Source organism: Verrucomicrobiia bacterium (genome assembly GCA_019634635.1).
Lineage (GTDB): Bacteria > Verrucomicrobiota > Verrucomicrobiia > Limisphaerales > UBA9464 > UBA9464.
In genome coordinates this window covers 115,343-209,087 of the sequence record JAHCBB010000006.1, presented here as the reverse complement: position 1 = coordinate 209,087, position 93,745 = coordinate 115,343, and the positions used below count along the sequence as shown (strand labels likewise).

At 66.6% G+C, this 93,745-nt stretch carries 76 protein-coding genes (1 of these 76 only partly in view); 29 read left to right on the top strand and 47 right to left on the bottom strand.

Going from position 1 to position 93,745, the window contains the following annotated elements:
- Nucleotides 1-43 precede the first annotated feature (43 nt).
- Nucleotides 44-1,216, bottom strand: coding sequence for an AAA family ATPase (locus tag KF791_06400; protein MBX3732209.1), 1,173 nt, complete (start codon nt 1,214-1,216; stop codon nt 44-46).
- Nucleotides 1,217-1,488: 272 nt separating this feature from the next.
- The gene (locus KF791_06395; GenBank protein MBX3732208.1) at nt 1,489-4,830 is read right to left on the bottom strand and encodes a HEAT repeat domain-containing protein; all 3,342 of its coding nucleotides are present in this window, start codon (nt 4,828-4,830) and stop codon (nt 1,489-1,491) included.
- 42 nt (nt 4,831-4,872) lie between these two features.
- Between KF791_06395 and KF791_06390 the strand changes: the two genes are divergently transcribed.
- Genes KF791_06390 through rsmA form a run of 3 tightly spaced genes read left to right on the top strand, consistent with a single transcriptional unit; the run spans nt 4,873 to nt 7,898 of the window.
- Nucleotides 4,873-5,727 (top strand): radical SAM protein, encoded by an 855-nt coding sequence (locus tag KF791_06390; protein ID MBX3732207.1) that lies wholly within the window; start codon nt 4,873-4,875, stop codon nt 5,725-5,727.
- Between the two features lie 6 nt (nt 5,728-5,733).
- Nucleotides 5,734-7,071, top strand: coding sequence for an aspartate aminotransferase family protein (locus tag KF791_06385; GenBank protein ID MBX3732206.1), 1,338 nt, complete (start codon nt 5,734-5,736; stop codon nt 7,069-7,071).
- Nucleotides 7,068-7,898, top strand: a complete 831-nt coding sequence (gene rsmA / locus KF791_06380) for a ribosomal RNA small subunit methyltransferase A (protein ID MBX3732205.1) — start codon at nt 7,068-7,070, stop codon at nt 7,896-7,898. Before KF791_06385 ends, rsmA begins: the two co-directional genes overlap by 4 nt.
- A 347-nt stretch (nt 7,899-8,245) precedes the next feature.
- Here rsmA and deoC read toward each other — a convergent pair whose 3' ends face one another.
- The 3 genes from deoC to KF791_06365 are packed head-to-tail and all read right to left on the bottom strand — an operon-like array spanning nt 8,246 to nt 11,121.
- Nucleotides 8,246-8,911 carry a deoxyribose-phosphate aldolase gene (deoC, locus tag KF791_06375; GenBank protein ID MBX3732204.1) on the bottom strand — a complete coding sequence of 222 codons (666 nt, stop codon included), beginning with the start codon at nt 8,909-8,911 and terminating at the stop codon, nt 8,246-8,248.
- Nucleotides 8,912-8,932: 21 nt separating this feature from the next.
- Nucleotides 8,933-9,904: a KpsF/GutQ family sugar-phosphate isomerase gene (locus KF791_06370; protein ID MBX3732203.1), complete on the bottom strand. Its 972-nt coding sequence runs from the start codon at nt 9,902-9,904 to the stop codon at nt 8,933-8,935.
- Nucleotides 9,901-11,121, bottom strand: a complete 1,221-nt coding sequence (locus KF791_06365) for an aspartate kinase (protein ID MBX3732202.1) — start codon at nt 11,119-11,121, stop codon at nt 9,901-9,903. The genes KF791_06370 and KF791_06365 overlap by 4 nt, the downstream gene beginning before the upstream one ends.
- A gap of 118 nt (nt 11,122-11,239) precedes the next feature.
- On the opposite strand from KF791_06365, the gene KF791_06360 reads away from it, so the two are divergent.
- Nucleotides 11,240-12,982 carry a cation:proton antiporter gene (locus KF791_06360; protein ID MBX3732201.1) on the top strand — a complete coding sequence of 581 codons (1,743 nt, stop codon included), beginning with the start codon at nt 11,240-11,242 and terminating at the stop codon, nt 12,980-12,982.
- Between the two features lie 34 nt (nt 12,983-13,016).
- Nucleotides 13,017-13,835, top strand: coding sequence for an inositol monophosphatase (locus tag KF791_06355; GenBank protein ID MBX3732200.1), 819 nt, complete (start codon nt 13,017-13,019; stop codon nt 13,833-13,835).
- Here KF791_06355 and KF791_06350 read toward each other — a convergent pair.
- The 3 genes from KF791_06350 to KF791_06340 all read right to left on the bottom strand — a co-directional run bounded on the left by KF791_06350 (nt 13,829) and on the right by KF791_06340 (nt 15,996).
- Nucleotides 13,829-14,881 (bottom strand): carbohydrate kinase family protein, encoded by a 1,053-nt coding sequence (locus tag KF791_06350; protein MBX3732199.1) that lies wholly within the window; start codon nt 14,879-14,881, stop codon nt 13,829-13,831. The two genes, KF791_06355 and KF791_06350, sit on opposite strands and share 7 nt — an antisense overlap.
- A gap of 217 nt (nt 14,882-15,098) precedes the next feature.
- Nucleotides 15,099-15,566, bottom strand: a complete 468-nt coding sequence (locus tag KF791_06345; GenBank protein ID MBX3732198.1) for a cupin domain-containing protein — start codon at nt 15,564-15,566, stop codon at nt 15,099-15,101.
- A gap of 19 nt (nt 15,567-15,585) precedes the next feature.
- Nucleotides 15,586-15,996, bottom strand: a complete 411-nt coding sequence (locus KF791_06340) for a cupin domain-containing protein (GenBank protein MBX3732197.1) — start codon at nt 15,994-15,996, stop codon at nt 15,586-15,588.
- Nucleotides 15,997-16,138: 142 nt separating this feature from the next.
- Here KF791_06340 and KF791_06335 point away from each other — a divergent pair, with 142 nt between their 5' ends.
- On the top strand, nt 16,139-16,918 hold the full coding sequence (locus tag KF791_06335) for a response regulator transcription factor (GenBank protein ID MBX3732196.1): 780 nt from the start codon (nt 16,139-16,141) through the stop codon (nt 16,916-16,918).
- Nucleotides 16,919-16,933: 15 nt separating this feature from the next.
- Here the strand turns inward: KF791_06335 and KF791_06330 are convergent, their stop codons facing one another.
- The 5 genes from KF791_06330 to recN all read right to left on the bottom strand — a co-directional run bounded on the left by KF791_06330 (nt 16,934) and on the right by recN (nt 23,256).
- A complete protein-coding gene (locus KF791_06330) occupies nt 16,934-18,715 on the bottom strand; it encodes a phosphoenolpyruvate carboxykinase (GTP) (GenBank protein ID MBX3732195.1) in 1,782 nt (593 codons plus the stop codon).
- A 148-nt stretch (nt 18,716-18,863) separates the two neighbouring features.
- Nucleotides 18,864-19,310 carry a DUF2752 domain-containing protein gene (locus KF791_06325; protein MBX3732194.1) on the bottom strand — a complete coding sequence of 149 codons (447 nt, stop codon included), beginning with the start codon at nt 19,308-19,310 and terminating at the stop codon, nt 18,864-18,866.
- A gap of 3 nt (nt 19,311-19,313) precedes the next feature.
- Nucleotides 19,314-19,976: a DUF4339 domain-containing protein gene (locus KF791_06320; GenBank protein MBX3732193.1), complete on the bottom strand. Its 663-nt coding sequence runs from the start codon at nt 19,974-19,976 to the stop codon at nt 19,314-19,316.
- A gap of 72 nt (nt 19,977-20,048) precedes the next feature.
- Entirely contained in the window at nt 20,049-21,626 is a 1,578-nt protein-coding gene (locus KF791_06315) for an MFS transporter (GenBank protein MBX3732192.1), read from the bottom strand.
- Nucleotides 21,595-23,256: a DNA repair protein RecN gene (recN, locus tag KF791_06310; protein ID MBX3732191.1), complete on the bottom strand. Its 1,662-nt coding sequence runs from the start codon at nt 23,254-23,256 to the stop codon at nt 21,595-21,597. Before recN ends, KF791_06315 begins: the two co-directional genes overlap by 32 nt.
- 106 nt (nt 23,257-23,362) lie before the next feature.
- On the opposite strand from recN, the gene KF791_06305 reads away from it, so the two are divergent.
- Nucleotides 23,363-24,145, top strand: coding sequence for an MBL fold metallo-hydrolase (locus KF791_06305; GenBank protein MBX3732190.1), 783 nt, complete (start codon nt 23,363-23,365; stop codon nt 24,143-24,145).
- Nucleotides 24,142-24,825, top strand: a complete 684-nt coding sequence (locus KF791_06300; protein ID MBX3732189.1) for a 1-acyl-sn-glycerol-3-phosphate acyltransferase — start codon at nt 24,142-24,144, stop codon at nt 24,823-24,825. The genes KF791_06305 and KF791_06300 overlap by 4 nt, the downstream gene beginning before the upstream one ends.
- A gap of 163 nt (nt 24,826-24,988) precedes the next feature.
- Here KF791_06300 and KF791_06295 read toward each other — a convergent pair whose 3' ends face one another.
- The 6 genes from KF791_06295 to KF791_06270 all read right to left on the bottom strand — a co-directional run bounded on the left by KF791_06295 (nt 24,989) and on the right by KF791_06270 (nt 36,551).
- Nucleotides 24,989-28,009 (bottom strand): hypothetical protein, encoded by a 3,021-nt coding sequence (locus KF791_06295; GenBank protein MBX3732188.1) that lies wholly within the window; start codon nt 28,007-28,009, stop codon nt 24,989-24,991.
- Nucleotides 28,010-28,346: 337 nt separating this feature from the next.
- Complete coding sequence (locus tag KF791_06290) at nt 28,347-30,833, bottom strand: PQQ-dependent sugar dehydrogenase (GenBank protein MBX3732187.1); 2,487 nt, start codon at nt 30,831-30,833, stop codon at nt 28,347-28,349.
- 159 nt (nt 30,834-30,992) lie between these two features.
- A complete protein-coding gene (locus KF791_06285) occupies nt 30,993-31,847 on the bottom strand; it encodes a prepilin-type N-terminal cleavage/methylation domain-containing protein (protein ID MBX3732186.1) in 855 nt (284 codons plus the stop codon).
- Nucleotides 31,848-31,900: 53 nt separating this feature from the next.
- Complete coding sequence (locus KF791_06280; GenBank protein ID MBX3732185.1) at nt 31,901-32,677, bottom strand: hypothetical protein; 777 nt, start codon at nt 32,675-32,677, stop codon at nt 31,901-31,903.
- A 16-nt stretch (nt 32,678-32,693) separates the two neighbouring features.
- Nucleotides 32,694-36,122 carry a hypothetical protein gene (locus KF791_06275; protein MBX3732184.1) on the bottom strand — a complete coding sequence of 1,143 codons (3,429 nt, stop codon included), beginning with the start codon at nt 36,120-36,122 and terminating at the stop codon, nt 32,694-32,696.
- A 264-nt stretch (nt 36,123-36,386) separates the two neighbouring features.
- Complete coding sequence (locus tag KF791_06270; protein ID MBX3732183.1) at nt 36,387-36,551, bottom strand: hypothetical protein; 165 nt, start codon at nt 36,549-36,551, stop codon at nt 36,387-36,389.
- 7 nt (nt 36,552-36,558) lie between these two features.
- Between KF791_06270 and KF791_06265 the strand changes: the two genes are divergently transcribed.
- From KF791_06265 to KF791_06255, 3 genes are read left to right on the top strand one after another with little or no spacing between them, the layout of a single operon-like run.
- Nucleotides 36,559-38,553, top strand: a complete 1,995-nt coding sequence (locus KF791_06265) for a non-ribosomal peptide synthetase (GenBank protein MBX3732182.1) — start codon at nt 36,559-36,561, stop codon at nt 38,551-38,553.
- Between the two features lie 53 nt (nt 38,554-38,606).
- Nucleotides 38,607-40,322 carry a thiamine pyrophosphate-binding protein gene (locus tag KF791_06260; protein MBX3732181.1) on the top strand — a complete coding sequence of 572 codons (1,716 nt, stop codon included), beginning with the start codon at nt 38,607-38,609 and terminating at the stop codon, nt 40,320-40,322.
- An 18-nt stretch (nt 40,323-40,340) separates the two neighbouring features.
- Complete coding sequence (locus KF791_06255) at nt 40,341-41,885, top strand: hypothetical protein (protein MBX3732180.1); 1,545 nt, start codon at nt 40,341-40,343, stop codon at nt 41,883-41,885.
- A gap of 118 nt (nt 41,886-42,003) precedes the next feature.
- On the opposite strand, the gene KF791_06250 is transcribed toward KF791_06255, so the two are convergent.
- From KF791_06250 to accB, 6 genes are all read right to left on the bottom strand, one after another.
- Nucleotides 42,004-43,443 carry an FAD-binding protein gene (locus tag KF791_06250; GenBank protein MBX3732179.1) on the bottom strand — a complete coding sequence of 480 codons (1,440 nt, stop codon included), beginning with the start codon at nt 43,441-43,443 and terminating at the stop codon, nt 42,004-42,006.
- Nucleotides 43,444-43,449: 6 nt separating this feature from the next.
- Entirely contained in the window at nt 43,450-44,589 is a 1,140-nt protein-coding gene (locus KF791_06245; protein ID MBX3732178.1) for an alanine--glyoxylate aminotransferase family protein, read from the bottom strand.
- Between the two features lie 31 nt (nt 44,590-44,620).
- Complete coding sequence (locus tag KF791_06240) at nt 44,621-46,396, bottom strand: proline--tRNA ligase (protein ID MBX3732177.1); 1,776 nt, start codon at nt 46,394-46,396, stop codon at nt 44,621-44,623.
- Between the two features lie 74 nt (nt 46,397-46,470).
- Complete coding sequence (locus KF791_06235) at nt 46,471-47,343, bottom strand: transglutaminase family protein (GenBank protein MBX3732176.1); 873 nt, start codon at nt 47,341-47,343, stop codon at nt 46,471-46,473.
- 94 nt (nt 47,344-47,437) lie between these two features.
- On the bottom strand, nt 47,438-48,823 hold the full coding sequence (accC, locus tag KF791_06230) for an acetyl-CoA carboxylase biotin carboxylase subunit (protein MBX3732175.1): 1,386 nt from the start codon (nt 48,821-48,823) through the stop codon (nt 47,438-47,440).
- An 85-nt stretch (nt 48,824-48,908) separates the two neighbouring features.
- On the bottom strand, nt 48,909-49,382 hold the full coding sequence (gene accB, locus KF791_06225) for an acetyl-CoA carboxylase biotin carboxyl carrier protein (protein MBX3732174.1): 474 nt from the start codon (nt 49,380-49,382) through the stop codon (nt 48,909-48,911).
- Between the two features lie 415 nt (nt 49,383-49,797).
- Between accB and KF791_06220 the strand changes: the two genes are divergently transcribed.
- Nucleotides 49,798-51,009: a response regulator gene (locus KF791_06220; protein MBX3732173.1), complete on the top strand. Its 1,212-nt coding sequence runs from the start codon at nt 49,798-49,800 to the stop codon at nt 51,007-51,009.
- A gap of 9 nt (nt 51,010-51,018) precedes the next feature.
- The gene (locus KF791_06215) at nt 51,019-54,651 is read left to right on the top strand and encodes a response regulator (GenBank protein MBX3732172.1); all 3,633 of its coding nucleotides are present in this window, start codon (nt 51,019-51,021) and stop codon (nt 54,649-54,651) included.
- A gap of 27 nt (nt 54,652-54,678) precedes the next feature.
- On the opposite strand, the gene KF791_06210 is transcribed toward KF791_06215, so the two are convergent.
- The 3 genes from KF791_06210 to KF791_06200 all read right to left on the bottom strand — a co-directional run bounded on the left by KF791_06210 (nt 54,679) and on the right by KF791_06200 (nt 57,128).
- Entirely contained in the window at nt 54,679-55,818 is a 1,140-nt protein-coding gene (locus KF791_06210; protein ID MBX3732171.1) for a 2-aminoethylphosphonate--pyruvate transaminase, read from the bottom strand.
- A 96-nt stretch (nt 55,819-55,914) separates the two neighbouring features.
- Nucleotides 55,915-56,298: a hypothetical protein gene (locus tag KF791_06205; protein ID MBX3732170.1), complete on the bottom strand. Its 384-nt coding sequence runs from the start codon at nt 56,296-56,298 to the stop codon at nt 55,915-55,917.
- Complete coding sequence (locus tag KF791_06200) at nt 56,295-57,128, bottom strand: prepilin-type N-terminal cleavage/methylation domain-containing protein (GenBank protein ID MBX3732169.1); 834 nt, start codon at nt 57,126-57,128, stop codon at nt 56,295-56,297. The genes KF791_06205 and KF791_06200 overlap by 4 nt, the downstream gene beginning before the upstream one ends.
- Before the next feature lie 111 nt (nt 57,129-57,239).
- Between KF791_06200 and KF791_06195 the strand changes: the two genes are divergently transcribed.
- Together KF791_06195 and KF791_06190 are read left to right on the top strand one after the other, a co-directional pair.
- Complete coding sequence (locus KF791_06195; GenBank protein ID MBX3732168.1) at nt 57,240-58,247, top strand: response regulator transcription factor; 1,008 nt, start codon at nt 57,240-57,242, stop codon at nt 58,245-58,247.
- A 92-nt stretch (nt 58,248-58,339) separates the two neighbouring features.
- Nucleotides 58,340-60,838 (top strand): GcvT family protein, encoded by a 2,499-nt coding sequence (locus KF791_06190; GenBank protein MBX3732167.1) that lies wholly within the window; start codon nt 58,340-58,342, stop codon nt 60,836-60,838.
- A gap of 90 nt (nt 60,839-60,928) precedes the next feature.
- On the opposite strand, the gene KF791_06185 is transcribed toward KF791_06190, so the two are convergent.
- On the bottom strand, nt 60,929-61,750 hold the full coding sequence (locus KF791_06185; GenBank protein MBX3732166.1) for an NYN domain-containing protein: 822 nt from the start codon (nt 61,748-61,750) through the stop codon (nt 60,929-60,931).
- 131 nt (nt 61,751-61,881) lie between these two features.
- On the opposite strand from KF791_06185, the gene KF791_06180 reads away from it, so the two are divergent.
- Nucleotides 61,882-62,238: a hypothetical protein gene (locus KF791_06180; protein MBX3732165.1), complete on the top strand. Its 357-nt coding sequence runs from the start codon at nt 61,882-61,884 to the stop codon at nt 62,236-62,238.
- A 115-nt stretch (nt 62,239-62,353) separates the two neighbouring features.
- Here the strand turns inward: KF791_06180 and dapA are convergent, their stop codons facing one another.
- From dapA to KF791_06165, 3 genes are all read right to left on the bottom strand, one after another.
- Entirely contained in the window at nt 62,354-63,241 is an 888-nt protein-coding gene (gene dapA / locus KF791_06175) for a 4-hydroxy-tetrahydrodipicolinate synthase (protein MBX3732164.1), read from the bottom strand.
- Between the two features lie 186 nt (nt 63,242-63,427).
- A complete protein-coding gene (locus KF791_06170; protein ID MBX3732163.1) occupies nt 63,428-64,390 on the bottom strand; it encodes a DMT family transporter in 963 nt (320 codons plus the stop codon).
- A gap of 95 nt (nt 64,391-64,485) precedes the next feature.
- Nucleotides 64,486-65,316 (bottom strand): type II secretion system protein, encoded by an 831-nt coding sequence (locus KF791_06165; protein ID MBX3732162.1) that lies wholly within the window; start codon nt 65,314-65,316, stop codon nt 64,486-64,488.
- A gap of 150 nt (nt 65,317-65,466) precedes the next feature.
- Between KF791_06165 and tgt the strand changes: the two genes are divergently transcribed.
- Nucleotides 65,467-66,624 carry a tRNA guanosine(34) transglycosylase Tgt gene (gene tgt / locus KF791_06160; protein ID MBX3732161.1) on the top strand — a complete coding sequence of 386 codons (1,158 nt, stop codon included), beginning with the start codon at nt 65,467-65,469 and terminating at the stop codon, nt 66,622-66,624.
- A 991-nt stretch (nt 66,625-67,615) separates the two neighbouring features.
- Here tgt and KF791_06155 read toward each other — a convergent pair.
- The 3 genes from KF791_06155 to KF791_06145 all read right to left on the bottom strand — a co-directional run bounded on the left by KF791_06155 (nt 67,616) and on the right by KF791_06145 (nt 70,436).
- Nucleotides 67,616-68,206 (bottom strand): hypothetical protein, encoded by a 591-nt coding sequence (locus KF791_06155; protein ID MBX3732160.1) that lies wholly within the window; start codon nt 68,204-68,206, stop codon nt 67,616-67,618.
- A gap of 426 nt (nt 68,207-68,632) precedes the next feature.
- Entirely contained in the window at nt 68,633-69,454 is an 822-nt protein-coding gene (locus KF791_06150) for a M48 family metallopeptidase (protein MBX3732159.1), read from the bottom strand.
- A gap of 70 nt (nt 69,455-69,524) precedes the next feature.
- The gene (locus KF791_06145) at nt 69,525-70,436 is read right to left on the bottom strand and encodes a type II secretion system protein (GenBank protein ID MBX3732158.1); all 912 of its coding nucleotides are present in this window, start codon (nt 70,434-70,436) and stop codon (nt 69,525-69,527) included.
- Nucleotides 70,437-70,612: 176 nt separating this feature from the next.
- On the opposite strand from KF791_06145, the gene KF791_06140 reads away from it, so the two are divergent.
- A complete protein-coding gene (locus KF791_06140) occupies nt 70,613-71,419 on the top strand; it encodes a TatD family hydrolase (GenBank protein MBX3732157.1) in 807 nt (268 codons plus the stop codon).
- A gap of 112 nt (nt 71,420-71,531) precedes the next feature.
- Here the strand turns inward: KF791_06140 and KF791_06135 are convergent, their stop codons facing one another.
- From KF791_06135 to KF791_06105, 7 genes are all read right to left on the bottom strand, one after another.
- Entirely contained in the window at nt 71,532-72,470 is a 939-nt protein-coding gene (locus KF791_06135) for a polysaccharide deacetylase family protein (GenBank protein MBX3732156.1), read from the bottom strand.
- 184 nt (nt 72,471-72,654) lie between these two features.
- Complete coding sequence (locus KF791_06130) at nt 72,655-73,317, bottom strand: tetratricopeptide repeat protein (protein ID MBX3732155.1); 663 nt, start codon at nt 73,315-73,317, stop codon at nt 72,655-72,657.
- An 88-nt stretch (nt 73,318-73,405) separates the two neighbouring features.
- Nucleotides 73,406-73,837 carry a type II toxin-antitoxin system VapC family toxin gene (locus KF791_06125; GenBank protein MBX3732154.1) on the bottom strand — a complete coding sequence of 144 codons (432 nt, stop codon included), beginning with the start codon at nt 73,835-73,837 and terminating at the stop codon, nt 73,406-73,408.
- Entirely contained in the window at nt 73,834-74,079 is a 246-nt protein-coding gene (locus tag KF791_06120) for a DUF2191 domain-containing protein (protein MBX3732153.1), read from the bottom strand. Before KF791_06120 ends, KF791_06125 begins: the two co-directional genes overlap by 4 nt.
- 7 nt (nt 74,080-74,086) lie before the next feature.
- Complete coding sequence (locus tag KF791_06115; GenBank protein MBX3732152.1) at nt 74,087-74,398, bottom strand: hypothetical protein; 312 nt, start codon at nt 74,396-74,398, stop codon at nt 74,087-74,089.
- 513 nt (nt 74,399-74,911) lie between these two features.
- On the bottom strand, nt 74,912-75,523 hold the full coding sequence (locus tag KF791_06110; protein ID MBX3732151.1) for a hypothetical protein: 612 nt from the start codon (nt 75,521-75,523) through the stop codon (nt 74,912-74,914).
- Nucleotides 75,524-75,544: 21 nt separating this feature from the next.
- Complete coding sequence (locus tag KF791_06105; GenBank protein MBX3732150.1) at nt 75,545-75,715, bottom strand: hypothetical protein; 171 nt, start codon at nt 75,713-75,715, stop codon at nt 75,545-75,547.
- Nucleotides 75,716-76,337: 622 nt separating this feature from the next.
- On the opposite strand from KF791_06105, the gene infA reads away from it, so the two are divergent.
- Nucleotides 76,338-76,556 (top strand): translation initiation factor IF-1, encoded by a 219-nt coding sequence (infA, locus tag KF791_06100; GenBank protein ID MBX3732149.1) that lies wholly within the window; start codon nt 76,338-76,340, stop codon nt 76,554-76,556.
- A 40-nt stretch (nt 76,557-76,596) separates the two neighbouring features.
- Here infA and KF791_06095 read toward each other — a convergent pair whose 3' ends face one another.
- Nucleotides 76,597-76,995: an ApaG domain gene (locus KF791_06095; GenBank protein ID MBX3732148.1), complete on the bottom strand. Its 399-nt coding sequence runs from the start codon at nt 76,993-76,995 to the stop codon at nt 76,597-76,599.
- Between the two features lie 185 nt (nt 76,996-77,180).
- On the opposite strand from KF791_06095, the gene KF791_06090 reads away from it, so the two are divergent.
- From KF791_06090 to KF791_06060, 7 genes are all read left to right on the top strand, one after another.
- Nucleotides 77,181-78,500, top strand: coding sequence for a (Fe-S)-binding protein (locus KF791_06090; protein MBX3732147.1), 1,320 nt, complete (start codon nt 77,181-77,183; stop codon nt 78,498-78,500).
- 104 nt (nt 78,501-78,604) lie between these two features.
- A complete protein-coding gene (locus tag KF791_06085; protein ID MBX3732146.1) occupies nt 78,605-80,173 on the top strand; it encodes a SulP family inorganic anion transporter in 1,569 nt (522 codons plus the stop codon).
- 6 nt (nt 80,174-80,179) lie between these two features.
- Nucleotides 80,180-80,833 carry a carbonate dehydratase gene (gene can, locus KF791_06080; protein MBX3732145.1) on the top strand — a complete coding sequence of 218 codons (654 nt, stop codon included), beginning with the start codon at nt 80,180-80,182 and terminating at the stop codon, nt 80,831-80,833.
- Between the two features lie 28 nt (nt 80,834-80,861).
- A complete protein-coding gene (gene lpxB / locus KF791_06075; protein MBX3732144.1) occupies nt 80,862-82,058 on the top strand; it encodes a lipid-A-disaccharide synthase in 1,197 nt (398 codons plus the stop codon).
- 94 nt (nt 82,059-82,152) lie between these two features.
- Nucleotides 82,153-83,748 (top strand): sugar ABC transporter ATP-binding protein, encoded by a 1,596-nt coding sequence (locus KF791_06070; GenBank protein MBX3732143.1) that lies wholly within the window; start codon nt 82,153-82,155, stop codon nt 83,746-83,748.
- A gap of 119 nt (nt 83,749-83,867) precedes the next feature.
- Nucleotides 83,868-84,740: an ABC transporter permease gene (locus tag KF791_06065; protein MBX3732142.1), complete on the top strand. Its 873-nt coding sequence runs from the start codon at nt 83,868-83,870 to the stop codon at nt 84,738-84,740.
- Nucleotides 84,737-85,783 carry an ABC transporter permease gene (locus KF791_06060; GenBank protein MBX3732141.1) on the top strand — a complete coding sequence of 349 codons (1,047 nt, stop codon included), beginning with the start codon at nt 84,737-84,739 and terminating at the stop codon, nt 85,781-85,783. The genes KF791_06065 and KF791_06060 overlap by 4 nt, the downstream gene beginning before the upstream one ends.
- Nucleotides 85,784-85,876: 93 nt before the next feature.
- Here KF791_06060 and KF791_06055 read toward each other — a convergent pair whose 3' ends face one another.
- Nucleotides 85,877-86,224 (bottom strand): hypothetical protein, encoded by a 348-nt coding sequence (locus KF791_06055; protein ID MBX3732140.1) that lies wholly within the window; start codon nt 86,222-86,224, stop codon nt 85,877-85,879.
- 49 nt (nt 86,225-86,273) lie between these two features.
- Between KF791_06055 and KF791_06050 the strand changes: the two genes are divergently transcribed.
- Nucleotides 86,274-87,371, top strand: coding sequence for a quinone-dependent dihydroorotate dehydrogenase (locus KF791_06050; GenBank protein MBX3732139.1), 1,098 nt, complete (start codon nt 86,274-86,276; stop codon nt 87,369-87,371).
- Nucleotides 87,372-87,420: 49 nt separating this feature from the next.
- Here KF791_06050 and KF791_06045 read toward each other — a convergent pair whose 3' ends face one another.
- Nucleotides 87,421-89,187 carry an amidohydrolase family protein gene (locus KF791_06045; GenBank protein MBX3732138.1) on the bottom strand — a complete coding sequence of 589 codons (1,767 nt, stop codon included), beginning with the start codon at nt 89,185-89,187 and terminating at the stop codon, nt 87,421-87,423.
- Between the two features lie 197 nt (nt 89,188-89,384).
- Between KF791_06045 and KF791_06040 the strand changes: the two genes are divergently transcribed.
- Together KF791_06040 and KF791_06035 are read left to right on the top strand one after the other, a co-directional pair.
- Entirely contained in the window at nt 89,385-90,668 is a 1,284-nt protein-coding gene (locus tag KF791_06040) for a Gfo/Idh/MocA family oxidoreductase (protein ID MBX3732137.1), read from the top strand.
- 246 nt (nt 90,669-90,914) lie between these two features.
- A complete protein-coding gene (locus tag KF791_06035; protein ID MBX3732136.1) occupies nt 90,915-92,126 on the top strand; it encodes an NnrS family protein in 1,212 nt (403 codons plus the stop codon).
- A 127-nt stretch (nt 92,127-92,253) separates the two neighbouring features.
- Here KF791_06035 and KF791_06030 read toward each other — a convergent pair whose 3' ends face one another.
- On the bottom strand, nt 92,254-93,705 hold the full coding sequence (locus KF791_06030) for a DUF1501 domain-containing protein (protein ID MBX3732135.1): 1,452 nt from the start codon (nt 93,703-93,705) through the stop codon (nt 92,254-92,256).
- Nucleotides 93,695-93,745, bottom strand: partial view of a DUF1549 domain-containing protein gene (locus KF791_06025; GenBank protein ID MBX3732134.1) — the end only. Its footprint extends 2,718 nt past the window's final position; the window shows 51 of its 2,769 coding nt (coding positions 2,719-2,769); its start codon lies beyond the right edge, outside the window; its stop codon occupies nt 93,695-93,697. The genes KF791_06030 and KF791_06025 overlap by 11 nt, the downstream gene beginning before the upstream one ends.

Genomic DNA, 93,745 nt, shown 5'->3' with positions numbered 1-93,745 from the left:
ACCTCTCCATGACCCTCGACAATGGAGGCGACTGCAGGCACGGTTATTCCACCGGATGGGGCGCCGACAGGTCAAATTCCTGCTCCGCTACCTCAGGGTCCAGCTGGTTCATGCGGAGCAATTCGCCCACGGTGTAAAGCCGGTCATGGAGAACGGACCGGCCGACCTCGTTGAGCCGGCCAATCCGGGTCGCGCCGTGTTCCGAGACGACTGCCAGGATCGAATCCGCCTCAATGTCCTCGTCGTCAAGAAGGTCCGGGCTGTGACTCGTGACCAGCACTTGCGTCGAGCGGCTGGCATCGCGAAGGCCGTCCCGGAGGACGGCGGCGGAGGCGGGGTGGAGGGCAATCTCCGGCTCCTCGACGCCGACGAGCCGGACGCGGTCCTCACCGCCGTCAGACGATTGGAAAAGGGCAACGAGAACTCCCAGGGTTCGAAGGGTGCCGTCCGACATATTGGCGGCGAAGAACCGCCACGGATCGCGCGCACCGGCGACATCCTGCCGGAATTCCAAGGTCTCCTTGGGGCCGACGCTCCTCGGTTCAACCTCGCGAATGCCGGGCACCACCCTCGACAGATATTCCTCGATCCGCTTCTTGGCGGTCGGGTTCTCACGAGCAAGCTTCCCAAGCACACTGGCGAGGTTGCCGCCGTCACGGGCGAGCAAGTCACCGGCGTCGGGCGGTTGCAGATCCCGGATCCGGTCGGGGTTCAAACTAAAGAATCCCATCCGGGAAAGCGCGGAGTACAGGGGCCGAAACTCCGGGTAGCCGGAAACGTTGACCAGGAACAACCGGTCAGCGGAGGCCGCAGGGGGAACCTCGATGCTGCTGTCCACGACGATCCCGCGCTCCACGCGGAACCGGTCCGTGCGGCTGGGATCGGCGCCCCGAACGCTATTGCAGAACTCTTGTTGGACCTCATACCCGCCTTGGGGTCGCGCGCCGATCTGAAAGCCGTACAACCCGGATGTACCGTCCGGGAACCCAAAGTGGACCTGTAGTGCAAAATGGTTGGGGTGTCCGCCGGACCGGCGCCGTACTTCCTTAATACCGCCGCGTGACCGGAGGGCGTGGTCAAGCGAATCCCGGAGGGCATCAGCGATAAAGCGGAGTCCGTCGAGGACATTGCTCTTGCCCGCGCCGTTCGGCCCGACCATGAACGTGAGCGCCCGCAATGTGAGGTTGCACGTCGCAACGCTCTTGTAGTTCCGCATCGCGAAGCGCTGGACGAAAACCGGCGTGCTCAAGCTACCCAAGTGGGGACTAAACTGAACCGGGGAGCAAGCCTGGCATCGGGTCTTGGAGGGTGAACCCGGAGGGTGCAATCAACGATGGGAGCGACCCCGGAGCCGTCCAAGCCATATACTTCCAAACGCTGGGGCGGATTCGGTGAACAGGTCGGGCAGTCTTGGGGCTTGGAGCGGTAGCCCACCCACCCGACGCAACCACGCCCTGGCGGGAGTGGATGCGGCGGGCGCTCCAGAACTCACTGCACCGAGGCCAGGTATTCTAGGAGGTTTCGAAGGTCCTGCTTCGACAGCAGGTCCCCAAAGCCCTCGGGCATGCCGCTCAGGCCGCGCTCGCGGGATTCAATGTCCGACATCTTCAGGGTCACCAGGCCATCCTCCGGGGAGTTCAACACGAGTTCGTTCGCATCCTCCGACCGGATGACCCCCGCGTAGGCGGTGCCGTCCTTCAAGGTCACCAGCAGGTTCTCAAAACCCTCCGCGATCGAGGCGTTGGGGAACAGGATGCCCTGAAGGACGTACTCCCGCCCCTTCGCCGCCACGAGCCCGGTCAGTTCCGGTCCCACCTCGCCGCCCTCGCCCTCCACCTTGTGGCACCGCACGCAGGCCACCTCGGCCCGCTCCAGAAAGACTTTGCGTCCCGCCTCCACATCGCCGCCAGCCAGGGTGACCCGCCACGGACCCAAGTCGTCGTCCTCCTGGGCGGCGCGGGCGACGGTCCACTGGTCCACCAGCGACTTCAACCCGGGCTGGGCAGCCGCGGCATCGAGGACATCGAGTTCCAGAGACGCAGGAACCTGACCTTCGAGCAATCGCTTCATCCACGGCATGACCAGGGCCTCGGCGGCCGGGGTCCGCAGCCGGGCCAGGGTCGCCAACGCATTCTGTTGCTCGGCAACCGAACCCTGCTCCAGCACCCCGGCCAGCGTTGCCACCGGATCCGCGGGGGCCGCGACCGATGCCGCCGCCAGCGGGGGGACCTCCACGCTCAACTGCAACGCCGTCTTGCGCACGCCCTCCTCGGGGTCCTCCTGCGCCGCCGCCAAGGCCTCCGCATAGCCGGCGACCTGAAGCGCGGACAACGCGGTGAGCGCCGCACTGCGCGTCGCGGCATTTCCCTCGCGACCGATGACGAGCGACGCCAGGAAGGGACCGGCGGACGCGATCCGCAGCGTACCTGCTGCGCGGGCGGCCGCGGTGCGGACGCCGTCCGGCGCCGTCTTCAAGAGGTCTGCCAATTCCGGTTCGAGAGCCGCGGCGGGCGTTGCGGCATCCCGGGCGAACGCCGTCGGGCGCCACAATCCGGTGATCCGATCGCGTCCGCCATTGGCGGGCCAGGCCGCAAGGGCTTCCAGGGCCTCGATGCGGTAGGCCTCGGGGTCGGCACGGGACGCCACGCGGGCCAGCGCCAAGGCGGTGTCGCGGGTGCCGAAACGGTAGTTCGCGTTGATCACCCTTCGACCCAGGGCCGGGTTGCCGGCATCCAGCGGCTCTGACGCGAGTCCCGCGAGCCGCTCCATCGCTCCGGAAACCGGAAGATCATTGATTGCCCGGGCCGCCTCCGTGACGAGCCGTGGCTCGGGATCGTCTACGAAGTGTGCGATTTCCGGGCGATGCAATCGCCGCATGGCCAGCAGCACCCCCATCCGCACCGCGGCGTCGGCATCCGCCCTGGCCGCCTCGAGGGCATCAAAATCATTCACGGTGACCAGTGCCTGAACCGCCGCGTGCCGGACGAACGGATCCCGGTCGGCGTTCTCACGCAACACCCGGAACAGGATCGGCACGGAGTCCGTGCGCCGCAGCTTGCCGAGGGCGATGGTTCCCAGGGCCCGGACGTGCAGGTTCGCATCCGAGGTGAGCCGCACGAGGCCGTCGAAGGCGGGAGGGTAGGCCGCGTCTCCAAGCACCCGGGCCGCGTTGGCGCGCAGGTGCGGTTCGGAGTCGGCCAGCAGCGGCAGGAGGGCATCGAGCTCCTCCGATGCGGCCTCGCGGCCCGGTTTGTGGGCGTACGACTGGATCTGGCCCAGGGCCCAGACGGCGTGGAGGCGGGCGTGGAGGCTGGAGCCGCCCTGCGCGAGCGTTGCCAGCGCCGCGATGGACGCGTCGCCGCGGGCGGCGAGTTCGAACTGGGCCGCCTGCCGCACCCGGAAATTGGGATGGGACAGCAGTTCCAGCAGCGTGGGCTCCGGCTTTCCCGAAAAGTCCGACGCCAGCAGTTCGCGGGTCTCCTGGACGATGGGCTGGTGAAGGGTGTTGGTGTCGAAAAAGCGGTAGATCCTCCCCTTGCCCACAGGTTCCCATCCATCCACCCAGTCGCTCACCCACAGGGCTCCGTCCGGCCCCCAGCTGACGTCCGTGGCTTCGATCGCCCACAGTAACCGGCGGTCCTCCACCAACTCGAAGCTGGCACCCTTGGGCTGGAGCTTGAATGCCACGATGCCCGAACCGGCACCACTGCCCCGGAAATCACACAGGGCAAAGGTGCCCTGCCATTCCGGCCCCAGCCCGGTCCCCGGATAATAGGCATTGCCGCTCGGTCCCGCAGTGATGTTCTTGACCGGCGGGGTGAGGTAGGCCGGTTGCGCATCATTCTGCGGCGCCCACATCTTCTCCGAGTTCCACGGGCCGCGGGGGTTCGGACGCTCGAGAAACTGCCATCCGATCCGCCAGCCGCTGTCACCGCCCTCGATCAGATAGGTCCAACGCGCCTGGTCCCCGCCGTCGGAGTTGTTGTCCCCGGTGAACAGATTGCCCCACTCGTCGAACACAAGCTCCTGGGGATTGCGCAGCCCGGAGTAGAACATCTCCATTTCGGAGCCGTCCGGACGGCATCGGAAGACCGCCCCGGTGTCCGGGGTTCCCACGGTCCCCCCCGGGGTCTGCAGGACCGACGCCCGATCCCCGATGCTAAAGTACAGGCGTCCATCCGGCCCCCAGGTGAGGCCATGCAGGTCATGACCGAGGAAGCCCACACGGATCCCGTGCCCGTAGCTGATGCTGCGCCGCGAGTCGGCCACCCCGTCGAGATCCTCATCCCGGAGGTGCCAGACGTTGGGGATGTTCGCAAACCACACATCACGTCCCCGGACGAGCACGCCGGCAGCCACGCCGTCCAGGGGCGTGGCAAAGTTCTCGGCAAACACCTTCGAGACATCCGCCCGGCCGGTGCCGCGGGTGTCGCGGAGGAATCGGATCCGCTCGGTGTTTCGATAATAATCGGCCATCCCGGCGGGACCCAGATGGCGCTGCATCATGGCGAGCCGGTCATCCACGGACCGGCAGGCGAGGTCTTCATCGAGCCAGTCCATGATCCCGCGGATGTCCGGCACACCGCGCCAGGCGCGAAACGACTCGACGGCGAACACCCGTCCATCGTCGGCCACATCAAACGACACGACGTGCGCCACGTCGGGCTCCGCCGCCCAGAGCTCGGCCTTCCAACCCGGGGGCATCTGGAAGCGTCGGATGGCCTTCTCCCCGTCGTCGGAGGCCTCGACAATCCGTGGCGATTCAAAGCTGCCGGCCGGTCCCAGCCGGTGCTGCGCCGCCGCAGGCAGCAGCAGCAGCAGGGGCAGCATGGCCGTCAAAAGCGGGACGCCGGGGATCGAGGACCGTGTCGAATGCGAGCAGGGCGGCATAGAGCCGCTCAGGGTAAAAAGGAACGGGGCGGACGCAAGCGCGACGGCCCTTCCGGCCATTGCTTCCCGTCCCGGGCCTCCTCCGGGTACGCTGTCGCCGTGGCGGGCAGTCTTGTGGTCAACGAAATCTACCGGAGCGTGCAGGGGGAGAGCACGTTTGCGGGATTGCCTTGTGTGTTCGTCCGGCTGACGGGGTGCGCGCTGCGCTGTTCGTATTGCGACACCGCGTATGCCTTCACCGCAGGCGCCCGGCGATCCTTTGAGGACATCCGGGAAGCGGTGGAGCAACTGGCCGCGCCGCATGCCGGCCAGCGGATTCTGGAGCACCGGCTCCCACTGGTCGAGTTCACCGGCGGGGAACCGCTGCTGCAAATCCAGGCGCCCGCACTGATGCGGGAATTCTGCGACGCGGGATTCACCGTGCTCGTGGAAACCGGCGGGGCCCACGACATCGGGATGCTGGATCCGCGCATCCGCCGGATCATGGATCTCAAGACGCCCAGCAGCGGGGAATCCGCCCGCAACCGGTGGGAGAATATTGCGCAACTTCAACCCACCGATGAGGTGAAGTTCGTCATTGGCACGCGGGAGGACTACGAATGGGCACGGGACGTCCTCCTGCGGCATCAGCTTGCAGGACGCTGTCCCCTGCTCTTCTCGTGGGTGGCGCCCCTCGTGCCGCATCAGCACGACGCCTCCCTGAAGCCGTTGCCGGCGGGCGCGACGCCCATTTCCCGGCAGGAACTGGTCGAGGCCCTGCTGGAGGACCATTTGCCGGTCCGTTTCCAGCTCCAGATGCACAAGTTCATCTGGCCTCCGGACCAAAAGGGAGTGTGAACCGCGATGCGCACCCGGGAAACCCTGCGTCAGCTTCGGCTTTACGAGTCACCCAACGTCACGCACCTCGACCCGGACGGACGGTGGCCAATCGTCTGGGATCGGGCGCGCGGCTGCGCCGTATGGGATCCGGAGGGGCGTCGGTACCTGGACCTCACGGCGGCCTTTGGCGTGGCGGCGGCCGGGCACGCGAATCCGGCCGTGGTGCGCGCGGGTCAGCGCCAGCTTCGCCGTCTGCCCCACGCGATGGGGGATGTGCATCCGCACCCGCTCAAGGCGTCGCTCGCCCGGGTCCTGAGCGGCCTGACCTTCGAGCGTTGGAGCGGCCGCCGGTTGACCGGCCGCACGGTGTTCACCAACTCGGGCTTTGAGTCCGTCGAGGCCGCCCTCAAGACGGCACGCCTGGCGACCGGCCGCCCCGGAATCATCGCCTTTGAGGGCGCCTATCATGGACTGGGCTACGGCGCGCTCGAGGCCACCCACCGCGAGCATTTCCGGGGCCCCTTCCGCGACCAGCTCGGGAAATTCGGAACCTTTGTTCCCTGGCCCGCCTGCTCGACGGCCGCATGCTCCTGCCCCGCCAACCCCGCCTGCGCCGACCTGCCGCGGGTGGAGGCCGCGATGCACGACGCCTTCGCCCGACACGCCATCGGCGCCATCCTCGTCGAACCGGTCCAGGCCCGCGGAGGCATCCGGATCCCTTCCCCACAGTTCCTGCCATGGCTTCGCCGTGTCGCGGACGCCCACGGAGCGCTGCTGATTGTGGACGAGATTTACACCGGGTTTGGGCGGACCGGACGCTGGTTTGCCTGCGAGCACAGCGGGGTGATGCCGGATCTGGTCTGTCTGGGCAAAGCCCTCGCCGGCGGGTTTCCGATCAGCGCCTGCGTCGGGCGCGCTGAACTGATGGAAGCGGCCTGGCCGCGGTCGGAGGGGGAGGCGATCCACACCAGCACCTTCCTGGGAAACCCGGTCGGATGCGCCATGGCCCTGGCGCAGATCGCCGAATTGCGCCGTCAACGGTTGATCCCGCGCAGCGCCTCCCTGGGGCGACACCTCCTCAAGTCCCTGCGGGAATTACCCGCCCGGATCGGTCGCCTGGAGCTCACGGTGCGCGGCCTCGGCTTGATGGCCGGTGTTGAATTGAGACATGCCGATGGACGGCCGGCCGGAGCCGAAAGCCTTGCGGCCATCCAATCCCTGCTCCACCAGGGCTACATCCTCCTGCCCGAAGGTCCCGGGGCCGAGGTCATCAGCTTCAGCCCGCCGCTGGTCATTCGGCGGCCCGCACTCGATCGGGCGGTCAGTGCCCTCAAGCAAATCCTCAGGGAGGTGGCCGCATGACCCTGGGCGACATGCGGCGCTGGCTGGAGGCCCAGGGCGTCATGCTGACGAAATCGCTGGGCCAGCATTTTCTACACGACGGCAATCAATTGCGCCGGATCGTGGCTGCCGCCGGCGTGATCCCCGGGGACCGGCTGCTGGAAATCGGCCCCGGACTGGGGCCCCTGACGGAACGGCTTCTGGCCACCGGAGCCCCGGTGACCGCGGTGGAACTGGATGACCGCCTCGCCAACGCCCTTTCCGAGCGCCTGGGCAATCCCCCGTTGCTGGAGCTCGTGCGTGCCGACGCCCTCGAATGGTTGCGGGGGGATTCGCGCAACTGGTCCACAACCAAGCTCGTGGCCAACCTGCCGTACTCGGTCGGTTCCCCGATTCTTGTGGAGCTCGCCCTGTCCCGGCATCCGCCGTCCCGGATGGTCGTCACGTTGCAATGGGAGGTCGTGCAACGGCTGACGGCGGCTCCAGGGACGGAGAACTACGGTCTGTTGACGCTCCTGATCGCGGCGCGGTACGAGCCGGAGGGATGGTTTCGAATTCCGCGCTCCTGTTTTCACCCGCCCCCGGAGGTGGATTCCGCCTGTGTCAACCTCGTCCGTCGGCCGCAGCCCCTGGTGGCGGACGACGTCCTGCCCACCTACGTCCGCGTCGTGCGGCAGGCCTTCAGCCAACGGCGCAAGATGATGCGCAAATTGCTGGTCACCCGCTGGGCGCCGGCGCTCGTGGATGCCGCCCTCCTAGCGGCCGGGGTCCCGCACGGCGCCCGGGCTGAAGTGCTGCCCCCGGAGGCCTTCGCGGACATTGCGTCCCGGCTGGCAGCGCCAGACTGAAGCGGATGAACCGGAAACCGCCCGCGGCCGCGGTCGCCGTTTCCATTGCCGTTGCCGCGGGCACCCCGGTCAGCAATCAACCGAGGCAGCCGGCGAACTTCCAAAAACCCCGGGTCCGGTCGGCCATGCGCAGCGTCCGGGCATGCGCGTCTCCCCCAGCGGTCGCTCCGTCGCTCAATAGATGGTACCCACCGCGCCCGATCTCGCGCAGCCGGGCGGAGGTCAGCCGGCTCTCCAGACAACTGGCGGGCCCCCGCCGCTCCGTATCCCGTGACGCACCGCGTGGACGAACGATCATTCCCAGCCGCAGACGCAGCCGGACCCGGATCGCTTCGAAAATCTTTTCATCACATCCCGAGGCTCTGGACGAGGGCCACCCCTGCGCTGGTCCCCATCCGGTCCGCCCCGGCATCCATCAGAGCCACGACCGTCGCCAGGTCCCGGATCCCGCCGGACGCCTTGACGCCGAAATCCGGCCCCACGATGGAACGTAACAGTGCGACATCGTCCACGGTCGCCCCCCCCGGACCAAACCCTGTGGACGTCTTCACCCAGCGGGCCCCGGACTCCACCGCCATTGAGCTCGCACGGCGCTTTTCGTCTTCGGTCAGCAGCGCGCATTCCAAGATCACCTTCACCGGGACACCGCCGGCCGCCTCGACCACGTCGCGCAATTCACGCAGCACGTACCGGTCATCGCCATCCTTGAGCCGCCCGACGTTGAGGACGACATCCAGTTCCTGGGCGCCTAGGTCCACGAGCGACTCGCATTCGAACCGCTTCACGTCGGCATCCATTGCCCCAAGCGGAAAGCCCGCGACCGCCACGACCCGAACTCCGGTATCTTCCAGCCGGTGCGCCGCTTGGAGCACGCGGGACCCGTGCACGCACACCGCGTGGAAGCCCCAATCCCGGGCCTCCTGACAAAGACGTTCGATGTCCGCGGCCGTGGCGTCGGCCCGCAACAGGGTATGGTCCACGATTCGGGCCAGTTCCGGAGCGGTGAAAGTCATGGTGTCGGGGTGCCGGGCGGGCTACATCAGCTTGAGTTTGGGAAGATCCTGGGAATCCACCAGGCCGACGGGTTCGCCGCGCGCGTTGACCACGATCAGGTCGTCCACCGACTTCCGGTCGAACAGCCGGAGCGCCTCAATGGCCATCGCCTCCTCGCGGATGGACACCGGCCTCCGCGTCATCACCTTGCGGAGCGGACAATCCAGCGCCTGCTCATCCGTGGCCATCCGGCGCCGCAAATCCCCGTCGGTGAACACGCCCCGCAGGCGCCCAGCGGGATCCACCACGGCCACCGAACCCGAGCGGGCGCGGGTCATCAGCAGCAGGGCCTCCCGTACCGTGAGAGTGTCCGGCGCCACCGCATTGCGGTCGCCCCGGCGCATGATGTCCCCGACGCGAACAAGCAGGGCCCGTCCGATGGCGCCGCTGGGATGCCTCCGGGCAAACTCCTCGAGTTTCAATCCCCGGGCATCCGCCACCGCCAGCGCGAGGGCATCCCCAAGCACCAGCATGGCCGTCGTGCTGGAGGTCGGAGCGAGATTGAAGGGGCAGGCTTCGCGCGGAACCCTGCAGGCGAGCACGACATCCGCATGCCGCGCGAGGGTGGACCTTGGGGCGCCGGTCAGCGCGATGATCCGGACGGCAAACCGTCGCAGGGCCGGCAGCAGATGGGTGAGTTCCTCCGACTCGCCGGAGTAGCTCAGCGCCAGCACCAGGTCGCCCTCATGGAGAATTCCAAGGTCCCCATGGAGGGCATCCACGGAATCGAGCACGACTGCCGGCGATCCGGTGCTGCTGAGTGTGGCGGCGATCTTCCGCCCGATGGCGCCGGATTTGCCGATGCCGGCGACCACAATCTTGTGCCGTTCCCCCAGGACCGCCGCCGTCAGGGAGACCGCGCATGCAAACGAGTCGTCCAGCGACGTCGCCACCGCCTGCAACGCCGCAATCTCGGTCCGGAAGACCTGCCGGGCGCGCGCGAGCGGTGTCATCCCTCCAGGAACGCCCGGTGCAGCGTCCGCAGCCCCTCCTCGCTCCGGGAGAGCTGGATGATCACCGAGATCTTGATCTCGCTGGTGGAGATCATGTCTATGTTGATTCCCTCGCCGCCGAGCACATCAAACATCCGGGCGGCGATGCCCGAATGGCTGCGCATGCCGACGCCGACGACGGACAATTTGGCGATGTCCTCCTCGGCCACCGCCTCCTTGAAGCCGACCTCCCCCTTGAGACCGTCAATCACCCGGCTGGCCTTGAGCAGGTCCGGACGGTCCACGGTGAAGCTGAGATCCGTGGACCGCAGCCCGCCCTCATGGCTGGAGTTCTGGACGATCATGTCCACGTTGATGGCCGCGTCCGCGAGGGCGCGGAAGATCCGGGCCGCACGTCCGGGCTGGTCGGGAACCCCGAACAGCGTGATCTTGGCCTGGTTCTTGTCGAGGGAAACGCCGCGGACCACGACGCCCTCCATGCTGGTGGTTTCCTCTTTCACGATGGTGCCGGGGGACTCGTTGAGACTGGAGCGGACTTCAAAAATGACGCCAAACTTCTTGGCGAACTCGACGGACCGCAGCTGCATCACCCTGGCGCCGGCGCCGGCCAGTTCCAGCAGTTCGTCATAGGCAATCTCGGGGAGCTTGCGGGCGGCCGGAACGATCCGGGGATCACTGGTGTAGATGCCATCCACGTCGGTGTAGATCTGGCACAAGTCGGCCTTGAGCGCGGCCGCCAGGGCAATGGCGGTCAGGTCGCTGCCGCCACGGCCGAGGGTGGTGATCTGTCCCTCGGGTGTCTGACCCTGGAATCCCGCCACGATGACCACCGCGCCCTGGTCCAGCAGCCGGTGGACTTCACGGGGGCTGATGTTCCGGATTTTGGCCTTGGTATGGACGCCGTCGGTCACGATGCCGGCCTGGGCGCCGGTGAGGGACACGGCGGGGATCCCCAGGGCGTGGAGGGCGATGGCCGCAAGGGCGATGGTCTGCTGCTCGCCGGTGGACAGGAGCATGTCCATTTCCCGTTCGCTCGGCAGCGGGGTGATCTCCTTGGCCATGCGGATCAGGCCATCGGTGACCCCGCTCATGGCGGACAGGACGACGACGACCTGGTCCCCCTGGTGCCGGTGGCGGGCCACGCGGTCCGCCACGGCGCGGATCCGCCCGGTGGTCGCCACCGAGGTGCCGCCGTATTTCTGCACGATCAAGGCCATGTCAACGAAGCCGGGGATTTCCGCCGGAAGCGCTTCGGGGGGGAAGGAAAAAAGTGACCGGGGAACGGCGGTGGGCTTCCCCCCGCCCCGAGACCTTCCCTAGTCTTTCGGTCGCCACGTGCACGACCTGCTCCGCGACATCTCCCTCTGCATTGCCGCCGCCTGGATCCTCGGTGTCGTTGCGCAGTGGCTTCGCCAGCCGGTGTTGCTGGCCTACCTGGTGGCGGGATTCGTGATCGGGCCCCGGGGGCTGCGGTGGGTGGTTCACGAGGAGGCCATTGATGTCATTTCCGAGCTCGGCCTCATTTTCCTGCTCTTCATGATTGGGCTGGAGATTGACCTCAAGAAGATCGCCGCCGCGGGGCGCTCGATCACCGTGACCGCGGTGGTCCAGATCGCGGGAACCACGGCGCTGGGCATCGGCCTCGCCCGGGCGGTCGGTCTGCCGATGGGCGGCGGCCAGGGGTGGGATGCCCTGTACTTCGGCATCGCTTGTGCCCTCAGCAGCACCGTCATCGTGGTCAAAATCCTGTACGACAAGCGGGAGCTCGACACGGTGGCGGGCCGGGTCACGCTGGGCGTGCTGGTCCTGCAGGACCTGGCCATCATCCTGTTCCTCGCCATCCAGCCGAGCCTCGACCAGATGCGCCTCGGGGCTCTGGTGCTGTCCGTGGCCAAGGTGGCCACGCTGGTGGTGAGCGCGCTGGCGCTGAGCCGCTTCGTGCTGCCCGCCCTGTTCCGTCACGTGGCCCGGCTGCCCGAACTGGTGCTGGTCGGGGCCCTCGCGTGGTGCTTTTCGGTCGGCCAGGGTGCAGCCTCCCTCGGACTCTCCCGCGAAATGGGCGCCCTGGTGGCCGGCGTCGCGCTGTCCACGTTTCCCTACGCCCTGGACGTCACCGCCAAGGTCACCAGTCTGCGGGACTTTTTTGTCACGTTGTTCTTCGTGGGGTTGGGCATGACGATTCCGTTGCCCACCGGGCCCATGATCACCCTCGCCCTCGGCTACTGCGCCTTCGTCATCGTCAGCCGGTTCCTCACCATTTTTCCGCCCCTGTACCTGCTGGGATCCGGATTGCGCCTCAGCCTGGTCAACAGCATCAACCTCTGCCAGCTCAGCGAGTTTTCCCTCGTTCTGGTCGCCCTCGGCATCAAGGAGGGCCAGCTCGCGCGTATGGACACCGGGGCCATCTCGCTCGCCTTCGTGCTGCTCGCGCTGCTTTCATCGTTCACCATGATGCGCTCGGACGGAGCCGTCCGCCGGATGACCCCCTTCCTCAAGCGGTGCGGCTTGAAGGACCTGGATGATGGCGAGACGCAGATGCGCACCCGGGAACAACTGGCCTCATCCGGGGGCCACGGGTCTGCGCGGATCCTGCTGCTGGGCTTCTTCCGAACCGCCAGTTCCCTGCTGGAGGAACTGCAGCGTCACGCACCGAACCTCCTCCCCCAGGTGGCGGTCGTGGACTTCAATCCGCTCGCGCTCAACGAGCTCAAGCGCAGGGGCATCCGCGCGTTGTACGGCGACCTCAGCCAGCGCGACACGCTGATGCATGCGGGCATCGCGCAGGCCGGGGTGCTCGTATGCACCGTCCCCGATTCCCTGCTGCGCGGGGTGACCAACCTCAAGCTGGTGCGCACGCTCCGGGAGCTGAATCCCACGGCCCGGATCATCGCCCCGGCGGAGCGGGTCGGCGACGTGGCGGTGCTCCGTCGGGCGGGTGCCGACTACGTGAGCCTGGCCCGCCTCGGGGAGGCCACGGATCTGCTCGAAGCGGTCCAGGCGGCCGAAAGCGGACTGCTCGAAGAGAAGCGGCTCCGGCTGGAGGCGTTGCTCAAGGACCGGGCCGAGGTGCTGCCTTGAGCCCGACCCGGGATTCGGATTCCCTCCCCGTCCCATGAACGATCGCCAGATTGATGTCGCCCTGGAGGCGGCCATCCGGGCCGCACGCGCCGCCGGAGTGCTGATGGCGACGCACCGGACGCGTCCCAAGAAGGTCCATTCCTCGACGCGCCATGACCTCAAGCTGGAACTGGACGTCCGCTGCCAGAGGGTGATCACCCGAAGCCTCGCCGGGGCGTTTCCAGACATTCCGGTCCTGGGCGAGGAGGCGGTCCAGGAGGCGTCGTTGACGGCCCCGGCCCGGTGGGTGGTGGATCCGGTGGATGGCACGGTGAACTTCGCCCACGGCATTCCCCATGCAGCGGTGAGCATCGCCCTCCAACTGCGGGAAACACCACGGTCGGCCGGATATGCCGATGGCTACGCCACGGTGGCCGGGGTCGTCCTCGACCCGTTTTGTGATGAACGGTTCACCGCGCGACGGGGGCACCCGGCGTGCCTGAACGGACGCCGCATCCGGGTGAGCACCCGGCCCCTGCGCGAGGCGATTCTCAGCCTTGGGTTCTCCGGCCGTGCCGGAAACATCCCGGCGCTGGTCCGGGACGTCCAACGGCTGGCACCGCGCGTGCGCAAGCTCCGGATCATGGGTTCCGCGGCCCTCGCCCTGGCCTACGTCGCCAGCGGACGATTTGACGCCTACGTGGAGACCGGAATCCAGCTGTGGGACATCGCCGCCGGCGGGCTGATTGTCGAATCAGCCGGCGGCGTGTTCCGGCGGCGGCAGGCCGGACCCGACGGCCGGATCGCCCTCGAGGCCTCCAACGGCCACCTGGGCCGCCGGCCGCTGGTCGCGGTACCGTCGGGGACTCAGTAGTCCTCGTCGGGCTCCAGCGGGGGCCGGACCCCGTACTTCTTCTTCAACGCCTCGACCTGGGCGAGTGTCTTCATGCCTCCGGTGCAGGTCGGATGGGTGAGCGACGCGGCGGCGGCGCAGACGCCGGTGAGCAGACACCGCTGCAGTTCCCAGCCCTCGTGCAGGCCGTACAAGACACCGGCGCAAAAGGCATCGCCGGCACCCGCCGTCCCGGCGATCTGCTTGTCCGGCACCTTCAGCGAGGGCTGCCAGTGATCCTTGCCATCGCGGGTGCGGGCGAAACAGCCCTCGGGAAAGTGAATGACAATCAGTTCCTTGACGCCGAATTGGAGGATCGCGCCGGCCGCATGGCGCAGGGAGACCGTGTCGAGCACGCCGTCCTTGCGGATCTTGAACCCGGCCACCTGGCCCGCCTCATATTCGTTGATGATGGCGTAATCGCAGAACTTCAGCGACGGAATGGCCACCGACTTGAACCGGTCACTCGCCTCGCTGACGACATCCACACAGGTCTTCACCCCCGCCGCCTGCGCCGCCTGGAGCAACCGGGACGCCGGGGTGATCCCCTCCTTGTTGACGGTGTCCAGCTTGTCCAGCAGGAGCAGGTAACCGAGATGAAAGATCCGTGCCTTGATCTTGCTGAAGTCGAGTTCCTTCGCGTCCCAGAGGGCGTTTGCACCGCGGCAGTGGAAGAAGGTGCGCCGGCCGGTGGACGCCACCGTCATGACGTCGGTGTAGCTGGTCGGGACATCGGGAATGGCCTTGAGAAAACGCGTGTCAATCTTGTGCTGCTTGCAGTCCGCCAGGATGGCCTCGCCGTCGGCGTCCCGCCCCACAAAACCCGCGCCCGCGAGGGGAAACCCGGCGCCCAGCTTTGCCAGGTTGAGCAGCACGTTGTACGGCGCCCCTCCGGTGCCCTGGTGCCGGGCGGTGATGTTGGCGAGCTGCTCGAGCTGCGGATAGGTATCAATGATCTTGACGTGGTCCACGATCCAGTTGCCACCGGCAAGGATTCCGGACCGTTTGTTCGCGGGAGATGGTTTCATGCGTATCAGGACAGGGGAGACCCCTTCGGATCCCCCCCGCGGAAATGAACCCCGCGACGCTACCGGAACCGCCCTCCGCTGTCTCTACGGAATTGCGATCCCGCCCTGGTGCCGGGGGGTCCCGCGAGTCCCGGGCTTCGTTTCCCCGGGGGTGGCACGGCGGGAGCCCCGCACCAATGCACGGACGGGGAATCCCATGGCGATGGCGGGCAGGGTCTCAGAATGGGGTGCAACCCGGCCCGCCGAATGACGGCAGGTCGGAGCGCTCGCGCAATCCCTGCCAGGGGGCCTCCCCGGAGACATCCTCCACATCGGGAGGACCCGCCTGCGCCGGGCTCAGGATCGCCAGGAACACCAGCGGCTCTCCAAACGGATTGTAGGTGCCGTGGACCTCCCCTTTCGGAATCAACACCATGTCGCCGGGCCCGAGAATCCGCCGGCTGCCGCCGCACCACTGCTCCGCCCGCCCGGACAGCACATAAATGATCTCCTCTCGCGTCGGATGCCGGTGGAAGGGATGGCTGCGTCCGGGCTCCATCGTCGCGCGCACGAGGAGCAGTTCCCGGCACGGGACCACATCGGGACGCGACAGCCATTCATTGACGGTAAAGACGGTCGGCTCCACGAGGCGTTCGGCCGCAGTCACAAAACGCCGCTCATCGCCTGGATCGGGGGTGGACTCCATGGGGAGGATCCTGGGGGGATTACGCTGCCGGGGGCTTCCGCACGGACTTCCAGGGCTCCTCGCCGCTGACATCCACGGCGAAGGGCCCCTCGAACACGGCTGGAGACAGGATCGCGAGGATCACGGCATCGCCTGGGCCCGCGTTGAAGGTGGCGTGGACCCGTCCTCGCGGGATGTGGGCCACCTCTCCGGGCAAGAGGCGGCGGGAAGCCTCCTCGACCCACTGTTCGACCTCTCCTTCCAACACGTAAATGATCTCCTCAAGCTCCGGGTGCGTGTGGAACGGGTGGCCTTCTCCTGGAGGGAGCACGGCGCGGCACAGTTGGAGCCCCTGGGTCTCGGCGATCTCGCGTCGAACGAGCCAGTAGTTGGTACGCCCCCGATATTCCTCCTTCAGGGCCTCGGCGGTGGTGATGAATCGGTGCACCATGGAATTGACGGTCGTCCTACACGAACCCGCCTGCGGCGTCGAACCGGGAATCGCCCGGAGCCGGGAGGGAGCGGGTCCGTTTCGTTGGACAACACAAGCCCGCGATGGAAAAAGTCGTCCCACCCCGTTAGAATGGGCCTCCATGGATGCACCCACCCAGAGCCTCCGTGTCCTCACCGTGGATGACGAACCCCTCGGACGGGAACGGCTGCGCCATTTCCTCGCCGCGGAACCGGAGGTCACCCATGTCGGGGAGGCCACCAACGGTGAGGAGGCGGTCTCGCAGATCCGGGACCTGCGCCCGGATCTCGTGTTTCTCGACATCCAGCTCCCGGGCTGCAATGGGTTCGGCGTCCTGGAGCGGCTCGCCGACCTGCCGCCCCCGGCCGTGGTGTTCGTCACGGCACACAACGAATTCGCACTCCGGGCCTTCGACGTCCACGCGGTGGACTACCTGCTCAAGCCATTCGACCGCGGACGGTTCCGAACGGCACTGCGGCGGGCCATGGACCGTCTGCGCACCACCGCCCCCTCGGAACTCGCCTCCCGCCTTCAAGCGGTCCTGGCCCAGATGCAGACGCGTCCGGATCCAGCGGTCGGGCGCATCCCCGTGAAGTCCGGCAGCCGGGTGACATTCGTCAACGTGGCCGATGTGGACTGGATCGGGTCGGCGGACAATTACGTCGAACTGCACGTCGGAACGCAGGTGCACCTCGTCCGGGAAACGCTCACCGCCATGGAAAAGCGGCTGCCGCCGGACCGCTTTGTCCGCATCAGCCGCACGGCGATCGTCAACGGTGAACGGGTCCGGGAGCTGCAGCCCCTGTTCCACGGGGAATACAGCGTCATGCTGCGCGACGGAACCCGGCTGACCCTGAGCCGGACCTACCGCGACCAGTTGCCGCGGTTTGGGATCCGCTGACCCGGGCCTCGGACGTCAGAGCCGGGCCACCAGCAGTTCCCGCTGGAAGATCATCTCCTTGGGCAGGAACTGGTAGATGTTCATGAACAGTTCGTCGTGCTGCAGGATTTCGCGCCGCCATTCGTCCGGGTTCATCGCCTGCAGCCGGTCGAACCGGGACTCGGTGAATCCCTCGAGCCCGTCGGTGTCGAAATCCTCCCATCGGGGCACCCAGCCCAGCGCGGTTTCGCAGGCACCGGCGTGGTGGCGACAGCGGTCCACAATCCAACGGAGCACCCGCATGTTCTCGCCATAGCCCGGCCAGAGAAAGCTGCCGTCCTCGTCGCGCCGGAACCAGTTCACCTGAAACACCCGCGGTGGCAGGCGCAGCTTCTTGCGCATGTCGAGCCAGTGACGGAAGTAGCGGCCGATGTTGTACCCGCAGAACGGCAGCATCGCCATGGGGTCACGACGGACCTGCCCCACGGCCCCCGCCGCCGCGGCCGTGGTCTCACTGCCCATCGTCGCTCCCAAAAACACCCCGTGACTCCAGTTGAACGCCTCGAAGACGAGGGGGACGGTATTCGGACGCCGCCCGCCGAAAATCAGGGCCGAAATCGGCACCCCGGCCGGGTCGTGCGCCTCGGGCGCCAGCATCGGGTTGTTGATCATCGGCGCCGTGAAACGCGAGTTGGGATGGGCGGCCTTCTCGAGCGATTCCGGGGTCCAGGGATTCCCGCGCCAGTCGAGGCACTCCGCCGGGGGCGGATCATCGTGCCCCTCCCACCAGACCGTGCCGTCGGGCTTCAATGCGACATTGGTGAAGATGGTGTCGCGCCGAATGGACTGCATGGCGTTGGGGTTGGTCTTCGCATTGGTGCCCGGCGCGACCCCGAAATAGCCCGCCTCCGGGTTGATGGCATGCAACCGTCCGTCCGGCCCGGGCTTCATCCAGGCGATGTCATCCCCGACGGTCCAGACCCGCCACCCGCGGTACCGTTCCGGCGGCACCAGCATGGCAAAATTGGTCTTGCCGCACTGGCTGGGGAAGGCGGCCGCGACATAGGTTTTCTCACCGTCCGGCGATTCAACACCCAGGATGAGCATGTGCTCGGCCATCCAGCCCTCGTGACATCCAAGCCACGACGCAATCCGCAGGGCGAAGCACTTCTTCCCGAGCAGCGCATTGCCGCCATAGCCGGACCCGACCGAAATGACCTCGTTGCGTTCCGGAAAGTGACAGATGAACCGTCGCTCCGGGTCCAGATCGAGCAGGCAGTGCAGACCGCGGTTGAATTCCGCCCCCTCCCCCAGCGCCTCCCAGGCCACCCGCCCCATGCGCGCCATGATGCGCATGTTGAGCACCACATAGATGGAGTCCGTGATTTCGACGCCCACCCGGCTCAACGGGGATCCGGGCGGCCCCATGAGGTACGGGACGACGTACAGGACGCGTCCCCGCATGGAACCGGTCACCATCGCCAGCAACCGCTCGCGCATCGGCCCGGGTGCCGACCAGTTGTTGGTCGGTCCCGCATCCGCCTCGGACTCCGTGCAGATGTAGGTGCATTGCTCCACACGGGCGACGTCGTCCGGATGCGACCGGTGGTAGTAGCATCCCGGCAGCTTCTCCTGGTTGAGCCGGACGAGGACCCCCTGCGCCACCGCGGCGGCGTACAGCGCGTCACGCTCGGCCCCGGATCCGTCACACCAGAAGACCCGGTCGGGCAGGGTCCTGCGCGCCACGTCCCCCACCCAGGCAAGGACGTGGGCATTTCCGGGACGTTCCGTTCCAAAGGCGGCAGGCAGTTCGTTCATAATGGGACCTTTCAGGGGGCGCTGGGAGCGGCCCCCGGAGAAACATGATTGCGTGCCCGGGTGTCGCGCCGCGCCGATTTTGCCAGAACCGCAACACGCCGCGGCCATCGCGGACGAAACGCGGCCCGATGAGCAGCGCTGCGCGAGGTCATCCGAGGTTGCGTCCAACGCCAAAGCCGGCCGCAAGCCCCGCCAGCAGGGCGAGCAGCCAGGGCTGGGTCAACGGATTGGGCCACCAGGATCCGGTCCACCGCCCTCGCACCCAGCGCACCCCAAGCGCGGCCCCAAGTGGCACGGCGAACAACACGAGGGCGTTGTGGCGGAAGGCCTCGACCACACGGCCGTTCAAAAGCGCATGCAACGCGCGTGTCGCCCCGCATCCGGGGCACTGCAGGCCCGTCCACTGATGCAGCAGGCACCGCGGGAAGTAGGGCTGTCCGGACGGCTCCACGCGCCAGACGATCCCCATCGCGACGAGCACCAGCAGGCCCAGACCAAGGAGTACCAACCCGGTCCGGCGGGTCGCTGCGGGAACCGGGACGGGGACCGTGGACGGCAGCGGCGGCTCGGCGTTCTGGACCCGGACCGGAGGCATGGATCAGCGGAAGGCGGACTTGACCTCCGGCTTGTTGAGCACCAGGAGGCTCCAAACGCCGATGGGCAGTCCGATCAGGCAGCAGCAGCCGGCGCAGGGCAGCAACGTCAACACCGCCGCCGTGACCGCCAGACCCCAATCCTCAAGCCGCTGCATCTTGAGCGCACCAAAGATCACCATGCCGTTGACGGCCACGCCAAACAGGGCCTGCAGGATGTCCGTCACCCCAATTCCGGCGTTCCGCAACTGCTCCAGTTGAGAGCGGCTGCCCGGATCCAGCGGCAGGCCGCCATTGAGCGCCCATTCCAGCATCGCCCCCCGCGCCACCAGCATCACCAACACCAGCACCATGCCCAGAGCGGCCATGATGACCATGAGCTGCGCCGGCAACCGCACCAGATTGGCGGCCCGGACGGGATCGGCCATCGGGATGCCGCGGCCGGGGACCGCAGCGGGCATGTCCCGAGTCTCAGCGGGTCCCGGCGGGGTCCCCAAGGCCAGCAATCCGGCAAACTCGGGGAACTGGCTGAGCGGCTTCCACTCGGCGTCGCCCTCGTTGCGGATCCTGGAATCCCGGTTCAGCCGTCCTTCCTGGATCCACTGGCGGACCGTCTCGGCACCGACGGGTCCGTATTCCTTTTGGTCTCCTCCCTGGACGCGATACATGGCGCTCTTTGATGAGTCGGGGTGACTGCTGCGGGAGATCCCTATCAGGCTCGGGCGGTCCGGGCGAGAAACTTATGCAACGGCCGGCGCGGCCACCGCACCCGGGTCGCGATACCGGTACTGCCGGGCCACCAGAACAAACACCACGGAGACGACAAAGGTCATGCCCGCGTACAGCAGAAAACGCCCGGGCGTCACGGAGGCATCGTCGCGCGCCCCACCGCCAAATCGCGTGATCAGCGCCACCAGACCGTTGCCCGCAGCCACGGTCAGCAGCCAAAAGCTCATGATGATGCTCTTCATGCTCGCCGCCGCCTGGGTGTAGGCGAACTCCAAGCCGGTGGTGGACACCAGCACCTCCGCCGTCGTGAGGATCAGGTAGGGCACCGACTGCCAGAGCACGCTCAACTGGGCACCGTCGGCGAGGCGTTGCTGGATCCAGGCCACCACCACGTACGAGAGGCCGGCGACCACCATGCCCAGCCCGATCCGTCGCAGCGGCGTGATCCATCGCCGGCCCAGCGGGTACACCACGCCCGTGAGGAGGGGCACCAGCAGCATCACCAGAAGCGGATTCAGCGACTGCATCTCCTCGCCCCCGATCACATAGGTGTCCGTGATCTGCCACGGCACCATCTGCCGCGCCTGCAGCACCCAGGTGGACGAGTGCTGGTCAAACATCGCCCAAAACGGGGGGATCAGGACAAAGATGCTCAGCACCGGAAGCACGGACCGCGCAGCGGCCACCTCCGCCGCCGTGTACCTCGGCATCGCGCCCGACCAGAAGTCGGGCCCCGCACGGCGTCGCCGCCAGGCCTCAAGGGCCACCGGGAAGAATCCCGCCACGTGGCTCTCGCGCGCCGGCGGCACGTGCAGGTAACGCTTGCGTCCGCTCCAGAAAATCAACGTCGCCAGCCCCATGACGATGCCGGGGACGCCAAACGCCCACCCATAGCCCACGGTCCGCGCGAGGAACGGAATGGTCAGGAATGCAAAAAACGATCCGAAATTGATGGAGAAGTAGAAGGCGGCGTAGGCCTTCTGGTAGAGCCGCGAGGCTCCCACCGGGAATTGATCGCCCATGAACGCCGACACGCACGGCTTGATGCCTCCGGCCCCCAGGGCGATCAGGGTCAGTCCCGTCCACAGCAGGGCCACCCGGGTTTCCACCACCTGCGTCAGGTCGCTCAGCGCCAGCACCCCGTGTCCGGCACAGTACAGCAGCGAAATCCACAAGATGGTCCGGTAGCGTCCCCACAGCCGGTCGGAGAGGTAGGCCCCCAGGAGCGGCGTGAAGTAGTTCGCCATGATGAACAGGTGGATCCACAGGGTGGCGGTGTCCTGGGTCAGCCCCAGTCCGCCGCGGATCACCTCGCCGGAGATGTAGCCGGCGAGGATGCCCTTCATCCCGTAGAAGCTGTACCGTTCGCAGGCCTCGTTCCCGATGATGAATTTGACCTGCGACGGCCACGGGGTGCGGACCGGGGACTCCGCGGGGGCGGCGGGGACGGCGGCGGGGCTGCTCACGCCCCTGCGACTACCGCGGACCGCCCGTCCGGTGCAAGCCCGCAAGCCCCACAAGCCCCACAAGCCCGCGGAACCATCAACCTCGGCCTCCTCAGCCCTGCTCGCGCAGCAGCTCCGCCGCATGCACCTTCGCCGCCGCGCCGCCGCCCAGCATGCGCGCCACTTCCTCCACCCGTGCCGCGCCCTCCAGGCGGGTGACACGCGATTCGGTGCGGCCCTCGCTCAATGACTTGCTGACGACGAAATGGGTCTCCCCGGCCGCCGCCACCGGGGCCAGGTGGGTGATGCACAGCACCTGATGCTGCCGCGCGATCCGTCGCATGCGCTCCCCGACCGCCCGGGCCGTCTCGCCGCCGACATTGGCATCCACCTCGTCAAACACGAGCACCGGCACCGCATCCTCGGCCGCCAGCACGGTCTTGAGCGCCAGCATCACCCGCGCGAGCTCCCCGCTCGAGGCAATTGCCCGCAGCGGATGCGCCGGTTCGCCCGGGTTCGGGGCAAACTGGAATTCGCAGGCGTCGCAGCCCGTGGACCCGGGAGCCGGCAGCGGGCGCAGCCCGATGTCAAAGTGGCACCGGGCAAAGCCCAGAGCCGACAGCTCGCGGGTCACCGCAGGCGTCAGGCGCGGAATCACCCGCTGCCGCGCCGCGGTCAATGCCGCGCCTCCTGCCGCGAGTTCGGCATCCAGCCGGGCAGCCGCGGCGTCCAGCCGCGCCACCTCCCCATCCCGCCCCTCCATCCCCTCCAGCCGGCGCCGGGCGTCCTGCCCAAACTCCAGAATGCCGGCGATCGTCGGGGCATACTTGCGCCGCAGGGATTGAACGAGGTTCACGCGCTCTTCCAACGCCTGGAGGCGTTCCGGATCGAGTTCAATGTGGTCGGCATAACGGGACAGGCTGCCCTGCAGGTCGCGCACCAGTTCAACTGTCTGTGCATGGAGTGCCGCCAGGGGCTCCGCATCCGGATCCAGGCGTTGCACGTCCTGGATGGCCCGGCCGGCCTGCGCCAGCGCCGCCGTCGCGGAATGGTCCTCGCCATCGAGCGCCTCCAGGGCCGCCGCCGCCAGCTCCCGCAGCCGTGCCGCGTTCCCGGCCCGGCGGAATTCAGCCTCCAGATCGGCCTCATCCGAAGCCTCCAGCCGCGCCGCCTCGATCTCGGACACCTGGAACCGCAGGAGGTCCAGTTGCTGCGCGAAGGTGCGCTCATCCTCCATCAGCGCGCGACGGGCCTGATCCACCTCCGCACGGTTCCGGACCCGCGCGCCGAAGGCCGCCACCTGCTCCCCGAGGCCGCCGAAGGCGTCCAGGATCGCAAGTTGCCGGGCCGGTTGCAGCAGCGACTGGTGTTCGTGCGGTCCGTGCAGGTCCACCAGCCAGTCCCCCAAGGCCGCCAGGCGATCCAGGGTGGTGGGCGATCCGTTGACAAACTGGCGGTTGGTCCCGGCGGCGGTAAACGTGCGTTTGAGCAGAAGCTGCCCCGGCTCCCCCGGCTCGAGCCCGTTGGCCTCAAAATAGGCCGCCAGGGTCGCCTCCAACCGGGGGACTTCAAACAAGGCCTCCACAGTGCAGGCCTCCGCTCCGGATCGCAGCAGCGTCCGATCCGCCCGCTGACCGAGCACCAGGTTCAGGGCGCCGAGGATCACCGACTTGCCCGCGCCCGTCTCGCCGGTGAGCACATTCAGGCCCCGACCGAACTCCACGGTCAGGTCGGCGACCAGCGCGAGGTTGCGGATTCGCAACGTGGTGAGCATTCCCGCGCGACCTTCCCGCGCCGCGGCCCAAAGCGGAAGGGCCAAAAATTCCCCGCAAGAATCCCCTTGGTGCCCCGGCACCGCACCGGTGTACTCGGGTCGGCGCATGGCGTTTTCCTTCCGTTTTCTGGGCACGGGCACCTCCCAGGGGGTGCCGGTCATCGGTCGCGAGTACCCGCCCCAGTATCTCGCCAATCCGAGGAACCACCGGCTGCGCCCCTCCATTTATGTGCAGTCCCCGGAAACCCGGCTGGTCGTGGACACCACGCCGGACTTCCGCACCCAGATGCTGCGCGAAGGACTCGGGTATCTCGACGCGGTGCTGATCACCCATGCCCATGCCGATCACATCATGGGTCTGGACGACTGCCGGCGGGTCTGCGACCTGCGCGGCGGACCGCTCCCGGTGTATGCCTCCCGGGAGACCCTCCAGGCCCTGCAGCGGGTCTTCGTGTACGCCTTCGATGGGCGTCCCATCTCAAGGGGGTATTTTCATCCCGATCCCCGCGAAATCACCGGCCCGTTCACCCTCGGCGACCTGGAGATCACGCCGCTGTTGCTGCCGCACGGACGCATCCAGACCCTCGGATTTCTCTTCGCCCAGCATCACGGCCCCCGCATGGCGTACCTGAGCGACTGCAAGGAGGTGCCGGCGGAGGTGCTCGGACAGATCCGCGGCATCGAGGTCGTGGTGCTGGACGCCCTCCGCAAGACCCCGCACTGGACCCACATGTGCCTGGATGAGGCGCTCACCGCGGCGCGGCGGATCGGTGCCGGCCGGACCTTCTTCACCCACCTGACGCACGACTACGACCACGACGCCGACCAGGCGGAACTGCCCGCCGGGGTGCAACTCGCCCACGACGGACTGGAGGTGGACGTGGCATGAAGCGGCCGCACCCGGAATCCGATCGCGGTTCCCTGTTCTACCGGGTCTGCGGCCGGATCGTGCAGGGAGTCGGCATCACCTACTTCGGCTGGACGGTGTACCATCCGGAGCGCGTTCCCCCGGTCGGGCCGGTCCTGCTCGCCGCCAATCACGTCTCCTTTGCGGATCCGCCGCTGATCGGCGCGGCCGTCCCCCGACCCATCCATTATCTGGCCCGACAGACCCTGTTTCAGCACCCGGCGTTCTCGCGCCTGATCCGGTCCCTGAACGCCGTGCCGTTGGACCGCGACGGGGGCAGCGCCGCAGGTCTGCGGACCGTGTTGGACCTGTTCGCGGCGAACCAGGTGGTGCTGCTGTTTCCGGAGGGCACCCGTTCCACCGACGGTCGCATTCGGGAAACCCCGAGCGGTCTCGGGCTGATGGTGCTCCGCACCGGCACGCCCGTGGTTCCCGTGCGAACCTTTGGCCTTGGGGAACTCTGGGGACGCTCCCAGGCGCTGCCGCGTCCGGGACGCATTGTGATCAAGTTCGGCCAACCCATGCGGTTCGAGCGTCAGCATGCGGAGCTCGCCACGGCCTCGCGCCCGCGCGTCCGGGAACTGTACGAGGAGGTGACGCGCGAGGTGATGGACAGCCTCCGCCGCCTCGAGCCCTGCCGCGACCGGACCACGTTCGGGTGAGCGGCGCGCGGCGGCGTCCTCCACAAAACGGCTGCGCGACGCGCCTTGGAGTCCGCGTGGTCCTCCGCCGTTCTCGGTTCCGGCCGGCGCCTCACCAGGGAAAGGTGGGCGAGACTCAACAATGCTCAGCCTCGCAGCGCTTCACGGCGTCGCATGGTTCCGATCACGGCGCAAACCTCACCCGGTAGAATCCCATGTCCGGACCCGAACCCGAATCCAGAGTCGGCAGGACAACACCGTCGGACGAGGGGTTGACGAGTTCCCACGGGAGCACCGTTTCCCAATCCACCAGATTCGTTGAACCCTCGATGTTTGCGCCCGCGGCGGACGGAAGAATCAGCAACCGGCGATTTCGGTTCTCTTCACCGGTCCAAGCGAGGGTGGTCGGCACTTCGAATTCCAGCGGCGCCGAATCGAAAAATCGCCCCCAGCGATCGGCCACGGTCGCCCGCAACGTCTGCAACCTTGCCCCCGCCGGCCGATAACGGAATTCGGCCGCTGGCCGTAGTCCGAAATAGGCCCTCGTGTTCTGCGCGTTGGTGACGCCCACGCTCAGGAACAAATTGGGGTCGCCGCCGACGTCGAGGGCGATGTTCACGGAGGAGGCGGATGGCGGATCGGTCACCCTCAACACCGGATCAAGCGAGGGCAGTTTACGGTCTTCAAGAATCACGAGCTCGGCGATGGCCAGTGAACCCGGAGACGCTCCGATCATGGATGTCAACATCAACGTTCCACCCCGATTTCCGCGGTACGGCCCTCCGCCGGGGAATGGGATCAACACGTCCGCGCGGCCGGCCCCCGCCGGCATTGAGTTTGTTCCGTCCATGGCGTCCGTTGTCACGTAATCGAGTGTCGGAACAGCCCCGTACGCGACGGCCCGTGGGATCGGCACATTCACGAAGCTGTTTCCCATCAGCTGGATGCGGAACTCCACTGCGCCATGGGTGGCGCCGCGACGAACGACCGTCACCGCGCCGGTTTCACCGCGGCGGAAGACCCAGCGGTTGGTCGCGAACTCCAGAATGGGAAGGTCGTCCGGACCGAGAATTCGAAAGCGCGCCCTCGCGGCCGCCGTTCCTGTCAGGGTCAGACTGTCCGATACCCGCACCGTGTAGGTGCCGGGCCACAAGATGGGCAGGGTCAGGGTTGCGTTGGTTCCCGGATGTCGCGTCAGGCTGTGCGAGCCGTCATCCCCGCGAACATCCACCCAGAGCGACGAATTCGCAGGGACCGGAAGGGAGCGGCCCGCCTCGATCCTTACCGTGGTGGGAGCCATGTGCGACTCATCAGGAATGACGACGCGAACGGCAAAACGCGGCGGCGGAGGCCCGGTGACCGTGAGGCTCCGCGTCGCGGCCTGGGTTACGGTGCGACCGAAACCGTCGGTGACCGCGAACGACGGTTGCAGGCGACCTGCCCCCGGCACGTGGACCCGGAACACGACCGACTGCGGGACGCCGTCGGGGCCCGGCGGGAATTTCAACGTGGCGACGGCTGCGGTGTTCGTTCCGATGATTGTCGCCTGCACAGGGACGCCGTTGGCGACTGTGGCGACGACTTCGTACTCCACAAACTCGGTGGTGTCGGGGGCGACGCCCCCTGCGTTGGACAGCGGGCGGACGACGACCCGCGGCAGGGGATTCGACGGCACCGTCTGCACAAGCCGGACGGAAGCGAACGATGAAGTGCCGACCAGATAATCCACGGAATCGGCGATTTGCAGGCCAAACCGCAACGGCGCGCCGCCGCTTTCCGTGTAGCGCAACCCGACATGAACTTCGGTCTCCGACTGGCCGGGCTCGAAGCGGACTTCGGCCGCTTCCGGTGGCCCCCCACTTCCGTGTCCGTAGGCCCGGCTCTGAATATTCGTCAGCCCTTGGATGGCGAGTCGTGTCAGCGCGAGGGATTGCGTGACCCACAGCTGTGCGACAAGCGGTTCGTCGGGATCACCGCTGCGGCGGAACCGGAAGACGGCGGGTGAAGCTGGAGCGTCCGGCGTCTCCGGGCTGGCTCCCTGCGGAACGACGGCTTCGATCGTGACCACAGGAGGCTCGGAGGCGGGCGGTTCGAACGGCTCGGCCGGCCCGCGGAGGCCCGGAAAGTCGGTGCCTGAGACCGCTTCCCAAAAGGGGGTGCGGTACGGGTCGCCAACGGTCCGGACCACGCCCTGCGTGTCGAGGAGCACGCTGAAGCGGTTCGCCGATGCCATGGCGACAGATCGAGGCAGATTTGTGGCGGCCTGCGGTGCCGTGCCGACATATGTGGCCAACCACAGCTCGTTTGAGGCGTTGCGAAGGAGGAACAGCGGCCCGTATCCCGATACGTCCGCCCAAGGCTGTCCACCCGATGGAATGTCAAGAGGTCCCGGATCCCAGGTCGCTTCTGGAGGAGGCACCAAATAGAGCCGGCCGGAACTCGACCAGGCGAACCGCATGTCCACATTCGCGGTGATGTTCGTCCAATGGCCGCCATCGGGGTCGGCGGCCAGGCTCCGCGGTGGTGCCGATGACAATGGAGCCGCGGAATCCAGGAAGATTGAGAAATCGTAGAGTCTCCCGTCGTCGCCCAACGCCATCAAAAAACCGTATCCGGCCGCGATTTGCTTCCACCGCAAAACTCCGGGTGGAAACGGGAGCCGGTCCGATCGAATCGCCGGGCCCTTGGTCGCACCGTTCCGCGGCCAGTCGAATGTCAGGCAGTCCGCCCGGCCTGATTCCGTCAGAACCGCCACAAATGCGGCCCGTGTCGTACCATTGACCCAACTGCCGCCGAAACCTCCCACATCAAAAGCCGTCCATGGACCCTCTCCAAGAAGGAGCGGCTCATCCAGCGGCGCAAAGCCCGGTGCGGGTTCGTTGTCGGGCACACGCTGGAGCAGGTACAGGCCGCCGGCGTCACTTTGCGCGACAAGAACGAATCCAAGGGCGGCCCGGGTCCAGCGCCCGCCGTCCGGCGGCATCGGAGCCGGACGGGGTTGCCATGGCAGCAGCCCTGGTTCACGGAACCGGGGCTGAAAGGCAATATCGCCCCAAGTCCACAGGCGGCCGTCAAGACCGATCACCGCCGCCGAATTGCCGCCATTGATCCGGGCGAGACGCGGTTCACCACGGGCAAACGGAACGAAAACCAACAGACAAACCCCGGCGAACAGCGGACGCCAGGGACGCGAAAGGTGTTTCATTTTGGGCGCTGGACATCGTGGGGACGACCATTTCCAGCAGTTGCAATGCCACGGACCAAGCGAAATTGGGCGACCCGGCAGGACCTCTTGCGGCCGCCGGCCAATAAGGTGCAGTACGTGCGGTCCTCCGCCGTTCTCGGAACGGACCGGCGCGTCACCGGGGAACGGCGGGTGAAGTCGCCGAACGGTGAGGTCTTACTTCGCGGGACGCCGTTGGCGACTGTGGCGACGACTTCTGACTCTGCACGCGGCTCACCAGTGGGTTCGCCCCCGCAGCGAGGCTCCGCCACTGGACATCAAGGCCGGAACGTTCCACGACTGCAAAGGCGCAATGGCGCTACGGCGCCAAGGTCAGCACCCGGAGGTATCCGGTGCCAACCGCGCCCTCAATTGGAACCTCCAGATCCCGGGCGGTCGCGGGAAAGACCCATTCAGTGCCCGGAAGATCCATGGCCTCCCAGGCGGGCGAATTGAGACGGGAAGTCCATTCCATGCGCAGCCGCCGGTTTGCCGGTTGCGCGATCCGAATCCGATAGCCGCCCTCAGGGCGATGAGGCCGGACGATGGCCGGCTCTTCCGGGGAGGGTGTGGCGAGGGACAGGATCCAGTCGCGGATCAACTGGGCGCCCGCACCATCCGCAACGGAGGAAGCCAGGGGCGGCATCTGTCCCGGCCCGCGCGTCGAGAGGCGTCGCAAGAGGACCGAATGCCCGGGATCCCCGGGGGCGATCACACGGTCCCGGGGATCAGTCCCCGGTGACAGCAATCTCCCGTCCACAAGACCGCTGAGCGCAGTCGGCGTCTCGAGTCGGGCATCAAAAAACCCATGCCCCGGTCCTCCCGGCCGATGACAGTTGCCGCAGTTCGCGGCAAGGTAGCTTCGTGCCCGCCATTCCAGACTCGCATCCGGATCTTCCGTGCGGGCGAGCATCGGAAGCGGCCGGAGGGTCACGGGCGGGTCGTGGAGATACCCGGCCTGTGCCAGGTCCGCGATTTGGTGCGATGGGAGTGCCGGCGATCCCGCGATCCGGTTGAGCTGGGCGGTGTTGAAGCTCAGGGCCCAACCGCTGGCCTGATTGTGGCAGGCCAGACATTCGCCGCGACCGGGATACCTCCATTCCCGGTCCGTTCGGACACCGTCCATCACCACGGGAATGGTCTCGCCAAACCCTCCCTCCGGCACCAACACGGCGTTGCCCGGGGACGTCCACCGGTAGGTCACCCCGTAAACTCCGTTCGAATTGCGGACGAGGAACCGGGTTTCCAGACGCCGGGCGGATTCCGGGACACCGTTCGTCATTTCCAGCTCGAAGTGCTTGATCCACACCGTTCCTGCCGGTGATTCCCAGGCGCCCGCGGCCCGAAATCCGAAGGTGTCCTCCACCCGCGGTACTGAGAACCAGCGTCGTTTCCGGGCACCGTCAGACCAGAACGGCTCGTTGACCTCATACGGGACGATTCCGGGATGCGGCTCGAGCGTCTCCAGATTGGCGAATGCGCCCGTCTCCGCGAGCGTTTCCGGCAACCGTTCCCCCGTGAAGACTCCCGAATAGGCCAGTTTCCAGATCCGGTTCTGGGCGATCTCCGAGACCCACAGATCGTCGGTGGTCTCATGGACCTTGAGGGAAGTGACGCGGGGCTGGTATCCCCCGAGGGATATGAGATCGGCCCGCCCACCGGGATTCGGCCTCATGGCAGTGACCCAGCCGCCTCCATAGTCCGAAAACAAGAGATACCCATACAGCGCTGCAAACCGTGAACCGCGATAAACCTCGCCCCCGATCACGCAACTGCCCGAGTTGTGATCGTACGCGAAGACCGGTGCCCCGTAGCCATGATCCGGATTGGAGAAGAAATCCTCCGGCACGCTCTCGGGCAGAATTCCCGGGACCCCCCCTTCGCGGGCAGGCCAGCCGTGGTTCGCCCCCTTGCGACTCACGTAAACCGCCTCGGACGACTCGAATCCCACATCACCCACCCAAGGATCCCCCGTCTCCGGATCCAGCGAAAATCGGAAGGGATTCCGGAGGCCCACCGACCAGAACTCGGTTCGCACGCGGGCGGGATCCACCGGGCGTCCCAGAAACGATGTGGCGCCCACGAACGGGTTGTCTGGTGGAATGCGGTAACCGCCAATCACCGACGGATGCGGATTGGGCGCGAGCGAATCCGGGCGCTCATCCACATCAATCCTCCAGATGGCCGAAAAGAATCCGCCGTCAATCTGCTGGCTGTTGGTCTTCGGGGCATATCCGTCCCCACAGGAACCGTAGAGGTACCCATCCCGTCCGAAATGCAGGTCGCCTCCGTAATGGTTGCGGCGGGTATACTTCTGGCGGATCAGGACGCGCTCCTGCGGATCCGCGCGGGACGGATCCTCCACCGACACACGGAATTCGGAGATCTGATTGAAGCGCAGGGGCTCGTCGTCGGTGTCCTCGCGAGCCACCCGATGAACGAAAAACCGCCCGTTGCTCGCGTATTGCGGATGAAACGCCATCGAAAGCAGGCCTTCTTCGGGCCCCACGAAGGTGGACCCGGTGACATCGAGAAAGACAGTCCGGCTGGGCGCGGCGATGTTGGTGACCACGGCCACGACGCCGCCCTTTTCCACGACGAACACCCGGTTGGTTTCCCCGGGTGGGAACACCACCCGGACGGGGACGTCGAACTGCAGGTTCAGGGCATCCACCAACCGGAATCCGAAACGCCCCGGATTCTGGGGAAGCCTCAGGGAATGGTTGGGCTGCCGGACGAGTCCGCCCGCCGTCGTCCCGACGGAAGCTCCCATCAGGAGCAGTGCTGCAATCCAGACGCGAAACATACGAAAGACCTGCTCAGGTTTGAACGACGCCCATTCGCCGACGGAAGACTGCCGACACCTGGAATGGGCGACATCAAATTCGTCCAAATTCCGGTCGGGACCTCCGGAACCGTTTGAGATCCCCTCCGGTCGCTGCGGGTTCCGTCCCCAGTCCACCCGTCACCTCCCCGGATCCCAGGCACGCTCCCAGAGCCAGAGGAAGTCGGGGTTGTTCCGGCGGTTGATGTCCGCAGCTGCGGAAGCCTCCTCAAGGGTTCGGATCACCGGGGCAGTGCGGGAATCCACCCATTTACGAAGCTCCACGTGACCATCGGCAAAGCTCACGGGACACCGCCGCGCGCGCCGTCCGGCCGGCCACTTGCCAACCCAGGCGTACTCCTCCGGCGGAAGGCCAGGCTGGATGAGAAACATCCCGTGGGTGAGGGTCCACGGATGGGAGTCAATGAACACGTAGAATCCCGAGGGCGACACGGCCCGAAAGTCGTCCATGCGCACCAACGCCACCGGATCGTACGCGAGTTCCCCATCGGGCAGGCGTCCCACGCCGCTGCCACCGAAGACGATGAAATTGTTCATCGAGTAACTGCGCGAACGACGCGCACCCCGGTTCTTGACCAAGTTGGCCCGGCTGTGGTCATCCGGACAACGAAACACGCGGGCTTCGCGCAAATACGGCCCGAGGTGACCGGGGCCGGGCGCCAGGAGCTGGTCCGTATTCGCGGCGTCGGCATCGCTCATGATGCCCAGGTAGTAGCCCTCCACCCATCGCGGCAGATGGGGTTCGCCGGTGCTCGTCTCCGACGGGGACATCCAGTCCCGGCAATCCGGTGCATACAACAACCACGCCAGCGTGAGCTGGCGCAGGTTGTTGACGCACGCCACCGCACCGGCCTTCTGCCGCGCACCGATCAGTGCGGGCAACAGCAGGCCGGCCAGCAGGGCGATCACCGCGACGACCACCAGAAGTTCCACCAGCGTGAACCCCCTCCGCCTTCCGCGCGATTCCCGCCCCATACACCAGGACCTCGCGCGGCTGAAGCTTGCCCGATCGCTGGGCTTTGCAAGGTTCATGGAGGAACACGCAAACGATAGAACCGCCGGGATTCCTCCCCGCCGGCCACGGTGATCGGACCGCCGGCTGCGACCGCCACCGGTTCCCACTCCACGGGAGGGTCGAGGTGATCGGCGGTTTCCAGCAGCAGGTTGCCCCAGCGCACGTCCCACCAAAGCGCGAGGCCTTCAGAATCCAGGCGGTGCTGGATCGGAGGCAGCGGGGGTGCCTCACCGGCAACGATCGGTTCCCCGGGTACCGGGTGGAAGGCGACCCCCGTCACCTCAAACGGCGTGTGGCTGTCCACCACCGGACGGCTGAGCCGGAGCCAGCCGTGGTGGAAACCCGTCACAAGGGCGAGCCGCAGGCCGAGAAGAAGATCCTTCTCGCGTTCAAACGCGGATTCACCGATCGTCGCAAATTCCCAGTCGTTCTTCATGATGGCCCGATACTCAAGAAGGCGAATACCATAGTTCTCTGATGGAGGACGTGGCGGATCGGGAAAGTAATTGGTGAGAGATTGCTTCCTGACGTCCACAATCTCTCCAGCAAGAAACGGCAGGCGCCTGCTGGTCGCACGAACGAACCGTGAAGCGTTCCAAGGTGCGATGCCATAGCTCACTCGCCACGTTTCCGGGGTGTCAGCAGATTTTATTCCATCCGATACGTACCCGATGTCGGTCGTGCCATTCTCGTCGAAGTCAATGGCTTCAATCAACCCTAGATTCGGGATCGGCTGTGCGGAGGCAAACACCGTGCAGCTCAGAAGAGCGCTGACATATGTACGTTTCATCTTCGTGGTGGACCTACTAATTTCCAGAGGTCCTTGGAATTAATACAAACGCGCGCTGGCTTCCATTAAACAACCCATTCCCGACAATTTGGCCCGAGGCATTTATGCCTGACGCGTCCTTCAGAATCCATCCACTTGGGGCATGAGTGAAGTGCGGGTCATTCAAATCAACCCAGTCGGTCGCACTGGCGTTTGGACTTCTTTTGAGCACTGCTCTTCCAGGTGAATTATTTGTATTTGACCAGCCTGCAATCCAACCAGAACTGGAGATGGCGTTTGCAGAACTTCGGGAGTCTTCAGATGTACCAATACGAGCTTTCCAAGCATTAAGATCCAATGAACTGGACTGGGATCCCAATCCAGAACTCGGCCAATAGACCGCCCGTCTTACTGCCGAGTCGGTTTCATACCACCCCACTGCGTGACCCGAACTATTGACCGCTGTGCCTCTGGATTTGAGATTCTGACCCCCACTCGTTCCGGGGGCTCTTAAAATATCGCCGGCACCGTCGGACGGATTAAACTCAAGGCCCTTGACGCTCGTGCCTGCTTGGCTGCGAAATGCCACGTAGTTCGACAGGCCGCTCTGGTAGGTCACACGAAGTTCTCCGATTACCTGGTTGTTTAAATTTGCGCCATATGCCTCCCCGGGCCAACTACTGTTAAGATTGCCTCCGACATCAAACGGTGTATAGCCCGTGTTTGTTGAGGCCCACACCCAGGTGGTTGGACGACTTGTGGAGTTCGCATTGCGGCTCCTCCCGACGATCAAGGCTGCATTGGAGACAATGCCCCATGCGGTGCTCGGACCGCTGGAGAGGTGGGGCAGATTAGTTGCGGAACCTCCAAGCACCCGGACGCGCGCATTGCTTCCCACCCCCCCTACCAGGTGAATTGGGGCGGTGCTGATCCCATAGTACTGCATATCCTCAATGGGGTTGAACGCCACGTTTGGAAGCTGCCAGTGGCCTCCTCGCGAGGCAACATAGATCAGGTTGGTACCGCTGAGGGTGCCGAAATCACCGAAACCAGCCGCCCGGGGTTGGGTGCTCCCGTTGAGGTCATTCAGAGCGTATGCTTGGGAATTAATTGTATAGTATCCGGAGTTATCAGTGGAAAGCTCTTTGAGGGTCCACATCGGCCCGTCAAAGATCAGGACATGCACGTTGGTGGACAGCCCGGGCGCGTAGTTTGCAGAGAGGGCCAGGCGGGCCACGATGATGTTCTGCTCGGTCAGGTTGTCCTCACGGGTGACGATCTGCACGTCCGCGGTGTCGCTGCCCGCCGGGATGGTGATGGTGCCGTTGGTGAACGGGCTGCTGGTGGACCAGGTGCCGGTGCCGTTGGAAATGTAGTAATCGGCGGTGCCCGAAGTCCCGTAGGTCGCCGCAAGATCGCTCAAATTGTTGGGACGAACGAACACGCCCGAATGGAGGGAGAGGTTGACCGAAAGGGAGCTGCTGGTGGGACCGCTGCGACGCACGCGGATGCGGGCCCGCTTTGCGGAGGCCGTATTCTTGTCATCGCCCACGTCCGGACTTGCGGTCAGTTCAACCGTTGTTCCCAGGGGAAAACTGTGGCTGGACCAGGCATCGCGATCGGGATCCAGCAGCCCGTTGGCGGCTCCCAGATCCGCAAAGGCCGCCAGGCGGCACATCCCGTGGATCCCGGCCAGATTGGAGAGGGTGAACGTTGCCGTTCCATTGTTGGTGCTGGTCTGCGCGATGAGATGGCTGGTGACGCTCCCATTGGGGTGAATGATGGCGTTGGTCAGTCTCAACGAGACCCCGGAAACCGGCAGCGTTCCGGTCACCCCACCGGCAGCCAGGCGCTGATCGGCGACTCGGACGACGACCGTGAGGGTGCCGTTGTTGGTGGTTGAGTACGAGGTCTGGCCGATCTGCACTTCCCGGACGGCCGTCAGGCGGCCGGAGCCATTGGTGATCATGCCGACCCGCTCCAGGCGGCCGGCAGGCTGGAAGCCGCCCGGTGAGGGCGATACAGCGGTTCGGAGGTCGTTGTACAGGGGTGCCGATGTGGGGGTGAAGGATGCGTACGTCGCGGTGGGCAGAAGGGTCGGACTGGTGACGTCATAGCCAACCGTCGAGAGCCGGTTGGCGGTGAGCACCATGTTGGTCACCGGCTCCCGGGTCCGCGAATAAATGGAACAGTTGATGTTCGACAGTGTCGGAATCTTCCAGATGGGGCGGAAAACGGACTGCCCGCTGTTACCCGGATCTGGGCGGAAAAAGCTGGCCAGGGGCCAGGTGGTCAGGTCGTTGTGCTGAAAATGCACATCGCCCGCACGACCGCGGATGATGAGACCATGGCAGTCGTTGGTCTCGATCCGGCCCAGCCCCAAGTTCGGGTTGGTCTGGGCGGTTTCGGGATCGTTTATGCAGATGTCGCTGTAATTCTGGTGAAAATTTCTTCCCGCGAGCCGGATGAGGTTGTTGGTGACGAAGAGGCCCCTCTGGGTGGGGTCTCCCCAATTGTCCGGAATTCCCAAAAAGCCAAGCACCGTTGCATCCAGAAACGCGTTGTTGTTCCAAACCAGCGGTCCGAGGGTCCCGGTGTCCAAATTGAACCCGCTGCCCACGTTGAGGAAGACATTGTCCTCAAAGAGAATCCGGCCCGAGGCGGTAAAGGCCGCGTGATTGGTCCAGTTGGCGATCGTGGGGTATTCGCTCGAGCGACCTCCGGTGCCCGACCCGATGGTTCGTGGATTGCCCCGCACCTGGCATCGTCTTACGATGGCCACCGGGGTGGTGCTGGGTGCATTGGAATTTCGGTACACGTGGGGCATGAGGATTGTCGAGTATCCCGCATGGAGTGCCCCGAAATTCGAAACCTCGACGTCCTCGATGATCCAGGGCGCGGGGGCACCCGGAAAATTGGCCTGTCCGTCATCAAAGGTATGGATGAAAACCGGGAATCCCTCCACACCCCCGAATCCGTCGAGATGGGATAGGGGAACCTTTCCGACGGAACCGAAGTTCTGGATGAGGACGTTGCGAACCCTGCCTCGGAAAGCCGCCAGATCGAGGGCAAAGGATTTATAGCCGCCGGCGTTGGCCTCTGAGGTCCACGCTCCCAAGCCCCCAAAGTTGCCATCCAGGACGAGGTTCTCGACCTGGATGGTGTCGAGGTAGAAGTTCTTAAGGGGAGTCCCTGAGGCACCAACGCGAATCAACCACTGGTGGGCGGAATTTTCATTGGGCCAGCTATTGGTGTCTGACCGCGGCCCCAACACCAGCCGTGGACGAATGCCGTTGGCGTCGGGAATGCCCACAAGGCGCACGATTCGGTTGGTGTTTCCCTTGATCCAGATCGCGTCCGAGGTGCTAGTATGGCCCTTGTTGGTGCCACCCACCATGTAGTCTCCAGGGAGGAAGTAGATCGTCAGATTCGGAAGCGCATTCGTCTGATCGAGCCACTCGTTCACCGCAAGGTTGGTGAACTTCTTCGGCGCGTTGGTGCTTGTTCCGTCACCAGTGCCGTTTGGCGAAGTCCAGCGTTCTTGTTGAGCCTGGAGAGCAACTCCTGCCAGGAGTGCTGCTAACAGAAGGATGGTTCCTCGGGCCGGGGAGAGGTCGGGCCGGGGAGAGGTCGGGCCGGGGAGAGGTCGGGCCGGGGAGAGGTCGGGCCGGGGAAGTTCACGTTCGGTTTGAGGTTGTCGAAACGAGTTGCTGCCATCCGCGAAGGAAAGTCAAGCAGGATCCTTGCCTCCCAGAAACCGGATCCATTCCTGATGCCGGTGCCGCCTCTTCTGGAATTGAAGCACCTTGCCGCTGAGATCGTTCATCGCCGCGAAGCGCGTGATGGTTCCATGGCTCAAGTCCCCGATGGCAAGCGCGCGCGTGGCGAAGGGCATTCCGTGGATGCGCCGGAATCGGAAACCCCATAGGCTCCTCCGGGTGGACCGCACGCCTTCGGCATCACCCACCTCGCAGGTTCCCCCGGCGCGGGATCCCATCACCGGCCTCAACCCGGAGACCTCCCTGGCAGCGGTGCTGTCCAGCACCGCCCTTCAACACCCCGGCCGTTCCGCAGTGCTGGGCCCCCACCGGGAGCCGCTGTCGTACGATCGCCTCTGGGATTTCGTTGCGGAGTTCGGCGCCACATTGCGTCGCCTGGGCATCGGACCGCAGGACCGGGTGGCGCTGGCAATTCCGCAAGGTCCGGAGCTGGCGCTGGCCTTTCTCGCCGTGGCCTCCTGGTCCGTGGCCGCCCCCGTCAACTCCCAGGCGCCGCCCGCCGACCTCGAGTTTCAACTGCAAAGCCTCGGGGCGCGCCGTCTGATCGCCTCGGATGCTTTTGCGGAGTCGGACACCGCCCGGGACCTCGCGATCCGGCTGGGCATCGAGGTCCTCCGGCTTCGATCGGACCCCGCCCGGTTCCCCTCGCTTTCCCTGCCGGAAGCGCCACCGACCCCGGTCGTGTCGGGGACGCCCGGATCGGCGGAGGATGTGGCCCTGGTGCTGCACACTTCGGGCACCACGTCGCGACCCAAGCGAGTTCCGCTCACGCAGGCCAACCTGCTGGCGTCGGCCCGGGCCATTGGCGAAACCCTCCGGCTCGGACCCGACGACCGATGCCTCAACCTGATGCCGCTTTTCCACATTCACGGCCTGGTCGCGGGCCTGCTCGCCCCGATCGTATCGGCGGGCAGCGTGGTCTGCCCGGATCGGCCGGATGCCGACGCATTTCTCGACGCCCTGAAGCAATGGGAACCCACCTGGTACTCGGCAGTACCCACCCTTCATCAAACGATCCTGTCCCGGGTACGGGCCGCCGGGGGGCCCGGCGGACGCCACACGCTCCGTCTCATCCGCTCCTCCTCGGCCGCGCTGCCCCCAAGCCTGATGATGGGATTGGAGGAGACGTTCGGTGTGCCGGTCATTGAGTCGTACGGCATGACGGAGGCCGCGCACCAGATGGCGAGCAATCCCCTGCCTCCCCGCCCGCGCAAACCCGGATCGGTCGGACCCGCCGCCGGCCCGGAAGTGGCGATCCTGGGCCCCGCCGGGGACCTCCTGCCGCCCGAGGTCGTGGGTGAGGTCGTCATTCGTGGTCCGTCCGTCACCCGCGGCTACGAGGAGGCCACAGACAACGCAACGGCATGGGTTGGCGGATGGTTTCGAACCGGGGACCAGGGGCGTCTCGACGCCGACGGCTACCTGTTCCTCACCGGCCGGTTGAAGGACCTCATCAACCGCGGGGGCGAAAAGATCGCACCACGCGAAGTGGACGAGGTGCTGCTCGCCGTTGACGGGGTGGCCGAGGCGGTCGCGTTTGCGGTGCCGCACCCCACGCTGGGTGAGGACGTGGCAGCCGCCGTCGTTCCGCAACCGGGAGCGCGCCTCACCGAGGAGGCCCTGCGCCTCCACGCGTTCGGCCGATTGCCGGCGTTCAAGGTGCCCGGCCGGATCCTCCTCGTTGAAGCCCTGCCCAAGGGGGCGACGGGAAAGCTCCAGCGGACGGGCCTTGCCGACCGCTTCGCCGCGGCGCTGTCCGCGCCCTTCGCCGAACCCGCGACCCCGATGGAACAACAGGTGGCCGGGGCATTTGCCGCGGTGCTGGAACAACCGCGCGTCGGGCGGATGGACAACTTCTTCGCACTGGGTGGCGACTCGCTGCGCGCGACCCGGGTGCTCAACCGGCTGCAACCCCACCTCGGGTTCGACATACCGCCCGCAACGCTGTTTCGAAATCCCGTGGTCGCCCGGTTCGCGGTCGCACTCGATCAGATGCGTGAGGCGTTGATTGATGGCCTTGCGGCGGAAATCGCCCGCCGGCCCCCTGCCGAACAAGAGGCCCTGCTGCGGGGTCTGGGCGACGAGGCTCCAGGCGCCGCGCCCGGACATCACACCTGATCCGGCTGCGGATTGGCCCCCTCGGAACCCGCCTGCGGTACATGCCCCTGCCGATGAACCCGTCCGTACCCCCGCTGACCGGGCGTCTCGCCAGCCTGACATCCACGGCACTCGCCCGTCTCCGCCAACGGCTGTATCCAGGCGCCCTGTCCGGCAGTGGCTGGACGGCGGCGGCGCTGCAACGCTGTGGCATCCGCCAGGTGTACACCGTCGCCGGCACGCCCGTGGACGCCGTCCTCGCCGAATGCGCCGCCCGTGGAATCCGCGTGCTGGGCATGCGCCATCAACAGACGGCGGTGCTGGCGGCGGCTGCGGGCAACTATGTGGCGGGGCGGCTGGAATCCGTGGTTGTGGTGTCCGCGGGACCCGCGGTGACCAACACGCTCACCGGATTGCTCGTCGCCCGGGACAACGGATGGCCCGTGGTGGTCCTCGGAGGACGCCGCGCCCTGTCCGGGGCCGGCACGGGACAATTTCAGGAGTTGGATGCGCGGCCGATCACCGGCTCATTGACCCGCTGGACCGCCACGCCGCAACGGTGCGAAGACATCCCGAAGACCGTGATCGAGGCCTGTTCAAGGGCCATGGATGGCCGTCCAGGCCCCGTGTATCTCGACCTCGCGGAGGATGTGCTGACGGCGACGGCAGCGTGCGCAATGCCGGAGGTTCCGTCGCCGCCCCACCCCGCCGCTCCGGAGGAATCCCTGCTGGATGCCGCCTGTCGGCGGATTCGCGAGTCCAGGCGTCCCCTGCTCGTCGTGGGCGACGGCCTGCGATGGTCCCTGGACGCCTCCGACGTCCGGGAGTTCGTCGAGGCCAACGGAATCCCATTCATCTCCACATCGCTGGCCCGGGGCTACCTCCCGGACGACCATCCGCTGGCCGCCGGGGCCGCCCGCCGATGGATCCAGGGTGAAGCCGATGTGGTGCTCCTCGCTGGCGCGTCCCTGGACTGGCGCTTCCGTTTCGGCAGCGGCGTGGCTGCCGGTGCCTGCGTCATCCACGCCGATCTCGACGGGCCGGCCATCGGGCTCAACGTGCCCGCGACGATCGGCTGGGTCGGGCAGCCCGGAGTGTTCCTCCGGTCGCTGACCCGCGCCCTCGCCGCGGACGGTGCTTCAAGATCCCCTCATCCACATTCCGGGTGGCACGAAGCCATCCGTCAGGCGCGGGATCGGACCGAAACTTCCGAGGCGTCGCGGCAATCCACTCCCATGGCACCCCGGGAACTGGTGCTGGCGCTTCGCGATGCCCTGCCACCGGGCGTCTTCCTGGTCGCCGAAGGGAACGTCTGCCTTGGCGCCGCACAGCGGTTGTTCAAGATCCGCGAGCCCCTGACCTGGCTGGATCCGGGGATGAACGGGATCATCGGCGGCGGCATCCCCTTCGCCATCGGCGCGCAGGTCGCATCGCCGGGACGCCGCGTCGTGGCATTGTGCGGGGACACCGGCTTCGCGATGAGCGCCATGGACCTTGAGTCCGCCGTGCGTCACCGCCTTCCGGTGGTGATTGTGGTGGCCAATAACGACGGCAACACCGGAGCCCTGCGGGATGACGCGTTGTTCCCACCGGACCACCCGGAACGGGTGACCCGCTATGTTCCCGGGCTGCGATATGAACAGTTGGTGGCGCTGTTTGGCGGCCATGCCGAATTCGTCACGGAGCCCCGCCAATTCCGCCCCGCAATGCAACGCGCCCTCGAATCCGGAAGGCCCGCGTGCATCCATGTCCCGGTGGACCCGCACGCCGCCCCGACGGCGTCGTGGTGACGCCCCGAGTACCGGCCAATGAACCCGCCCCCCGATCCCCCCCGATCCGTGACCGACGAAGTCCGGTCGCGCCTCGCACAACTCGATCCCGCGGCGGCGGCCCTGCTGCGACAGCGGCTGGGGGCCCCGGTGGCATCGTCCGGCACCGATCAAACTCCGGAGGCGCCCTTCCGCTCCATTCCCTGCGCTCATCCGCTCCGGGTCGAAAACGATCCGCCGCTCCGCGTCCATCCCGCCACCAGCGGCCAGCAGCGGATGTGGTTCATTCATCAGTTCGCTCCGGAATCCCCGGTTTACCTCGTGCCCACGGCGTTCCGCCTGCGGGGGCCCTTGAACGTCCGCTGGCTGGAGGCATCCCTGGCCGCAGTCGTCCGGCGTCACGACGCCCTCCGGACCACGTTCGGACTGGAGGACGCCGGCATCGTTCAGCGCGTCGCGCAGGATGCCACGGTGATCCTCGAGACGGCGGTCGCGGAGAGCGGACCGCCGGAAGAACGTCCTTCGGTGGCCCGGGCATGGATCGAGGCCGCGGTCCGTCAGCCGATGGACTTGGAAACCGGGCCGCCCGTCCGGGTCCTGCTGGTGCGAATGGGCCCGGAGGATCACGCCCTGCTGCTGGTGCTGCATCACATCATCTCCGATGCCGCTTCGCTGTTGAATGTTCTCCAGGACCTCTCAACCAGCTATGGCGCGCTGGCCGCCGGTCGTGCGGCCCAACTGCCGGATCCGCCGCTGCAGCCGGCGGATGTCGCGGCATGGCAGGAACAGGGTCCGGGAGCCGCAGTTCTCGAGGCCCAGGAGTCGTGGTGGGCCGGGAAGCTTTCCGGTGACCTGCCGGCATTGGATCTGCCGGCGGACCGACCCCGCCCCGACGTGCCTTCCTTTCGTGGCGACCGCCGGGTCCGGGTCCTGAACCCCCGCTGGCGGGTTCCACTCGAAGGCCGGGCTCGCGAGCAGGGCGCGACCGTGTTCATGCACCTGCTGGCGGCCCACGCATTATTCCTCCATCGGGAGACCGGCCTGCGACAGGTCATCATCGGGATTCCCATCGCGGGCCGTTCGCGCGTCGAATTCGAGCCTTCGGTGGGATTCTTTGCCAATACGCTCCCGCTGCGCATCCCGTTCCCGGCCGGGCTGACCGGACGCGGCCTGCTCGAACAGGTCCGGGACATCGCCCTCGACGCCTACGAACATCAAGACCTCCGCTTCGAGCGCCTCGTGGAACGGCTCCGGATTCCCCGCGACACCTCGCGCCAACCCCTGGTGACCCAGACCTTCTCCGTCCGGGATCCGCTGGCGCCCGTGCTGCGCCTTCCCGGCGTGGAGGCCACCGAGTGGCCGGTGACCACGGGCACCAGCAAGTTCGACCTGTCCCTGACGGTGGAGCGGTCCCAGGCACCCGGGGCGTGGCGGGTGACGGCCGATTACAGCACGGACCTGTTCGACGCGGAGCGCGTGGACCGGTGGCTCGAGCGTTGGGAGGCCCTCGTCGAAGATCTGGTGGACCATCCGGAGCAACCGGTCACCGCCCCATGCGGATCCCAGGGGCCCGGAGGCACCTGATCCCGGAGAGCGACGTCGAACCCGAAGGCAATGGCGTTGCCCAGGAGGCCCCGAGGATCGCAGTCGCCCCAGCATCCGCAGACCGCAGACCGTGTTGCGCCCGGACGGGAGTCCGGCGTCACTCCCGCGAGACAACGCCAGCGGCCTCCAGCGGATGCAGTCCGCGATGGGCCAGGGCGGGCGGGCCTGTGCCCGGGAACATCTTGCCCGGGTTGGAAAGACCGTCCGGATCAAACGCGGCACGGATCCGCTCTTGGAGCTCGACCGCGTCGGGCGTGAACAGGTCCTTCAAAAAATCCCGCTTCTCGACGCCAATGCCATGCTCTCCGGTGATCGAGCCTCCCATGGCGACACACAGCTTCAGGATCCGACCCGCCACCGCCTCCGCACGCTCCAGCGCACCGGGCTGCCGGCCATCGAACAGAATCAGCGGATGCAGATTGCCGTCACCCGCGTGGAAGACATTGGCAATGCGCAGCCCGGATTCGCGCGACAGGGCCGCAATCTGCCGCAGGGCCTCGCCCAGTCGCCGGCGCGGGACCACCCCGTCCTGCACAATGAAATCCGGGGACAACCGCCCGACCGCGCTGAAGGCGCTCTTGCGTCCCCTCCAGATCGCCTGCCGCTCGGCGGCATCGCGGGCCGGCCGCACCGCCACCGGATCGCCCGCCGCCAGGATCTCCCCCAGACGTTCCCGCTCCACGGCGACCGTCTCCCGCGGGCCCTCCAGCTCCACGATCAGCACCGCCTCACAACCCGCCGGGTACTCCGAGTGCACCGCGGCCCGGGCGGCTTCCAAGGCCAGCGCATCCATGATCTCCAGCGCTCCGGGAAGCAGCCCGGCCGCAATCACGGCGGTGACGGCGTCGCCGGCCTGCTCCAAGGTCCGGTAGCCCGCCAGCACCGTGTGAAAGCACTCCGCGCGCGGCAGCAGCTGCAGGGTGATCTCCAGGGCAACACCGAACAGGCCCTCGTGCCCGGTAAACAGCCCGCACCAGTCGGGGCCGATCCGCTCCCGGCCGTTCCCGCCCCAGGTGACCACCTCGCCCGAACCCAGCACCGCCTTCAGACCCAGCACATGATTGGCGGTCATGCCGTACTTGAGGCAGTGCGCACCGCCGGAGTTGAAGGCGACGTTCCCGCCAATGGTGCAGATGGATTGGCTCGATGGATCCGGGGCGTAATGCAGCCCGTGGGGCGATGCGGCCGCGGTGACCTGGCTGTTGATGACCCCGGGTTCAACCACCGCGGTGCGGTCTTCCGGATCCAGCCGCAGAATGCGGTTCAACCGGTTCAGGGCGATGACGATCCCGCCGGCAACCGGCAGGGAGCCCCCGGACAGGCTCGTGCCGCTGCCCCTGGCGACAAACGGGATGCCCGCCCCGCGGCAGGCCCGTACCAGCGCGATCACCTCATCCGTGGTCCCGGGCACCGCGACCGCCAGCGGACGCGTCCGGAACGCGGTCAACCCGTCACTCTCATAGGTGGCCAGCTCCGCCGGAGCGGTCAGCCAGCAATCCGAGGGCAGGATGGCGGCGATCCGGGAGAGCGGGTCCATGGGCCATCACCCGGCAACGCTCCCGGGATGCCGCCACACTTCGCGAAGTGCCGCGAGGACGAGGTCCACGTTTCGCGTCGTCGCTCCATGTCCCATGAGCCCGATGCGCCACGCCTTTCCGGCCATGACGCCCAGGCCGGCCCCGATCTCAATGTCGTAGTCCTCCAGGAGTCGTCGCCGCACCAGGACGTCGTCGGCTCCCGCCGGAATCCCAACGCAGTTCAGGGTGTGCAGGGAGTGCCTGGGGATGTAGGAGAGGCCCATGCCTTCGAGCCCGGCGCGCAACCGGCGGTGCGCCTGGGCATGCCGGGCAATCCGGGCATCGAGCCCTTCCTCCAGGACGATCGCCAGCGCCTCGTTGAGCGCATAGGTCATGTTGATCGGCGCCGTGTGATGATACACGCGTCCGCCCCCGGCCCCGGCTCCGGCGAGGTAATACTTCCGGAGCATGGAGACGTCGAGATACCACGACTGCGGCTTCGACGTGCGGGCGTCCATCCGGGCCAGCGCCCGCTCCCCAAAGCTGACCGGCGACAACCCCGGCGGACAGCTCAGGCACTTTTGCGTGCCGCTGTAGATCGCATCAATGCCCCACTCATCCACGCGCAGCTCGTGGCCGCCCAGGCTGGTGACGGCATCCACGAGAAACAAGGCCCCGTGGTCGTGGACCCGTTCGGCGATGCCCTCAAGCGGTTGCAGGGCGCCGGTGCTGGTTTCGGCATGGACCAGTGCCACCAGCCGCGATTTTGGGTGCTCCGCGAGGGCCGCCGACACCTGATCGCGGGTGAAAACGTCGCCCCAGGCGGCATCGAGCGAATGGACGACGGCCCCGCACCGCTCCATCACGTCCTTCATGCGGCCACCGAACACGCCATTCACGCCCACAATCACCTCGTCGCCGGGCTCGATCAGGTTCACTGCAAGGCACTCCATGCCCGCCATGCCGGTGCCGCTGACGGGAAATGTGAGCCGGTTGCGGGTCCTGAAGACCTGGCGCAGCCGTTCGCAGGTCTCGTCCATGATGGCGAGGTACTGGGGATCCAGATGCCCCAGGGTGGGAGCAGCGAGGGCCCGGAGCACACGGGCGGGTACCGGACTCGGACCGGGCCCCATCAGGATCCGTTCGCGGGGATGGGTGGTGTTCATCATCACGATCAAGGAAGTCCAGCGACGTGGGTCAGGACCTGACAGACGATGCCCCGCCCGGTTCGAGGGCGGCCGCCGCGGTGCGCACCCAGGCCCGCACCCGCGCCGTGGCCTCTGCCAGCGGCACAGCCTCCAGGGTGCCGCCGCGGGGCTTGAGCTCCACCTCGCCGCGCGCCAGGGATTTTTCACCCAGGTTGACCCGAAGCGGGAAGCCCACGAGTTCGCTGTCCTTGAACTTGACCCCCGGCCGCTCGTCGCGGTCGTCCAGGATCACCTCGATGCCGGCTTCCATCAGCTCGCAATACAGGGCTTCCGCGGCCCGCATGGGTGCGCTGTCCGGCGCCACGGAAAGCGGCGTCAGGCAAACCTGGTAGGGCGCCACGGACAGGGGCCAAACGATGCCGTCCCGGTCGTGACACTGTTCGATCACCGCCTGCAGCGTGCGGGTGACGCCGATGCCGTAGCAGCCCATCACGCACGGGCGGCGCCGCCCGTCCTCGGGCAAAAAATACGCATTGAGTTTCTCACTGTACGTGGTGCCGAGCTTGAACACGTGACCGACCTCGATGGCACGGCCGATCTTCAGGGGCTCTCCCGTGGCCACGGACAACTCGCCGGCGACGACGGTGCGCAGGTCCTCCCAGGTGTCGGGGCGGACGTCACGGTCCATCTCGACGTGGCGCAGGTGGAATCCATCTTCATTGGCCCCGGTGGTCATCCCTGCCGCTCCGTGCAATTGCCGGTCGGCAATCACGCGGATGCCCCGGGAGGCGAGGGTGTCGCGTCCGACCACGGCCCCAAGGGACCCCGGATGCGCCCCGAGCGTGGCGAGGCATTCCGCGGGGGTTGCGGGACGCGCCCCGACGGCACCGGTGCGGGCCAGCAGCTTGGTCTCGCTCAACTGGTCGTCGCCGCGCAGGAGCAGCACCACGGGCTGGGAATCGAGCACGTACAGGAGGGTCTTGATCTGGGCGTGGGCGGGCACGCCGTGAGGCGGGGCGGCCAGGGCCTCGATCGTCAGCACACCCGGGGTGGCGAACCGCTCGGGCGCGGCACCGGTGGAGGCGGAGGGCGTCGGCGTCAGCGCCCCGCGGCTGGTGGCCTTCTCGATGTTCGCGGCGTAGGTGCCCGAATCACACGACACCACCTCGTTCTCCCCGGTATCCGCGGGCACCATGAACTCGTGGGAATGGCTGCCGCCGATCACCCCCGTGTCGGCCTCGACCGCCACCGCCCGCAGACCGCACCGGGCAAAAATCCGGGTGTAGGCGTCGTACATGCGCTGATAGCTCTCCATGGCCGCCTCGTCGCTGGTGTCGAACGAATAGGCGTCCTTCATCACGAACTCCTTCGCCCGCATCAGGCCAAAGCGCGGGCGGATTTCGTCGCGGAATTTCACGCCAATCTGGTAGAAGTTCAGCGGGAGCTGCTTGTAGGAGCTGATCTCCCCGGCGGCGAGCGTCGTGACCACCTCCTCATGGGTCGGACCCAGGACCCATTCCTTTGCCGCCCGGTCTCGCACGCGGAACAGCACCTCACGGGCCGTCTGGTAGCGCCCCGAAGCATGCCAGATTTCCGGCGGCTGCAGCGCAGGCATCAGCACCTCGATCGCCCCGGCACGGTCCATTTCGCTGCGGACGATCCCCTCGATCTTTCGCAGCACGCGCAGGCCCATGGGGAGGAAGGTGTAGAGCCCTCCGGTGAGCTTTCGAACGAGCCCGGCACGAAGCAGCAGTTGATGGGACGGGATCTCGGCATCGGCCGGGACCTCCTTGAGGGTGGGAATCAGCGTTTGTGACCAGCGCATGTACGACCGGCGAAGTGAGCCGTGCCCACCGGGTTCCCACAAGCACGCGTTCCGACTTCGTCAGGCCGGAGACTTCAGCGCGACAACGCCACGAGGTACCGCTGCAGCCGGTCGGACTCGGGCCGGTTGCGGCGCTCCTTGTGGATGAGGTGCACGTTGGCGATCATGCGCTGCAAGGTCCGGCGGCTGCTCAACGGGGCCAGATGGCTCTCGTCAAAGCCGACGGCGGACTCCAGGAGGCGCTTCCTGCAGTCCAGGCGGGTGAGCAGCTGGCCGCCGTGGAACGGGTCAATGTACACCTCGGCCATGGGGGTCTGGTACCGGCAGAGGAAATGGGACGGCATCCCGATCCCGGTCACCGGGATCCGCACCCGGCGCGCCACCAGGAGGTACACCGCGCTGAGCGTGATCGGGATGCCCAGGCGGCGGTCCATGACACGGTTGAGGTAGCTGTTGGCCGGATCGAAAAAGTGCTCCTCGTTCCCGCGGAAGCGGAGCTGTTCGAACAGCACCTCGTTCATCGCGTCCAGCGCCACTCCGGGGCCAAAACCAGCCGGCAGCATCCCGCCCACGCGGGCGGCCCATTCATCCAGTTGCGCCTGGTACGCCGCCACATTGATTTCCGGATGACTCGTGAGGACGAACCGCCAGAGGCCCTCCTCCAGGTCGAAGTGCTCGCCCTGCGAGAGGATGAACTGGAGGAACTCCGCGTCATTGCGGGCCGCCAATCGCTCATGAAGCAGCTCCCGGACCCGCCGCCGGATGGCCGGGTCGTCGTGGAGCCGGTGTCGTTCAAGAAACGTGAACGCCGGCTCGCCCGCGGCAACCAGCCGCGCCCGGATCAACCGATGAACCTGCGGATCCTCATCGCCAAGCAGGATCAGCATCGCCTGGAACTGGGATTCCGTGAACGGGCCGGAGCCGGCAGGTCGCGAGGTCGCGCTCACGACGCAGATCGTACCGGGACCGCCGCCGAACGGAAGCCGGAACCATCGGGACCCTCCGCACCTCCCCACCGGACCGGCGCCGCGCGGCCCGGCGTCAGGCGTTGTCCTGGATCAACTCCACCTTGGCGCCGGTCATCAGTCGCTCGACAAAGCCGGTGTTGTACTGGCCCCGCCTGAAATCCGGGTCCTGGAGGACGGCCTGCTCGAAGGGGATGGTGGACTTGATCCCGGTCACCATGTATTCGCCCAGCGCGCGGCTCATCTTGCTCATGGCCTCCGCGCGGTCCTTCCCGCGCGTGATCAGCTTGGCAATCATCGAGTCGTAGTACGGAGGGATGGTGTACCCGGCGTAGGCATGGGAGTCCACGCGGACCCCGGGGCCGCCGGGGGCGTAGTACATCTCGATCCGCCCCGGGCTCGGACGGAAATCGTCAAACGGATTCTCGGCATTGATCCGGCACTCGATCGCATGGCCCTTCATCTGCACGTCGCCCTGGGACATCCCGAGTTTCTCCCCAAGGGCGATCAGGATCTGCTGCTTCACGAGGTCCACACCCGTCACCTCCTCGGTGACCGGATGCTCGACCTGGATGCGCTTGTTGACCTCCAGGAAGTAGAACTGCCCCTGATCGTCGGCGATGAACTCCACGGTGCCCGCACTCGTGTACCCCGCCAGCTCGGCGATCTTGAGCGCCGCCCGGCCCATCTTGGCGCGCAGACTTCGGAACTCCTTGCGGTCGAAATAGGGCGACGGCGTCTCCTCGATCAGCTTCTGGTTCCGCCGCTGGATGGAGCAGTCGCGCTCGCCGAGGTGGATGAGGTTGCCCTTGGTGTCCCCCAGGATCTGGAACTCGATGTGGTGGGGATTCTCGATGAACTTCTCGATGTACACCCCGCTGTTGCCAAAGGCCTTTTCCGCCTCGGTCCGGGCCGTGTAGTACGCCTTGACCATGGCCACGTCGTTGTGCGCGACGCGCATGCCCCGTCCACCGCCCCCCGCAACCGCCTTCACCAGGACCGGGTAGCCGATCTTTCGTGCGATGTTCACCGCGTCCTGCTCGGTCTCCACCAGGCCCTCGGATCCCGGAGGGGTCGGCACGTTGGCACGGCGCGCGAGGTTGCGGCTGGACGCCTTGTCGTGCAACGCGTTCATCGCGGCGGAGCGGGGCCCGATGAACCGGATGTTGCAGCTCTCGCAGACATCGGCGAAATGCGCGTTTTCGCTCAGGAAACCGTAGCCCGGATGGATGGCGTCCACATCCGCGATCTCCGCCGCCGAAATCACCCGGTCAATCCTCAGGTAACTGTCGGAACTCGGGCCGTCCCCGATGCAAATTGCCTCGTCCGCGACCTGGACATGCATGGAACTGGCGTCGGCCTTGGAATAGACGGCGACGGTCTTGATGTTCAGCTCGCGGCAGGCGCGGATGATGCGGATGGCGATCTCGCCACGGTTGGCCACGAGGACTTTTTCGAACATACGGACGGGTCGGAATCGGTTGCGGGGGCGGGGGCGTGGGCGGCACCGGAGGGCGTTGACACGGTGGACCGATGGGGCCCGCGGGCTAAAGCGGACGCAGGCGGAATAGGGGCTGCCCGAATTCCACCGGCTTGGCGTTTTCGGCGACCGCCGCGGTGATGACGCCGCGCGTCTCCGCCTTGATTTCGTTCATCACCTTCATGGCCTCGATGATGCAGACCACGGTTTCCGGCCCGACCTCGGAACCCACCTCCACGTAGGGACCGGCCTCCGGCGACGGCGACCGGTACAGCGTGCCGATCATCGGGGACTTGATTTCAAGATCACCGGAGGCCACCGGAGCGGTGGACGCCGACGGCGGCGACGGCGACGACGGCGGACGCAAGGTTTGGGCGAACGCCGTCAACTCGGGATCATCCAAAGGGGTGACGGACGGCCCGGAAGCGGCCGCCGTCGGCCGCTTGAGCTTGATCTTGAAGTCCTTCTCCTCCAGTTCGAACTCCGCCAGGGAGTTCTTTTTCATCAAATCTATGATCGCTTTGATCTCTTTGAGATCCACGGCAAAACCCGGGTTGGGCCAGCCGAAGTGGCTGGGCGGTTGTCGTGCCCTCGGAAAAACAAAAAGAGCAGCACCAGCAGGTGGCTCTGCTCATGTCCGGTCACGAATGCGGCGACGCTAGGGACCTGGGCAGATCCGGTCAAGACACATGTCCCACCTCGCAAAGACCCGTCCGCACCCGGCGCGAGCCACCGGAGGATCCCTCGGCCGCGCCGGAGGCTGCTCAGTTGCCAGGCCATTCCACCCCAAAGGCTTCCATGAGCCGACCGTCCAGATCCACGTGCGATCCATTCCCCGTTCCGCCGCCTCCGGATTGCCAGACGCTCCGGGCGCGCGGCCGTAGTGGACGAATCGCCCCACCCTGCCCCAGAATGGCCCGCATCCGCGCCGGGTCCCGGTGGGTGCGGACGTCTCCATGAATGCCTCCGAACCGATTGCCGAACGTCCCCAGCCCCAGATCCTCATCGTGGACGACGCCCCGGAAAACGTGGACGTGCTGGCGGCCATCCTCCGGGGTCACTACCAGGTGAAGGTGGCGCTGAACGGGGCGCGGGCGCTGAAGATTGCCCAGAGTGACACCCCGCCGGACCTGATCCTCCTGGATGTGATGATGCCGGAAATGGACGGCTACGAAGTGTGCCGGCAGCTGGCGGCCACCCCACGGACCCGCGACATTCCGGTGATCTTTGCGACTGCAAAGACGGAGGTGGACGACGAGGCGCGCGGATTCGAGCTCGGCGCCGTGGACTACCTCACCAAGCCCGTCAGCCCGCCAATCGTGCTGGCCCGGGTCAGAACCCACCTCGCACTCCGCCAGTCCCGGAAGAACCTGGAGCAACTGTCCGAAAAACTCTCCCGCTACCTCTCCCCCCAGGTGTACCAGTCCATCTTTGAGGGACGGCAGGACGCCCGGATCGGGAGCAGCCGGAAGAAGCTGACCGTGTTCTTTTCCGACATCGTCGGCTTCACGAAGCAGACCGAGGGCATGGAGCCCGAGGATCTGGCGTTCATCCTGAACGGGTACCTCAACCGCATGTGGCAGATCGTCCAGCGGCATGGGGGTACTTTTGACAAGTTCATGGGCGACGCGGTCCTCGTGTTTTTCGGGGATCCGGAGACGCAGGGACTGGCGGAGGATGCCCGGGCGGCGGTCCGCATGGCGCTGGAAATGCGGGAGGCGCTGACGACCCTCGGCACCGAATGGGCGGACCGGGGGATCCCCCGGCGATTTGAGGTTCGCATGGGCCTGACCACCGGCTTCTGCACGGTGGGCAATTTCGGCAGCGAGGAACGCATGTCCTACACCATCATCGGCAACCAGGTGAACCTGGCCAGCCGTCTCCAGTCGGCGGCACAGCCCGGGGAGATCCTGCTGGTCCATGAGACGTGGCTGCTCGTGAAGGACAAGTTTGAGTGCGTGCCGAAAGAGCCGATCTTCGTGAAGGGCTTCGAGCACCCGATTCAGACCTACGCGGTCATCGCCCCAAGGGGTGATGCGGCCATCAGCCAGCGGATAGATGCTTCCCGCACGGGCTTCTCGCTGGTCCTGGATCCGGCCCAGGTGGAACCTCAGGATCGTGCCGTTGTGGTGGAGCACCTGAAGGCGGCGTTGAACCAGCTGCAATAACCCCCGGCCATGACCATCGCCCGGCGCATCCTGATCCTGGCCCTCGCGCCCCTGCTGGTGCTCACGGGCCTGGGACTCTACGCCCGGGCCCAGTTGTCGAGGATTGAGGCGCAGAGCCGGTTCGTCGCCGAGGTCCAGATCAACAGCGTCGCGGAACTGGGCCGCATTGCTCGGATCCTCACCGAGCTGCGCCTCGACCTGCGTGACCACCTTCTCGAGCCCACCGAAAGCGGTCGCGCCAGGATTCGTGCGGAGTTTCTCGCCGGAACCTCCGAGCTGGAACGGATTCTCCAGGAATACCTCGGAGCGTTCATCACGGACGCGAAGGACCGGCGGCTGGCCATCGAATACGAGGCGGTCAGCGGTCAATGGAAGACCCTGGCCAATCAATGCCTGGAGGCCCACGACTCGGGAGACCGGGATGAGGCATTGCAACTGCTCGCAGGACCGCTGTCCGAGCTCGGAACCCGGCTCGACCGGGTGGCCGACGCGTGGATCCGACACAACGAAACCCTCGCACTTGCCTCCGGGCGCAGCACCGTCGAGGCCGTTGAAGAAGTCCGTCGCAACCAGCTCGTGGCCCTGGTCGCCGCCCTCGGCGTCTCCGTCATTCTCGGGACGCTGACCTTTGGACGCATCGTCACGCCCATCCGCGGACTGCAACGGGCGGTGGAGACCATCGCCACCGGAGACTTCGGCCAGTCGGTGCCGTTTGTCGGGGCAACGGATGAGACGGGGGACCTGGCCCGGTCCATTTCCATCCTCAAGGACGGTGCCGCCGCGATGGAGGCGCAACGGTGGGTCAAGGCGAACACGGCCCGCATCACCGGAGTGCTCCAGGGCGCCTCGACGCGGGAGGAGTTTGCCAGACGTCTGCTTTCGGAACTGATTCCCACGCTCGGCGGCGGCGTGGCCGGCCTGTTCGTGGCGACGGACGATGGGACCACCCTCCAACGCGCCGGCACATTCGGCCTCGCGTCCGGCGACGCCGGGCCCGCGGTGCTGGGGCCCGGCGACGGGTTGTCCGGCCAGTGCGCCCTGGAGCGCAAGCCCCTCACGCTCACGGGGCTGCCGGCTGGGTTCCTGCGGATCGCCTCCGGACTGGGCGCGGCGGTGCCGCAGCAGGTGACGGCGTGGCCGCTGATGGCCGGCGACACGGTGGTGGGCGTGCTCGAGCATGCGGGCTTCCGCGAGCTGACCCCGGGCGAGCGCAGCCTGGTGGACGAACTGCTCCCGGCTGCGGCCCTGAGCCTCGAAGTCCTGAACCGAAACCTCCGCACGCGGGAGTTGCTCGAGACCACCCGCGAGCAGGCGCGTCAGTTGGAAGCGCAGACCACCGCCCTGTGCCAGTCCCAGAAGGAACTCGTCGCCCAGAAGGAGGAACTCGCGGCGGCGAAGGGGAAGGCCGAGGAGGCCACGGCGCTGAAGTCCATGTTTCTGGCCAACATGAGCCACGAGATCCGCACGCCCATGAATGCGATCATCGGGCTTTCGCATCTGGCCCTCAAGACCGCCCTCAACCCGCGGCAGCGCGACTACGTCAGCAAGATCCACGGCGCGGGCACGGCGCTTCTGGCCATCCTCAATGACATCCTCGACTTCTCCAAGATCGAGGCGGGGCGCCTCGAGTTGGAGACCACCGATTTCGCCATGGATCAGGTGCTGCACGCCGTGACCGGCGTGACGGCCCAGCGCGCCCATGAGAAGGGCCTCGAATTCGTCGTGGATGTTTCCCCCGAAATTCCCGAGACGCTTTCCGGGGACCCGTTGCGCCTCGGGCAGATCCTCACCAACCTGGTCAACAACGCGGTGAAGTTCACCGAAAAGGGGGAGGTCCGCATCCGGATCGAACCCGTCGAACGTGCGGGGGATCGGGTCCAGATCCGATGCGCAGTCCGCGACACCGGCATCGGTCTGACCCGCGAACAAGCCGCCCGCCTCTTCCAGCCCTTCACCCAGGCCGACATGTCCACGACCCGCAAGCACGGGGGAACCGGACTCGGCCTCACCATCTGCCTGCGCCTCGTCGAACTGATGGGCGGCCGGATCTGGGTGGAGAGCGAGCCGGGTGCGGGCAGCACCTTCTGCTTCACCGCATCGCTTGGGGTGGGCAGCGCGCCGCGCCGCCGCCGGCGCATCCCCGACCGGTTGCACCACCTCCATGTGCTCGTGGTGGACGACCACGACGCCGCCCGCGAGGTGCTCACCGAGAACCTCCGGGGCGTGACGCGGGATGTGGACGTCGCCCGAACGGGATTCGAGGCGGTCCGCGCCGTGCTCGACCACGACCCCCACGACCCCTACGACCTCGTGCTCATGGACTGGCGCATGCCCGGCATGGATGGACTCGAGGCGACCCGGCAGATCCAGGAGGCACCCGGGCTTCGTCACCGGCCGGCCGTGGTCCTGGTCACGGCGTATGGACGGGAGGAAGTGCGGGACGAGGCGGAGCGGCTTCATGTCGGCGGGTTTCTTCTGAAGCCGGTCACGAAATCCATGCTGGTGGATACTCTGGTCAGCCTGTTTGCCCCGGAGGAGGATGAAACGGCAAACGAGGCGGGAGCCCGGGCGGATTTCGGCCCCGAGCTCCATGGGGTGCGCATCCTTCTGGTCGAGGACAATGAGATCAACCGCCAGATCGCCGTGGAGCTGCTGGAGGGGGTCGGCGCCTCGGTCGCGATCGCGCATCATGGCCGCGAGGCCGTCGAACAGCTGGAGTCGGCCCCAGACTCGGTGGATCTGGTCCTCATGGACCTTCAGATGCCCGAGATGGACGGCTATCAGGCCACGGCGCGCCTGCGATCCGATCCACGGTTTGCCAGCCTGCCCATCATCGCGATGACGGCGCACGCCACCGTGGAGGAACGTCAGCGATGCCTCGACGCCGGCATGAACGACCACGTGTCCAAGCCGATCGAGCCCGCCCAGTTGTTTGCCGCGGTGGTCCGCTGGAATCCGGGCAACCGATCACCAACGCGACCCGGGCCGCCTCCCGGCAATCCCGCCGCCCCATCCGCGTCCACACCCCCGCCGCGTCCGCCCGACGGGACCGGGGTGTCGGACGTGCTGGATGTTGCCGATGGACTCCGGAGGCTCTCCGGCAATCACAAGCTGTACGAGACGCTCCTCGCAAAGTTTCGCGACAACCAGACGGACGCCCCCGCAGCCATCCGCGACGCCTGGCGTGCAGGCCGCCACTCGGACGCCATCCGCATCGCCCACACCGTCAAGGGAGTCGCCGGCAATCTGGGTGCACGGGCGGCGGCCGCGGCGGCGGGCGCGGTGGAAACGGCGGCGGCCTCCGATTCCGGAACGTTGGAGGCCGCCCTTCGATCGCTGGAAGGCGTCCTCGAGGGGACGATGGAGGCCGTCGGGCGGGCTCTTGCGGGGGTCCCGGGCGACAACGCCGCGACGAGCCCGGTCGCCCCCGATCCCGAACGGGTCGCCGGTCTGCTGGATCGGCTGAAGCGGTGCCTGGAGGCCGACAGCGCCGACGCGCAGGCGGTCCTGGACGCGCTGCGCCCCCTGATCCGTGGCACGGCCTGGGAATCCCCGATGGCGGAGGTATCGCACCACCTCGCGGGCTACGACTTCGAGGCGGCGCTGCACGTGCTGCGGGCCGCCGCGGCGCGGATCTCCTGACCGGCCCGCTCCTGTTCGGATCCGGGGTCAGGGCCGGAGGCCCATTTCTTCGAGAGCCTCTCCGATGGCGTACACCACCGCCCTCATGTCGGACTCGAACAGGCGTCCGATGTTTCCGATGCGAAAGGTGTCCGCCTGGCTGATTTTTCCGGGGTACAGGATGAATCCCTTCAAGGCCACGCGCCGGTAGAACTCCGGGAAGTTGAAGCGGGAATCCGCCGGGTACAGGAAGCTGGTGATGATGTGGCTTTGCACCGCCGCCGGCAGGTAGCTGCGGAACCCGAGCCGGGTCATGCCCGCCAGCAACACCTCGTGGTTGCGGCAGTAACGCGCCGACCGCGCGGCAACGCCCCCCTCCTGATCCAGCTCATGAAGCGCCTGCTCGAACGCGAGCAGCGCATGCGTCGGGGGCGTGTAGCGGAACTGGCCGTTCTTCTCGAACCCCCGAAGCTGATCCAGCAGGTTCATGCTCAATGAACGGGCGTGCCCCTCGCATTCCAGGAGCCGGGCGCGCCGGCACAGGATGAAGCTGAATCCCGGCACCCCCTCGATGCATTTGTTGGCGGACGAAACCAGGAAGTCGGGGCCGGACGCGTCCAGCGCGATGGGGTAGGCGCCGAAGCTGCTCATGGCGTCCACCACAAAGACCCGGCCATGGCGCCGGGTCACCGCGCCGAGCGCCGCAAGGTCGTTGAGCAGCCCCGTCGTGGTCTCGCAATGGACCACGGCGACATGGGTGATGCCGGGATTGGCCGCCAGCAGGGCGTCCAGTGCCCCGGGGTCCCCGGGGGTGTCCTCCGGCGTGCGGAGCACGTCGTGAGCGATGCGCGCGTGCTGAAGCATGAGGACCATCCGCTCGCCATAGGCGCCATTGGACACCACCGCGACCCGTCCCTGCGGAGGCACGCAGGTCTGGAAAACCGACTCGACGCCGAACGTGCCGCTGCCCTGGAGCAGGACGGCCTCCCAGCCGTCCTCCCGGCGGACGCCGCCGAGGGCCAGCAGACGCTCCCGGATCCACCGGACCCTTTCGTTGAAGTCCCAATGCCACGAGCCGGCGTCATGGAGCATGGCCTGCTTGACGGAAAGGGAGGTGGTCAGGGGGCCCGGAGTGTACAGCAGGGGGTCCCGGGAAGCGGGGAGGGAGCGTGGTTCGGTCGGGTGCATCTGAAAATGGTGGCGGGCGCCGGGGTGACACACGGATCTTCACCGCCGGCGCCCGCCGTTCTCACCTCCACTCAGAGGCGAAAGGGGTGTGACCGCTCACTTTCGAGCGGCCTGTTGTTCGAGGGCCTCGCGCGCGGCGGCGTCGCCGCCAGCCGCCGCCGCCTCAAGCTTCGCCCGTGCAGCCATCATCGCCTGGGCAACGGCCGTGCGTTGCTCGGGGGTGAGGTCCGGACGATAGGAAAGTTCCTGAAACCCGAAAAAGGCCCCGGCTGGCTGGGCCTCCAGACTGCCACTCAATTCCACGGCGGCCTGCCGGGCCTCAGTGGGAGCGGTCGCGAAGACGGACTCAATCCGCTCAGGAACCTCCCCGGCCGTCAGGACAGCCGGGGGTGCGGTGCCTTCACGGGAGCAGCCCAAGCCGACGGTGACGACCAGGGTGGCGAATGTCGCCGACAGGAGCGGACCTCTGGATCGGTTCATCGGGGCGAGGTCAGGGGCTCATCACCGGTGTACCAGCGAAAATCCACGCCCGTTTTCGTGTACGGGATGGTGGAGGCATGCCCGTCAATCCAGATGGTGTTGTTCTGGCGGTTGTGACGGAACCATTCGAACTCGAACCGGTGCCCCGGATACAGCGAGGCCAGACTGTACTTCCATTGGGTCAGGCACTCGGTCCTCCCGGGGAACAGCCCGAGGGAATCATCAGGTCCTTCCATCCGCTGTTCCGCAGCGTCCTGGGCAAACACCGTGGAGGCGGGATTCGAGAACGAGCTGACGGTCCGGCGGCGCGAACTGATGGATTCCCCCGTCCGGGGATTCGCGGGGTTCACCGCAAAAACGGCAATGCCGTAGCTGGAGTCCCGCCACCAGTCCGATGGGTATCTCAAGCCGTCTTCACGCCACTCATCCACAATCTTCGCATTCGGGCACCGATAGAGCCGCTTGGGAGCGCTGCTGTAGGGGCGGTAGGCGACCGCCCAGTAGGCCAGCGGGTGCTCCGGCGGCAGGAATTCAGTGAATTGGGGGCTTTGGGTCCACTGGCCGTGGTTCGGGATCGAAAATTCCCCGGCGTTGCCCCGGTGGTGGAAATAGTCCCGAAAGTCGCCGGCGTACAGCGTCGCCGCCAGCCCCACCTGTTTCAGGTTGCTGAGACACTGCGTCTGGTTGGCCTTGGCCTTGGCCTTGGACAGCGCCGGCAGGAGCATTCCCGCCAGAATGGCGATGATCGCAATCACCACCAGGAGCTCGATGAGGGTGAATCCATGGCGAAATCCGCGGATCAACGGTTGAGATGGGGTACAACAGGACATCAATGCGGTGGATGGAATGCATCCGTTCGGTGGGTATTGGGAGACATCAAGGTCACATTTCGGTAACGTCCGGAGGCGGCAGACACACGGCGTGCCCGCCGACTTCGGACCATGCAGAATCACCGCTCCAAACAGCAATACCCCATGTCGGGCAGTGAATCCGCGGAGGGGCTGACCCGCAGGAAGTACGCCGGAACCCTGCGGGATCTCGGGGACCGTGAGTGGTTTGCCGCCGTCGGGGAGTCACCCCGGCGCTGGTATGTGCCTCTCGGGACCACCGAACTGAAGCAAGCTGAACGCAACGCCCACGAAATCAAGGCCGACGTTGCCGCCCAGGGATGGTCCCGCCTGGCCACCCGGATCCCCAGGGAGTTCGTGTTCGCGGTGTACTGGCTCGAGGCACCCCTGGCGGTGACCTACGTGACCCTGTTCACACTGCCCCGGACGCGCTCCGGAACGGCCGACCTGGAACCGACCGCTGCCGCCCGGCGCCGCATCGTCGTGATTGAGGCCGACGACATCCTCCGCGGGGCGCTCATCCACTGGCTGGGCGGGATTCCGGGCTGCACGTGCGTCGGTTGGCAGTCCACCACGGCCTGGCTCCGGCATTCCCGGAATCGGCCCGATGCCGACCTGCTGCTGGTGCCCCGGATGGAGGCCTCGGTCGTGGCCGACCCGTTGCGGCGGCAGCGGGGCGGCGCAGACCTGCCCCTCGTCCTCGGTCACGGAATTTTCCCGACCAGCGACGACATTTTTGCCGCCGTGTCCGGTGTGGAATCCGGATACTTCCTCCGACGACGGATGCTGCCGTCGCTCTTCGAACCTCTCGATGGTGGCCGCAGTGAGGACCGCACCGAACCGGCGACGGGGATCCGCGGCGTGCGGCGCTACTTCCAGAATCTGTTCGCACCGCATGCCGCGGAGGACTCGGACTTTGGGGGTCTCACCCGGCGGGAACGTCAAATCCTCACCTGCATTCAGCGCGGGCTGCGTGACAAGGAGATTGCCGCCACCCTCCAGATCAGTCCGCTGACCGTTCACACCCACCTGAAGCACGTCTTCAACAAGCTCGGCGTCCACACCCGCACCGAGGCGGTGGTGAAATTTCTCGAAAAGTAGCCGGGCCGACGTTCGGAGCAGCGGCCACGGAGGACCGGTGCCCTGAATTCGGGATGGCCGGAACTCCCGCGGTCCGGTATTGCCGGCCGCCGATGGCTTCGGAACTTCCGTCCTCCACACGCGTCATCATCATCGGCGGCGGCATCGCCGGGGCCAGCGTCGCCTACCATCTGACCGCCCTTGGGGTGCGCGAGGTGGTCCTGCTCGAACAGGGCGCGCTCGCCGGCGGCACCACCTGGCACGCCGCCGGCCTCGTGGGCCGCCTGCGCACCTCGACCAGCCTGACCGCCATCAACAAGTACAGCGCCGAACTCTACGCACGCCTCGAACGGGAGACCGGCCACCCGGTGGGCTGGAAGCAGGTGGGGAGCCTGATCCTCGGAAAATCCCGGGATCGCATGGTGCAATTGCACCGCACCTGCGCCATGGCGGCGTACTTTGGGGTCGAATCCCATCTGATCAGCCCCGCAGAGGCTTTCGAAAAATGGCCCCTCATCCGCCACGAGGATCTCCTGGGCGCCGCCTGGCTTCCCCATGACGGCAAGGTGATCCCGAGGGAGGTGGTGACGGCCCTGGCCCTTGGGGCCCGTTCCCGCGGGGCCCGGGTGTTCGAGGGCGTCCGCGTCCTCGACATCCTCCACCGCAACGGCCGGGCGGAAGGCGTCCGAGTGCAGGTGCCGGCTTCCAGTGACCCAAATGGCGCCACGGAGGTCCGCACCCTCACCGCCGAATGGGTCGTGCTCACCGGCGGAATGTGGGCACGCGAACTCGGGCTGCGCTGCGGCGTGAGCCTGCCCCTGCATCCGGTGGAACATCATTATGTCGTCAGCCATCCGATTCCGGGGGCCTTCGATGAGCTGCCCGTGGGACGCGACCCGGACCTCTGCCTGTATTTTCGGGGCGAGGGCGGTTCGGTGATGCTGGGGGCCTTCCAGGCCGAATCAAAACCATGGGCTGTGGACGCCGTGCCGCCCGGCTTCTCCTTCCAGCTCCTGGAGCCGGACTGGGAAAAATTCTCCGTCCCCCTCGCCAACGGGAGGCACCGCATTCCGGCACTCGCGACCTCGGGCTTCGAGCGCTTCGTCAACGGGCCGGAAAGCTTCACCCCGGACAACCAGTTCCTGCTCGGTGAAACCCCCGAATTGCGCGGTCTGTTCGTCGCCTGCGGGTTCAATTCCGTCGGCATCGCCAGTGCCGGCGGCGCCGGCAAATGCCTTGCGGAATGGATGCTCGAAGGCCAGCCCGGCATGGACTTGTGGAGCGTGGACGTCCGCCGCTTCGGCCCCTGGGCGAACAACCGCAATTACCTGCGCGCCCGGGTCGTCGAGGTCCTCGGGTTACATTACCAGATGGCCTGGCCCAACCGGGAGCCGGAGACCGCGCGCCACGTGCGTTTGAGTCCGCTCCATGAACGCCTCGCCGCCCACGGCGCCTGCTTCGGGGTGAAGGCGGGCTGGGAGCGTCCCAACTGGTTTGCCCGTGCGGACACCGGGGCCGCCCTGCCCCGCACCGAATACGGTTGGGGCCGCCAGAACTGGTTTGGCAACCACGCGGCGGAACATCGTGCGGCCCGCGAGGGCGTCGCCCTGTTCGACCAGAGCGGATTCGGCAAGCTGCGCGTCTCCGGTCCGGATGCCGCCGCCTTCCTGAACCGCCTCTGCGCCAACCGGGTGGACGTTCCCGTCGGGTGCCTGGTGTACACGGCCATGCTCAACGACCGCGGAGGGTTTGAAAGCGACCTGACCGTGGTGCGGCTGGCATCCGAGACGTTCCAATGGGTCACCGGCACGACCCAGGCGCGACGGGATCAGGACTGGTTGCTGCGGCACCGACTTCCCGGGGAGCGGGTCGAGATTCTCGACGTCACGGCGGCGTCTGGAGTGATCGGGGTGATGGGTCCGGCCGCGCGAACCCTTCTGGCGCGGGTCACCGATGCCGACCTTTCCCCGGGCGCGTTTCCGTTTGGCACCGCCCGGGTGATCGGGGTGGGTTCCGCCACCGCTCACGCCCTGCGGGTGACCTACGTGGGCGAACTGGGCTGGGAACTGCACCTGCCCGTGGAGCAGACCCTGCCGGCCTACGACGTCCTGTGGGCGGCCGGGCAGGACCTGGGGATCGCGGATGCCGGTCATTTCGCCATCCAGTCGCTTCGGATCGAGAAGGGGTATCGGGCTTTTGGGGCCGAGCTGTCGCCCGACGAGACACCGTTGGAGGCCGGATTGGGATTCGCGGTGGCCTGGGACAAGCCGGGAGGATTCATGGGACGGGACGCCCTCGAGGCGCAGCGCCGGTCCGGAGTTTCGAGGCGCCTCGCCCTTTTCGCGCTGGAGGATCCGGAGCCGGTGCTCTGGGGCAGCGAACCCATTCTCCGCGAGGGCCGCACGGTGGGCTACACGACCAGCGGCGCCTACGGGCACACCGTGGGCGCGTCGGTGGCCATGGGGTATGTGAAGCATCCCGACGGCGATGCCGCATCCGCGGACTGGGTGCTGGCCGGGCGTTACGAGGTGTTGCTCAACGGGTCCAGAATTCCGGCCCGGGTGGCGCTCCGCCCCTGGTACGATCCGGACCGCCGACGCATCCTCGCCTGAGGCCAAGTCCGGTGCGGTGCGGTGCGGTGCGGTTGGCTGTAAGGCCGACGGGCCGATGGCATCGGGTCCGGCGTCCCCCATTCCGCGGAATCACTCCGCCAGTCGCACCGTGTAACCGCCCGACTTCTCGTCGGACTCCAGCACGACCAGATTGCGCTTTTGGGCATCCAGCAGGAGGTCGTTGAACGACTTGAAGCCGTACGCGCGTTCGTTGAATCCCGGGTTCCGCCGCTTGATGGCCTGCTTGACCATCGAGCCCCAGATCGGGTCATCCCCCTCCCGCTCCTCCGTCAACGCCTCCAGGGTCACCACCACCTGCTCGAGCGCATCAATCAACGGCGGTCCCTTGGGTTCCTCGGGAACGATCCGCGCGGGTGCCGGTTCGCCCGGCACCGGGGGCGCACCCACGGTCCGTTGGCGCGCACGCACCGTGTCCTTCCGCACCAGATCGTCATAGTACAGGAACTCGTCACAGTTGTTGATGAAGAGGTCGGACGAGGACTGCTTCACCCCGATGCCAATCACCTTCTTGGCGTTCTCCCGCAGCTTGCTCACCAGCGGGGAGAAATCGGAGTCGCCGCTGATGATGGCGAAGGTGTCCACATGGCCCTTGGTGTAACAAAGGTCCAGGGCGTCCACGACCATCCGGATGTCCGCCGAGTTCTTGCCGGACATGCGCAGATGGGGGATTTCGATGAGCTCGAAGGCCGCCTCGTGCAGGTCGCGTTTGAATTCCTTGTAGCGATCGAAGTCGCAGTACGCCTTCTTGACGACGATGTGTCCCTTGAGCAGCAGGCGCTCCAACACCCTCTGGATGCTGAACCGGGGGTACCGGGCGTCGCGGGCACCCAGGGCGATGTTCTCCAGATCCAGGAAGACCGCCATGGTCGCGTCGGCAGCAATGGAACTCATGTCCGCGACAGCCTACCGACGGCACACCGCGCCACCAATGCCAATTTCGGGGCGGAGCAACCGTTGTTGACGTTCTGTCAAATGTGGTTCAATCCTACTCAGTGACACGCAGTTCCACCCATTCGCGCACCATGAAGCTTGTCTTGATCCCCTCCCTGCTGGCGGCTGTCGTCCTCGTGGCTGGCTGCCAGCATTCCGGCTCCCACAAGGATGCCCCGGCCACCGCCGATTCCACCACGGCTCCGGCACCCGCAGCACCCGCAGCACCCGCCGCCGGATTGGACACTGCGGCCCTGGTCGCGGCGTTCAGGAATGCGGACATTCCCTCCAACCAGCTCGTCCAGAGCGTGGTTTCAGCGCTGTCTTCCAGGGACTACTCGGGGGCCCTCGCGTCCCTGCAGAAGCTTTCAAGGATCCCGGGATTGACGGCACCTCAAGCCGATTCGGTCCAGCAGCTCATCGGAGCCGCAAGCTCCCGCGTTCGCTGACGGGATTCCAGGGCTGACTGATCCACGGTCCGGGGGCCCCTCCCCTGACGAGCCGTCGAAACACCCCGCCGAGGCGGGGTGTTTTCTTGGCGCGACCCGCGACGGGGCGTGCGGATCAGCGCGCGCCGCGAAGGACGCCCGTCTCACGGAGGGTCCTGCGAATCAACCGCCGGTTCTCGGCGCTGACCGGCACGAGCGGCAGGCGCAATCCATCGCGGAGGAATCCGAGCGTCTCCAGGGCGGACTTCACCGGGGCGGGATTGGTCTCGACGAACAGATTGCGGAACAGCGGAAACAGCCGGGCATGAATCCGGGCGGCCCCCCGGGCGTCGCCCTCCAGGAACCGGCGCACCATCGCCGACACCTGTCGGGGGGCGACATTGGACGCCACGCTCACCACGCCCCTCGCGCCAACGGCCATGAACGGGAGGGTCAGCGAGTCATCGCCACTCAGCAGCGAGAAACGGTCCGGCAACGCGGCCTTCAGCAGACTGATCCGGTCACACGACCCTCCGGCCTCCTTCAGGGACACCACGTTTCGGCACGCCCCGGCGAGGCGGACCACGGTGTCCACGGCGATCTCCACGCCACACCGCCCGGGGATGCTGTACAGCATCACCGGCAGGCCCGTGCTCCCGGCGACCGCCTTGAAATGCTGGAACAACCCTTCCTGCGTGGGCTTGTTGTAATACGGCGCCACCTGGAGCGTGGCATCCGCACCCACGGCCTCCGCGCGCCGCGTGAGATCAATGGCCTCGCGCGTGGAATTGCCGCCAGTGCCTGCAATGACCCGGATCCGGCCCGCGGCATGCCGCACCGACAGCTCCACCACCCGGATGTGCTCCTCGCAATCCAGCGTGGGGGACTCCCCGGTCGTGCCCACCGGAACGATCCCATCCACGCCACCGCGGACCTGGGCTTCGATCAACCGTCCGAGGGCCTCCTCATCGAGGAGGCCGCGACGGAACGGGGTGACGATGGCCGTGAACGTACCGGAAAACATACGCGAAACGGGGCCCAGCGTCAGGGAAGTCTCGCCCGGATGGGAAGGCATTTTCTTGACGTGGCCCCGGGCGCATCGCTCAACCCCCTCCCGTCACAGACATGACGGTCCGGTTGGATCGCAGCCCGGTCGTTCTTCCCGGGAACAGCGAAACCGGAGGGGTCGCGGCGGAGCCGGACCCCGGTCTCATCCACCCTTCCGTCCAAGTTGCAGCCAGAGATTGGCCGCGAGGATCAGTCCGCCGCCGACCGCCAGATTCCAGGTCAGGCGTTCATTGGGGTATTCAATGCCCGACATCCGGGAGATCAGCCCCGGAAGAAAGAGGACCAGGACGGCGGCAAAGACAGGCTCGGAAGCGTAGAGCAGGCCGGCCTCGGTCGCCGGCACTTCCGGCTGCCAACGGTTGGCCAGCAGGAAGGTCAGGAGGGTGCAGGGCCCGACCAGCACCGCCATCAGCACGAGGGCCGGTCCGCTGGAGTACACGACGGCGAGGTCCGATGCCTGGCGGACGCTCCAGAGGGCGACCGGCAAAACGCTCAGCGCAACCGTGGCAAACATCACGAGGCTGAAGCGCAACACCCGGTTGCCACGAAACCGGGGTTGCTCCAGCCACAGAATTTGCCCCGCAAACGCGACCGACGCGGCCAACGTTTCCCATTCACCGCGGCCCAGCCGCGGATGGCCCCAGTCCACCCCGGCGAGGATGGCGCCGCCGCCCAGCACCATGCCGCAGGCGGCGAGCACGGCGAGGGAGGGTCGGCGACGGTGGCGCAGCGTCACCCACAACGGCAGCCACACGCAATAACCCTGCGTGAGGAACGCCGACGTGGAGGCCCGGGTGTAGGCCATTCCATCCATCTGGAGGAGCAGTCCGAGGCTTCCCAGGATGCCCAGGCCCACCCCCTGGGTCACCTCGCTGCGGGTCAACCCGCTGAGGGAACGGCCGGCCACCAGCAGCAGCAGGACGGCCGCGGCGGCAAACCTAAGGCAGACGCACCACGCGGCGAAGAAGTGACTGTCGTTCCCCGGGGCGCGGAGGCGCCCGATCATCTCGAGCGACTTCATCGCGGGAAAGCTGACCGCCCAGACCGCGCAACAAAGCACGAGGATCTGTGCGGCCCGTCGCCGATAGGGATGGGATGGGACCACGGCAAAAAACGAAACTGCCGCCCACAGGGGCGGCAGTGAATTCGTTCACCTCCCAGGCGCCTCTCCCCGGCCAGAGGGCGGGGAGGAGGAGGGAATCACCGGCGTACCGTCGTGTTTCGCGACATCCACTTCGCATCATTCAGCGAATTCCCCGCGGGAATGTTCAACGCCACCTGTCCGTTGTACCGGACGGGAGGCTTGATCACACTTCCCACCCAGCGGTGGACCTCCGAGTGGCCGTCGGCGAAGGCGAATCCGGCGGCGCCGTTGTGGTAGGCAGCGGGCATGTCAATGATGTTTCCAGTGCGGGCGTCATCCTCCACCATTTGAACCGCGAAAGCCGCGTCATTGATGCTGTCGGGATGTTCATCCACAAAGACGAAGGTCTGCGCTGGATTGACGATGTCGGAGTCACGCTCGTAGGTCCGATACCGGGCTGCAGGCAACCAGCCACCGAAGTCGAACACCTGACTCATCGAGATGCTGCGAATGCGCGGCGTCGCATTCTGGGCCCGGGCGATCTTGCCGTTCGCGGCCCGATCGGCCGGACACTTGTACACGGCGAACGACCCCCCGGCATACTTGAACAGCGGCCCGTTGGTGATGAAGCGGTTGTTGGTATTGTCCCGGCTTGTGAAATCCAGGTTGCCTTCAATCCAGATCACCCGGCGCAATGGATTCGGATTCATCGTCAGCGAGGAAACCAGAACGTCATTGTGGTCCCCCGAATACAGCTTCCAAGCGAGCATCAACTGCTTGCCGTTGTTCATGCACATGATGCCCTGCGCCTTGGTTTTCGCCTTGGCCAGGGCCGGCAGGAGCATGCCGGCGAGAATCGCGATGATGGCAATGACCACGAGGAGCTCGATCAGGGTGAAACCCGAGCGAACCCGTGGGCGGATCGAAGTTCTGAGGGAAGCAATCATGACGTAATTGTGTGTGAACTGCCATACAGTCAGCCCCGTGTCGCGGGAAAGTCAACCCCGAGTTGTCGTCCCAGCACGATTTTTGGTCCGCCCTTCGGGCGGCACGGAGGCACATTGCGTTGACCGCGGGTGTGCCGGCAAGGTTTCACGGTGTTCGAACTGATCCAGACCGATCCCGGATCGTGCGCGCGGCGCGGGCGGCTGCACACGGCACACGGCGCCATCGAGACCCCGGCGTTCATGCCCGTGGGGACCCAGGCCAGTGTCAAGGCGTTGGACAACCGGGAGTTGCTGGAGATGGGGACCCAGGTGCTCCTCGGCAACACCTACCACCTGAGCATCCGCCCCGGCATGGAAATCCTTCGGTTGGCGGGCGGTTTGCACCGGTTCATGAACTGGTCGGGCCCGATCCTCACCGACTCCGGTGGCTTCCAGGTCTTCAGCCTCGGGAAGATCCGCAAGATCCAGGAGCACGGTGTCGAGTTCCGAAGCCATCTTGACGGGTCACGCGTCTTCCTCGGCCCCGTGGAAAGCATGGCCATCCAGCGGGAGCTGGGATCCGACATCGCCATGGTGTTCGACGAGTGTCCCCCGCACACCGCCCCGCGGGAAGACGTCGTCAAGGCGGTCCAGCGCACCCTGCGATGGGCGGAGGAATGCCGCCGCCAGCCCCGGGCGCCCGGGCAACTGGTCTTTGGGATCGTCCAGGGAACTCACTTTCCCGCCCTGCGTCGTCAGTGCGCCGAAGCCCTGGTCGCCATGGAGTTCGATGGCTACGCCATCGGCGGGGTGAGCGTCGGCGAACCGGAGCCCGAAATGATGCGCGCCGTCGAGATGTCCGAGCCGCACCTGCCCGCCGGGAAGGCCCGCTATGCGATGGGACTCGGCACCCCGGCACAGATGGTTGAGTTGGTGGCCCGGGGAGTGGACCTTTTCGACTGCGTGCTGCCCACCCGGGTGGCGCGCAACGGTACGGCATTCACCCACCGGGGCACCTACGCGATCAAGGGCGGCGCCGTGAAGGCCGACTTCGGCCCGATCGAGGAGGGCTGCACCTGCTTCGCCTGCCGCAACCACACCCGCGCCTACATCCGGCATCTGCTCAACGTGCACGAGATCCTCGGACTCCGGCTCGTCAGCATCCACAACAGTCACTTTTACCTCCGGGTGATGACCGACATTCGACGGCATTTGGAGGCGGGCACCTTCGGGGAGTACCGCAGGGAATTTGCCACCCGCTACGTGCCCTCGGAACGGGTCCGCGCCGCTCGATCCCGGGCGGCCGATGCCGCCGGTGGGCAGGCCTGAACTGGAGGCGGGAATGCGCGGAGCGCCGTGGAGTGCGGCGGCCCTCCACCGCTTTCGGTGCGAACCGACACGGAACCGGCAAGCGCCGGGTCAAGCGGCAGATTGGGAAGGCCTGGGGGGAAAGCGGTAGAGGGCTACCGCACTCCACGACGCTTCGCGACCCCCACAAGCCATCGACACGCCGCCAGGTCTTGGACTGCGCCAGCCCCCTGGCGCTTTACCACCGCGGCGTCCTTCCACGTCGGGGGCGCATCCTTCTCCTCCTGCGTTCGTTGAACCCTGGGGGAAAGCGGTAGAGGGCTACCGCACTCCACGACGCTTCGCGATCCCCACAAGCCATCGGCACGCCGCCAGGTCTTGGACTGCGCCAGCCCCCTGGCGCTTTGCCACCGCGGCGTCCTTCCGCGTCGGGGGCGCATCCTTCTCCTCCCCCGTTCGTTGAACCCCGGGGGAAAGCGGTAGAGGGCTACCGCACTCCACGACGCTTCGCGACCCCCACAAGCCATCGGCACGCCGCCAGGTCTTGGACTGCGCCAGCCCCTTGGCGCTTTGCCACCGCGGCGTCCTTCCGCGTCGGGGGCGCATCCTTCACCTCCCGCGTTCGTTGAACCCCGGGGGAAAGCGGTAGAGGGCTACCGCACTCCACGACGCTTCGCGACCCCCACAAGCCATCGGCACGCCGCCAGGTCTTGGACTGCGCCAGCCCCCTGGCGCTTTGCCACCGCGGCTTCCTTCCACGGCGGGGGCGCATCCTTCACCTCCCGCGTTCGTTGAACCCTGGGGGAAAGCGGTAGAGGGCTACCGCACTCCACGACGCTTCGCGACCCCCACAAGCCATCGGCACGCCGCCAGGTCTTGGACTGCGCCAGCCCCCTGGCGCTTTGCCACCGCGGCTTCCTTCCACGTCGGGGGCGCATCCTTCACCTCCCGCGTTCGTTGAACCCTGGGGGAAAGCGGTAGGGGGCTACCGCACTCCACGACGCTTCGCGAATCACGAGGCATGGATGCCGATCCGCCAGTCGGGAGATGGTTCGAAATCGTCGTAAACCTGCAGCTTTTCCGTCCTGAACCGGTAGATCGTCTTCACCTGCGCTGGCGAGGCGGTTCGCTCAAACCATGCGGCGGAACACCACGGATACTGGTCGGCCGCCGGCACCAGGCCGTGCTTCACGGGGTTTTGGTGCGTGTAGTTCAGCCGCGCGAAATAGGACTTCTGATAGGTCAGTCGTGTCTCACGGAAATTGAACCACACCTGTCGACCCGGCGTGCGATCCAGACGGTTGCACCATCCCGAAGTCCTCACATGCAATGTTTTCAACATCCGGCTGAGGTCTTCGGCAGTAGGCTGGCCAATCGGGGAATGGGCCACAAAGTGGTAGTGGTTTGAAAAGACCGCCCAGGCTTCGAGTTGCCAGCCGTGATCGCGCGCTACCGTGAGGAGTCCACGATGAAGCACGCCGAGGCGTTGAGCGCCGCAGAAATAGTGATCCTTATGGTAAGTGCTCGTCGTGACGAAAAACGTGCCGCCGGTCGCAAGCTGATGGGTTGGCGAGTGAGGCCAGGCGATCTTGAGCTCAACCATGGAGGGACAATGGCCATCAAGCCCTCTGATCCGCTATCGTTGAAAAGCGGTAGAGGGCTACCGCACTCCACGACGCTTCGCGACCGCCACAAACCATCGGCACGCCGCCAGGTCTTGGACTGCGCCAGCCCCCTGGCGCTTTGCCACCGCGGCTTCCTTCCACGGCGGGGGCGCATCCTTCACCTCCTGCGTTCGTTGAACCTTGGGGGAAAGCGGTAGAGGGCTACCGCACTCCACGACGCTTCGCGACCGCCACAAGCCATCGGCACGCCGCCAGGTCTTGGACTGCGCCAGCCCCCTGGCGCTTTGCCACCGCGGCTTCCTTCCGCGTCGGAGGCGCATCCTTCTCCTCCCGCGTTCGTTGAACCCTGGGGGAAAGCGGTAGAGGGCTACCGCACTCCACGACGCTTCGCGCGCGGCGATCCCTCACGGTCCCGCCGGCCGGTATTCGGCCTCCGCCCGGGGCAGCAACGACTCCAAATTTCGAATGCGGGCGGCGTCCGTTGGATGCGTGCTCAGGAACCACGCGGTGTTCGCGCCGCCGCGGCTTCGGTTGTACTCGGCAAACCGCTCCCAGAACGCCACCGCAGCCTTGGGATCGTAACCGGCCCGCGCCATGTAGAGAATGCCGATCTCGTCCGCCTCGGCCTCCTGGGACCGGCTGTGGGGAAGCGCCACCCCCAATTGCGCGCCGACTCCGTAGGCCTGCGTGACGACCGGCGTCCAGCTGGCGTACTTCGACCCGCCCATCAGCGCCGCGCCGACCTGTCCGGCGATCCCCATCGCCTGGGCTTGCGACATCCGCTCGCCCCCGTGCCGCGCAACCGCATGCGCCACCTCGTGGCCCATCACGGCCGCCAACCCCGCGTCGTCCTGACAAATTGGAAGGATCCCCGTGTTGATGCCCACCTTGCCCCCGGGCAGGCAAAAGGCGTTGGCTTCAGGGCTCTCGAAGAGCACGAATTCCCACTGGGCATCGGGCAGGGTGGCAACCGCAGCAATCCGGTGGCCGACGCGCTGCACCATCGCGTTGCCATCGGGGTCCTTCGACACCGGGACCTCCTGCTTCATCTTGTTGAACTCGGTCAGCCCCAGCTGCATTTCCTCCTGCGAGGACAGAAAGTTCAACTGACGACGTCCCGTCTCGGGAACCGTGGAACAACCCATCGGCCCCAGCACCACACCAGCCGCCACGGCCAATGCCACACTGCAGGCGCCAAAACCTCCGAGTGCTCCCGATCGCAACATGCCCGCACAAAACCAAGGACCCGGGGGAAACTCAAGCCGGCGTCCGGAGCGCCCGATTCCAGGTCACGCTTCAGCGCCGGTAGATCGGCCCGTTGAAAATGTCGTTCGGAAAGGGAATCCGATTGATCAGGTCGTAGGAGTAATTCCACTTCTGGAGCTGGGCGGCGCCTCCAAAGGTGCCCACCACCGCACCGCCGGGGAACCGGGTGGCGGTGCCCTGGCCGTTGGGATTATTGAAGCTGCCCCAGCCGGAGGAGCCGGCATGCCGGATCGAGACCCCGTTGCCCGCATTTCCGGGCGGCGGCACGTTGGAGGCATCGTTGAAATTGAGGGGGTCCAGCTCGTTCTGCTCCCAGAGCTGCCAGTCGGTCGCCAGGAAGTCGCTGATCTTGTAGGTGCGCCCGTCACCAAACGGCGGTGACCGGCCGATGTTGTTGTAGCCACCAATGGTGCCGTTCCAACAGTAGGAGGTCAGCTTCAACGGACGCGCCAGCCAGAGCGTCCGCAGCCGTCCGGAACCCCGGGTGGCGACGTCCTTCGGACACCAGCACACCTTGTGGGATCCCAAGAAGGGTCCGAGCTGGCTGATGCGGAAAAAGGCCACCTGATTGCTGAACTGCAGCGAGTTGACATCCCGGCCGGCCGCGGATCCGGGTGTCTGCGGACCTCCCGGGATCCGGCCGTTGTTCCGCGTCGCGTACACCCAGCCATCCGGCCCGCTCAGATCCCCACCCCACGTCGGGTGGGCGTTGTAGTCATTGTTGTCCGCGGCGTACAACTGGTTGGCCAGCAGGATCTGCTTCACGTTGTTCAGATCCACCGTGAGCTGGGCACGATCCTTGGCACGCCCAAGGGCCGGCAGGAGCATGCCGGCGAGGATGGCGATGATCGCAATGACCACCAGCAACTCAATGAGGGTGAACGCGGGTGAACCCGGATGAATCCGGGCAGGGGGTCCAGGGGGGAGGGCGGACGTTTTCATGGATGGGGGCGATGAAACGGTACCGCAAGCAGCCGGCACCCGGGATCCGGCCCCGGCCATTGCGCCGTCACGGTCGGCGGCTCCGCCCGCCAAATCAAGCACTCAAAATCCGGCGCACCGGCAACTTCCGGCTTGGTTCCGCCGGGAAGTTCGGGCATCGGAGATCCGCCAGATTCATGACGCCCCTCGTGGACACCCATGCGCACCTCGATTTCCCGGAGTTTGCGGGCGATCTCGAGGCGGTGCTGCGGCGGGCGCACGACGCGGGCGTGACCCGCATCGTCACCATCGGCACCGATCTCGACTCCAGCCGCCGCGCCGTGAACCTGGCCGGGCGATGGCCCGGGGTGTCCGCCGCGGTCGGCTGGCATCCGGGCCACGCCGGGGAGGCCCCAATGGATTTCCGGGCAGAGTTGCGCGAACTGGCGCGGCAACCCGGGGTCGTCGCCATCGGGGAATGCGGCCTCGACTTCCACCGGCTGCCCTCCCGGGAGCCGGGCGGTGATCCCGGGGCGGACGCCGCGATCATCACCCGCCAGCAGGTGGTGTTCGAGCAGCAGCTCGAGGTGGCCGCGGAACTCGGACTCAACGTGGTCATCCATACCCGGGATTCGTGGCAGCCCACCCTCGACCAGTTTGCCCCGCACGCTTCCCGGATTCGCGCCGTGTTCCACTGCTTTGGCGGCGGCCCCGCCGAACTGGAAGCCGTGCGCCACCTCGATTCGCTGATCAGCGTGACGGGGATCCTGACCTTCAAGAACGCCGCCGGCCTGCGTGAAACCCTGTCCGGAGTCCGGCCCGGCGAATACATGCTGGAGACCGACTGCCCATTTCTGGCCCCTGTGCCCCATCGGGGCCGGCGCTGCGAACCCGCCCATGTGCGAAACATCGCAGAGTGCGCCGCCCAGGTCATGGGCCTCGACCTCAACGCCGTCGCCGAGGCGACCTCGTCCACGGCTGCGACATTCTTCCGAGGATTGTAGCACCCCCCCGGGACCGGACGTCGGCGCACGCGTCCCAGGGCTGCACGGTCTCAAAGCCACGGACCGAATTTCGACGTCAACCGGTCCGGTGCGACTCCATCGTGATTCTCCGTCACGGCCCGGACTTCCGAAGCCGCCGCTGAAGCTCGCGTATCGGACGGAAGCCAATGAGCTTCACGCCCTGCGCCTCCAGAAGGGCCCTCAGGTCGGCATCCCGCGTGAAGAGTTCATGTTCCGCCGCACGCACCGCCCAGGTGCCGGTGATCGCTTGCAGCTCGTCCGTCGGCAGCGCGGCGTGGATGAACAGCTCGGTCACCCCGGGCTTGAGGTCCGCCAGACGTTCCATCCAAAACCCCTTCACCTCCCCGGGATTGGTATAATGGATGTCGAAGATGAGGTCGTCGGGAAACAGGATTCCCCGGGCGGCGAACCGTTCGCGCCATCCGGAATGCCCGGCCCTGGCAAAGGCCTCCTCGGAGGCCATCCGCACCGGCAGGTCGAACTCGACGGCGAGCTGCAGATAGCTTTCCAAATAGTCCGGACGGTACTGGAGCACGCCCATGTGGGAGTCCAGATGGGTGACATCCACGCCCGCCGCCAGGGCCTTCCGGATCTGCGCCCGGGATTCGATCAGGGCCTCCCCCGGATTCGATTTCGCATACACCTGGGGCGTCTCGTGCCAGAAGTAGCCGTCGGGATCCACCAGTCCGGGCACCTCGGACTTTGGCGACAGCGGACCCCACCGATACCGCCGCCATTCCGAGGTCTGGCAAAGATGGATCCCGAAATCCTTCTCCGGATGGGTCCGCGCATGATCGGCAATCTCGGGAAACCAGGGGCACGGGACGAGGATGGTCGCCGACCGCATGAGTCCGTTCTCCAGGGCGTCCACGGTCGCGACGTTGGCCGCATGGCACATGCCCACATCGTCGCCATTGACGATCAGCAACCGGTCGGTCGCGGCGTAGCCCAAACGTTCCGCCAGGGAGGGCTCGGCGCCGACCGCTGCCGGGAGCAGGCTGATCATCACCAACACCAACCATCGTGACATGGGGGCAGATTGCCGCGCTGGTTCTTCGAGGCAAAGGTTCAATGCGGTTCAGTCCACTCCTTCAGAATCGAGGACGATCTCCGTGATTCGGGAATGCCAGGGCTCGACGGGCTCGAAGCACACGAATCGGATCGGGATCATCGTTACCGGGCACGGTGAACAAGGTCCGTCCGAGCGTCGGCCTTCAAGGGTCTGCCTCCAGGAGCGCCCTCGCCTTCTCCGGATCGAGACGCTTCATCTCCGCCGTGCACTGCAGGGCCTCCGCCTCCCGTCCCAGCCGGTGCAGGGCCTTGGATTGAAAGAACAGCAGTTCGAGATCGGCCGGGGCGATTTCCAGTCCGCGCCGGCAGGCGTCGAGGGCCTCCGGGTTTCTGCCAAGACGGAGCAGCGCCGCGCTTGACCACCGCAGCGCCTCGACGAGCCGCGGGTTGATCTTCAGGGCACGGGCATAACTGGAGACGGCCTCTTCGTGTCGCTCCAGATTCGCCAACGCCATGCCGCGCAGGTGCCAGCCCTGTTCCGACGATGGATAGTCCCCCAGGTAGCGGTCCAGCACGGTCAGCGCCGGTTCAAAGTCGCGGACGCGTCCGAAGGACAGGGCGAGATTGAGCCACGCTGGCTCGTAGTCAGCGTCCAGATCCAGCGCCTGGGCGAAGCACACCCGGGCGTCGTCCACCTTGCCGACCTCCATCAGCGTTGCCCCCCTCGTGTTCCAGCCGGCCGCCCCCTCTGGTTGGGTCATTTTTCCCTCGGGTACCGCGTCAATCATTGCCCGAAACTGGCGGACACATTCCGCGGATGGCGGCGGATCGAGACGGGTCAGTTCCTCCAAGGCCTCGGAGGCCATTCCGCCGCTCCCATCCTCGGTGAGGGCCGGGGGGCCGTCTCGTCGCCTATCTGAGCAACGCGGACGACCTCACTCCAGAATTTCGGGATCATCCCGCAAGCGGATTTCTCCATTTGAGGCCTCGGAAGCGTGAGAAGTCGGCGTCGGTCGAATGCAGCACGGCGTTGTGTTCCACGGCGAGCGCCGCGAGGTGGGCGTCGGAAACCAGGTTGCCCACCGCATTCCCGCTCCGGAGCATCTGCTGGAAAATCGTCCAGTGCTGGTCGGTGGGCTGGAGGACCCTCACACAGGGTTGATCGAGCCAGCTCTGCACACGTTCGATGGCTTCCTTGAGCGTGAGCGGACGCTGGTGCAGGCGGGCATTGGTGCCAATGCGGATGAAGGCGTTCAGGACCGGCCAGCACAACCCGACGGTCCCGGAGCCGCTGAGCTGGCCGTCCCACCAGGTCAGGGCGGCTGCGTGGTGTTCCGACAGGCTGTCCTCGGCGTACAGAAGGAGATTGGCATCCACGAGGGTCATGAATGGTCTTCGCCCTCCGCAGCGGCGATGAGTTCGGAGATGTTGTCGTAGGAAAAGCCCTGGCGCAGGCCCAGAGGACGCGGCTTCGTCCGGTAGGGTTTGGCCGCCGGCGGCGCGAGGATGTCATCAAGCCCCGCCCGCAACGCGGCGTTGATCACCTCCTTGAAGGACTTGTTCAGCCGGACCGCCCCCTTCCTCGCCCTGGCCGCAATGTCGGGGTCAAGTGTCAGCGTGGTTCTCACGCAGGCATCATGGTGTCCAGAGGCTGGAAGTCAACGTGCGCGATTGTGGACCGCCCTTCCCGGAGGTCCTGTCGCCTCCGGTTCTGGGGACTTGTGCGAGAATCACCAAATCGTTGACCGCCCGACCAATCGTGACGCCCAGTTGGTGGGCGTAAACGACGCCACCAAAGTAGTGCCCGCCGCGCTGCCGCCGAGTCGCTTCCACCAGCAGATCTTCGTCCTGGCAGAACATGACACGGCCTAACGAAGTTGCCCGGTCCAACAAGGCCGGTTCATCCAACCCCGTCGTGTCATCCAACTGCGCGGTCAGCACATTCACACTCGTCTCGGATTCGGAGGCAATCTCTCTTGCCGCCCTTTCCCTGCACTCTCTCTCCCAGCGGTACCCCGGTGAAGCGAAGCCGTGCTGAGCGGTCCGCCTGTGGAGTCCCCACATGCATGCCGAACTCCCGGTGGCGCGTACGGTTCACGGGGAGCCATCCGGCACCCTCCCCCACCGTTCAATGCCAACGGAACCCCGGTATCCAATCGGGCAGGTTTGCTCCGTTTCTGCTGCGGCACGCCGGAACCTGCCGGTCCGCGGTTCCCAAAACCGCTGACCGGATTCCGACAGATTCCGACAGTGGAAAGGGATGAAACTGCGCGATAACGACCGGAATCGGTCAACCACCGGCGCGAATTTGGGCGTCGCCAACCCCCTCTTGACGAGCCAGATCGGACTTTTGTCACGCAGCGTCGCGCCCTCGAAAATGGCGGTTTCCTAAACCGACGATCCAGGTTCAATTCCGGGTCGGGGTACCATTGCAAGACGCCGCTGGTGGTCCGGGCGTTTTCAGCCGCCGAGGAGGGACTTGTAGTCCGGCGGCGTTTCCCCGTAGCCCACCCTTCGGCGCGCGATGGCCGGCTCGATGATGTCGCGCCGGATGTCAATGCCCTGTCCAAAGAGCTCCCGCCACCGTTGCCGGGTGTTCTCCGGATAACGGTTGGGCGAATCGTCGCCAAAGCCGGGTCGGAAAAGATCAACCGCGTTCTGCAGCTCGTGCTGCAGTTCCCCGGCAGTCGGGTGCCCCGTGAGTTCGCGCACGCGTCGGAAGGCTTCCAGATCCTTCGGCTCCAATCGGTCCAGCTTGCCGATGAGGATATCAATCGGATGCGGAAACACGAATGTCACATGGGCCAGCGTGACGGTCCTGGCGCGCTGACGCCATCGCGGACTGGTTCGAAAGCTCAGTTCGAATCCGAACTCCAAATGAAGCCCGCCGCGGGACTTGTCCAGACCCGCATCCGCAATCAGGCCGCTCAGGTCCTCGTCGTCATCCGAAAACAAGTCCACGTCACCACTCAGCAGCTCGCGATCCAGCGTGAGTTGGAGCGGTGCGGAGCCCTGCACGGTCAGGCGAAACGCACGGTTGGCAGGCAGCGCCGCCTGGAGCCGCTGAAGCACCGGCCGGCGGGCGTGGCCCAGTCAATCTCCGCGCGCCACCAGTCTGCGGTCGAACTCATGTTTGCGCGGACCGATGCCGAGAACGTAAAGGGCCTGCTGGATGAGACGGTTGGTCACCTCCGAATCCCGGGAAAGCTGCCGGGCCAGTCGCTGCTCGCGGGCTCGAAGCGGTCGCAGTTCCCGGAGAAGCAACAGCCGCGCCGCCAGACGCGACTTGCGCCAGGCTCGGTCGCTTTAGTCGCCCGCCCGGTTCACCGCCGGCACGCTAAGTCGCCCAACCGCTTGGAGCCATGCTGGACTCCACCGGACGGCCCGACGGGGCGCATCTCACTTTTTTTTGGGTTCCCAAGGGACAGGACATCTGTTGCACGGGACCTCGCGGAACATTGGTTCCGCGGGCCGCAGAACGCCGGTGGCCCTCCGGGGCTTGGCCCCGCGCCCCCCCGTAGATCCAGTAATGAAGCTGCGATGCCCTCAGTCCATGCGCCTCGGCAAACCGACGGAGTCCCAGATCTCCCTCCCGGTACCTCTGCACCCACCGCTGCCGCTCCGCCGGAGGGACGGAGGCCCTCAGTGCAACGACTTCCATGTTCATCATCCCGGCCTGCCACACCCTCAACCCCTCCGGCAGATGCGCCCCGCTTACCGCTGACATCGGACTGTCGTCACGCACCGACGCGCACCCGAAAATGGCGGTTTTCAAAACCGACGTCCCGCCGTTTCCAAAACGCCGCTTGCACCTGGAGCGGCCCTTTTTGCACTGTGCGGTGTCCGCCGGATCCGGCTCCATGCGGTCACCGGCGCCTCAGGTTGCATGCCCAAGGAAGAACCGATCGAGTTGACGGGCACGGTCACGCAGGTGCTCCCCGGAACCATGTTCCGCGTGCGACTGCCCAACGGGCACGTGGTCCTCGCCCACATCTCGGGGAAAATGCGAAAGAACTTCATCCGGATCAATGTGGGAGACCAAGTGCAGGTCAACCTGTCACCCTACGATCTCGGCAAGGCCCGCATCACCTTCCGGCAACGCTGAGCCGGCCCACCGACCCAACGGCCTGCCCCACCCACCGGCATCAGGCCGCGGCGGGGACCTGCATCCGAAAGGGGTCAATCCGCATCAATACGGCGCGGCCGAGGGCATCCACACCCAGAAACGAACCCTCCGCGGTCGCATGACGGGTGGGAATGGTGTGAAAACTGTTGTAGCTGAAGGAACCACCGGCGGGGATCACCGGTTGCTGGCCCACCACCCCGGTCCCCTCCACGACCCACTGTGTCCCATCCCCATGCAGGACCACCCATTTGCGCCCGCGAATGGTCACCGCCACATCGCTGTGGTTGATCAGGGTCAGGTAGTAGATGAATGCGTGGGGACGCCCCTTGCTCTTCTCCGGGGCGAGGCGGTGATAAACAAGACGGTCCAGAGAGACCCGGAGTCCCGCAAGTTCAACCGGCGCCGCCAGCGTATTCATTGCAACAAGCCTAGAAGTCTTTCGCTTTCAGGACAAGCGGACGCTCACCGTCGCTGCCCGCAGGACGACTGTGCGATGGCCCACACACAGCATCCCGGTCCGATCGCCGCGCGGGAATCCACCCGGGCGAACGGATCGTTTTGCTGGCCGGCATCTTCCCGACCACGCCATGGTGGGCGCGTCCGATGACGTCCGACCGTCCCTCCCCGCTGAAGCACCTCGATTATTCCGTGGTGCAGCAGTGCATGCATTGCGGCCTGTGCCTGCCCACCTGCCCCACCTATGACGCCACGTTGAACGAGCGTCACTCGCCCCGGGGACGAATTGCCCTGATGCGGGCGATTGCCGACGACCGGATGCCGGCGACGCGGACGTTCGCGGAGGAGATGTATTTCTGCCTGGGATGCCTGGCCTGCATGACCGCGTGCCCGGCCGGGGTGAATTACGCAGAACTTTTTGAACAGGCCCGCGCAGAGGCCGAACGCTCCGGGGTGCTGGATTCGCCACGCAGGTCGCTGATCCGGCACGTCACGCTGGGCTGGCTTTTCGATGATTTGCGACGCCTGCACCTGTTGGGACGCATGCTCCGCTGGTGGCAGTCCACGGGGCTGCAGGCGCTGGTGCGGGCCAGCGGGATCCTGCGCCTGCTGCCACGGCGTCTTCGGGAACTTGAGGCCATGACGCCCCAGGTGGAGGGCGCCTTTTCCGCCGACCTGATTCCGCCGGTGTTGCCGGCAACCGGCCCCCGGCGGCATCGGGTCGCGCTGCTCACCGGCTGCGCGCAGGACCTCACCTTCGCCTCGGTGAACCGGGACACGGCGGAGGTGCTGGCGCGCAATGGGTGCGAGGTGATCACGCCGCCCGAGCAGCATTGCTGCGGATCCCTGCACGCCCACAACGGGGAATGGGAGCGGGCCCGGGTCCTCGCCCGCCGGAACCTGGACCAGTTCCCCCCGGCAACCTTTGACGCCATCATCACCAACGCCGGAGGCTGCGGCTCGCACCTCAAGCACTACACCCAGTTGCTGGCGGAGGATCCGCGCTATCGGGATGCCGCGCGGGAGTGGGACCGGAAGGTGAAGGATATCCACGAATGGCTGATGGAGACCGGCATCGAGCCGCCGCCGCCCACCGCCACCACCCAGCGGGTGACGTACCATGAGTCGTGTCATCTCTGCCACGGCCAGCGCATCTCCCGCCAGCCGCGGGAGCTGCTCAAGGCAATTCCCGGGCTGGAACTCGTGGAACTGACCGAGGCGTCCTGGTGCTGCGGCAGCGCCGGCATCTACAACCTCACCCAGCCGGAGATGGCCGGCCAGCTCCTCGAACGAAAGATGGGACACATTGCCGCCACCCGGGCCGGCGTGGTGGCCACCGGCAATCCGGGGTGCCTGCTGCAACTCGTCACCGGATGCAACCAGCGCGGTGTTTCGTTGCGGGTGGTGCATCCGGTCACGCTGCTCGCCGAAGCCTACCGGCGTCGGGACCTGCCGCCGGCGCATTGAGTGCCGCCGGAATAGTTTTTTCCGCCCGGGCTTGACCCGACGATGCCAGTTGGGAGGCTGGACCCAGTTTTCCACTTCCTCCCGGCGAGCCGTCAATTTTCGCGATGACCAACAATTTCGTCACCCTCCCCACCCTGGGGTCCGCCCGGCGGGACATCCCCGCCGGAATCGTGGTCTTCCTGGTCGCCCTGCCCCTCTGCCTCGGCATTGCCCTCGCATCGGGGGCCCCGCTGTTTGCCGGCATCATCGGCGGCGTGGTGGGCGGGCTGGTGATCAGCCTGCTCTCCGGGTCGGAATTGAGCGTCAGCGGTCCCGCCGCCGGCCTGACCGTCATCGTGTCGGCGGCCATCATCAAGGTGGGCGGTTTCCAGGCCTTCACCGTGGCGGTGATGCTCTCAGGATTGATCCAGCTCGCGTTTGGACTGCTGCGCGCCGGCATCATCGGCGACTACGTGCCCAACAGTGTGATCAAGGGCATGCTGGCCGCGATCGGCATCGTCATCATCATGAAGCAGATTCCCCACGCGCTGGGCGATGACAAGGACTTCCTGGGCGATGAGGCCTTCCGGCAGTCCGGACAATCCAACACCTTTTCGGAGATGTTCGCGTCCCTGGTCTCCCCGAGCCCCGGGGCCATCGCAATCACCGCCGTCGCCCTGCTGCTGCTGTTTGCCTGGGAACGGCCGTTCCTCAAGAACCGCGCGTGGACGACCTGGCTGCCGGGCCCGCTGGTTGCCGTCATTGCCGGCACAGTCCTCAACGAGACCTTCGGCCTTTGGAAACCCGACTGGCAGCTCACCGCTTCGAAACAGCACCTGGTCCAGCTTCCCGTCGCGGGATCCGTCCAGGACTTCTTCGGCATGTTCACCGTTCCCGATTTCACAAGAGTTTTCAGGCCTGAAACCTGGATGGTGGCGTTGACCATCGCGCTCGTGGGCAGCATTGAGACCCTGCTCTGCATCGAAGCCACCGACAAGCTGGACCCGGAACGGCGCATTTCCGACACCAACCGGGAACTGCGTGCCCAGGGCATCGGGAACATGCTTTCCGGCTTTCTGGGCGGCCTGCCGGTCACCTCGGTGATCGTGCGCAGCTCCGCCAACGTGTACGCCGGTGGCCGGACCCGCCTTTCCTGCTTCGTCCACGGCCTCGTCCTGCTGCTGGCCGCAGCGGCCTTTGCACCGCTGCTGAATCGGATCCCCCTCGCCGCGCTGGCGTCGGTGCTGCTGGTGGTGGGCTACAAGCTGTCCTCCCGCAAGATCATGCTGGAGATGTGGGCCCGGGGATGGAGCCAGTTCATCCCCTTCATCATCACCGTGATCGCCATCGTCCTGACCGACCTGCTCAAGGGCATCGGCATCGGGCTCCTGTCGAGCGTGTTCTTTGTGATCCGCAACAACCACCACGCCGCGATCACCCTCGTCAACCAGCAGGAAAACTGGCTCCTGCGCTTCAACAAGGACATGTCGTTCGTCAACAAATCCGAACTCAAGCGGCGCCTGCGGCGGATTCCGAACGATTCGGTGGTGATCGTGGACGGCACAAAGTCGCTGTATGTGGACGGCGACGTTTACGACACGCTCAAGGAGTTCGAGACGGCCGCCTCGTACCGCGGCATCCGGCTGGAGTACCACAACTTCTTCAACAAAGAGATCGCCACCAAAACCGCGTGACCCCCCATGGAAGACTACAAGCGTCTGCTTCTCAACAATCAGGCCTGGGTGCAGGACAAGCTCAGCCTGCGCCCGGACTTCTTCACCGCGTCCTCCGCGAGCCAGCAACCGGCCTTTCTCTGGATTGGCTGCTCCGACAGCCGGGTGCCGGCCGAGGAGGTCACCGGTGCCACCCCCGGCGAACTCTTCGTGCATCGCAACATCGCGAATCTCGTGGTGCACACCGACTTCAACATGCTCAGCGTCGTGCAGTACGCGGTGGAGGTGCTCAAGGTGAAGCACGTCATCATTTGCGGCCACTACGGATGCGGCGGCGTTCGGGCCGCCATGTCCCGGAAACACCTGGGCCTGATCAACAAGTGGCTTCGCCACCTCAAGGACATCTACCGCATGCACGCCACCGAACTCGACGCGATGCCCGACGAGGAGCGCCGCGCCGACCGTCTCGCCGAGCTGAACGTCTACGAGCAGGTCCATCACCTCGCCGAGCTCTCATTCGTCCAATGGGCATGGAAGGAGGAGAAGCGGCCCTCCATCCACGGGTGGATCTACGACATGCGCACCGGCCACCTGAAGCAGCTGGCCAAGGTGGATGCCAACAGCGTACCTCACAACGTCTTCATGTATGAGTTTCCCGACGAACCCGTGCTGAAGTCATGAGCGGCGGCCGGGTTCCGGCGGCGTGGCAATGAAGCCGTTTGCGATCCTGCTGGTCGCCGGCGATCCCAGCGGCGACCTCGCGGCAGCCGAACTGGTCCGGGCCCTCGGCCGCGCGGCGGGTCCGGTCCCGCCGCGATGCTTCGGCGCCGGCGGACCGGCCATGGCCGCTGCGGGGGTGACCCTCCATCACGAGATGACCCGCCACTCCGTGATCGGCGTCGAAATCCTGCGCCGGATTTCCTGGTTCCGACGCGCGCTTCTCGACCTCGTTCGCCTTGCCCGGACGGAAGGCGCCGATGCCGTGGTCGGCGTGGACTACGCCGGATTCAACCTGCGCCTGGCCTCAGCCGTCCATGAGGCCCGACTCCAGTCCCAGGGGCCGTTTCGGAACTGGCGTCCACGCATCATCCAGTACATCGCCCCCCAGGTCTGGGCGTCGCGGCCTGGACGCGCCCGCCGGATGGAACGGACGCACGACCTGCTGCTCTCGATCCTGCCGTTCGAAAAAGGGTGGTTCGCAGAGAACGCCCCGCGCCTCCCCGTGACCTTTGTGGGCCATCCGATCGTGGATCGCCATGCCACCGCGCCGCCGCCCCACGATGGGGAACCTGCCACGGACCGCCCCCCGCTGCTGGTGTTGCTTCCCGGAAGCCGGCCGGGCGAACTGCAGCGGCACCTTCCCGTGATGCTCCCGGCGGCACGCGCGGTGGCCCAACGCACGGGATGCCGCCTCCGGATGGTGCTGCCGCGCGAGGAACTCCGCCCGGCCGCCCAGGCGATGACCCGCGACTTCGCAGAAGCGATCATCCAGGTTGGCGGCCTCGACGCCACGTTGCGCGAGGCCACCGTTGCGCTCGCCTCCACCGGCACCGTGACCCTCGAGTGCGCGTGGTATGGGGTGCCCACCGTCGCGCTGTATCGCACCTCGCGGCTCACGTTTGAGATCGGACGCCGGATCGTCACGGTGCCCCACCTCGCCATGCCCAACCTGCTGGCGGGCGCGCCCATCATGCCCGAGTTCGTCCAGCACTTGGCCACACCCGGCGCGCTCGCGGAGGCGCTGCTGTCCCTGCTGGAAGCTCCACACCGCCGTCAAGTCCTGCGCGGGCAGCTTCGCGCGATCGCCCGATCCCTCGGCCCCCCGGGAGCCTCCGACCGCGCGGCCGCAGCGCTGCTGGCGTTGCTCCGTGGCGGGACCCCGACGTCGGGGGCGACGACACGCTGATCCGGCGATCGCTCCCAATGTCCCCGACCCATCCCATGGAACCTTGCGGGTCCGTCCCGGATGCAACAGATCCCGCGCCACCGTCCAACGTCCCGTGAACGCTCCCCTCCTCCAACTCCACGGCATCGAGAAGTCCTTCGGTGCCGTCCGCGCTCTTGGAGGGGTCTCGTTCGAACTGCGGCCTGGGGAAATCCACGCGCTGCTCGGGGAAAATGGCGCCGGCAAGTCCACCCTGATCCGGATGATCACCGGCGCCCACACCCCGGACGCCGGAACCATCACCATCGCCGGCGAACAGGTTCGCAATCTCACTCCCGATTCGGCCCGCCGACTTGGCATTGCCTGCGTGTACCAGCAGCCCGCGCTGTTCCCCGGGCTCACCGTCGCCGAAAACCTCGCGCTGCGATTGGAGTCGGGTTCAGCCTTCCGGAGGATTTCATGGTCGGCTCGCCGGGCCCGCGCGGCGGGACTCCTCGGGAAGGTCGGTGCCCGGATCGCACCCGAGTCCCTCGTGGAGACGCTCTCCATGCCCGCGCAGCAGCTGGTCGAAATCGCCTGCGCCCTCGGGACGGGTGCCCGGGTGCTGCTCCTGGACGAGCCCACCGCGTCACTCACCCGCGACGATCAGGCGCGGTTGCACACCCTGCTCCGGAGGCTGCGTGATCAGGGCACCGGGATTCTCTATATCACCCACCGTTTGGAGGAGGTGTTCGCTCTTGCCGACCGGGTCACCGTTCTGCGCGATGGCCGGAGCGTCGGGACACACCGGGTCCGCGGTCCCGAAGTGGAGTCTTCACTCGGAAATCCGCCTTCGCCGGGGAATGGCGCCAGTCCGGGACCAGAACCCATGGAGGGGAAGCGGCTGGATGAACCGGCCTTGATCCGGCTGATGGTCGGGCGCGATGTGCGACCCGGACGCCTCCAGCCGGGATGCAGGCGCGGACCGGTCGTGCTCACGCTCCATCGGGTGGCCTGCGCCAGCACTGGCGTTCGCGACGTCTCCCTGGAGGTCCACGCGGGGGAGATCGTGGGTCTTGCAGGGATGGTGGGCTCAGGACGCACCGAACTCGCACGGATCCTCTTCGGCCTGGATCCCTGCGATTCCGGTGAAATCCGGATCCACGACCGGAGGGTGCACCTTCGAAACCCTCGCGACGCCATCCAGGCCGGGATCGCCTGCCTTCCCGAGGACCGCCGCCGGCACGGAGTGATCCTTGAGATGCCCATTGCCCACAACGTCACTCTTGCCGTGCACCCCACGTTGTTCCCGGGCGGATGGATCCGGGAGCGGGCCGAGCAGGAGTTGACCGCCGGTTTTCTCCGCAACCTTGGGATTCGGGCACCGGACGGGCAGACACCGGCAGGTGCGCTCTCCGGGGGCAACCAGCAGAAGGTCGCCCTCGCCCGATGGCTCGCAGCGGCACCGAAGGTCCTCATCCTCGATGAGCCCACCCAGGGCGTGGACGTTGGGGCCAAGGAGGAAATCCACCGCCGCATCCGCCAACTTGCGGACGACGGTCTCGCCGTGCTGATGATCTCCAGCGATCTTCCGGAGGTGCTCACCTTGAGCGACCGGATCGGCGTGATGCGAGCCGGCAGAATGGTCGCAACAATGCCCGGCGGGTCCGACCCCGACGCCGTGATGGCCGCGGCCCTGGGGGGCCCCACTGCCAAGGATCCCGCGCCGTGACGCCTTTCGATCCGAACACGGCGCATCCGATCGGCACGGGATCCCCCGCGCCGTGGCGTCGGCTCTTCGCATCCCGCGAAGCGTCGGTGACCGCGGTGCTGCTCCTGCTCCTGATTTTCATGGCGGTGACTGCGCCCGGATTTTTCGAGCCCCAACCCCTGCTGTCCCGCCTCGCGGCGGCTGCGCCGCGCCTCGTGGTCGCCTGCGGCATGGCGGTGGTGATGCTCACCCGTCAGATAGACATCTCGGTCGGTTCCCTGTTCGCCTGGTGCTCCGTGGTTGCCGGGCTGCTCGCGGGCGCCCGCCCTTCCCCGCCCCTGGCACTGGCCGCCGCGGTGGCCCTGGGGGCCGCCGGCGGTGTGATCAACGGCGCGTTGGTGGCCGGACTCCGCCTCCCGGCGATCGTGGTCACGCTGGCCACCCTCGTCACCTGGCGGGAGGCGCTGCGGCTGTACCGGCAGGGCGTCTTCGTGAACCTGCCGGAGGGCCTTCAGTGGTTCGGCCTTCCGATGAGGACCGGCCAACTCCTCGTATGCGCCATCGCCCTGGTGGTCCTGTGCGGACTCGCCCTGGTCCTGCGCCAACTCGCAATCGGGCGACAGGTGTACGCGGTGGGTGCCGACGCGGAGGCCGCCCGGCTCGCCGGGTTGCGTCCGCGCCGCGTCACTTTCGGAGCCTTCGTGCTGCTCGGCGCACTCACCGGCCTGGCGGCGGTGTTGAACCTGGTTCAATCGCCGCAGGTGGATCCCGCCACCGGACGTCTGCTGGAGCTTGAAGTCATCGCCGCGGCGGTTGTCGGCGGCGTGGCGGTCTCAGGGGGCCGGGGGTCGCTTCCGGGAGTCTTTTCGGGCTTCCTGCTCCTCACCTGCATTTCCCCTGCGCTGACCTACCTGGGCGTGAAGCCATATTGGGACAAGGCCATCCAGGGCCTTCTGATCCTCGCTGCCGTCGCCGCGGAGGGAATTCGGCGTCGAAAGGAGCCGCGAGGATGAGCCGACCGAAATCCTCCCCGGCCGCAAGCCGCCTTCGACGGGCCTCCCGACGGCACGAGTGGCTGCTCCTGGGCATCCTGGCCGCCGAGGTCCTCGTTTTCAGTCTGGCCGGACGCAATTTTCTGACTGCCGACAACATCGCCAACCTGGTGCGCCACTCCACGGAGATCGGTCTGCTGGCGCTGGTGATGCTGCCGGTGATCCTGACCGGCGGCATTGACCTGTCCGTGGGTTCGCTGCTTGGCCTGTGCGCCGTGGTGTTCGGCTCGATCTGGCGCGATTGGGGGTGGCCCTGGCCACTGGCGGCAGGTGGGGCCCTCGTCGTGGGTGCGCTCGGAGGCGGCTTCAATGCCTCCCTGATTTCCGGGCTGCGGCTGCCACCCCTGATCGTCACGCTCGCCACGTATTCGTTGTTCCGGGGTCTTGCCGAGGCCCTGACCCGGGGAACCGACGCGTTCACCCGCTTTCCGGAGTCCTTCCTGTTCCTCGGTTCCGGTCGCGTCGGCGGGATTCCCGTCCAGGCCTGGATCCTTGGAGGCGCCGCCATGCTGCTCTGGCTCTCGGTGCACCGCATGACCTGGGGACGTTCCTGGAGGGCGATCGGGTTTTCCCCGGAGGGCGCCCTGCACGCCGGACTGCCGGTGTCCCGTCGGGTGGTGACCACCTACGTGGTCGCAGGCTTGGCCGCCGGCGTGGCGGCTCTGACCTATGCGGCGCGTCTTGGGACGGCGAAGGCCGACGCCGGCACTGGATACGAACTCGCGGCGATCACCGCCGTGGTGCTGGGCGGCGCCAGCATCTTCGGTGGCACCGGGACTGTCGCAGGCACCCTGCTCGGCGTGGCGATCATCGCGGTCCTGACCAATGGGCTGGGACGCCTGCCGGCCACCCTCAGCATTGCCGGCGAGCTCTCCGGGCTGTGCACCGGGCTGGTGCTGCTCGCCGCGCTCGCCGGATCCGCGTTCAGCGACTGGTGGGCCGGTCGCTCCAGCCGCTGCCGGGGCGCGACACCCGGGGATGGCACAGCCCCGACCCCGACGTAGCGCCCGGGCTGCGGGCACCCGGCCGGCTTCAAGGCGAAGCCGCGGCACGACCTTCCACTCGAACCCGGGGGACCGAAACCCGCGCAATTTCCTTCACGGCGACGGGATCACCCGGATGCTTCCGTCCTGCGGATTGTACTGAAACGCCTGGCCCCTTGGCGCCGCGGGCAATGCCTGCAGGTACCGATGTTGCACCAGTTCGTTGAGATCACCCGGATACCGGTCCTCCATCGCGTGAAACTTCTGGATCGCCCCGGTCAACTCCGCCGCCGAAGTGACCCGGATCGCGGTCTGTTTCGCCCGCCCCTGGGCGGCGAGGTAGTCCAGCGGTGCGGTGGCCGGATGGGCATCCGCCGCTGGAGAGGTCGCGGCGGGATCCCGCCGGCCACAACCGGCGGCGAGGAGTCCCGAAATCAACAGCAGGCCGATGAGGACTTTCACGGACTCACGCTAGCCCGCGTCCGCCGCCTTTGCCAGAGTTCCCGGGTTCATGAGCTGGCTCTATCGCCGCGTCGCCCGCCCGCTGCTGTTTCTTCAGGACGCGGAATCGGCTCACAACCGGACCCTTGCCGCCCTCGCCCTCGCCAGCCGCTGGCGTCCGGCGCTGTCGTTCACCCGGTCCCTGTACCGGCCCGCGGAACTTCCGGTGAGGTGTCTCGGGCTGTCCTTTCCGAACCCGGTTGGACTCGCCGCCGGCATGGACAAAAAGGGGATCGCGCTGCCGCTGTGGGAGGCTCTGGGGTTCGGATTCTCGGAACTGGGTGGCATCACCTGGCATGCGCAGCCGGGCAACCCCCCGCCCCGCATGTTCCGCATTGCCGCCGAGGAGGCGCTGATCAACCGCATGGGGTTCAACAACGCCGGAGCCCCCGCCCTCGCGCAGCGGCTTGAGGACTGGCGACGGCGCCACCTCTGGCCACCCCATCCGGTGGGCATCAATCTCGGCAAATCGAAGATCACTCCGCTGGACGCAGCCGCCGCAGACTACGCGGATTCCTTCGCCGCGCTCCGGACGCTCGCCGACTTTTTCGTGGTCAACGTGAGTTCGCCCAACACACCCAACCTCCGACGACTGCAGGACCGCGCCGCCCTCGACGAAATCCTTGCCGCCCTCCAGTCCCGCAATGTCGCCGACACGTCGGCCCCCCGTCGGCCTGTGCTGGTCAAGGTGGCGCCGGATCTCACGCCGGATGCCCTCGACGAGGTCGTGGACGTGGCGCTCGCGCGTGGAGTGGCGGGGCTGGTGGCCACCAACACCACGACCGAGCGGCCCGCGACCGCGGATCCCGGCCTGGCCGCGCGCTACCGCGAGACCGGCGGCCTGAGCGGACGCCCGCTGCGCCAGCGCAGCACCGAAGTGGTCCGGCACCTGTACCGGCAATCACAGGGTCGCCTCGCGCTGGTCGCGGTCGGCGGCATCTCGTCCCCGGCAGATGCCTGGGAGAAGGTCATCGCGGGCGCCAATCTCCTGCAACTCTACTCCGCACTTGTTTTCCAAGGCCCGGACCTGGCGGGCACGATCGTGGACGGCCTCCGCGAGCGGCTTGCCGGCGGGCGGTGGGAGGATGCCGTGGGCAGCGCCAACTGACCCACCAATGCCGGGCCACTCCACACTCCAGGGGGAATCCGTCAATCGATCACCGCCGAAACACAAGCCAGCCAAAGCGGGCGGGGGTGTGAAACGTTCCGGATAGCGTCGGGTTCGACGCCAGAAACGCCCGGTTCGCCCGGTCTATCCGGTACACGTTGGCCCGCCAGCGCGTGCCTTCGACCGGTGCATCCCCATGAAGCGAGGCGAGCGGAATGCGGGCTTCGCAGATCCACACCCGGCGTTCGGGATGGACGGTCACCGCCCACTCCATCCCGCTGCTCCAGTCGAAATCCGGTTTCGAGTCCCGGATTTGCAGATCCAGTGCCTCGTTGTTGGGGGCCCACTCATATTCCGTGTAGTGCCGCGGGTGCTCCAGGCTTGGGGCCACAAACAATTCGACCACATCCCGGTCCCACAGCGCCTCCGGGGACCGGATCCGTTCACCCGGCACGGGGGGGCCAAAATCGGTCAATTCCGTGAACGGGCACTCGTAGCCGACATAGAGATGCCGGTCGGACCACAGGAACCTCACCTCCGTGGACAGTTCGGGCCGCGCCCGCCCGTCCCGGGATTCCTGCTCGAGCGGAAACGCCGGGGTGTTCCGCCATTCCGGTTCGTCGAGGCGTCCATCGGGCGAGAAATCCCGCAGGATATGGCGCGCTTCCAGAACGGCCGGTGGCATGGATCGGGCGAGCAGCCGTCGGGCGTTGTCAAAATAGATCTTCCGCAGCACCCTTGGCGGGAGCCCGATGCTGGAGATCGTCCAGTCGCCCTGGATCGGCGTCATGTGCGGCCAGTCGCGATCCTCCGTTTCCAGCCAGCGCCATTCCTTGAGGAAAAACGCCACCCCCTCGTCATCGGTCGGCCGTTCCGCATCGCCTGCGGAACCAAGGATCAGCCGGTCGTACACCTGGAAGTCGGACGCGAAGAGGATCCGGTCCGCGTGGGTCGTGAAGAGCCGGCGCAGGCGGACGGGGTCGTGCCGGCCCAGTTCCGGGATCCGGGCGGCCAGATCGGCGTTCAGGTTGGGCAGCCGCACCAGTTCGCGCTCCACCCAGTCCAGGTCCTCTGCGTTGTTGGCGAAGTGAACCGCCACAAAGGTCGTCCCGGGGTGGCGCTCAATCACCCGGCTGAGGGCGGCGAGAAGGGCCTCCCGCGGCGGGAACTGCGCGGGATCGCCAAACCACCATTTCGGATGGTCCTTCAGTTCCGCCCACCGCTCGTTCTGCGCGTTGTAGGGGAGCCAGAAGGCACGCGGATCCGCCACATGGATGCTGACCGGCATCCCCAGCTCGCCACACCGCCGCCACACCCCGTCCAGGCGCGGATCATCAATCCGGATCAGCTCGCCCGCACCGTCCCGGAGGTATAGTCCGAGACGCTTGAACTCCTTCAGCCCCGCCGCACCCAACCGATGCGCCGTCTCGACCTGGCGGATCGCCTGTTCCGGGAACCCGGGATCGTCCCAGCCCGTGTAGTCGAGGTTGAAGTAGGCGACGAAGCGGCCGGGGGCGGTCGCTTCGGCAAGGTCGCGCCAGCGTTCGAAGGCGGACGGCTGCCCGGCGGCGGCGGTGACCGTGCCACCGCTCAGGTTCACCGCCACACCAATGCCGGACCGGTCGAGAATGCCCACGGCCCGGCGCATCTGGGGCTCGGCGGCGGCAATGTGCTGGTGCAGGTCCACGATCCGGCGTGCCTCGCGCCATCCGTCCCCCGGCCATGGCGGGGGCATCGGATCGGCGCCATGCAGGATCACGGTGCCCCACATCGCAAGAATCACCCTCCAAGAACCGATTCGTTGACGCGTGGCCATGGGGCATTCAGCGCAAGGCGTCCACTCCTGGCGAGCCGGATCCGCGCAGACCTGCAACAAGTCTCTCCGGCGCGTTTTGGAGAAGCGATCCCGCGGAGCGCCGGAAGCCTTGCGCCTGCGAGGGCCCGATCCGGCACGCGAAAATCCCCTCTGAATAGCTCCCAGGTCGCCTCGTCACAGCTCCGGCATTTGACTCCATGAACACCCGCAGTCCCCACACCCGCCGCGCCTTTCTCAAAACCTCCATCGCCTCGATGGGCACGGTGAGTCTCGTTCCAAGACACATCCTCGGCGGCCAGGGATTCACGCCGCCCAGCGAGATGCTGACCCGGGCCGTGATCGGGACCGGGGGCATGGGCATGGGCCACGTGACCTCGATCAACACCGCCTGCAAGTTGCTCGCGGTCTGTGACGTGGACGCCAACCATCTGGCCGCGGCCGTGAAGGCGGGAGGCTCCGATTGCAAGGGCTACCGCGACTACCGCGAGGTGCTCGCGCGGAAGGACATTGATATCGTCCACATCCCCACCCCGCCCCACTGGCACGCCCTGATGGCGGTCGAGGCCGCCCGCGCCGGCAAGGACATCTGGTGCGAGAAGCCCATGACCCGCACGGTCGCCGAAGGCGAAGCCGTGGTCGCCGCCGTCCAGCAGCATCGGCGGATGTTCCGGCTGAACACATGGTTCCGCTTTCAGGACGGACTCTATGGCATGGGCGTGCCCGCCAAACCGATCAAGAAGGCGGTGCAGGCGGGCCTGCTTGGCTGGCCGCTGAAGGCCACGCTCAGCGCTTCCACGGGATTCGACTGGAAGTTTGGCTGGGTCGGCCGCACCGACCTCACCCCGCAGCCCGTCCCGCCACAGCTCGACTACGACTTTTGGCTCGGACCCGCCCCGTTCAAGCCCTACCACCCGCACCGCGTCCACGGCACCTTCCGGGGATACTGGGACTATGACGGCGGCGGCCTCGGCGACATGGGCCAGCACTACCTCGACCCGGTCCAGTATCTGCTTGGCAAGGACGATGAAAGCCCCGTCGAGATCGAGGCGGATGCGCCGCCACAGGATGCGGATGCCGTCGGCATTTTCCGGGTGATCCGGCTGAAGTACCGCGACGGCTGCGAGATCATTCTGGACGGTGAGGACCGCGATAAATCGGCCGCATTCCTTCAGGGACCCAACGGCAGGATCTCCAAGGGCCTGGCGTCGGATATTCCGGATCTCGAGACAAAGCTTGCCGCACTGCCGGATCCCGAGCCCCAGGTCACGGACTTCGTCGAGTCCGTGAAGGCGCGCCGGAAGTTCGCGCTGAACGAGGTCAACGGGCACCGCTCCTGCACGCTGGTGAACCTCGCCAAGACGGCCATGCAGACCGGCCGCGTGCTGCGCTTCGATCCGACGACCCAGCGGTTCGTCGGCGACACCGAGGCCAACGGGTATTTGACGCAACCCATGCGCGCCCCCTGGACCCTTGCGGTATAGCGCCCGCGCCGGTTTTGGAGACTGACGTCGCATCCCGTCGTCATCCCTGGTTGAATACCGCAGGATCCCCGGCCACCTCGGACGGGCCTGTGGCCATGCGCTCGGCGTTCGAGGGCTGCGGAGCATCGGCGCAAGTTGCCGGTGGAACTCGCGCCCGGTGAGACCGGTCATGGCTTTATGGGTTGCGATCGGGTCACCATACGCGGATCACCAGCCGGTCCCCCTGACCCATTAACACTCACAATTATGGCCGATATCGCTTCCAGTCCTGAAGTTCGGGACCGTCCGCTCCGCCCCTCCTGGTCGGAGGTGTGTGCCGAGCCGTTCCGACTGTTGTTTCCGGCGGCCGCGGTGGCGGGCACAATCGGAGTCCTCATGTGGCCGCTGCACTTTGCCGGGTGGCTGGACTGGTATCCCGGCGCAGGCCACCCGCGAATCATGGCGCAGGGATTCTTCGGGGGGTTCATTGCCGGCTTCCTGGCCACGGCGTTGCCCCGGGTGCTCGGCGTTGCCGCGCTGCGTCCCTGGGAAACCCTGCCACTGGTCCTGCTGCAGGCGGCCATGGTCGCCTGCTGGTTTGTGGGCTGGATCCGCGCAGGGGACGTTCTCTTCCTGGCCTTCCTCGCCGGGCTGGCGGGCCCTCTTCTCAGGCGGATGCCCGCACGACGCGACCTGCCACCGCCTGGCTTCCTCCTCGTGGCGATGGGGTTGGTCTGCGCAGTCGGCGGCGGCTTCCTGGCCCTTGGGTTGGATCCCGTGGACTCATCCCCTGTCCTGGTGCGATGGCATCACCTCCTGTCCTACCAGGGGTTCCTGCTGCTTCCAGTCGCAGGCGTCAGCCCGTTCCTTCTGCCCCGGTTCCTTCACCAGCTGCAGCGCGAAGAGTTCGCCGAATCCCGACGGCCTCCGCCCGGCTGGTGGGCCGCCGCGGGCCGCGCCGCCGCCGTCGGGCTGCTGATTCTCGTGTCCTTTGCCATGGAGGCCCAGGGCTGGCCGCGGACCGGCGCCTTGATCCGGGCGGTGACCCTCGCCGCCTGGCTGGCCCACGAGGTGCCGTGGGCCAGGGCCCGGGTACGAGGCCCCATGGCGGGCGTCTTGCGAATGTCCTTGTTCCTGGTGCCTGCCGGACTCCTCTTCAGGGTCCTCCCGCCTTCCCATCCGGTCGCCCTCCTGCATGTGACGCTGATGGGAGGCTTGGGACTTCTGACGCTGACCGTGGCGACTCGTGTGGTGCTGGGTCACAGCGGTCAAATGGCACGACTGCAGGGCCCGAACCGATGGTTCTGGAGCGTGGCCATCCTGGTTCTTCTCGCGGTGGTCACCCGTGTCAGCGCCGACCTCTGGCCCCGGATCCAGGCCAGCCACTACATTCATGCAGCCCTGCTGTGGACCGCAGCGTTGTTGTGGTGGGGATTCCGGGTGCTTCCCGGCGTGTTTCGGATGGATCCCGGACAGTAGCCCGGATAGGGATCGCACAAAGCTGCAGGTACTTCCCCCGATCCCCCCGACAACTCCACACGTCCTGCGGAAAACTATCGCAGGTGCGGCAGCCCGTCCCCACCACCATTGGGACCGAAGCGTTCGCTTACGCCATGATCGGACGCACGACCTCCCCAGCGACGTCGGTGAGCCGGAAGTGCCGCCCGTCATGGAAATAGGTGAGTCGTTCGTGATCCAACCCCATCAGGTGCAGGACGGTCGCGTGCAGGTCGTTGACACTCACCCGCCCCGCAATGGCCCTATGGCCCAGTTCATCGGTGGCGCCGTGATGCACTCCCCCCTGCACGCCGCCCCCTGCCATCCAATAGGTGAAGGCATGCGGGTTGTGGTCGCGTCCGGGCCGGCTGCCCTTCTGCGATACAGGCAGCCGCCCGAACTCCCCGCCCCAGATCACCAGGGTCTCCTCCAGCAGACCGCGCTGTTCGAGATCGGCCAGCAAGCCGGCAATCGGCTGGTCGGTCTCCAGCGCGAATCCGCGATGGTTTCCGACCAGGTCCTCATGGCCGTCCCAGCTGCGCTGGTTCTCCATGCCCCCGGAATAAATCTGAACGAAGCGGACGCCGCGTTCGACGAGTCGCCGGGCCATGAGACACTGCGCGGCGAAATGGCCACAGTGAGGCTGATCCATCCCGTAGAGCCGTCGGACCAGCGGTGGCTCCCGGTCCACGGCGAACGCCTCGGGAGCAGCCGTCTGCATGCGGAAGGCGAGCTCGAAGCTCTCGATGCGGGCCCCCAACTCGTGATCCGCCCCGGCGCTGCGGGCCCGGTGTCTTTGGTTCCAATTTGCCAGCAGGTCCAGTTGTGCCCGCTGGGCGCCGGGGTTCAGCCCCGGAGGCGGACGGAGGTTGTCCATGGGCTCGCCCTTCGGGCGCAGCCACGTTCCCTGGTACACGCTGGGCAGGAACCCGGCTCCCCAGTTGCTGGCATGGCCCTTCGGCAATCCGCGATCCAGCGGATCGCTCATCACCACGAACGCAGGGAGGTTTCGGCTCTCGCTCCCGAGCCCATAAGTGGCCCACGAACCGACACAGGGGAATCCCATGCGCGTCGAGCCCGTGTTGATCATGAACAGGGCCGGGCTGTGGTTGTTGGACTCGGTGTGGCAGCCGTGGAGGAAGGCCATCCGGTCCACGTGCCGGGCGAGGTGCGGAAACAGGTCGCTGACCCAGGTGGCGCTCTCTCCATGCTGCGCCCATGCGAACGGTGACTTCATCAGCGGTCCCACCGCCTCGGTGAAGAACCCGGTCTTTGCATCAAATCCTTCCAACGCCTGACCGTCGCGGCGCCCCAGCTCCGGCTTGTAATCCCAGGTGTCCACCTGGCTCGGGCCGCCGTTCATGAACAGCCAGATGACCGACTTCGCGCGCGCAGGAAACGCGGGAGGACGCGGGGCCATCGGGTCGCCCGGAGCCGCCATGGCAGACGGAAGCAGCAACCCCTGTTCCCGCAGCAGGGCGGCCAGTCCCAAGAGGCCCGCCCCCGCGCCGGCACGTCGTAGCAGATCCCTGCGGGTCCATGGAGCCGGCTCAGTCCACATAAATGAATTCGTTCAATCCCAGCACCACCTGCGCCAGATC

Bases quoted from the DNA above. Each gene is read 5' to 3' on its own strand.
- KF791_06040 (MBX3732137.1), top strand. From the start codon at position 89,385: ATGAACACCCGCAGTCCCCACACCCGCCGCGCCTTTCTCAAAACCTCC.
- KF791_06290 (MBX3732187.1), bottom strand. From the start codon at position 30,833: ATGTTTCGCGTCTGGATTGCAGCACTGCTCCTGATGGGAGCTTCCGTC.
- deoC (MBX3732204.1), bottom strand. From the start codon at position 8,911: ATGACTTTCACCGCTCCGGAACTGGCCCGAATCGTGGACCATACCCTG.
- KF791_06385 (MBX3732206.1), top strand. From the start codon at position 5,734: ATGCGCACCCGGGAAACCCTGCGTCAGCTTCGGCTTTACGAGTCACCC.
- KF791_06140 (MBX3732157.1), top strand. From the start codon at position 70,613: ATGACGCCCCTCGTGGACACCCATGCGCACCTCGATTTCCCGGAGTTT.
- KF791_06095 (MBX3732148.1), bottom strand. From the start codon at position 76,995: ATGAATACGCTGGCGGCGCCGGTTGAACTTGCGGGACTCCGGGTCTCT.
- KF791_06345 (MBX3732198.1), bottom strand. From the start codon at position 15,566: ATGGAGTCCACCCCCGATCCAGGCGATGAGCGGCGTTTTGTGACTGCG.
- KF791_06340 (MBX3732197.1), bottom strand. From the start codon at position 15,996: ATGGTGCACCGATTCATCACCACCGCCGAGGCCCTGAAGGAGGAATAT.
- dapA (MBX3732164.1), bottom strand. From the start codon at position 63,241: ATGTTTTCCGGTACGTTCACGGCCATCGTCACCCCGTTCCGTCGCGGC.
- KF791_06295 (MBX3732188.1), bottom strand. From the start codon at position 28,009: ATGAAACACCTTTCGCGTCCCTGGCGTCCGCTGTTCGCCGGGGTTTGT.
- KF791_06065 (MBX3732142.1), top strand. From the start codon at position 83,868: ATGGCGGTGACTGCGCCCGGATTTTTCGAGCCCCAACCCCTGCTGTCC.
- KF791_06165 (MBX3732162.1), bottom strand. From the start codon at position 65,316: ATGATTGCTTCCCTCAGAACTTCGATCCGCCCACGGGTTCGCTCGGGT.
- KF791_06255 (MBX3732180.1), top strand. From the start codon at position 40,341: ATGAACCCGCCCCCCGATCCCCCCCGATCCGTGACCGACGAAGTCCGG.
- KF791_06285 (MBX3732186.1), bottom strand. From the start codon at position 31,847: ATGGGGCGGGAATCGCGCGGAAGGCGGAGGGGGTTCACGCTGGTGGAA.
- KF791_06150 (MBX3732159.1), bottom strand. From the start codon at position 69,454: ATGTTGCGATCGGGAGCACTCGGAGGTTTTGGCGCCTGCAGTGTGGCA.
- can (MBX3732145.1), top strand. From the start codon at position 80,180: ATGGAAGACTACAAGCGTCTGCTTCTCAACAATCAGGCCTGGGTGCAG.
- KF791_06045 (MBX3732138.1), bottom strand. From the start codon at position 89,187: ATGGCCACGCGTCAACGAATCGGTTCTTGGAGGGTGATTCTTGCGATG.
- KF791_06320 (MBX3732193.1), bottom strand. From the start codon at position 19,976: ATGTATCGCGTCCAGGGAGGAGACCAAAAGGAATACGGACCCGTCGGT.
- KF791_06220 (MBX3732173.1), top strand. From the start codon at position 49,798: ATGAATGCCTCCGAACCGATTGCCGAACGTCCCCAGCCCCAGATCCTC.
- KF791_06335 (MBX3732196.1), top strand. From the start codon at position 16,139: ATGGATGCACCCACCCAGAGCCTCCGTGTCCTCACCGTGGATGACGAA.
- KF791_06125 (MBX3732154.1), bottom strand. From the start codon at position 73,837: ATGACCCTCGTGGATGCCAATCTCCTTCTGTACGCCGAGGACAGCCTG.
- KF791_06390 (MBX3732207.1), top strand. From the start codon at position 4,873: ATGCGAGCAGGGCGGCATAGAGCCGCTCAGGGTAAAAAGGAACGGGGC.
- accC (MBX3732175.1), bottom strand. From the start codon at position 48,823: ATGTTCGAAAAAGTCCTCGTGGCCAACCGTGGCGAGATCGCCATCCGC.
- KF791_06180 (MBX3732165.1), top strand. From the start codon at position 61,882: ATGAAGCTTGTCTTGATCCCCTCCCTGCTGGCGGCTGTCGTCCTCGTG.
- KF791_06185 (MBX3732166.1), bottom strand. From the start codon at position 61,750: ATGAGTTCCATTGCTGCCGACGCGACCATGGCGGTCTTCCTGGATCTG.
- KF791_06270 (MBX3732183.1), bottom strand. From the start codon at position 36,551: ATGCCCTTCGCCACGCGCGCGCTTGCCATCGGGGACTTGAGCCATGGA.
- KF791_06280 (MBX3732185.1), bottom strand. From the start codon at position 32,677: ATGAAACGTACATATGTCAGCGCTCTTCTGAGCTGCACGGTGTTTGCC.
- KF791_06200 (MBX3732169.1), bottom strand. From the start codon at position 57,128: ATGTCCTGTTGTACCCCATCTCAACCGTTGATCCGCGGATTTCGCCAT.
- KF791_06400 (MBX3732209.1), bottom strand. From the start codon at position 1,216: ATGCGGAACTACAAGAGCGTTGCGACGTGCAACCTCACATTGCGGGCG.
- KF791_06240 (MBX3732177.1), bottom strand. From the start codon at position 46,396: ATGCGCTGGTCACAAACGCTGATTCCCACCCTCAAGGAGGTCCCGGCC.
- KF791_06365 (MBX3732202.1), bottom strand. From the start codon at position 11,121: ATGGCCTTGATCGTGCAGAAATACGGCGGCACCTCGGTGGCGACCACC.
- KF791_06210 (MBX3732171.1), bottom strand. From the start codon at position 55,818: ATGCACCCGACCGAACCACGCTCCCTCCCCGCTTCCCGGGACCCCCTG.
- KF791_06085 (MBX3732146.1), top strand. From the start codon at position 78,605: ATGACCAACAATTTCGTCACCCTCCCCACCCTGGGGTCCGCCCGGCGG.
- KF791_06315 (MBX3732192.1), bottom strand. From the start codon at position 21,626: ATGCGGCGGAGCTGCTGCGCGAGCAGGGCTGAGGAGGCCGAGGTTGAT.
- recN (MBX3732191.1), bottom strand. From the start codon at position 23,256: ATGCTCACCACGTTGCGAATCCGCAACCTCGCGCTGGTCGCCGACCTG.
- lpxB (MBX3732144.1), top strand. From the start codon at position 80,862: ATGAAGCCGTTTGCGATCCTGCTGGTCGCCGGCGATCCCAGCGGCGAC.
- infA (MBX3732149.1), top strand. From the start codon at position 76,338: ATGCCCAAGGAAGAACCGATCGAGTTGACGGGCACGGTCACGCAGGTG.
- KF791_06130 (MBX3732155.1), bottom strand. From the start codon at position 73,317: ATGGCCTCCGAGGCCTTGGAGGAACTGACCCGTCTCGATCCGCCGCCA.
- KF791_06350 (MBX3732199.1), bottom strand. From the start codon at position 14,881: ATGAAACCATCTCCCGCGAACAAACGGTCCGGAATCCTTGCCGGTGGC.
- KF791_06370 (MBX3732203.1), bottom strand. From the start codon at position 9,904: ATGACACCGCTCGCGCGCGCCCGGCAGGTCTTCCGGACCGAGATTGCG.
- KF791_06155 (MBX3732160.1), bottom strand. From the start codon at position 68,206: ATGGTTGAGCTCAAGATCGCCTGGCCTCACTCGCCAACCCATCAGCTT.
- KF791_06300 (MBX3732189.1), top strand. From the start codon at position 24,142: ATGAAGCGGCCGCACCCGGAATCCGATCGCGGTTCCCTGTTCTACCGG.
- KF791_06190 (MBX3732167.1), top strand. From the start codon at position 58,340: ATGGCTTCGGAACTTCCGTCCTCCACACGCGTCATCATCATCGGCGGC.
- KF791_06245 (MBX3732178.1), bottom strand. From the start codon at position 44,589: ATGAACACCACCCATCCCCGCGAACGGATCCTGATGGGGCCCGGTCCG.
- KF791_06035 (MBX3732136.1), top strand. From the start codon at position 90,915: ATGGCCGATATCGCTTCCAGTCCTGAAGTTCGGGACCGTCCGCTCCGC.
- KF791_06145 (MBX3732158.1), bottom strand. From the start codon at position 70,436: ATGAAAACGTCCGCCCTCCCCCCTGGACCCCCTGCCCGGATTCATCCG.
- KF791_06305 (MBX3732190.1), top strand. From the start codon at position 23,363: ATGGCGTTTTCCTTCCGTTTTCTGGGCACGGGCACCTCCCAGGGGGTG.
- KF791_06135 (MBX3732156.1), bottom strand. From the start codon at position 72,470: ATGTCACGATGGTTGGTGTTGGTGATGATCAGCCTGCTCCCGGCAGCG.
- rsmA (MBX3732205.1), top strand. From the start codon at position 7,068: ATGACCCTGGGCGACATGCGGCGCTGGCTGGAGGCCCAGGGCGTCATG.
- KF791_06250 (MBX3732179.1), bottom strand. From the start codon at position 43,443: ATGGACCCGCTCTCCCGGATCGCCGCCATCCTGCCCTCGGATTGCTGG.
- KF791_06050 (MBX3732139.1), top strand. From the start codon at position 86,274: ATGAGCTGGCTCTATCGCCGCGTCGCCCGCCCGCTGCTGTTTCTTCAG.
- KF791_06395 (MBX3732208.1), bottom strand. From the start codon at position 4,830: ATGCTGCCCCTGCTGCTGCTGCTGCCTGCGGCGGCGCAGCACCGGCTG.
- KF791_06215 (MBX3732172.1), top strand. From the start codon at position 51,019: ATGACCATCGCCCGGCGCATCCTGATCCTGGCCCTCGCGCCCCTGCTG.
- KF791_06325 (MBX3732194.1), bottom strand. From the start codon at position 19,310: ATGCCTCCGGTCCGGGTCCAGAACGCCGAGCCGCCGCTGCCGTCCACG.
- KF791_06260 (MBX3732181.1), top strand. From the start codon at position 38,607: ATGAACCCGTCCGTACCCCCGCTGACCGGGCGTCTCGCCAGCCTGACA.
- KF791_06330 (MBX3732195.1), bottom strand. From the start codon at position 18,715: ATGAACGAACTGCCTGCCGCCTTTGGAACGGAACGTCCCGGAAATGCC.
- KF791_06355 (MBX3732200.1), top strand. From the start codon at position 13,017: ATGAACGATCGCCAGATTGATGTCGCCCTGGAGGCGGCCATCCGGGCC.
- KF791_06195 (MBX3732168.1), top strand. From the start codon at position 57,240: ATGCAGAATCACCGCTCCAAACAGCAATACCCCATGTCGGGCAGTGAA.
- KF791_06265 (MBX3732182.1), top strand. From the start codon at position 36,559: ATGCGCCGGAATCGGAAACCCCATAGGCTCCTCCGGGTGGACCGCACG.
- KF791_06030 (MBX3732135.1), bottom strand. From the start codon at position 93,705: ATGTGGACTGAGCCGGCTCCATGGACCCGCAGGGATCTGCTACGACGT.
- KF791_06060 (MBX3732141.1), top strand. From the start codon at position 84,737: ATGAGCCGACCGAAATCCTCCCCGGCCGCAAGCCGCCTTCGACGGGCC.
- KF791_06090 (MBX3732147.1), top strand. From the start codon at position 77,181: ATGACGTCCGACCGTCCCTCCCCGCTGAAGCACCTCGATTATTCCGTG.
- KF791_06205 (MBX3732170.1), bottom strand. From the start codon at position 56,298: ATGAACCGATCCAGAGGTCCGCTCCTGTCGGCGACATTCGCCACCCTG.